Genomic DNA, 115,343 nt, shown 5'->3' with positions numbered 1-115,343 from the left:
TAATGATTTAAGCACCAGGCTATCCCAGTAATAGTGCAGGCTGACTGGCTCTTCATCAAACATCACTTTACGATCATTGCCGCCGCGATCATCAGCAAAACTAACATGTAAAGGTTGGTGCAAATCACCCACCAAGTGCACCACAAACGCCAGAGCCTCAGCCTGTGCATCCGGACTGTGACTGCTTAATTGCTCCAACATCTGTGCCAGCGCACTGACTATACAGGGACGACTGCAATCCCTCTGCATATCAAAGCCGTTGCTACCACGTGGCAGGTTCACATAGTGCCAAGGGCCGGTATGGGCATATTCAGGTAATTTTTGTTCGCGCACCTTGTCAGGCCAAACCGACGCATCGCCAATATCTGCAAAGCCTTTATGGGCCAGCAGCGCATCTACCCTGGCCTGGGTCTGCGCATTAAGCTGTTGGTAGGCGATCAGGGCCACAGTGCGGTGGCCTTTTTCGCCCCAGGCAAGAACCTGCGAGGACAGCAGTAAACCCAGCAACAATAAAAAATTCTGACCTAACGTCATGACTAAACCACCCTTGCCCCAGTAGCAATATCAAACAACCAAGGTTGTTGCAGATCCAGCAACAAGCCTATTTCCTGCCCTACCGCCAGATTCAAATGCAGCGGAGCCTGACAATACAATTGCTCACCATTAGCCAGCTCCACTTCACACAAATAATCATTGCCACGGAAAACCTGACGTATGACTTTTCCTTTCAAAGCGCCATCATCGCAAGGTTTAACCTGATGAGGCCTGAGTAATAAGTGCAATTCAGCATCAGGCGCAGCGCTTAATGGCTGCGGCAAAGGCCAGTTGCCAATGCTGCCACTAATACGTTGCCGCTTGGAATGCTGCACTCGGATACGTGTCGCCTTACTGATAAATTCAGCCACTTCAATGCTAGCAGGCCGATCAAACAGAGTGACCGGCTTATCCCATTGCAACAGTCTGCCTTTGTCCATCACACCTATTTTGTCTGCCATGGTAAAGGCTTCGGTTTTGTCATGGGTCACCAGCAGCGCAGCGATGTCCTGCCGCTTAAGGATAGCGCGGATTTGGCAGGCCAGGCTCTCGCGCAGCTCGGTATCCAGGCTGGAAAAGGGTTCATCCATTAGCAGCAAATCCGGCTTTGCTGCCAGCGCCCTGGCCAGAGCCACCCGCTGCTGCTGGCCGCCGGAAAGCGCATGGCTGTAGCGTCCGCCCAGCGCCTGCAATTCCACCAGCTCAAGCAATTCGTTAACGCGCTCTTGCTGCGTGCGTTTGGGTAATGTGCGCAGGCCAAAAGCAATATTCTCCGCCACGGTTAAATGTGGAAACAGGGCGAAATCCTGAAACACCATGCCGATTCGGCGTTTTTCTGGTGCCAGGGTGTAGCCTGCTTTGCTGACCTTTTCACCATGCAAATGCACTTCCCCGGCATAGGCTGGCTCAAAACCGGCGATGGCCCTCAGCACTGAGGTTTTACCGCAACCAGAAGCCCCCAGCAGACAGCCTATCTCACCTTTGGCCAGAGCCAGACTCATATGCTCAACCACCACGCGGCGATGGTAGGCCACGGCAAGATTATTCAGGGCTAGCATCAGGTTGACTCCTTATTGATGGCTGTGGCCAGCAGTATCACTGGCAGCAACCCGGCGAACAATATCAGCAGAGCTGGCAAGGCGGCATCGGATAAACGCTCATCGGAGGCCAGCTCGTAAGTGCGAATGGCCAGGGTATCAAAATTAAATGGGCGTAAAATTAAAGTGGCAGGCAGTTCCTTTAACACATCCACAAATACCAGCAGCAGCGCACTTAACAAACTGGCTTTAAGCATAGGCAGATGTACCCGGGTCAGCACGCCAAAAGGATTCAGACCTAAACTGCGCCCGGCTTGATCCATACCGGGTTTGACGCGCTCCAGCCCGCTTTGTACCTGATGCAGAGACACGGCCAGAAAGCGCACCGTATAAGCCAATAGCAAAGCAAACAGGGTGCCGGAAAGCAATAAGCCGGTACTGATGCCGAACCAGGCCTGCATCAGGCCATCCACGGATTTGTCAAACCAGGCCAGCGGCAGCATAGTACCAACGGCGATAACAGTACCGGGTACGGCATAGCCCAGTTTTGCCAGTCCCACCATTGACGCAACCATAGGGTCCCGCTTCAGGCGTCTGGCGTAAGCAAATAACATAGCCAGTAATAGAATGATCAGGGCGGCGCTCAGTGCCAGGGAAAAACTGTTCCACGCCAGTTGCCAGAAATGGCTGTTTAACTGCTCAGTCCCCACCAGCAAGGCCCAGTGCAGCAGCATCCCTACTGGTATTAAAAAGCCCAGACTCAACACCAGCGCACAAAACAGCCATAACAGCAGATTTAGCCAGATAGGCGGTACAACAGCCTGTTGAGACTGATGCTTATGGCCCTGATAAAAATACTGTATCCGTCGTCTGGCATATTGTTCCCACAGTACCAACAGCAAAACAAATAAGGTCAGCAAGGCAGATAACTGCGCTGCAGCCATCGGGTTGCCCATACCAAACCAGGTACGATAGATACCCGTGGTGAACGTATTGACCCCAAAGTATTCCACCGTGCCAAAATCCGCAAATGCCTCCATCATGGCCAGGGCGGTGCCGCTCATAATGGCGGGTCTGGCCATGGGTACTGCCACTTTAAAAAAGTACCCTGAAGGCGTCAGGCCCAGGCTACGACTGGCTTCCAATAAGCTCTTAGACTGGTCACGAAAAGCATTTCTGGCCAACATAAAGACATAAGGATAAAGCACTAGTACCAGCATCAAGACAGCGCCAGCCAGGGAGCGGACTTCCGGAAACCAGTAATCACCATACCCCCAACCTGTGGCCTCACGAAGGGTACTTTGCAGAGGACCGGCAAAGTCCAACAGCCCGGTATAGCTATAGGCAATAATATAGGCCGGAATGGCCAGAGGAAGCAGCAACAGCCACTCAAACCAGGTACGGCCCCAAAACTGATAGTGGTGGCAGCACCAGGCCAGGCTGGTACCCAGCAGCATGGCTCCCAGCCCAACAGAAAATGCCAGCACCAGGCTGTTGAATAAATAGTCGGCCAATACCGTTTCGGCCAGATGCTGCCAGATTAGCCACTGTGGTTGGCTCAAGCTCAACAGCACCAACAGAATAGGCAGAGCCAGCAGCATAGCAGGTAGCAAGGTAGCAAGTCGCCACCCACCCAGCAGGCCCTTCAAATTCAGTTTCGTCAAACCTATTCCCGTTTTGTGAAAATGCGCAAACGCAGCGCATTATCCGTATTTTTTTGCTTACTTCCAGCCCGCTTTATTCATCAGCATCAGCGCGTCAGCGTTACGGGCACCCACTTTCTCAAGGGGGATAGACTCGGCTTTGAATTTGCCTAACGCCTTCAGGCTGTCGCTGATCTCAACGTCTTGACGCACCGGATACTCGCCATTGTGCTCTGCATACCATTGCTGCGACTCTTTGTTGAGCATAAAGCTTAATAGCGCCTTGGCATTTTCAGCATTCGGAGCATATTTGGTTACGCCAGCCCCGGAGATATTCACATGGGTACCACGGTCCTGCTGGTTAGGCCAAAAAACCGCGACTTTTTTAGCGGCATCCACCTGAGACTGATCCGCATCCCCCAGCATGCCAATCAGATAGTAAGTATTAGCAATGGCGATATCACATTGACCGGCGGCCACTGCTTTAATCTGGTCGCGGTCTCCGCCTTTGGGTGGACGGGCAAAATTTTTCACCAGGCCCTTGGCCCATGCCAATGTGGCCTGCTCGCCAATTTGTTCCATCAGGGCGGAAACCATGGACTGGTTATAAATATTGCTGGAAGAACGCACACAGATGCGTCCTTTCCACTTGGCGTCGGTCAGGTCTTCCAGACGTCCTAATTCTTCAGGCTTAACCCGGTCGATAGCATACATTACCGGACGCGCCCGCAATGTTAGGGCAAACCACTGATTGTTTTGGTCACGCAGATTTTGTGGTACCAGGCCTTTGATCTCATCAGATTGCACACTTTGCAGCAGATTCGATTCTTTTGCCCATTGCAGGCGGCCCACATCGGTAGTGACCAATATATCAGCCGGACTAAACTGACCTTCTGTGGCAATACGTGACAACAGGGTGTCGGCATTTCCCGTGATCAGATTCACTTTAATCCCGGTTTGGGCAGTAAACTTGTCCAGAACCGGCTTAATCAGCGCTTCCTTGCGCGCAGAATAGACATTCACTTCCTCGGCGGCTTGCACCGGCGCCAGAGCTGACAGACCAAGAATTAGAGCAGCAACAGGTTTTAGCATGATGTTCCCTTAAATTTGAATTGGGGCGGCATGCCCCTGACACGGCCGCCACTTTATTATTTTTGAGAACCATTCTCAATAACAACCTTATCTGACCGTCGCAGCATGCCTGTCATTTAACGAAATAGCGGCATGGTCTTCACTTGCTCTGGTACATAAAATACTGGCATTCCTGCATACCCAAATGCTGATAGGTTGCCTGGGCGGCCAGGTTATCTTTCTCCACATACAAGCGAAAGCCACATACGTTGCCCTGCTCTGCCGCTAGCGCCTTTGCCTTAGTGTAGAGTGCAGAATAAATGCCCTGACGACGGTGCGCCGGCAATACATAAACACTTTGGATCCACCAAAACAGGCTGTTTCGCCAGTCACTCCATTCATAAGTGACCGCCAGACTACCGACAATTTCACCGCCTTTCTCGGCCACCAGATAAAAGCCAAACTGCGGATGGCGAAGTATGCCATTCACCCCCTGGCGCAAGGTGTTTTCATCAAGCGTTTTGTTCTCGGTTTCAAGGGCCATGGCCTGATTAAACTGGGTTAACGCCTCCAGATCTGACGCGACTGCCTGGCGAAGTAGAATATCCTGCATCAAAAGTCCTGCCTTATTGCCAACTAAAATCGAATCGCATTCTAGCCCAGAGCCAAGGTACTGCCAAAGCAACCTGCCCTGCTTTACCTGCCATCAAGCGTCTGGGCAAAACGGGGCCAGTTGGGTAAGATCCCGGCATCGATTAAAAAACGGGTCATCTTATGAGTGACAATCCACTGGTTTATTCTACCGGCACCGGCCGTATTCAGCAGACTGAGCCTGCCAAACCTGCTCCTAAAGGGGATGGCATCATTCGCATTAAACGTGAAACCAAAGGGCGCAAAGGTAAAGGCGTGACCACGGTATATGGCATGCTGATGGACGATACGCAGCTCAAGCAGCTTTGCAGCGATTTAAAAAAAGTCTGTGGTACCGGCGGTACCATAAAAGACGGGGTCATTGAAATTCAGGGTGACAATCGCGACAAGATTAAAGCTTTACTTGAAAAGAAAGGCTTTCAGGTTAAGCTTGCCGGAGGCTGAGGCCCAATCGTCAAGACTATCTCATTGAGGATCCCCAATGGAACATATTTCCCGCAGCGAGCTGACCATTCTGCTGGTTGAACCTTCCGATACCCAGCGTAAGATCATCGGTGCCATGCTGGCCAAGGAACAAATAGGCCGGGTAGAGACCGCCGGTAATGTGCAATCCGCTTTAGACGTTATCCATAAGCATGGGGTCGACCTGGTCGTCAGCGCCATGTACTTCGAAGACGGCACCGGCCTGGATTTGCTGAAAACCATAAAGCAGGATGAAAAAACCGCCGCCGTGGCCTTTATGCTGGTATCCAGCGAGTTCCGTCCGGCCAAACTGGAAGAATTCAAGCAAGCCGGCGTGGTAGCCATTCTGCCCAAACCTTTTGAACCCCTGCATTTGTCCCGCGCCCTGAATGCCACACTGGATTTAATCAACGCTGAAGAGCTTGAACTCGAGCTGTTTGATATCAACGAAGTGCGAGTCCTGCTGGTGGATGACAGCCGTATGGCCCGTAATCATATTCGCCGCGTGCTGGAAAATATGGGGCTGAAGAAGATTACCGAAGCCGAAAACGGTGCCATGGCACTGACCTTCCTGAAAGATCATGCCTTCGATCTGCTGGTCACAGACTACAATATGCCGGAAATGGACGGCCGCGAGCTGTCAGAGTTTGTGCGTTATAACCCGGATACGGCACATATCCCCATTATTATGGTGACCTCTGAGGCCAATAGCGCCCATATGAGTAATATTCAGCAAACCGGGGTCAATGCCTTATGTGATAAGCCATTTGAATCGGCAGAGGTTCGCAAGTTACTCAGCTCGTTGCTGGGCCACTAATCAACAAAAGCCGCGTACCCGCGGCAAGTTGTCCAAGGACGGACACAGATACACACTCCCTTATCGTTGTTTACCTGCGAGTTACCAAGGTGGCAACGTGCTTTGCGTTTTATCTTGGCCATCTCCTTAGCGCCTTCTACAGGTTGTCTGGCATTTTCTGCTCTGGCACGTTTTCTGGAATGCGGCGGCAAAGCAGCAATCTAATCCGACCTCTTCTCTTTGTCTGACTATCACCGTACTATGGTTCCAAAAACAAGGAGTTGCGCCATGCCCGCTGCCAAAACCAAACTACTCAAATCGTTGTTACTGGGCCTTACAGCTCTGTTGATTATTATGTTACTGAGCGCCTATTTGCTACTGCGTGCCAGTCTGCCAAAACTGGATGGAGAACAGGCACTGCCAGGTCTTAGCCAGACCGTTGATGTTATGCGTGATGCAGGCGGCATGGCGGTATTTACGGCGCACAGCCGTCAGGATCTCGCCCATGCGGTGGGCTTTGTACACTCTCAGGAACGCTTCTTCCAGATGGATCTGCTCAGGCGCAACTCCGCTGGCGAGTTATCCGGCTTGTTCGGTGCCGCGGCACTGAAGCGGGACAAAGAAATCCGTCTGCACCGCTTCAGAGACAGAGCGCAACTAGCTTTGCAAACCATGCCTGCCCAGCACAGAGAAGTCATCGAAGCCTATACTCATGGCGTAAACCAGGGGCTGGAAGCACTGGCAGCACGTTCATTTGAATATTATCTGCTGGGAGCAGAACCTGAGCCCTGGCAGCCCAGTGACACAATGCTGGCCCTGTATAGTATGTATCTGGATTTACAACACCATGATGGCCGGCGAGATCTCAGTCTGACACTGATGAAGTCTTACCTTCCCGAAGACCTTTACGCCTTTTTACATCCCCCTGGCAGCCAGTGGGATGCGCCTATCGACGGCAGCATACTGGCAACAAACCCGCTTCCGACTTCAGGCTGGCCGACATCACAGAATAAGGAATTAGTGATGCTCGACGACCGCCCCGAAGACCGAACGATTGGCAGTAACAACTGGGCTGTGGGCGGCGCGTTGAGTCCTTATCAGGCCGGGATCCTGGCGGACGACATGCACCTTGGGCTGCGCGTGCCCAATATCTGGTTTAAGGCACAATTTAACTGGCAACAGGATGGTCAACAGCACCAGGTAACAGGCGTTACCCTGCCCGGCACCCCACTAATGGTGGTTGGCAGTAATGGTAAGCTGGCCTGGGGGTTTACCAATAGCTATGGTGACTGGAGCGATCTGATACGGCTGAAACTGAATGAAAACGGCGATCAATATCTGACCCCGGCGGGCTATCAACCCTTTACTTTTGTCAGCCAGCAAATCGATATTAAAGGTGCGCCAACAGAAACAATTCAGGTTAAAGAGACCATCTGGGGACCAGTGGTCTCTGAAGATGAAGACGGCAATCCGCTGGCACTGCGCTGGGTAGCCCATGACCAGCAAGGCGCCAATATGAGTCTGATTGGTCTGGAACTGGCACACACCGTGGAACAAGGCGCAGATGTCGGTAATACCATGGGCATCCCGGCCCAGAATCTCATGATGGCTGACAGTCAGGGCAATATCGGCTGGACTATTGCCGGTCCTATGCCCGTGCGTTTTGGTTTTGACAGCCGCTATATTGCCGACTGGAGCGACGGCAGTGCTGGCTGGTCCGGTTACCTGGAATCCAACGATTATCCGCGAGTTATTAATCCTGCTAACCATCGTCTGTGGACCGCCAACGCGCGTGTGGTTGGCGGGCAGATGTACGATAAAATCGGCGATGGTGGCTATGCATTGGGCGCCCGCAACCAGCAAATTCGTGACGATTTATTCGCCAAGGATAGCTTTAATGAACAAGACCTGCTGGATATCCAGTTGGATAACCGCGCGGTATTTTTAACCCCCTGGCATGACTTTATGCTTAAAACCGTTCTGCCAGCCAGTCAGCATCCGCAAAAAGCACTGGTTATCGAAGCCCTGCAAAACTGGACAGCCAGCGCGGCAGAAGATGACCTTGGCTACCTGTTGGTGCGCCAGTTTCGGTTAAACCTGCGCGATAAAGTGTTCCAGGACCTCAACCGCCTGATGCAGGCACATTCGCCGCGTTTTAACTTCAATGCGGTGCGCAATCAGATGGAAGCCCCGCTGTGGCTGATGGTGAGCCAGCAACCGCAGAACCTGCTACCCAGTGATTATGACAGTTGGACGGAGTTGTTTAATGCCGCGCTGACCGACAGTCTGGCCAAGCTGGATAAAGACTTTGGTGACTGGCGCACACTGACCTGGGGTCAGTTCAATGCCGTGGATATTCGCCACCCCATGAGTGCCTTTGTACCACTGCTCGGTGAGCTTACCGATATGCCTAAGCGACCGCTGGCTGGCGACTCCTTTATGCCAAGAGTAGCGCAAAGCAGTTCTGGTGCTTCCCAGCGTTTGGTAGTGGCCCCGGGTCATGAGGACAAGGCCATATTCCATATGCCTTCAAGTCAGGCTGGTCATCCCCTGTCCCCCTATTTTGGTGTGGGTCACGAAGCCTGGCGCAGTGGTCAGCCCACCGGACTGTTGCCGCAAGCAACGCGTTATCAGCTCAGGTTGATTCCAGGTGAATAAAGTTTTGATGGAATTGATATAAGTATTCAACTTGTTTGGGGTTGACAAGCAGACTGTCAGCCCCTAGATTCGAGGGCATGAAATTATATACATTGTCTTTTGCGCACTTTTTTACCTCACCTGAGCCCGGGAGGTAACTGGCTGCGTGAAAGTCGGATACAAAAACCTCCCACCAGGGAGGTTTTTTCGTTTTTAGCAACAGGAAATACAGATGACAGACTATCAGGCCCAACTGGCAGAGATTCGACAACATATCAGCGCCCTGGATGCTGATCTACTGGGTTTGCTGGCTAAGCGCCAGCAACTGACCAATCAGGTGGCAGAAACCAAAATTAAGGCCCATATGCAGGTGCGTGACCCGGCCCGCGAAGAGCAACTGCTGATTAAGCTGATTAAGCAAGGCCAACCATTGGGCCTGACCCCCCAATACATCACTGCGCTATTTCATGTGATCATTGAAGATTCAGTGCTTAACCAGCAAATGTTACTGGCACAAAAGGCCAATCCAGACAATGCCCAGCCACTTAACCGCGTGGCCTTTTTGGGTGACAAGGGCTCTTATAGTTATCTTGCCACGCAAAAATATTTTGCCCGCCGCTCAGGGGAGTTGCTGGAAATAGGCTGCCCCAGTTTTGATGCCATAGTGGCTAAGGTTGAATCCGGTGAAGCCGATTACGCCGTATTGCCAATTGAAAACACCTCATCGGGCAGTATCAATGAAGTATTCGATTTGCTGCAGCACACCAGCCTGTCGATTATCGGCGAACTGACGCATCCGGTGGAACATGCATTGTTGGTGGGTTGTGATACTGATATCAGCAAACTCAAAACTTTGTATGCCCACCCGCAGGTATTCTCCCAGTGCAGTCATTTTCTTGCCGAACTTGGCAATATTGAGGTCAAACCCACCGACAGCACGTCTGCCGCCATGCTGAAGGTCAGTGAAATGCAGGACCCATCAATCGCTGCTATCGGCAGCGCTCCAGGCGGTGCCCTGTATGGTCTGACCCCAATTAAGTCGAATCTGGCCAACCAGAAAGAGAATCACAGCCGCTTTATTGTGGTGTCACGCAAGCCGGTCAATGTACCGCTGCAGATCCCGGCCAAAACCACTCTGGTGATAAGCACCGTACAAAAACCAGGTGCCTTAGTAGAAGCACTGCTGGTACTGCGCGACAACGAGATCAATATGACCAAGCTGGAATCCCGCCCTATTAACGGCAATCCCTGGGAGGAAATGTTTTACATTGACGTGGAAGCTAACCTGCAGGACGGCCATATGCAGACTGCGGTTGAACAGCTGCGCGGCATCACCCGATTCTTAAAAGTGCTGGGTTGTTATCCCAGTGAGGAAGTCGCGCCAACCCGGGTAGCCGCAGCTGGCGCATTGCAGGAATAAACGACTTGGCGGCAGTCTGTGCATGATTTAACCCATCACTGCCCTAAGCTGCTCAGCCCTATCCACTCAGGGTTTCATGGCTTCGCCCAGTTCATCATCAATGGCTCTGGCCGTCTTAAAGGCGGCCCGCTCCATCAAACGCGCGGCATATTGCTCAAACTCCGGGCGCTTGGGTAATGTACCAAACTGGATCCCCCAAATCACATGGGAGCCAACATACACATCGGCGGCGGTAAATCTGCGACCGGCCACATAGTCGGACTCGGCTAACTTTGCCGCCAGCACATCCACCGCTTTATCGTAGCTTCCATACCCCACCATGCGCTGCTGCTCGTCACTGACCTGCACATTCAGAGAACGATTCACGATGGCGGCTTCCAATGGTCCTGCGGCAAAAAACAACCAACGTAAATAATCCGCCAGTTCCGCTTTTTCAGGCGCCAGGGCCCCGTCAGGAAAGCATTCTGCCAGATAAGCACAAATAGCCGCACACTCGGTGACAACCTTGCCTTTGTGCACGATAGCCGGCACTTTGCCCATGGGGTTGATTTGCAGAAATGCCGGGGCTTTCATCTGCTCGCCATATGGCACAATTTGCTGCTGATAATCAGCACCTGTCTCTTCCAGCATCCAACGGACAATTTGTCCGCGGGACCAGGGGTTGGTGTAGAATCGCAATTCACAATCTGCATTGTCGGTCAGTGGCATTTTGTGTTCCTTTCAATGGTTATGTTGCTGTTAAGAATGGCGTCTGTTGAAAATTCGGCGGCCTGTTGTTATCCCCAAAGGCTGACCTTGCAGCGCTGAAACAGACAAGCCCAGGTGTTTACATTATTTTTACATTACTCTATGGTTGGCTGTCGAGGCAATGGTGAATCTGAGTCTTATCGTCGCTGCCGACACTCCAAGGATTCACTCATTCAGACGTAGGTTGAATACCTCTGGCACGTCACAACGGATTAAAGGCTGTTGAATCAAGCCATAAGGAAAACCATGTCATCTTACAAACAAACATCTCTTTATGGGCCGCTGGCGGCTCTGACACTGCTGCTGCCCGCAACCGTTGGTGCTGTGGACTGCAGTAACCTACCTGTTTGGGACGCCGCCCAGGCTTACCATGGCGGTAATCAGGTACAACACCTGCAGATAGCTTACCAGGCAAATTGGTGGACACAGAATCAGCAACCGGCCAGCCATTCAGGCCAGTATCAGGAATGGCACAGATTGGGTGATTGCGATACTGGCAATCTCTCCCCCAGCGTCACACTCACTTCGCCCCTGAACGGAAGTATTTTCAGCAAAAATGACAACGTTGTCATCTCTGCGACTGCATCAGACCCGGATGGTCAGGTCGCATCCGTCGCGTTTTCAGTGAATGGTAACTTGCTGCTTGTGGATACCCAATTACCCTATCAAGTCACATGGCCAGCAGCAGTTGGACAACAACGCGTCCTTGCCACTGTGACTGACGATCTAGGCGCTACAAACCAAGCCTGGGCGGATATTGAGGTTTTAGATCCGGATAATCAGGCACCCAGTGTGAGTCTGACAAATCCTACGGCAGACGCAGAGCTGACTGCCGGAAACAATATCACACTCAGCGCCGAGGCCACTGACAATGATGGGCAAATTCAGTCTGTCAGTTTCTATGTGGATAACATCCAGGTCGGCGAAACAAGCGCCCTGCCCTATCAAGCCAACTGGCTGGCCGTTGCCGGTCAGCATAGTTTTAAAGCCAGGGCCATCGACGATGACCAGGCCGAAAGCTTCAGCAATGTGGTGATACTGATGATTGCGGACAAACCCGGTGGCGGATGTTCCGGATTGCCAGTCTATCAGCCAGGCACGGCCTATCAGGCCGGTCAACTGGTGCAAAACCAGAATCATCAATACCGCTGTGACGTGGCAGGTTGGTGTTCGTCCAATGCTGACTGGGCCTATGCGCCTGGTACAGGTGCCCATTGGACTCAAGCCTGGAGCGACCTGGGAATTTGCGCCATTGCCCCAACGGTGCATTTAGACTCACCTGTGGATAATGCTGTGCTGCTGGCAGGCACAGAAGTGAATATTCAGGCCAGTGCTTCCGATGACGATGGCAGCGTGACCAACGTGACTTTTTATGCCAATAACCAGCTTGTGGGCCAGGACGACACGCCGCCCTACCATCTGCTTTGGATGGCAAATCCAAGCGGCGATGTGCAACTGAAGGCCATTGCCACCGATAACGACAATAATCAGGCCGAGGATAGTGTGTTGGTACGGGTCAGTAATGAACCGGTTGTGGTGTCACTGACTTCTCCCGCCAATGGAACCCGCATTAACTTAGGCACAAGCCTGACGCTGACAGCCGACGCCAGTTCAGCCGTAGCACAGGTAAACAACGTCGCTTTTAAAGTCAATGGTGTGGTTATTTCCAGCGATACCAGCGCCCCTTATTCAGCAAACTGGCTCGCCGGGTCGGCCGGAAATTACAACCTGACGGCCGTGGTGACTGATGACCTCGGCAACACTGCCACCAGTAGTGCGGTGAGCGTTATCGTCAATGCCACACCAAGGGGTAAAACTCATAAACTTATCGGCTATTGGCATAACTTCCAGAATCCAGCAGGATGCCCGGTACCCTTGGGCAGCATATCTCCACGCTGGGACGTTATTGATATTGCCTTTGCCGACAATGACTTTAATGTCAGCGGACTGGTCAATTTCAATCTGTTCGATGGACAGGGCTCAAGTTGCGCGGGCATTGATGCCACGCAGTTTAAACAGGATGTAGCGGCGCTGCAGGCCGAAGGCAAGAAAGTGGTGCTGTCCTTGGGCGGGGCAGAAGGCACTATTACCCTCAATACCGATGCGGATGAACAAGCCCTGGTCAGTAGTTTAACCGCCATCATCAATGAATGGGGATTTGATGGTCTGGATATCGACCTGGAAAGCGGTTCGAATTTGGTGCATGGCTCACAGATCCAGGCACGTTTACCCAGAGCCCTGAAGCAGATAGAACAAAATATGGGCCGGGATATGTACCTGACCATGGCGCCGGAACATCCCTATGTGCAAGGCGGCTATGTGGCCTATTCAGGTATCTGGGGGGCCTATATTCCACTGATTGATGAGATGCGCGACACCCTGGATATTTTGCACGTTCAGCTGTACAACAATGGTGGACTCAGACACCCTTACGCGCCGCAGACGGCACCCGCCGGCTCGGTGGATATGATGGTGGCGTCGGCCAGAATGCTGTTGGAAGGCTTTGAGCTGGCCGATGGCAGCAGATTCTTGCCACTTAGGGATGATCAGGTTGCTTTGGGCCTGCCCTCGGGCAGAAGCTCAGCAGGCTCAGGGCAGGCCAGCACGGCGGATATTATCCGTGCCCTGGATTGCATCAGCAAAGGAACACAATGCGCAACACTTGTACCAAACCAGTTGTTCAGCCAGTTTGCTGGCGTGATGACTTGGTCGATTAACTGGGATATTCATGACGACTATATTTTCTCAGTGCCTATCGGGCAAAAACTGGATGCCATGAATGCCGGGCAATAGTGATACAGCCGTAAAAAGCTAATCAGGCAATTCAATAAGTGAGCCCCGCATGTCGGGGCTCTTTGTTGCATGACATTAATGTGCAGTTATCTGCACTTTTCACCCACATCGTATTTCCATCATCAAAAAATCCTGGCATCGGCATCGCATTGCAGCTCCACCATTGAGACTGTTCGGCGGCCTTTAATGCAGGAGAATATCATGCCCAACCGCCAATTTTCGGCACCAAAACTATTGTTGTTATCCACATTTTCTGTCAGTTCAATCACCGGCGCACAGGAGCCCAGCGTAACCGATGGCGCACAAACCGCCTTTGGAGAGAAGCAAGGCATTGAATCTATTGGTCTTTACAATGAGGTTATGGTGCGAGGTTTCGACTTAACCCAAAGCGGTGCTTATCGCATAAACGAGCACTATTTTGCCCGGGCCAGCGGCCTGTCTGAATCGCTACTGGCAGGTTTAACCGTGTCTGTGGGAATCACCGCGGCTCAGCTCGATCTGCCTTCGCCTTCTGGAGTCGTGCTATACAGGTTACGTGAACCGCAAGAGCAGAATAGTCTGTCACTAAGTCTGGGGGTGCGAGATATCGATACTTTGCATGCCGATGCGCAAGGCACCCTGATTACAGCCGACAACAGTCTGGCCCTATCCGGCCACATATTGGCACAACCCGAGTATCATGGCGGCACCGCACAGTCGGGGCAGAAATACAGCGGCGGCAGCACATTAAGATGGCAGCCAGACGACAACAGCACTGTATACCTGTTTGCAGGTATGCAAACCCTTGAACATGACGGCAATGTGCAAGTTTACCCAGCTCAGGACAATGCCCCCCCGTCAATCCCACTAAAAGAAAATCTTGCACCGGATTGGGCCAGATATAAATCTACCGACGGGGCTGCTGGCTTGCTGTATCAATATCACCGCAATGACTGGACACTTGATGCATCAGTTACCCATTCCTTTGTACGAACAACACGCAATGACACCACGTTGCTGAGTATTGATAAGGCCGGGCAAGTCAACAGTACCATCTACCATTTACCCGCAACACGCAGTTCAGCCAGTGCAGTGGAAACCAAACTGGTCCGGCAGCTGCACAACGGCAAGTGGCAGCATAGCCTGGGCATAGGTCTCAGGGGCAGGCGCAGCAATACCGATCTGGTTGATGCTTACGCAATAGATGGCGGTCAATATCGCCTGACGGATTCGCCCTTTAACGTGGCGGTACCAATGCTTCCGGTTCAATGGCCGATGGGGCGTGACAAGGTTGATCAGCAAATGGCTAGCCTGAACTATGCCGGAGATTATGCCAACTTGCTGTCCATCCGTTTGGGGGCACATAGATCCCGCTATGAAAAAGATGTACAACAACCCAGTGGCTTATCGTCTTTCCTTAGCCAGGACGATTGGTTTTTCAATGCCTCACTTACCACCAGACTAGATGCGCACTGGCAGCTATTTGGCAGCTTTGTCAATGGGTTGGAAGAAAATGGTGTCGCGCCTGCTTCGGCAAGCAATTATGGTGAAGTGATGGCACCGGTTAAAGCTCAGCAATGGGAGTTGGGATTTAATCTGGATGTTTCACCACAAATAACTTTGCAAGGTTCGCTGTTCGATATCGACAAACCTGTCACGGGCATAGCAGCCAATGGTCGCTATCAGCTAGTGGGTGATGTCAGCCACAAAGGATTAGAACTGTCCCTTGCCGGAGACATATTCTCGGCAACCCGGGTTGTTTTGGGCGGTGTGTGGCTGGATGCCAGTTTGCAGGGACAGAACGGCAATCGCGCAGAGCCAGCGGGCGTGTCGTCTTTTAATGCTACTTTTAACGTTGAACACAGACTAAGCAATAACTGGGCTATTGATGCTCAACTGGTCCATGAAGGAGCTAGACGTATGTGGCTGAAGGGCGACACAGAGATACCCGGAGTCAGCTTTCTGACCCTGGGATTTCAGCACAACTTTAAATTGAATGACATTGCCTTTTCGCTGCGTGGACAATGGATTAACGCACTGGACAAGGAAGGTTACTACGCAACATCCTCTGGTGCCTTGGTTCCCATTTGGCCACAAAGCTACCGGCTGATGCTGAATAGCAGATTCTAAGGTCTGTCCAAGCCGATCAGTGCAATATGGCTTTCATCTTCATCACCATCCATAATCAATAAACGTTGCCGACTGGGGTCAAAGGCCAAGTCGGCGACTCCCTTACTTAGGAGCGTCGTATCCAGTTGCGCACGTTCGCCATTGGTTTTGAGTTGCCAGATACCATCAGATTCTATTGCGGCAATACCTTGCTCGGTCACAACCCAGGGCCTGTTGCCATGTGTTGTTATTAAGGTCGGTGCAGTCGTCAGCTTTCCCTCGTGCCACTTCAACTGCCAAAATACCGTGCTCTGCCGCCGTTTAGCAAAGATACCAGCAGGACCTGCCCGCAAGGCTAGCCAATCGTTCCCCAACTCGGGATACCCCGTAACCATACCGCTTTGCACGTCGGCCGTTGCTAACTGCCAGCCATGCTGTTCACTACGTGCCAAAAACACCAAGCCATCATCATCTGGTAAAAACTGCGGATTGGCTTTATCTCCTGTCACTTGCGTCAACTGTACCGGCTCACCATCTAGTGCAGAAAGCAAAAATAACTGCGCCTGTCGTTGGGTCACTGCCACAAAGGCGAGTAAACCACTGTCGTTGCTCCAGACCGGCCCATGCACAAAACTGGCCTGTCTGTGAGTAAGCTGGCGCAATCCCCCATCACTCATCAGCCACACTTGTGGGCTTCCCGACGCCATTGATACGAAGGCAATCCGACCGTGCGTATCAATATCCGGCGACCAGGTTTCTGCGGTAACGGTTTGCAGCGGCGTATCCTGTCCCAGCCAATATAGATTGCGCCGGGCTTGCCACATCTCAGCCACTAATTCACCCCGAGTGTTAGTGGCAATCTGAGTGATTGGCGTGGTGCCCCAGTTTAACCTGTAGGGGCTCCCCCCTTTGCTGTCAATTGCCCACAATCCCCAGTCACCACCGCGGCTGGAACTAAAAAAAATGCTATGGCCATCCGCAGCCCAAGCGGCGCCATGCGCTTTCCAACCATCGAAGGTTAATTGTTGCAGCTCCTGTAATTGACCGTCTGCCAAGTCGGCCACCATTAAGTCATTCACGCCCGCGGAAGGGGTGCGTCTGAACAGCAGTTTACTGCCATGAGGAGAAAGCATGGGATCAAGATCGCCGTGAGAACCCGCGGGAGGGGTGGTCAAAACCGACTCTGTCGCCTTTATCCAGTCAATCAGATACAAACGACGCCTGTCATCATGGGCTTGGCTGCGACTGACAATGACCTGTTCGCTATTACCGACAAATGCAGCGCGTCCATATCCGCCAGGCTCACATTCCGTCACCCGGAGTTGGCGTTGCGTCAGCAAATCCAACATTATTAAGGTACAGCGTTCATTCTCCACCCGGTTAAACAACAGCTTCCGACCGTCATTGCGCCATACGGGATAAATGTCATCGGCCTTGCTGTCGATCAACACACGGGGGGCAACGCCGTTAAGTTCCTGCAAATGTATATCCCAAGAACCGTTCTCGCCTCTGGTTACAAAGGCCAGTTGCCGTCCATCGGGGCTCAGGGCTGGCTGCGTTTCGACTCCTTGCTTAGCGGTAAGTGGCGTTACCTGATTCGTTGACCATTGAGCTCCATAGTTAAACCACCCACCATACAAAATGACACTTGCTACCACTAGTAGCAGCGATCCTAACATTAACATTCTTAAGCTTGGCCAGTGCGATTCAGATGAGAGCGAGGAAGCCGCCAGATCGCTGTTTTGCAGTCGGTAACCAATCTTTGCAATGGTATCGATACTCAGACCACGATGGGGTGATATCAGCTTACGCAATTGGCCAATACAGCGATTGATAGCCCCATCTGACACTATCCTTCCCTGCCAGCAACGTTGTAACAATTCATCCCGGCTTACTACGTTACCACTGCGTTGATGTAAGGCCACCAACACCTTCATACAGCGAGGCTCCACACTAAACACTTGCTTATCGGTATTCAGGATCTCCAAGGCACTGGGACGTACCAACAGATCACTCAGTTGAAAGTCCGCAACGTCGGTCAGGTGGATCTCATCTAGCTGGCGATCTATCATTGGATTGCGAGGAATTCATCGAAAAGCTGAGAAGCAGGGCTGTACTCTACCGTTGATCATTGTCAATGTGAACAGCCCTGTGCGTACACACACCTCAGGCATGGCTGCGATCATCGTCAGCCTTTAGTAATAGCTTCTTACTTTCCACCAGGCTCTTCTTGGCGAAATCGCCAAACCACTGGCCGATATGGAAGAATTCCTTGATAAAAGTGCCTTTGTCTCCGGCTTCCAGAGTTGCCAGGGCCTGATCGAAACGATCACGGAATCGCCTGAGCAGAGCAATACTGTCTTTATTATTAAAGATGATATCGGCATATAAATTGGGAGACTGGGCGAACAAGCGCCCTACCATTGCCAGTTCCAATCGGTAGATGGGCGAACTGAATTGAATCAGTCTGTCCAGATCGGGATTTTCACCCGCCAGATGTGCGCCATACACATAAGAGCAGAAGTGACGCATCACCTGAATAAAAGCCATGGCATCGTCATGCTGCTGCGCCGTGCTTTCTTTTAAAATAGCGCCCCAACTGCGCATCTGCTCCAGCAACCATTCATAGCGTTCAGGGTAACGGCCATGACAAACCACAATCACTTGCTTTACCAGGCTCGATACATCGGGACCAAACATGGGATGCAAACCCAGCACTGGCCCTTTATGCACCTCCAGCATGGCCTGCAAGGGTGCGGACTTAATACTGGTAATATCCGCCAGTAAGCAGTCTGCCGGTAACGTATTCAGTTTGCCGATAATGTCTTCCGTCAGTTTCATCGGCACTGATACCAGCACCAGACCAGCCCCGGCAAACAGGCTTTGTGCATCAGGCCAGTCTTCCTGCTCAAGAATAGCGACTTCATAGCCGCTCATTCTGAACATATCCACAAACACGCTCCCCAGTGCGCCTTTACCGCCTATCACCACCACTTTACCCAAGTCTGTCTGGCAACAACGGTAACGCTGATGCTGTGTTTGGTACGACTCGCGCATAATGCGCCTGAGCAGATCCTCTACCAGCGCTGGTGACAATCCCAGTGCTTCAGCCTCAGCCCGGCGCTTGGCAATAAGATCGGCTTCACGGCTAGGTACATAAATGGGCAGCCCAATCTGACTTTTTACCTCACCCACCTGACGGGTGATGGAAAGGCGTTTAACCAGCAGCGCCACCAGTTGACTGTCCAGTTCGTCTATCTGTTGGCGCAGGGGCGCCAGGGGATCGGCCTGTTCGCTCATTGTCAGCTCGCTTGTTTCAGTTTTTTCAGACGCATAGGTAAAACCGTAATCAGCTTCTCCCTGGTCTGTTTCAGCAGCTTGTCGGTGCTTGGCCAGTCAATACAACCGTCGGTAATGGACAGGCCATATTCCAGCTCGGCAGGTTTTTTACCATTGCTGCTCTGGTTCCCGGCATGCAGATGACTTTCCAGCATAATACCGATAATAGACTGGTTACCTTCCAATATCTGGTTGGAAACATTGGCCGCCACCAAGGGCTGACGACGGTAATCCTTATTGGAGTTGGCATGACTGCAATCCACCACCAAACCGGCGCTTAAACCCGCAGCATTAAGCTGTTGTTCACACTCAGATACGCATACGGAATCGTAGTTAGGCTGTTTGCCACCGCGCAGAATAATGTGTCCGTCCGGGTTGCCCTGAGTTTGAATAATACTGACTTGCCCCTGCTTGTTAATGCCCATAAAGCTGTGCCCGGACGCTGCCGATTGCAATGCATTAATCGCAATATCCAGACTACCATCCGTGCCGTTTTTAAAGCCAACCGGCATAGACAAGCCACTGGCCATCTCACGGTGAGTCTGCGACTCAGACGTGCGGGCGCCGATAGCCGACCAGGCAAACAATTCAGCCAGATATTGCGGGCTGATAGGGTCCAGGGCTTCTGTGGCCACCGGTAGTTCCAGCTCAGACAACCAAATCAGCAACTCTCTGGCTTTACGCAGGCCGGCTTCAATATCAAAGGTACCATCCAGATGCGGATCATTAATCAGGCCCTTCCAACCCACCGTCGTACGGGGCTTTTCAAAATACACCCGCATCACTATGTACAGGGTGTCTTTGGTTTCTTCGTGAAGTTGCTTGAGTTTAAGGGCATATTCTTTGGCCGCTTCAATATCATGAATAGAGCATGGGCCGCATACCACCAACAGCCGATGATCACGACGATGAATAATATCGGCAATGGTGGCACGCGACTGAGCGATTCGCTCCAATGCACGGCTGCTCACCGGCATTTCCCTGGCCAGGGCATCCGGGGTAACGAGAACTTGCTCACCAGATACGTGAACGTTATGAATGGAATCTTTTAACATGGCGGTCATTACCTGTATTAATGTCTTTACAAATACGAAGAAAGTATGGCACGAAAATCGCGCCGAAACAGAAAAGTTCAGCGGTATCGGGAGGTTTTAAAAAGCGGGTGTAACTTTATATTTACTTTCATGATATTTTTTTAATTTAAACATAATTGACTTTTTACCATTTCATGAACTCACTATCAAGTCGGGATTAAGTAATAAGTCCTATCAGTAGTTTCTGCATAACTTATGTGAATTTGTCACAATTTAACCTGAGCAAACAGCCCCGGCTTTCATCCTGCTGTCACATAGCAAGCTTAGCCTGCGCGCAACCCCCGGTTGCCCCAATGACCGGGCAAACAACAGTAGTGAGAGCCCCATGTTGAAAAAGCTTAGCCTGATTATTTCCTTGCCCGTTTTATTTGGCCTTTTGGTGCTGTTTGCACTGAATATGGCCTCGTTACACCAGACTCAGAAAATTATTCGCGGTTTTGAAAATATGGAACAAAACACCCTGGCTGCAGAACGACAAACCTCGGTTGTGCTGGCGAATTTCAAAACTCAGGTGCAGGAATGGAAAAATGTATTGCTACGTGGCTACGATGCCAAAAGCCTGGATAAATACTGGGGCAGCTTCGTTAAACATGAAGGCCTGATCCAACAGCAACTGGACCTGCTTGAACAAAACTACCATTTGCCTGCAGATATTATTAATGACATAAAATCCTTCCGCACGGCTCATCAAACCATGGCCAGGCAATACCGGGAAGGCCTTGAGCAGTTTATTCAGGCAGACTTCGAACCTAAATTTGGCGATAAGGTTGTCAAGGGTATGGACAGAGAACCCGCTGCTCGTCTCGCGACGCTGGAAAAGAAAATTGCTGAACTGGCACGACAAGAACTCACCCAGCTTAAGGGCCACGCCAATGCGGTCATCCAGTCCATTTTAGTCCTCAGTTTACTTCTGACCATATCCACCATCTCCTTGGTTATGTATGTATTGCGCCAGCAAGTGATACGCCCGACCAAATCCATCACAACCAGCGTGCGTGATTTGATGAATTGTAAGTACGACTCAGTGATGAATTATCAAAGTCATCACGAGTTGGGGGAGCTGGCCAATGCCACACGTCATATGCAGGATAAAATGCAAAGCACGGTAACCTTACTTAGCCAGGCACAACATGAGGTTAATCACTCATTTGATACGTTGCAGGAAATCAGCAGCATTATCAACGAAGGGGCCAGGAGCCAGCAGAATGTTTCCCTGCAGCTGCAGCAAGGTATGGATAATCTCAATGGGATAGTCAATAAGCTGCAGAATGTCACTAATTTGGTCTCTGGCGCCACCCATCAGGCCAAGCAGAATGTGGATGCCTGCTTCAGAATTTTTGATAAAGCCAATAGTGGCTTTGAGCGTCTGGTGGTGGATACCGAGCAAACCAGCAAACTGATTGAAGATTTGCAGAGTAAGAGCGCCAGCATCCACAAGGTGGTCCGGGTCATCAATGAAATTGCCGATCAGACCAACCTGCTGGCACTGAATGCTGCCATTGAGGCCGCCAGAGCAGGTGAACATGGCCGGGGCTTTGCGGTTGTTGCCGATGAAGTTCGCACCCTGGCATCCAAAACACAGAACTCAACCGCCGATATTCAGGCCATGCTCAGCAGCTTTCAGCAGGATTCCGGCCAGGCCGTTAATGCCATGCAACAAGGCAAAGAGCAATGTATCGCCAATGCCGATGAGGCCAAAGCGGCGCTGGCTCGTCTGAATGAACTGGTAGAAGATGTGGCAGATATCAACTCGGTGGTTGCTGAACTGAATCAGGCCGCCGAAGCGCAGTCTACGGTGTTGCTACAGATGAATGCCTGCGCCAATCAGGTGGTGGAATCATCTCAGGAATACATTGCCTTGTCTGAGCGAACTGATGTGTCCAGTGCGGTTAAACAGGCTTCGCAAAACCTGCATAAAGTGGTGGACTCGCTAACCCGGCAACAAACACCGGCAAATAGTGCTCATTCGTTGAGCTCCAGCAATGGAGCCGGCCCTTCAGGTCAGTTTGCGATAGGCCTGAGTCAGTAACTGACAATATTGATGTTGGCCGCCTTTATCGGGATGATGCTGATGCATTAACCGGCGATATTGGCGGCGTATGGTTTCACTATCAGCCTGTTCATCCAGTTCCAGCACTGCCAGCGCCTCGCGGCGCTCATCGGCAGACAACTGCCCCGCCATACGTTGCCAGAAATCCTCCAGCAACTGTGTCACACCAGCACTATCCGTTTCCTGCAAATTCTGCCAGTCCAGATAATAGCTGCACAGGGCATCATGCTCCCCCAGCGCTGCTGAACCCGGCGAATAAGGTAACAGCTGAATACACAATGCGCTGATATGCAGGTCGCTTTCCCGGCGCGCGCGCAGTTGTTCACGAAGCTGATAAAGCTGGTTAAACAGCAGGAAATGGGTTTGAAATAACACCAGATTATCTGACAAATCCAAATCGGCAGTAAAAACGCCCATTGCCGGTTCTTTTAACCTGTCAATCAGCGCATATTCACTTATGCCCTGTGGAGCCTGCTGCAACAATTTGTGCAGCAGGCCGGTAAGATCAGGGGACGGATTCAAACACAGTCCCCTTTAGCCTTTGCATCAACCGGCTGGATATACATAGCTGGCTTGTATACCCAAAGGTATGCCCATGCCCCAATAGATCAGCAAAAATGCCGTCCAAATCACCATAATACAGATAGAGAATGGCAACATCAGTGACAACACCGTACCAATCCCTGTGTCTTTTACATAACGCTGACAATACACCACCACCAACGGGAAGTAAGGCATCAGCGGCGTAATAATGTTAGAGGAGGAGTCCCCTACCCGGTATGCCGCCTGGGTAAGGTCCGGGGAAATCCCCAATTGCATCAGCATAGGCACAAAAATGGGGCCGAGCAGCGCCCACTTGGCTGATGATGAACCAACAAACAGATTGACAAACGCGGTCAGGAAAATCAGCCCGACAATCGTCACCATGGACGGGAGTTGCAGGGTTTGTAATACTTGCGCGCCTTCAATGGCCAGCAATGCGCCCAGATTTGATTTACCAAATGCATCAATAAACAAGGCACAGAAAAACGCCATCACGATGTAATAGCTCATACTGCCCATGGACTTGCTCATAGCTCCGATGATGTCACGGCTGGATTTAAAAGTACCTGCTACCAGGCCGTAAACCACACCAGGCAGAATAAACAACAGGAAAATCAGCGGCACAATACTGCGCATCACCGGGGCAGAAAAAGACGCCAGTTGCCCTTGTGGATCGCGAAGCGGTGAATCCACCGGCCATAAAATAGCAACCAATAAGCCTATCCCTGCCAGCATCACCAAGGTAGCAATGCGCAAGGCTTTGCGATCTTTGTCGCTCAGGGCATCAAACTTGGGTATTTCTTTTGGATCACCATCCACCTGGGTGTCTTTAAGACGCGGCTCAATCACCTTATCCGTTAAAAACCAGCCAATGGCGATAATCAATAAGCTGGAAGCGCTGGTGAAATACCAGTTATTTAACGGGTTTACCTGCATGCCTGGATCGATAATCTGTGCGGCACTTTGGGTAAAACTTTGCAGTAATGGATCAATGGCGGATGGCACGAAGTTGGCAGCAAAGCCACCACTAACGCCCGCAAACGCGGCGGCAATACCCGCCAGCGGATGACGGCCCATAGCGTAGAATATCACCCCGGCCAACGGAATAACCAGCACATAGCCAGCGTCAGTGGCGGTATGGCTGACAATGGCCACCAGAATAATAGATGGTGTCAGCAGAAACTTCGGTGTTGAGTCCAGCATGCGTTTGAGACCGGCATTAATAAAGCCGGAATGTTCCGCCACCCCAATCCCCAGCATAGACACCAGCACCACGCCAAGTGGCGCAAAGGTGGTAAAAATGGTGACCATACGCGACATAAAGTCGGCCAGGCTGGCACCGGTAAGCAAGTTGTTGACGACTATCGTCTGACCGGTTCGGGGATCGAGGGCATCAAAACTGACATTGGCCAGCAGTGCCGACAATACCCAGACGATGACCAGGCTGATAAGAAAAATGACCGCAGGATCGGGAAGCTTATTCCCTACCTTTTCTATTTTGTCCAGCGCCCGGCTGGTCCAGTTTGCTTGGGCTGTCATCAGGTTACTCCGTTATTGTTGTTATGGGTACGATTCCGTATTCCAAAGGAATACGGCAAAGTGTGCCACACTGAAGCGCGCTGGCAAATCAGACAAGGCAGAATCCTGTCTATTCGCAGTAAATTTGCCCAGTTCAGCATAAAATCCAGTGGTGTTAACCGTAGCGTTCCCCGATAATTGCCCCTAAACTGTAATAAAAACAACAATAAGGGGCCCAGGTTGAGAAAACCGGCCAACGCTGCACTAATAGGGTTTATCTTATGCTGGCTATTGTCTGGCATAAGCACCGCAAACGCCCAAGCGGCAAAATCCACTCACGGCGTACCTGAAACTTTACGTTATTGTGTTGATCCTGACTGGATGCCCTATGAAGCACTGCGCGAAGGCCTGCATAGTGGCATGTCATCTGAATATCTGACATTGGTCGCCCAGCAGCTTGGTATCAAGATGGAACTGGTGCCTACCAATAGCTGGCAGCAGACGTTACAAAAGCTCAGGGACGGCGATTGTGAACTGTCTCCTATGCTCAACCGTTCCCAGCAGCGTGACCAGTATCTAGCCTTTAGTCAGGTCTATTTTTATGCTCCTAATGTGTTGGTCGCCAGAAAAGACCAACCATTTTTACAAAACTTTGAACACGTAGGCAGACGGGTCCTGGCCGTTCCTGGCGGATATCGGTTACAGGAATACCTGAATATTTATTACCCAAGTATAGAGACCTTGAATGTCGCCAGTGAGCGTGATGGTTTGCAGGCAGTAGCAGACGGCCAGGCAGATCTGTTTGTTGGCTCGTTATATTCCATTAATGCCTATATCCAGCAGGATGCCCTGGCAGACCTGAAAATTGCCGGCTGGGGGGGCCCGCAGGATGAATTGCGCATTGGGGTGATTCACAAGTATGCCTATCTGCTGCCAGAGATTAATCAGGCCTTATCAGCTGTTACTGAAAGACAACATCTGGACATTCAAAACAGATGGAATAACTTGCGGATTGTGGAAAACAGCAACGTTCGATTAGCCTGGCAAATCGGCCTGGTGACCCTGACGGCGATTTTATTGTTGGTCGCATGGAATCTGTGGATCCGCCGTTATAATCTGAAGCTGGCAGAACAGAACCGGCAACTGGTCAAATTGCGCCATGAACTGGAAGCATCCAACAAAGAACTGCAGTTTTTGTCTGACCATGATCCATTAACCAAGTTACACAATCGGCATTTCTTCAACCATTGCATTGATCAGGACAACCGCGACCCCACGCAACAACAAAGCAGCTTGATTCTGCTGGATATCGATCATTTCAAAGCGGTCAACGATGGCTATGGTCATCAGGTGGGTGATCAGATCCTTCAGGAGCTTGCGCAGATATTGCGCCAATGTGTGCGTGAACATGATCTGGCTGCTCGTTGGGGCGGAGAGGAATTTGTGATTCTGTGTCACAATGCTGATATTGAGGACGCAGTTGCCCTGGCCAGGCGCATAGCCGACAAGGTAGAAGAAACCAGCTTTAGCCGCAATCTTGCAATCAGTTGCAGCTTTGGTATCGCCGAGGTCCGGCAGCATGAGCCCATGCAACATTGTTTTGAACGTGCCGATAAAGCCCTTTATGAAGCTAAATCGCTGGGCCGCAATCGAATCAGTATCAGTAAAGGAGACACCAGTGACAATATGGGTTGATGCCGATGCCTGCCCGGTGGTGATAAAAGAGATTATTTTCCGGGCCGCAGAGCGCACAAGCACTCCGACATTACTGGTGGCTAATCAACCAATACGCACCCCTCCATCCAAAGTGATTCGTGCCATCCAGGTGCCGAGCGGTTTTGATGTAGCAGACAATGAAATTGTCAGACAAGTAGAAAAAGGCGATTTGGTTGTCACCGCAGATATTCCCCTGGCTGCCGAGGTTATGGCCAAAGGCGCAGAAGCGATTAACCCCAGAGGTGAGGTCTACAGTCGAGACACTATCCGCCAGCGCCTGAATATGCGTGACTTTATGGATACCCTGCGTACCAGTGGTGTTCAAACCGGTGGCCCGCCGCCACTGGGCCCAAGGGAAAAACAAGCCTTTGCCAATGGTCTGGATAGCTATCTGGCCAGACAAAGGTAAACAGAGCAATGTTAGGCATGTTGCACCGAGCTATTAGCGACGTGCAGAATATTCAACTGCTCGTCATCCTGCGGAGGCTCAAAAAATGACGAGACATGGGCAAAAACCTGCGCATTGTCAAAATGAGCGCGCTGGGGTTGTTCCAGCCGACGTTTAGCTAGTTGCGACAAGCATTGCTCATCAGTCAGGTCGAGAAAGATAAGCTGATGAGCACAGTTAACTTCTGCACACAGTGTTTTAAACCAGGCTCGCTGCGACTTGGTATTCGCAGGAAAATCCATCACCACATGGACGCCGCTAAGTAAAATCTGTTGCACATGCCCCTTAACAAAGGGTTTGATGGTTTTTGACAACGCCAGGTACTCATCAAAGGTCTGGATCTGACCGGGATAATGTGCCGCCAGCCATTCGTCTTCTGAAATACGTACTGCGTTATAGTCCGCAGCCAATAGTGTTGAGCGGGTGGATTTCCCAGCCCCCATTTTGCCGCAAAAGAAAAATAACCTCCCAGGTTGCTGCATACTTCCTCCTCAACACGGGTTAGTCTGATAAACCGCCTTCAGACAAAAACAAACAGTATGCAAATAATCAACCACAGAGAACACAGTATTGTTTAATAAATGATGACTCCGCGTGTCTTTCTCTGAGCCTTCAGCGTCTTTGCGAGTGGTTATTTGTATCAGTCGGAGGCCAGTTCGAGCTTTTCGTATAGTGCGTGATCATTCTGAACTTTCAACCACGAAAGTCACTGAATAAGACAAAACCCACATCACTCTATCGGGATAAAATGATCCGAACAACAAATGATTGGAATCCAAAAGCCAGAACAAGCTGATGTGATGCTGAGAAGTCTTAAGACCCATATAGTCGGCCGGAAATGCTATAGTACCGGCGATTCAAAACACGGATAACAACCATGCATAAAATACAGATTGCCACTTTTCTGAGTCTGGCCCTTTGTTCGACCGGCCAGGCCGAGACGCAAATTTCTGCCGCTCCGGCGGTGTCCATAGCCAGTCAGGACACCTTCTTTAACAGTCTTAAAGCCTTATGCGGCAAAGCCTTTGCAGGCAAAATCAGTGTGGATAATCAAGGGCCAGGCAGTATGGCCAACAAGCCCCTGACCATGCATGTTCGTAAATGTAGCGAGACAGAATTGCAGATCCCTTTTCATGTGGGTGACGATGCCTCCCGTACCTGGATCATCAGCAAAACCGGCTCGGGTTTGTCCCTTAAACATGACCATCGTCATCAAGATGGCACCCATGATGTATCCACTATGTACGGCGGCCATACCATCGATGCTGGCTGGCCACAGGTACAAGCGTTTCCTGCCGATCAGTATTCCAAGGAGTTGTTTGTCAGCCAGGGTATTCCACAATCCATCGGCAATACCTGGCAAATGTATATCTATCCGGAATTTTTTACTTACCGCCTGGTGCGTGAAGGCCGGGAATTCAGGGTCGACTTTGATCTCACCCAGGAAATCCCTGCCCCGGCAGCTCCCTGGGGCTATCAGGATTAAGGTCTAAAAATTCACCGCGGAGGCGCAGAGACACCGGGCTTTGTATAACCTGAATATGTTGCTCTGCGAACTTTTCTCCTTGTGATATGCGACTGTGCGATGAACGTTCTTGTCTCTTTGCCGTGCTTTGTGGTGCATAAAACACTGAAACTAACTGAATAAAAAGGCTTCAAGTTCGGCCAGTTCCTGCTGCCAGCCTTGCACATTCATTTGCTGCTGTTTCAGGGTCAGGAAACCTGATTCTTTTAGCTTTAACAGCGTGCCATTTTCTGACGTTTGCAGCCACCATTCCACTAAAGTGGATTGCTTCTCATCAAAAGGCACATCCTGTTCTGCCATCCAGCGCCAGGCGAAGTATACGGGGGCATCCACCTGTTCAACGCGCATCGCATAGCGCCCCTCACAAATTTCCGGCGGCCACTCAAACCAGCCTTCGCTACCGACCAGCAACTGGAACTCTGCCTTTGAGCCAAACCAGTTAGCCACTTGCGCCGGATCGCTAATGGCTGCCCAGACCCGCTCAATGGGAGCGTTGAGAGTAAGTTCCCGGTTAATGCTGTCAATCCTGCTCATGTTCTTCTCCCAGGTAAGTGTTAAGGCGGGACAATCTGTCGTCCCACTGCGCGGCGAATGGCTGCAACCACAAGGCGACTTGTTCCATGGGCCTGGGGTTGAGCTGATGGATACGTTCCTTGCCGCTGAATTCAGCGCTGACTAATTTAGCCTTAATCAACACATTCAGATGCTTGGTCACTGCCTGACGGCTGATATTCAGCCCCTCACCGAGCTGTTTGATCGATAACGGCCCACGCTGCCAGAGTGCTTCTATCAATTGGCGACGAATGGGATCTGAAAGGGCTGTGAAAATATCCATACGATGACTTTATGCAACCAATTGGTTGCATGTCAAATCTGATTTGCAAAATAGATTTAAAGGGAAGGCACAAAGTAAAAAGCCCGGCGAGTGCCGGGCTTTTTCAGTAAGGTATGTCAACGGAAGATTAATCTTAGTTAAGCTTTTCTTTGATACGTGCAGACTTGCCGCTACGCTCGCGCAGATAGTACAGCTTGGCGCGACGTACCGCACCGCGGCGCTTAACTTCGATAGAAGCTACAGCCGGGCTGTGAGTCTGGAATACACGCTCAACGCCTTCACCGCTGGAGATCTTACGTACGGTAAATGCAGAGTGCAGACCACGGTTACGCTTGGCGATAACTACACCTTCGTAAGCCTGAAGACGCTCTTTATCGCCTTCCTTAACGCGTACCTGAACAACCACAGTGTCACCTGGGCCGAACGCAGGAACGTCTTTTTTCAACTGTTCTTCTTCAATACGCTTGATGATATCTTGATTGATTTTGCTCATCATAACCTCTCATCCTGGATTAACTGTCATCATGCTGCAAAAGCGTTTGCTGCTGGGCAAATTCATCTTGGAACTGCCTCAATAATCGCTTTTGCTCCTCAGTCAGAGCCAGGTCGTTTAACAATTCAGGGCGTCGTTGCCAGGTTCTCCCTAGCGACTGTTTTAACCGCCACTGCCTGATTTTTTCGTGGTTACCAGACAATAAAATGTCTGGCACCAGGCGACCGTCGAGATTTTCAGGACGGGTATAGTGCGGACAATCCAACAGGCCTTCATTAAAGGAGTCCTGCTCAGCGGATTGTTCATGTCCCAGCACACCGGGCACAAATCGCGCTATCGCGTCCATCAACACCATGGCCGGGAGTTCCCCGCCACTGAGTACGTAGTCACCGATTGACCATTCTTCGTCAACTTCGGCTTCTATGACCCGCTCGTCGATGCCTTCGTAGCGGCCAGCAACCAGAATCAGGTTTTCCGTTTCGGAAAGCCGTCTCACTCCTTGCTGGTCCAGCTTGTTACCCTGAGGTGATAAATAAATCACTTTAGGGTTTTCCCCTGCAGCCTGTTTGGCCGCATGGATGGCGTCAGTCAGCGGCTGCACCATCATCAGCATACCAGGGCCACCGCCATAAGGTCGGTCGTCCACAGTACGATGCTTATCATGGGTAAAGTCTCTCGGATTGAAACACTCGACCTGTAACAAGCCGGACTTGACCGCCCGACCAAATACACCCTGTTGGGTGAAATTGTCGAACATGTCAGGGAACAAACTGACCACACAAAACTTGCGGGTCATCAGAAATCCGGTTCCCAATCCACTGTGATGATTTTGGCCGCCTGATCCACCTGTTTAACCACTTGGTCAACAAGGTATGGGATCATGCGTTCTTTTTGTCCAAAGGCGTCATTAATATTGGCTTTAACCACGAGCACGTCGTTAGAGCCGGTTTCGAACAATTCCCTGACGGTCCCCAGGTTGTAACCTTTCTCGGTCACGACCTGCATACCCACCAGATCACGCCAGTAAAAATCACCTTCTTCCAATTCAGGAAGCAGCTCAGCCGAAATCACAATTTCCAGATTTTTCAGTCTGTCGACTGCATCTCTGTCTTCGACCCCAACCAGCTTGGCAATCAAACCTTTGTTATGTTCACGCCATTGGTCAACCTTCAGTTCCTTCAAACCGCCTTCTGACTTTAAAAGCCAGGGCGCATACGTGAAGATATCTTCCGGTTGTTCGGTATAAGAGGTGATCTTGACCCAACCTTTTACACCATAAGGTGCACCGATTTTGCCTACCACCAGAGTTTCAGACGCGTCACTCATTCCTATACCTCAGCAGACAGGCTTAAGCCGCTGCTTTTTTTGCATCTTTAACCAAGCGAGCAACGCGGTCAGACAGGCTTGCACCTACACCAACCCAATGCTCAACACGGTCCAGATCGATACGCAGTTTCTCTTCCTGACCTTGAGCAGTCGGGTTGAAAAAGCCGATGTTTTCGATGAAACGACCATCGCGCGCACGGCGGCTGTCAGCCACCACGACCTGATAAAATGGAGCTTTTTTAGCGCCACCACGCTGTAAACGAATAGTAACCATAGTTGCCTCTAAACTCGTTAAGCGTTGACATTACCTTACTTGCCCTTGCAATCCAGACATAGATGCCAGGTTGAAGGGCCGCAGTATTGTACGGATTTTGCCTGTGAATGCAAGGTTTAATAAGGATTGAATACCGAATAAGCGCGGATTTGGGTTGCCTGTCGCTAAGTACGGAAATTAGGTTGCCGTTTCCAATTTTTTCGCATTTTATTAAGCCATAGAGCGAAATCTGATTGTCGGGGTGGTATATGGCAAATAAAGAGGCATTAAACAAGCTGCAGGCAGCCATTGATCATGCGGCCAGCTATCAGGAGTTTCTGGAAGCCAGCCTGGAACATGATCGCCTGTCAGGCGCCGACGATTGGAAACATGAGGATAAATCCAACGATTACGATTTTCGCCTGATCCGTAAGCGTGTCGAGCGCATGAAAACAGCCAAAGCCAATAACGATGCAGCCGGTCTGATGTTCATTTTGCATGAAGGCATTCATGGCAATCTGGCCAATATTTCCAATCCGGAACTGGCCAATCACAGTAAAGTGGGCACAAAAGTACTGATCCAGGAATTCCTTGACGAAGTTTGTTCTGCCCTGGAATTTATTTATAACGCCGACGAAGCGGATATTGATTTTCACGAGAAGCTGTCGTTCTTTGAGGAAACCACCCACGCCTATGGACAAAGTTGTCTGATGCTAAGTGGCGGTGCAGGACTGGGCTTTTTTCACTGCGGCGTCGTACGTTCACTGCTTGAACATGACTTGCTGCCGCCGGTGATTTCCGGCGCCAGCGCCGGTTCTATTGTGGCGGCCTTAGTGGCAACCCGTAAGGATGAACAGTTGCTGGATATGCTGACCCCCGAGGCGATCTTTTCCCGTTTCCACAAATGGAGCATCTGGCAAGGACCGGGCCGCGGCAGTTGGTTAGACAGCACCAATCTGGAAAATGCCCTGATTGAACTATTTGATCTGCTGACGTTTGAAGATGCCTACAATCTTACCGGTCGCCACGTGACGATTACCGTATCACCCGCCGATTTGCATCAGTATTCGCGCCTGCTCAACGCCAAAACGTCTCCCAATGCCATCATCACTCAGGCCGTGCGCGCATCCTGCGCCATTCCCCTGGTGTTCGCCCCAGTACAGTTAAAGGCCCGCAACCAGGCTGGCGACATTGTGCCCTACATTCCCAGCCGACGTTTTGCCGATGGCTCTTTAATGGCCGATATGCCCTTTTCCCGACTTGCACGTTTGTATGGGGTCAACCACAGTATTGTCAGTCAAACCAATCCACTGGCCGTGCCCTTCTTGTCCCGACGCAAACAGCACAGTCGTGGCCTGCTGGCGTTAACCAAGCGTCATTTAACCGGTCTGGCCAAGAGCAATAGTATTTATGCCTTTGATATTCTGGAAAATCTGGTACCTGGCAAAGCCGCAAAGCTGGGGATCCATAAGCTGCGCTCTATCATTGATCAGCAGTATGTTGGGGATATCAACATACTGCCCGAACAGAAGCTGGCCAGTTTTAAGTATCTGCTTGCCAATCCCAGTGAGCAAAGTATCAGTGAACTGATTCACAGTGGTGAACGGGCAACCTGGCCGCAGTTGGATATGATTCGGCGCAGTACCCAAATCAGCAAAAGTTTCCGTCACTACCTGAAGTTACTGAAACTTCGTGAAGCCAGAATTCTCAGCAACCTGCCTGCGCCATCCAACCAACGTAGTGTGGCTGGTTAGCAAAATCTGGCCCCCATACACAAGGTACAAAATGTAACCTTAAGAGGATTTTCATCAACAGTGGTAGCTGTTACCCTCCTGTATCGATTATCGGCAGGACAGGATGGATGCGGGATACGCAAAACGGAACTCAAGGGGCTGCAGTTGTTCAGGCGCATATTCAAACCATCTATAGACAGCAATCCCGACGTGTCCTGGCGACGTTGATCCGCCTGCTGGGGGATTTTACCCTGGCAGAGGAAGCCCTACAGGAGGCTTTTGGTGCCGCGCTGCAACAATGGCCCACCGAGGGCATACCTGATAATCCCCGTGCCTGGCTGGTATCCGCCGGTCGTTTTAAAGCCATAGATCAACTGCGCCGCCAGCAACGCTTTAACCAATTGCAAGACGAACTGGCCGAAGATTCACTTACGGCCCACGCCCCTGATTACGATAGTCAGCCAGATATTGAAGACGACAGGCTCAGGCTGATCTTCACTTGTTGTCACCCGGCGCTGGCCATTGAAGCGCAACTGGCGCTGACCTTACGGGAAATTTGCGACCTGACCACCGAAGAGATCGCACGCGCTTTTCTGATATCCCCTGTCACACTGGCTCAGCGTATTGTGCGCGCTAAAAACAAAATCCGCGATGCAGGTATTCCGTATGAAATCCCAGAGCAACAACAGTTGCCACAGCGACTGGAATCAGTGCTGCATGTTATCTATCTGGTATTTAATGAAGGGTACTCAGCCACTGTCGGCGATGATTTAATCCGACAGGAACTCTGTAATGAGGCCATCAGACTGGGACATTTGCTCAGAGAGTTATTGCCGGACGCAGAGGTCAGTGGTCTGTTGGCCCTGATGTTACTGCAGGATGCCAGACGTGCGACCCGCTATTCAGAGCAGGGGGAAATAGTACAACTGGAGTTTCAGGACAGAAGACAGTGGGATTTTCACCAGATTCGGCAAGGGTTGGTATTAGTCCAGGAAGCCATGACCAGTAAAGAAATAGGTAGTTTTACCTTGCAAGCCGCCATTGCCGCCCAACACGCCATGGCCAGACAGTTTGCCGACACCGACTGGAAGCGTATTGTACAACTTTATGAACTGCTGCTGCAGGCCTCTCCCAGTCCGGTAGTAGAGCTTAACCGGGCCGCCGCCATTGCCATGCGTGACGGTCCGCAGGCTGGACTCAAGCAGATGCAGGGCTTACAGGATAAACTGGCCGGCTATCATCTTTACCACGCCGCCATGGCCGATCTGTACCGACGACTGAATTGCCATGAACAGGCCCGCATTTGCTATCAACAAGCACTGGCGTTAACTAAACAAGGGCCGGAACAGCGCTTTTTGCACAAACGATTGTCGGAATTAAATGTATAGCCATGTCGATCTGGTTGTCGACCATACGACTAACACTGGAATATCACATAAAGGAGCTGAACATGGTAAAGCATCAGAAAGAACGCTCTCCACAACCTCAACCAGAACAAAACACCCCGGTAAAAACCGCCACTTTTCGCCGAAAAATACTGATTTAAGGAACCAGCAATGAAATACGTATGCCTTGTTTATTACGATGAACAAATTATCCGCGATATGAGTGAGCAGCAATGGCTGGATCTGAATAAAGAATGCATTGCCTTTGGTGAGCAAGTACGGGGTTCAGGCCATTGTATCGGTGGTAATGCCCTGCAAATGACCGATACCGCCAGTACCGTCAGGATCAGGGCCGGGCAGTTACAGTTATCAGACGGCCCTTTTGCCGAAACCAAAGAACAGTTGGCCGGGTTTTACCTGATGGAGGCCAAAGACTTAAATGAAGCCATCCAATTGGCCGGACGTATTCCACCGGCCCGCTTGGGTAGCATAGAAATCCGCCCGGTTCGCGAACTGCCCAAGTAAACCCCAGTTAAGAGCTGCTTTTGCTCGCGGTATTACTGGTACTGCGTCTGGTGCGGGGGCCATTGGTTGACGATGGCTTCGCTTTGGTTTCAGTCGTTGCTGTTTTCGCACCACTCGCTGTAGCAGTGGATGAGCTTGCTGCGTCTTTGCTGTCGCTTTTCGCCTCTGCAGCATTTTCCTGCGGCTTTGCTTCGGCCTTGGTCGTCTGCGCATCATTTGGGCTGGCCTGCTGTTCCTGGGCTTTTAAACCAGCATCCACTACGCTTTGCAATTCCTTCAATACGCTGTCTAAACGTGCCGTGGCATCTGACAATGCATCTTGGCCCGGCGCCAGGGTATTCTTAAATACCTGCATACGTTGGCGTAACCAGGCAGGGGTTTGCCAGCGCGAGCGCAAATCCTGCTCCACTTTTTCACCACGGCTTATCAGTTGATCCACCAAATCGGTCGAACCTTCTACCAGTTTGTCCAGTTTTTCACCGCTGAACTCACGGCTCTGACCATAAACACCGACCCCGGCCAACCAGGCCTTACGTCCGGGTTGTTCAGTTTTCTTGTTACGATTCATCAGTTTCTCCTTATCCGCGTGCCAACATGCGGTACATAACGGCCTGTTACACAAACCCTTAAAGCAGCCCAAAGTACTGCTATCAAAGCGTGAAAAGCCCGGCAATGCCGGGCTTATTTATCAGGACTTCGCTTGCTTATCAGCCAGCTTGGCAACCGCTGCCGTCAAGGCATCAATTTTGGCAGACAGTTCTTCCACCTTCTGCTCCATATCCGGCTTGTCCAAACCCAACTTCTTGCGTACTTCAGCAACGCGGGCTTCAACATTGGTTTTTTCCTTGATCTTGTCCTTCGTTTCGGACTCGATCTTGGTGCCTTTTTCAACCAGGTCGTCAAATACTTTGGACGCTTCGGCATTCAGCTTTTCATAACGGCCTTGTACTTCGTCCAGGCTCTTACCGTAGGCGCCCAGACCAGCCAACCAGATTTTGCGGGCAAAATCTTCGGCTTCATTCACTTTACTCTTGATATTCTCTAATTTGCTCATGATTGGACTCCTTAGCTGTATCCACGTTGCTAAGATTACGGAAGGAATTTAGAAACCGCATACTAAACCAGCAATTTACCTCACGATTTTTTGCTTACATTTCTAACCACATGAAAAATATCTGATTATTTTTCACACAAGCCAACCATCTATTTTCTGCACCGATGACACGCTTAGCCCCCATCAAGCTTGGTACAACGCAGTGCCACAACCCAAAATTCCACCATTTAATAGTTGTAACATTGTATTTCCGTGTTGGAACCCTATATAGACTTAGGCCTCAAAGAGCATCATCCTGTTGCGCTTTCACGCTCTATGCGCAGAGGCAGCCTTTATATACTGAACATACTGTTGCAGGATGACATAAAGGCACAACGCAACAATTAGCAAATGACGGAAGTACAATGGCAGCCGAACAATTCAAACAACTGCAAGCCTATTTAGACTCCCAGGTGTTAGGGCAGTCCACCTTGACCAGGAATATTCTTATTGCCCTTTTAGCTGATGGCCACCTATTAGTGGAAGGCCCGCCCGGGCTTGCCAAGACGCGCGCCGTAAACGCCCTGGCAAAAGGCATTGAAGGGGACTTTCATCGGGTACAATTTACCCCGGATCTGCTACCGGCCGATTTAACCGGTACGGATATTTACCGTCCGGAAGACGGCAGTTTTGTTTTCCAACGTGGTCCGCTGTTCCACAATCTGGTATTGGCGGATGAAATTAACCGCGCGCCCGCCAAGGTGCAGTCCGCCCTGCTGGAAGCCATGGCGGAACGCCAAATCACAGTGGGGAATAAAACCTATCAATTGCCTGAACTGTTTCTGGTTATGGCCACACAGAACCCGATTGAGCAGGAAGGCACCTACCCACTGCCGGAAGCACAGCTCGACCGCTTTTTGATGCATTTGGAAATTGATTACCCGGGTGCAGATACTGAGCTGGCCATTTTGCGCCTGACCCGCGATGAAGCTCTGCACCAAGCCAAGGTCAGTGCCCCAAGCCTGACGCAGCAGGATATCTTTTCCGCCCGTGAAGCAGTATTGAAAATTCATCTGGCCGAATCATTGGAACAATATCTGGTGCAACTGATTATGGCCACGCGCAAGCCTGCAGCACTGGACAGCGCATTGGCCGGTTGGATCGAATTTGGTGCCAGTCCACGTGCCACTATAGCCTTGGACCGCTGCGCCCGAGCCCACGCCTGGTTACAAGGGCGCGATTTTGTCGGCCCGGATGACATTCAGGCAGTATTCCACAATGTGTTACGCCACCGTTTGCTGCTGTCTTACGACGCCGAGGCAGAAGGTATCGATAGCAATCAGGTGTTAGCCAGGATCCTGGAACTGGTACCCGTACCCTGAGTCGAGTGAGGGAGCAGCAAGTGGTCAGCACACAATCGCAACCCTTGCAGGATGTAGCGCATTGGTTGACACAACACCACAGCGACGGCATTAATCTGTCGATTCGTGAGTTATTGTATTACCAAAGCAAAACCAGCCTGCTGGATTTGTCACCCCGAAAAACCATTCAGGCCAAACTGGCCGGGACCTATCTGGCCAAGACCAAAGGCCGGGGGATGGAATTTGATGAAGCCCGGCATTATCAGCCAGGCGATGATATTCGCGCCATTGACTGGCGGGTTACGGCCAGAACCGGTAAAACCCACACCAAGTTGTACCGGGAAGAAAAAGAGCGACCTATCTTCATTCTTACTGACTTGTCAGCCAGTATGCATTTTGGTACCCGTTTTTTATTTAAGTCTGTCCAGGCAGCCCATCTGACAGCACTGATTGCCTGGTCTGCCCGCAAGCGCGGTGACAGAATTGGCGGCCTGCTTTATAACCAGGATCAGCACCTTGAATACAAACCGTTAACCCGACAAAAAGCCGTACTGTCCTTGTTAAGCGGCTTGATGCAACTACATCAACCAAACCAGCAGCGGCCGCAACAACTGAGTTTCAGTGACGCTTGCGCCAGATTGCGCAGGCTGGCCCGTCCCGGTAGTCTGATATTCCTGATCAGCGACTTCAGCCAACTCAATGATACTGCCAGGCAACATCTGCATCGCCTCGGCCAGCATTGTGAACTGATGGCTTACCCGATAAGCGATCCCTTTGAACACAGTTTGCCATCGGTGAAAGTGCCACAACTGGTGAGTGTGACCGACGGCAACGAGCAACGCACCTTGCTGCTTGGAGAAAAGCAGACTGCTGAGCAATACCAGCAAAGACATCAGCAGCAAACAGAGGCCATGGTGCATCTGCTGAAACAATGCCGTTGTCAGGTATTACCGGTGTCCAGTGCTATGCCACTGGAACAGCAGTTGGCGAACAGACGATGAAGAACAATCCCCTGAGTGAACTTAAAGATATCCATCTGCCCGATCCTGTCAGTGCCTGGCCACCGGCTTATGGTTGGTGGTTACTGGCAATTGTTGCAGTGGCTTTGTTGATTGGCTTGATACTGGTATACATACGGGCCAGACGCAAACGCCTGGCCGTGCTTCAGGCGCTTGACGAATTAAACCGGTTGGATTTATCACAAGCTGACTGGCCAGCCGGGCTCAATGCCCTGTTGAAACGCCTGACTCTAAGCTACCTGCCCAGAGAGAGCAGCGCGGCCTTGCACCAGCAGCAGTGGCTGAATTTGCTGACCAGCTTATTACCGACCAAGCATCGTGCGACATTTGCAAAGGGCTATCAACCGCTGCTGGATGGTCTTTATCGTCCAAACCCGTCGCTGGATGATGCCGAATCCTATCGCCGTTTGACCCGGTTTTGGATTAAGCATGCCCTGCCCCCTAGCAAACGCCGTTTGAAGGAGGCCAGTGATGTTTGAATTTGCCTGGCTCTGGGCCCTACTGGCCTTGCCGTTACCTCTGATTTTCCGCTTATTACCCGAACGCCATCAGGGCCATAGCGCGGCACTAAAAGTACCGAGAGTGGATGCGGGTTTCGTTGGCACCAACAAACAAGCCACCAGCAACAGATTGAGAATTTTCGCAGCAATACTGGCCTGGATATGCCTGGTATTGGCGGCGGCTCGCCCGCAATGGCTGGGAGAGCCGGTTAATGTGCCTGCCGAGGGCCGTGATTTAATGATTGCGGTTGACTTATCCGGCTCGATGAAAGTGGAAGATATGCAGGTCAATGGCCGGGCCGTGGACCGCCTGGTAATGATTAAACATGTGTTAGGTGACTTTATCCAGCGCCGCGTCGGGGATCGACTTGGTCTGATTCTGTTTGCCGATACGGCCTATCTGCAAGCACCTCTGACTTATGATCGAGAAACCGTACACCAGTTGCTGGATGAGGCCGTTATCGGCCTGGTGGGCGAACAAACGGCGATTGGCGATGCGGTCGGACTGGCGGTAAAACGCTTTGAGGCACGTAAAGAATCCAACCGCGTGTTGATCCTGTTGACCGATGGTCAGAATACAGCCGGCAACATTACCCCAAAACAAGCTAACGATTTGGCCATTCAGCACGACGTCACTGTCTATACCATCGGTGTTGGTGCCGACAGTATGCTGGTGCAAAGTTTTTTTGGCACCCGTCAGGTCAATCCGTCACAGGAGCTGGATGAAAAAATGCTCACTCAGCTGGCTCAAAGTACCGGTGGGCAATATTTTCGCGCCCGCGACACCCAGGGCCTGGAAGCCATTTACAGCAAATTGGATGAGTTGGAACCTATTGCCCGCGAAAGTCGTCAGATGCGCCCGCAAACTGCGTTGTATTTCTATCCTTTAAGTGTTGCTTTGTTGCTATCCGTTTTGCTCTGTCTGATTCCGGTTACGCGCTGGCTGACAGCGAGTTTAAGGAGACCAGCATAATGGACTTCAGTCAGTTTCATTTTCTACGCCCTGGCTGGTTACTGGCACTGCTGCCGCTTGTAGCACTGCTGATATCATTGCGATATCTGGGTCGACACCAGTCAGGCTGGCAAGGCGTGCTGGCCGGCCATTTATATCGTCATCTGGTGACGGATTCCGCCAACGCAGGCCAGCGCCCGCCGCTGAGCCTGCTGGCATTGGGATGGCTGCTGGCCGTTATCGCCCTGGCCGGGCCGAGCTGGGAAAGGCTGCCGCAACCGGTCTTTCAGTTACATACAGGCAAGGTGGTAGTGATGGACATGTCGTTGTCTATGCGCGCCACTGATATCAGCCCGGATCGTCTGACCCGGGCCAGATACAAAGCCATTGATCTGGTGAACGCTATTGCCGAGGGGGAAACAGGACTAGTCGCCTATGCTGGCGAAGCCTTTATGATTAGTCCCTTGAGTTCGGATGCACAGAACCTCACTACCCTGATCCCCAGTTTGTCGCCGGAAATTATGCCGGTGGCTGGCAGTGAGCCCAGTGACGGACTGCGCTTAGCCGTTGAGCTACTGCAAAATGCGGGGTATCAGCAAGGGGAAATATTCTGGATCACCGATGGAGTGGAACCCAGTCAGGTTGCGCCTATTAGTCATATTATTGCTGAAAGCCCCTACCGCTTATCTATTCTGGCCGTTGGCACCAACCAGGGCGCGCCGATAAAACTAACCAATGGTGAATTGCTGAAACAAGCAGATGGCAGCATTGTGATCCCAAGACTGGACGAGGCCAATCTGCAGTTATTGGCTGAAAAAGGTCAGGGCCGTTATGTCAGTTTGCAGGCCAATGACACTGATATAGATTACCTGACCAGTCAGGCTTTGCTGTCCCGTGACACCAATGAAGACGAACAACAGCAGGCTGGCGATCAATGGGCTGAAGAAGGGCCCTATTTATTATTGCTATTGCTGCCTGTGGCTGCATATGCGTTTCGCCGCGGTATTCTCAGCGTGGCACTGGCAGCACTACTGATCAGTCCTCTAATCAGTCGGCCGGTTCAGGCAAGCTGGTGGGATGATATGTGGCAACGCGGCGATCAGCAGGGCCAGCAAGCCTTTAATAACAAGGATTTTGAACAAGCCGCAAAAGTCTTTGACGATCCAATGTGGCGTGGTGCCAGCCATTACAAGCAAGGAGATTTTGACGCCGCTTTACAGGCATTCTCGGAACTGGATAGCGTGGAGGCCATGTATAATGCTGGCAATGCCCTGGCCCAATTGGGTGAACTGGATAAAGCCATCGCAGCATACGATAAAGTGCTTGAGGCACAGCCTGATCACGCCGATGCCAAGGCAAATAAGGCCTTACTTGAGCAAATGAAACAGCAGCAGAAGCAGCAACAGCCGCCGTCATCAAACAGTCAGCCGCAAGACAAGCAAGATCAACAACAGGATGAGCAGCAGGACCAACAGCAACAAGATCAGCAGAATGGTCAGCAACAGTCATCTGAAAAGGATCAGCAGCAAGGTGAAAGCCAGCAACAGCAAGACCAGCCATCGCCAGAAGATCAACAGGATCAACAAGCATCTGAACAACAGCAATCTGAGCAACAGGATCAACAACAGCAGGAACAGTCTCAACAAGCTCAGGCTCAGGAAGCGCCACTGACCGATGAAGAGCGAGAGGAACAGCAACGTCTGCAGAATTTGCTGCGCAAAGTTCCGGATGATCCTGCTTATCTGCTGAAAAGAAAAATGTTGCTGGAAAACCAGCAACGCCGCCGTCATACCCTGCCTAACCGCGTTCAAAGGAATTGGTGATGCAATCGACCTTTTTCAAATATGCTCATTACATTTCACTGTCTTTGCTGATTAGTCTGGCAATGACTCCGTTGGCCTATGCCGATGTTACCGAAGTATTAGCCTCGGTAGACAAAAATCCGGCCATGGTGGACGAAGGTATAGTACTGGAAGTAACCGCTAATGACTCGGTGGACAGTGACAGATTCGATCCATCTGCGCTGCTGAAAGACTTCGTGGTTGGGCGTACCTCCGTCAGCACGCAAACCCAGATTGTCAATTTTGATATGACCCGCACGACCAAATGGACCACCCAGTTGATTCCCCGTCAACCCGGCCGCTTTCAGATCCCGGCATTTGAAATTGACGGTGTACGCAGCCAGCCCATCACGTTAATGGTACTGCCTGCCAGTGCTGCGACCCGCGGACAGGCCAGGGATATCTACATCGAAACCAAAGCCGATCTGGAGCAGGTGTATCTGCAGCAGCAGATCCACTATAGCGTCAAACTGTATCTGGCCCGGGACCTGCAGCGTGGCAGTCTGGCTGCGCCTAAACTCCAGGGGGCTGATATTCGTCAGATTGGCAAGGACAAAGAATACAATGAAATTGCCAATGGTCAGCGCTACCGGGTAATTGAGCGCCGTTTTGCCATTATTCCCCAGACCAGCGGCACTTTCACTATCGAAGGCCCTCTGTTTGATGGTGAAGTGATTGAACGTAACAGTCAGTCTTTTGGCTTTTTCAACCAGACCAAAACTATTAGCCGGGTCGGCCCTTCCATTGATATCGAGGTGTTGCCTATTCCCGCAGCTTACCCCTATCACTGGCTTCCCAGCGAATATGTTGAAGTGCATGAGGAATGGCAAGGCACCAATAATGAGTACCGGGTAGGAGAACCTATTACCCGCACTGTAACGCTGACCGCGCTGGGTGTGGTGGAAGAACAATTACCGGCCATGGAAACTCAGTATCCAGCAGGCATAAAAACCTACCCGGACCAGGCCAACAGCACCACGGTAGAAAAAGATGACACCCTGGTTGCCCAGCGGGTGGAATCGGTGGCGATTATTCCTGCCCATACGGGAGAACTGACCTTACCGGAAATACGAGTGCCCTGGTTTAATATCGTTACCCGCCAAACCGAATTCGCCACCCTGCCGAGCAAAACCATTCAGGTATTGCCGGCTGCGCCTGGCACCACTGGCTTGGCGCCACCGCCACAAGCCATCACTCCTGTCCCACTGGCCAGTGACGAAGAATCTCAGACTGAAGACCAAGTGCAGGTGGTTGAAAAGGATGTACCGCAATGGTGGTCTGTCAGCAGTACTGTACTGTTGGTCTTGTGGTTGTTGACCCTGTTACTGTGGTGGTGGCAAAGTCGCACTAAGGTGTCCGCTAACCACACAGTTCCGGACACTGACGGTGAACAGGCGACCTGGCAAGCCCTGTTACAGGCAATCAAAGCCGCAGACGGTCAACAGACACTGCAGCTTCTGCCTCGCTGGCTGGATCGATTGACCGGCCATTCGGCCAATCTGGTGCAGCACCGTCATCGTCTGAACAACCAGGAATTAGATGAAGCTGTCGAACAGTTACTGGCCAGCCGCTATGCACAAACAGGCGCGAGTTGGAGCAGTGAGCAATTGAAAGCTATTCTGACCGCTATTCGCAAGGAGCATAAGACGCGCAGACAACGACCAGGCACTGGCCTGGTGAGTCTGCAGATCACCTGATATAACCATAATTACACTAGGAGATGCTCATGCAACCTCACCAACTCTTCAAGGCCAGCCTGATTGCGCTGGCTATCAGTGCCTGCAGTCCTGCACAGCCCCCACAACAAACAGATATTGAAACAGAACAGACAGTGCAAACAGAGTCCCAGCGACTGGCTGAATTTTTCCAGCAAAGCTATGACGAGGATTTAAGTCGTTCCCCCATGACGCAAAGTTACCGGGGGCTAAAGTGGGATTATGACAAATGGGATGACGTATCAGAGCAAGCGGCCGAACAAAGTGCAGCCATCAGACAAAAGCGACTGGCGACCGCCGCGCAGTTTGATCAAAGCAAGCTCAGTGAACAGGAAAAACTCAGCCTTGCTTTGTACAAAGTGGATTTGGAACGCCGAGTGGCCAATGATCAGTTCCGGCATCATAGTTATATCATGGATCAATTCAGCGCCTGGCACACGCAGGTACCGAGTTTTCTGATCAATATACACAGCATTGGCGATAGTGCTGACGCCCAGGCGTATATCGCCAGGCTAAAAGGTATCAAGCCTCTGTTTGACCAGGTTGTCGAACAACTTAAAATCCGTGAGAAACTTGGTGTATTTCCACCTAAATGGTCTTACGAGCAGATGCTGGTAGCCTCACAAAACGTCATCAGCGGTGCTCCCTTTGATAGCAGTGACGTGGCATCAACCCTATGGGAAGACTTTAACAACAAAGTGGCCAAGCTCGAACTGCCTGCGCAGGAAAAACAGACATTGCTGGACAATGCCAGGGCAGCACTTATCGAGCAGGTTAAGCCAGCTTACGAAGCGCTTATACAAGAACTCAGCCATCAGCGGGATTTATCTCCCGAAGGGGACGGGGTATGGCGCTTACCGGACGGCGATAAGTGGTACGCCAATCGCCTGGCCTGGTTCACGACCACAGACCTGAATGCTGAGCAGATTCACCAGTTGGGTCTGGACAATGTTGCCCGCATTCACCAGCAAATGCGTCAGATAATGCAGAAAGTGGGCTTTGCAGGCAGTCTGCAGGACTTTTTTGCCTTTATGCGTAACGATGCACAATTCTATTACCCTAATACCGATGAGGGACGGGAGCAGTATCTCAGCGAAGCCAAAGCCCTGATTGACACAATGCGTACGCAACTACCCAGCTACTTCGGTTTGTTGCCTAAAGCAGACATGATTGTAAAACGAGTAGAAGCGTTCAGGGAAAAATCCGCTGGCAAAGCATTTTATCAGCGTCCCTCCCCTGACGGCAGTCGTCCCGGTATCTATTATGCAAATCTATACAATATGATGGACATGCCAATCTACCAAATGGAAGCGTTGGCCTACCATGAAGGTATTCCGGGCCACCATTTACAATTGGCCATTTCTCAGGAGTTACAAGGTTTACCAGACTTTCAGAAGTATCTGAGTTTCACCGCCTATTCTGAAGGTTGGGGTTTGTACACCGAGGAACTGGCAAAGGATATGGGCTTCTATCAGGATCCCTACTCCGACTTTGGTCGTTTGGCCATGGAACTATGGCGAGCCTGCCGGCTGGTTGTGGATACGGGGATACATAGCAAAAAATGGAGCCGCGAACAGGCAATACAATACCTGCTGGACAATACCCCGAATTCACAAGGCGACTCGACTAAAGCTATAGAGCGTTATATTGCCATGCCCGGCCAGGCGACAGCGTATATGGTCGGCAAGTTGAAAATTATGGAGCTGCGTCAATACGCCATGGATGAACTGGGTGAGCAGTTTGACTTCAGGGGTTTCCATGATGAGGTGCTCAGACATGGTCCGTTGCCACTGAACTTGCTGCAAAGCAAAATCCAGCAATGGGTGGCAGGGCAAAAAGGCCTGAACTGAGACCAGAAAAGTCCGGATTGCCGGACTTTTTTATTAGACTATACAAATAAAAAGCCAGGGAACTGAATACGCCAATGTTTTTTCGAAAGCAAAGTCCGTCTGCCTCGGTCCATGCTGACATGGCAAATAAACAAAAACGCTATGAAGCGCTGGTGCAGGCCCTTCACGGTGATATCTACAGATATGCATACTGGCTGGTGGGCGATAAGGCCGTGGCCGAAGACATTGTGCAGGAAACCTTTCTGCGTGCCTGGAAATCTTTGGATTCCCTGCTCGACGAAAAGGCAGCCAAGTCCTGGCTGATTACCATTCTTCGCCGTGAAAATGCCCGTCGTTTTGAACGTAAACAATTTGATCTGGTGGATATGGACGATTACAGCCTGGCCGATCAGGGGCCGGAGCATGATGAACAGTTACAACAACAAGAAATTCACCGGCTTATCGCCTCACTGGCTGAAGAATATCGCGAGCCGTTGATGCTGCAGGTGATTTTTGGCTACAGCGGCGATGAAATTGCCCAGCAGTTGGATTTAAACAAGAACACCGTAATGACACGCCTGTTCAGAGCAAGAAACCAGATTAAAGAGGCATTAGAAAGTGCCGAGCAGAATCGGGGACGTAAAAATGGATGATCTAGAATTTCGCCGTACCATTTATGCCGATCCTCACAGTCAGGATGAACGGCTAAAACACACGGCCGGCAAAGAGCCAGCCAAAGCGCAAGCCTGGCAGGAAGCAAAGCAATTGGATGAACGTATCAAACGCGCGGCACATGTGGCGGTACCAGAGGGTATGGCCCAGCGCCTGCTGTTACGCCAATCTATGCAGGAATTCCGTCAACAGCGGCAACGCCGTCACTGGACACTGGGTTTGGCAGCGTCGTTCGTATTAATGGTGGGCCTGAGCTTTGTGCTGTGGCAACAAGGTCCAGTCGAAGTGGACTTAACCGAAAATGCCCTGGCGCATATTTATCATGAAGAAAAAGCGCTGATAGTAGATGAAGATATTAGCCTGACGCAGGTAAATGCCAAATTGGCCAGCTTCGGTGGAGAGTTTACCGCCGATATCGGTAAGGTTTACTACGCCAATTTTTGCCATTTTAAGCATGTTAAAAGTTTGCATCTGGTGGTGGGGAGTCCACAAGGGAAAGTAACAGTGTTTATCGTTCCCCATCATCAAGGGCAAAAAACCGATGATGCGTTCAGCGATAAGCGTTATCAGGGTAAAACCCTGGACATGCAGCAAGCCAGCCTGATTCTGGTCGGCGACAAACAGCAGCAGTTAGTGCCGCTGGAAGAAAAACTGAAAACCAGATTGCGCTTTTCCGCGTAGCGGCAATACGGCTCCCATCGGGGCCTGCCCTGCTGTCTTGTTTATGATTGCATTTTTTAACAAGTTTTCTACCACCGATGTGTTGACTCGACGCGTGACTGTTGGCACATTAGTAACCTCTCACCCAAACCGGAGAAGTCCAATGAACAAGTCAGCTTCCTCTATGCAAGACACACTTTGCATGGCTGATATTGTCTGTGGGTTTCCGGTCACATCCCGCTTCGATCGAATTTGTCGGTGTACCAAATAACTGATTTGATCGGGAACCTCCCAGCCAGGTTATCTGGCAACTAAATAAAAATACTGGGCTTTGGCCCACACAAATATCGCTTTTTTGGCATTGATCCGTCTGCTCACCCTTGGCGTCTTTATCTACGCTGGACTGCAATCGGTTGATGCCGCTTATTATTGGAATCGTTATGACGGAACAAACTCAACGTCCAAGCTTGTATCAGTTGTTCAGGCAAGCCCTTAAGGGCGACGTACAACATGACTTCACTAAGGGCTCTATTGGCATAGCAGCCTTCTTACTGGCAGTACCCATGGTGCTGGAAATGGCCATGGAGTCCATCTTTGCTATTGTGGATATCTTCTTTGTCGCGTCCTTAGGCTTTGAAGCCGTGGCCGTAGTCGGCCTGACCGAAGCCGTGCTGACCATTCTTTATGCGGTGGCCATTGGTCTGAGTATGGGCATTACCGCTCTGGTCGCCCGGCGTATCGGCGAAGGCAATCCGCAAAAAGCCAATCAGGTTGCCGGGCAAGCCCTGTGGGTGGGAATGCTGGTATCGGCCATGGTGGCATTTATCGGACTGGTCTATTCCCAGGACATTCTGCGCCTGATGGGGGCGGACGAAAAAGTACTGGCAATAGGTGCCGATTACACCTTGGTGATGCTGTGTGGCTCTATCACCATCCTGTACCTGTTTTTGATCAACGCCATTTTCCGCGGAGCCGGTGATGCCTCAGTGGCCATGCGCTCTTTGTGGCTGGCCAATGGTCTGAATATCGTACTTGATCCTTTGCTGATATACGGCGTCGGTCCCTTCCCAGAAATGGGCGTCACCGGCGCAGCAGTAGCCACCACTATTGGTCGGGGCGTGGGGGTGTTGTATCAGCTTTACCATCTGCGCGGTCATGCCAGTCGCATTAAGGTTGGGCTGGCAGAGCTTAAACCCCAGCTTGAGGTGATGCTGGGGCTGATCAAGGTCAGTATTGGCGGCATCCTGCAGTTCCTGATTGCAACCGCCAGTTGGGTGGCACTGGTACGCATTGTCTCTACCTATGGCAGTGCGGCAGTGGCAGGTTACACCATCGCCATCAGGGTAGTGATCTTCACCATATTACCTGCCTGGGGCATGAGTAACGCCGTTGCTACCCTGGTGGGGCAAAACCTGGGCGCGGGTCAGCCAGACAGAGCCGAACAGTCGGTATGGCGGGTCGCCAGATACAACCTATACTTTATGCTCAGCGTGGCGGTGATCTTTATCCTGTTTGCTGAAGGCATAATCGGCCTGTTTACGGTAGATCCTGAGGTGATTCGCGACGGGGTAAACTGCTTGCGCTTTGTTGCTTATGGTTATGGTTTCTACGGTATCGGCATGATTGTAGTACAGGCTTTTAATGGCGCGGGGGATACTATGACCCCAACTTGGATTAACTTCCTGTGCTACTGGATGCTACAGATCCCGCTGGCCTATGGATTAGCCAAATATATGCAGTTAGGCACCAACGGCGTATTTATGGCCATCACCATCGCCGAGTCCTTACTGGCGCTAGTGGGCATCTGGTACTTCCGCCGTGGTAATTGGAAAACCAAAACGGTGTAATGTTTGAAAGCCCTGTTTTTCAGGGCTTTTTAATTTCCGAATGGAAATGCAGTTTATCGATGTTGACCTTTCGCTGGCCTCAAGTTGCCTCAATCTGCAGTACGATTTGACGTCGATAGGGTGTATGGTCAGGGGGCTATCAAAACAGGAATAAAACAATGCAAAACAAACACCTAAACTGGCTGTTGGGCCTGCTCTGTTGGGTCATATTTCTACCCACTGCAGTAGCCGATGAGCAGGCGAAACAACAGCAACAGGCGCGCGCTGACTATATTCGCGCGCATTATGCCAAGTATGAATACCAGATCCCTATGCGTGACGGGGTCAAGCTGTTCACTTCAGTGTATATCCCTTACGACAAATCCAAGACCTACCCGATTTTAATGCAGCGTACCCCCTATCGGGTCGCCCCTTATGGTGCCAGCAGTTACAAAACCGCCCTTGGTCCCAGTGAAATTTTTGAAAAAGAGGGCTTTATTTTTGTATTCCAGGATGTGCGCGGCAAATTTATGTCCGAAGGCGAATACGTGAATATGCGCCCACAGAACGCCTACCAAAAAGGCGGTAAAGCAGCGGATGATGCCACTGACACCTATGACAGTATTGACTGGCTGGTTAAGAACCTGCCCAACAATAATGGTAAGGTCGGCATGTGGGGCACCTCGTACCCCGGCTACTATACCTCAGTGGCGGCCATAAACAGCCATAAAGCATTAAAGGCAATTTCCCCTCAGGCGCCTATTGCCGACTGGTTTTATGATGATTTTCACCGCAACGGCGCCTTTGTGACGCCCATGGCGTTTCTGTTCTTTGACAGCTTTGATAAGCAGCGTCACGGCCTGCACTACGCCTGGCCGGACAAAATGAAGGAGCAAACCCCGGATGGCTATGATTTTTTCCTAAAGCTTGGCCCGTTAACTAACGTCAATAAACTGTACTTCAAAGGCGAACGGCCATTCTGGAACGAATTAACAGAGCACCCTAACTATGATGATTACTGGCAAGCCCGCAATGTGTTGCAGCATTTAGATAAAGTGAAACCCGCCACATTAGTGGTAGGCGGCTGGTACGATACTGAGGATCTGTACGGCCCACTGGCCACCTATCAAACCATGTCGAAGGCGAATAAGGCAGATAATGTCAGATTGATTATGGGCCCCTGGTACCACGGCCAGTGGAACCGCGGTAAAGGTGATGTCATGGGGGAAGCGCAGTTCGGCTTTGATACCAGTGACTGGTTCCAGCATCATGTGCTGTTACCTTTTTTTAAACAGCACCTGAAGGACGAGCAATCAGCCGCACTCGCGCAGGCAACCATGTTTGAAACCGGAGCCAATCGCTGGCGACAATTTGCCCAGTGGCCACCCAAAGAGGGTAAGGAAACCACCTTGTATTTTGCCGCGCATCAGCAATTGCGCAGCCAGCCCGATAGCCAGGGTGGCTTTGACAGTTACATCAGCGATCCGGCCAAACCTGTGCCCCACTCCGCCAAGGTCAGTCGTGGTTGGGATAAACCTTATATGGCAGAAGACCAACGATTCGCCGCCCGCCGCACCGATGTGCTGGTCTTTGAAACCGAGCCTGCACAGCAGGATATGACCCTGGCCGGGCCAATTGATGTCAACTTGTGGGTGTCAACCGATCAGGGCGATGCCGATTTTGTGGTTAAGCTGGTGGACGTTTTTCCTGGTAAAACCTTTGATGATGACAAAGTGGATGCCAACACCGGCAATCGTCATGAGCTGGTGCGCTGGGGCGTGATGCGAGGTCGTTTTCGCGACAGCATGAGTCAACCCAAGCCTTTTGAAGCAGGCAAGCCAACGCTGGTCAGCTTCCAGTTGTATGATGTACTGCACACCATCAAACGCGGTCATAAACTGCAAATTCAGGTGCAAAGCAGCATGTTTCCTTTCCTGGACCGCAATCCACAAAAATATGTGGGGAATATCTTCGAAGCCAAGGAAAGCGACTTTGTTAAAGCCGAGCACAGGCTTTACCACAGTAATGATTACCCCAGCAGTATTCAGTTTAAACAGCTGAATTAACCATACAGAGGCCGCCAGCCAGTCTGGCGGCAACTCATGCTATGTATTGACGATTATAAAACGCGCTGCATATCCCGGTGCAAAATTCCCCCATCGTCATACTCCAGCCCCATGGCGATAAAGCCCCATTTTGCATAAAAATCTTGCAAATGGCTCTGGGCGCTGAGTTTTAGCAAACTGTATTCCCTTAGCTGCGCGGCTTTATCCAGCAGTTGCTCGATCAGTTGTCCTGCCAGGCCAGTGCCTCTGGCAGGCTCCGCCAGCAGGATTCGTTCAAACTTATAACAGCCAAGCGCGCGGTCAGCTCTTAATCTGGCATACCCCAGTAAGACCTTATCAGCGGTTTCCAGCAAAAGATGCCAACTGGCAGGATCCAGTCCGTCAATATCGGTATAAATACTTTGCTGCTCGACAATAAACACCTGCTGACGCAGGGCAAAAATATTGTGCAATTCCAGTAACTGTAATTGCTGGAATTTACACCAGCGAAAATTGACTTGCATAAGTCCTCTGGAGAAAAGATTAACGACTTGTTAGCATGATAATGCAATTAACTGAATTTTCTCATTTTCCTGTCCGGCCATGGTCGGACTATTTTTTGCCTCCATGATGGAGGAAGCCTTGTGGGCCGCCGTTGAAAGACTGGCGTTAAAAATTGCGACAGGCAATTTTTTGCCTTCTGGTCAGAACAACAACACAGGAGACCTTAGTGGAAACCGGCACCTTAATATCGCTTGCCTTATATTTTATCGCCATGCTCGGCATAGGCCTTTACGCTTACCGCACCTCTACCGACGATGTATCCGGCTATATGCTGGGTGGCAGGAAACTTGGCCCCGGTATCACCGCATTATCGGCGGGTGCTTCAGATATGAGTGGTTGGATGCTGATGGGGGTTCCCGGTGCCATTTATCTGGCCGGCTTGTCACAAATCTGGATAGCTGTCGGTCTGGTTGTGGGCGCATTTTTAAACTACCTAATCTTGGCGCCGCGCCTGCGGGTCTATACCGAAGTCGCTAATGACTCCATCACCATTCCGGATTATTTTGCCAATCGCTTTGAAGATAAGTCGAAACTCCTGCGAATCTTCTCGTCTCTGGTGATTATTGTCTTCTTCACCCTGTACACTTCAGCCAGTCTGGTGGCCGGAGGTAAGCTATTCGACAGCTCCTTTGGCATGGATTACAGCACAGGTTTGTTTGTGACTGCCGGTGTTGTCGCGGCTTACACCTTGTTCGGTGGCTTTCTGGCGGTGAGCATGACCGACTTTGTGCAGGGCTGCATTATGTTTATCTCTCTGGTACTGGTGCCGGTAGTGGCATTCAGCCATCTTGGCGGTGTCAGTCAGGTCAATGCCGATATCAGCCAGCTAAATGCCGCCATGCTGGATCTTTTCACCAATGCTCAAACCGGTGAGGCGCTGACAGCGCTGGGGATTATTTCCTTGTTAGCCTGGGGGCTGGGCTATTTTGGTCAGCCACATATTATTGTGCGCTTTATGGCGATTAATTCGGTGAAATCCATCCCAAAGGCACGCCGTATCGGTATGAGCTGGATGATCGTATCGCTGATTGGTGCGGTGGCGACAGGTTTTGTCGGTGTAGCCTATGTGGCGCAGACTAAAATGACCCTGGACGATCCGGAAACTATCTTTGTGGTATTTTCCCAATTCCTGTTCCATCCGCTGATTGGTGGTTTCCTGTTGGCGGCTATTCTGGCGGCCATTATGAGCACCATTTCCTCACAGTTGCTGGTCACATCCAGTTCCCTGACCGGCGATTTTTATAAGGCTTTCCTGCGTAAAGACGCCAGCGAGAAAGAGCTGGTTCTGGTGGGCCGCCTGTCGGTGCTGCTAGTGTCAATTGTGGCCATTGCCCTGGCCTGGGACCCACAAAATTCCATATTGAACCTGGTCAGCAACGCCTGGGCGGGCTTTGGTGCGGCCTTTGGTCCGGTGATTATTATCAGTTTGTTCTGGAAACGTATGACCCGCGCTGGCGCTTTGGCAGGCATGCTGGTAGGCGCCGCGACGGTGCTATTCTGGATTTACGCACCTGTCACCATTAATGGCCAGTCGCTCAGCAGTTGGATGTACGAGATCGTGCCCGGCTTTATTCTTTGTACTGTCACGGTATTGATCGTCAGTCACCTGTCATCACCGCCAAGCGATGGTATGCAGAATACCTTCCAGGCCATGGAAGAAAAGCTCAAAGCTGACCTTGCCTGATAATCAGCCCGGCGTTTGCCGGGCTTGTTTTTTGTTACCGAAATATTCCATGCAATTAACATCTTATGTGATAAGTTATAGCGGTTGGATTTAACCGGAACAAAGAATAAAGATGGCGTTTTTTGCAGCGCGCCAGCCAATCCTGGACAGGGAAAAAACGCTGGTAGCCTACGAACTGTTGTTTAGAGAAAGTCTGAAAAATGTCTTTCCGGATGTAGGCGAAGATATGGCCACATCCAAGATTATCGAAGGCCTGCAGTTCAATCTGGGCCTGGATACCCTGACAGAAAACAAACTGGCCTTTATCAATTTCACCCAGGAAACCTTGCTGCAGCGCTACCCTTTATTGCTGCCTAAAGAGCAAGTGGTGGTGGAAATCCTCGAATCTGTGCCCCCTACCCGCCAGTTACTCAATATCTGCAAGGAATTTAAGGAAAAGGGCTACCAGATTGCCCTGGACGATTACGAACACAAAAAGGTCTGGCTGCACTTTTTTCCTTATATCGACATTATCAAAGTTGACCTGCGCGCTTCCAGTGCCGAGCAAATCAATGAGATCAAACGCGCCGCCGAGCCTTACCCCGGTATCAAGCTACTGGCCGAAAAGGTGGAAACCCATGAAGAATTTCACCAGGCTATTGAAATGGGTTTCAGTTATTTCCAGGGCTATTTCTTTAGCAAGCCAGAGGTAATGCGCAGCCGTACGCTGGACCCTTCACAGTTGACAGTGGCTAGACTAATGACCGAGCTGGCAGGCGAGGATCCGGATATCGCGGCTATCACAACCGTATTTGAAACCGACGTGAACCTGTCGTTTAAATTGCTACGTTACGCACAGTCGCCGCTGTTTAAACGACGCAATGACATCACCAACATTAAGCAGGCAATCATCACATTGGGGTTGCAGGAGCTTAGACGATTTGTGTCGTTATTGTTTACTGCACAATTTTCTGACCGCAAACCGGCAGCCCTGACCGTCATGTCGCTGGTTCGCGCCAGATTCTGTGAACACCTTAGCGCTCAGCCCGGTCAGGAAAGTAGCGAGGCAGGTGCCTTTCTCACCGGCATGCTGTCGTTGCTGGACGGCTTGCTGGATGCATCCCTGCCCGAGCTTTTAGAAAAGTTACCGCTAAGCCCGACAATAAAAACTGCCCTGATTCAAGGGCAAGGACGACTGGCTGAATACCTGGATACAGCTAAAGCATTCGAGGCTGCGGATTGGCCCTTAGCCCAGCGCTTATGCAAAAAGATGGAATTAGGAATTGATAAAGTCACACGCTTATATGTGGACTCCGTGCGCTGGGCCACCGTACGGGAAAAAATGGAATAGTTCTTGCTCACAATTAAGCTGAGATTGGCAACCTATCCTAATACTAATGGCATAGCGAGCCACTCAGGCATATTCACTGCTTTACTCTGTTGATTGAACGCTTAAAACCAGCATGTTTCGGCTTATAGCTGTCTCTGTTTAGCGACAAGCCTATCAACGAAACGACACTTTTTTATGGTCGGAAATGGGTAAATCCAGTGTTGCCAAACAATCAATCGTGGTCGGGAATAAAGCTACAATGCAAAGCGAAATCTGTATTACTTATAGCTATCTCACATAGCCGACCGAGATTTCTTTATGATAAAGTTCTAAGAAGAGTCGCAATTTTTTAATTTTGCCAAAAAAGTCTGGATACCATATGGCCGCCAACGTTCCGAATATTACCCATTTAAAGCAACTGGAAGCCGAGAGCATCCATATTTTCCGCGAAGTTGCCGCGGAATTTGACAACCCGGTCATGCTTTACAGCATAGGCAAGGATTCCTCCGTGCTACTGCATCTGGCACGTAAGGCTTTTGCCCCTGGCCGCATTCCCTTTCCACTGCTGCATGTGGATACCACCTGGAAGTTTCGTGAAATGATTGAGTTTCGCGAGCGCATGGCAGAAGAGCATAAGCTGGATCTGATCGTATATAAAAACCAGGAAGGTCTGGACATGGGCATCAGTCCCTTTGTGCATGGCAGTGCTAAGCACACGGATATTATGAAAACCCAGGCTCTGAAAAAAGCCCTGGACAAATATCAGTTTGATGCCGCTTTTGGTGGTGCCAGACGTGACGAAGAAAAATCCCGGGCCAAGGAAAGAGTGTATTCTTTCCGTGACCAGAATCACCGCTGGGATCCCAAGAACCAGCGTCCAGAGCTTTGGAATATCTATAACTCCAAGGTCAATAAAGGTGAAAGTATCAGGGTCTTCCCTTTATCCAACTGGACTGAGCTGGATATCTGGCAATACATTTACCTGGAAAACATTCAAATCCCCGAATTGTATTTATCCAAACAACGCCCGGTAGTGGAACGTGATGGGGTATTGATTATGGTGGATGACGAACGTATGCCGCTGAAAGAAGGCGAAGTTCCCTCGCAGGAATGGGTACGTTTCCGCACCCTGGGATGTTACCCACTTACCGGAGCGGTGCGCTCCCAAGCCACTACGTTGCCAGAAGTGATTCAGGAAATGCTGCTGACCAAAACGTCAGAGCGCCAGGGCCGTGTTATTGACCATGACAGTGCCGGCTCTATGGAGAAGAAAAAAATGGAGGGGTATTTCTGATGGCAACCAATATTGTTTGGCACCAGCATAAGGTAGGCAAAACCGAGCGCAGTGCACAAAAACAGCAAAAGCCCCTGGTGATCTGGCTAACCGGTCTGTCTGGTTCGGGCAAATCCACTATCGCCAACCTGCTGGAGCAGAAACTGGGCGCAGCGGACAAACATACTTATCTGCTAGACGGTGACAACATCCGCCATGGTTTGTGCGGTGATTTAGGGTTTTCGGACAAAGACCGGGTAGAAAACATTCGTCGTATCAGCGAAGTGGCGAAGCTGTTTGTGGATGCGGGTTTAATTGTGATCACCGCGTTTATTTCGCCGTTTCGCGCCGACCGGGATTTTTGTCGGCACTTACTGGCAGACGGTGAGTTTGTGGAAGTCTTTGTAGATACGCCCCTGGCCGTTTGTGAAGAACGTGACCCTAAAGGCCTGTATCAAAAGGCCAGAGCTGGCGATATTAAGGATTTTACCGGTATCGATTCTGCGTATGAAGCCCCACAAAACCCGGAAATCCATCTGGATTATCAGGCAGGACAAAGCGCTGAACAATCGGCAGAACAGCTGATCGCCAAACTTAAGGAAAAGGGATTTCTGGCATGAGCAGCCTAACAGTACTCGCGACACAGGTTAGCGATATTGCCAGGGAAGCAGGTCATGTGATTATGGCAATTTACCAGCAGGATTTTGCTATTTTTGATAAAGCCGATAAAAGCCCGTTAACCGAAGCCGATCTGGCTGCTCATAACGTGATTGTGGCCGGACTAAAAAGCATCAGTGACTTACCTATCTTGTCAGAAGAATCTGCCGATATTGTCTGGTCAGAGCGTAGTCAGTGGCAACGCTATTGGCTGGTTGATCCTCTTGATGGCACCAAAGAATTTATTAAGAAAAACGGTGAGTTTACCGTCAATATTGCGCTGATTGAACTAGGCCAGCCAGTGCTTGGTGTTGTCTATGCGCCGGTACTGGACAGCCTGTATGTGGGCATAGTGGGCGAACAGGCCTACAAAGTCGAAAATGGGCAACAAAGCACCATTACTACTGCCCCGCATGTCAGTGCAGAGCGCTGGAAAGTGGTGGGTAGCCGTTCCCATCAAAGCCCGGAAATTGAGTCATTCCTGGCTGCCCTGGACGGCGACAAAGAATTAGTTGCCATGGGCAGTTCACTGAAGCTTTGTTTGGTTGCTGAAGGCCGCGCACATTTGTATCCGCGCCTCGGCCCTACCAGTGAATGGGATACCGCTGCTGCCCACGCTGTAGTGCTGGCTGCTGGCGGCAGTGTGACACAGCTAAGCGTTGGTCAGACACCTGCCCAGGCCACCCAGCCCCTGGTTTATAACCAAAAAGAATCTCTGTTAAACCCGTTTTTTCTGGTTAGCGCACAAGCGCTTAACCCTTGAGTAAAAGTGCTTATGAACAATCAAAACGAACTTCTTCAGCAGGATATTCTGCAGTATCTGGATCAGCATGAACGCAAAGATCTGCTGCGTTTTTTAACCTGTGGCAGTGTTGATGACGGCAAAAGCACCCTTATCGGGCGCCTATTGCACGATTCAAAGATGATTTACGAAGACCAGTTAGCCGCCATTAGTAAAGACAGCAAGAAAGTCGGCACCACAGGTGATGAAGTGGACCTGGCACTGCTGGTGGACGGCCTGCAATCTGAGCGCGAGCAAGGTATTACTATTGATGTGGCCTATCGCTATTTCTCCACCGACAAACGCAAGTTTATTATCGCCGACACCCCAGGACACGAGCAGTACACCCGCAATATGGTAACGGGCGCTTCGACCTGTGATCTGGCCATTATCCTGATTGACGCCAGAGGTGGGGTAAAAACCCAGACTCGTCGCCATTCGTTTTTGGTCTCTTTGCTTGGCATCAAGCATGTGATTGTAGCCATCAATAAGATGGATCTGATGGACTATGACCAGAACGTTTATAACAAGATCCGCGAAGACTATCTGGAACTGGCCAAACAGCTCACTATCGCCGATATTCATTTTGTGCCGATTTCGGCCCTAAAGGGCGATAATGTGGTGAACCGTTCCGATAATCTGTCCTGGTATCAGGGCCAAACCTTGATGCAGATGCTGGAAAGTATCCAGATTGCCAAAGACGTCAACCAGACTGACTTCCGGTTTCCGGTGCAATATGTGAATCGCCCGGATCTCAATTTCCGCGGCTTTGCGGGTAATGTGGTATCAGGTCTGATTAAGCCAGGTGATGAAGTCACGGCCCTGCCCTCAGGTAAAACCTCACGTATCAAGGATATCGTCACATTCGATGGTAACCTTGAACAAGCCTATGCACCGCTGGCCGTTACCCTCACCCTGGAAGATGAAATTGATATTTCCCGCGGCGATATGATTGTTAAAGCCGACAATTTACCGCTGCAATCCAATGCATTTCGTACCCATTTGGTGTGGATGGCCGATGAGCCGTTAATGCCGAATAAGCAATATGAGTTCAAATTTGCCACCAAGTCGGTGTCGGGTACGGTGCGTGAACTGGATTACCAGATTGACGTTAACACTATGGCGCATAAAGACGCCGTGCATCTGCACCTGAATGAAATTGCGGTAGGCGAAATTAAGCTGACCCAGCCGGTTGCCTGCGACCCTTACAGCAAAAACCGTAAAACCGGTGCCTTTATCATTATTGACCGTTTGACCAACGGTACGGTAGGCGCTGGTATGATTATCGAAGCGGTGCAGGGTAAGAGCCTTGAGCAAGCCAAATACTCAGAATTTGAACTGGAGTTTAACGCCCTAGTGCGTAAGCACTTCCCCCATTGGCAAGCGCTGGATATCAGCAAACTCTGAGTAGCATAAATGGATTGGAATCAACTGCTGGTGGCTGGCACTTTTTTTGCCACCATTGCCGCCCTGGCGCTGACTGACAAGCGACCGTCGGCTATCTTTGCCATGGCGGTGCTGGTGTTGCTGGCAACCGGTCAGTTGAGTCTGGCACAGGTCAGTCATGGCCTGACCAACCAGGGTCTGCTGACCCTGGTTTTGCTGTTGTTGGTCAGCAATGCCGTAGACAAAACCTCGCTGATTAAAAGCCTGGGCCGCAAGCTGGTCAGCAGCGGTTACGGTAAAAGTTACTGGCGCCTGTTCAGCCTGACTTTTGCATCATCTGCGCTGCTTAACAATACCGCGATTGTGGCCAGCCTGATTGGTCCGGTAAAACAGAACCAATATCATCCACCTTCCAAACTGTTGATTCCACTTTCCTATGCCGCCATTCTCGGTGGCACTGTTACTTTAATCGGCACATCAACCAACCTTATCGTCGACAGTTTTTTAATTGAACAAGGACACAGCGGTTTTGCCTTTTTAGACTTCACTTTGTATGGCCTGACGGCCGGTCTGGCCTGTGGCCTACTGATGTTTGTACTGACGCCGTTACTGCCGCATATCGACACCAAGGAAGCAGACTACAAAGAGTACTTTATTGAAGCCAAAGTGCAGGCAGACTCGCCACTGGTGGGTAAAACCGTGGAAGAAAACCATCTGCGAAACTTACCTGAACTGTTTTTGGTGGAAATCGTCAGACGCGGCCACCTTATCAGCCCGGTAACCCCGGAAATGCTGATAGAAGCCAATGACAAGCTGATTTTCAGCGGTAACGTTAAACGGGTAGACAGCCTCAGTCATATCCCCGGGCTGAGCTTATTTGCTGAGTCAAATGGACTGTTGCGGGAAAATTTAACCGAAGTGGTGGTTTCCAATCGCGCCCGCCTGATTGACAAAACCCTTAAACAAGTGGGATTTCGAGCCATGTTTGACGCCGCCGTGGTGGCCATTCGTCGCGATGGTGAAAACCTGTCGGGTAAGCTGGGAGAAATACGACTGCAAGCTGGTGATAACTTGTTGCTCGCGACTGGTCCCGACTTTGCCAGTCGCAACAATCTGTCGAAAAACTTTTTTATCCTTACCGAGCACGCCATTGCCAGGAAGTTAACACCGCTACAGGAAAAACTGACCCTGGGCGGATTCTTACTGACAGTATTGTTAAGCGCCACCAATATTCTGCCCTTGGCAGTGGGCCTGGTGTTTCTGCTGGCATTACTGGTGTTTTCTGGTATCAGCTCAGGTAACGAGATCAAGCGCAATATACCGCTGAATCTGATGATGGTCATTGTCGGTTCACTGGCCATGGCCACAGCGTTGCAACAATCCGGAGTCATACACAGTCTTAATCAGTGGCTACTGCCGTATTTACAGGGCAGCAGTCCTTTTGTGGCATTGGTGGTGATTTATCTGCTGACCTTGCTGTTGACCGAACTGGTCACCAACAACGCTGCCGCTGCCCTGATGTTCCCTTTTGCCTGGGGACTGGTGCAACTGCTGGATGCTCCGGTACTGCCCTTTGCCCTGGCGGTGGCCTTTGCCGCCAGTGCCAGTTTTATCTCTCCGTGGGGCTACCAAACCAACTTACTGGTCTTTAGCGCGGCCAATTACAAATTCAGCCACTTTGCCAAATTCGGTCTGCCAGTGTCGGTGTTGTATTCGTCCATTGTGCTGTTGTTGCTGAAGTGGAGTTTTGCGCTGTAAAGGCTTGAAGAGTCCATAATCTAACGCAAAACCTTATTCAAAAAGGCCTAAATACCAGGATCGAAACTCTGATCCTGGCTATTTTTACCTGGCTTTGGCTGCACGCTATCAAAATCTTCCAGCTCAATACCGGGTAACGCATCCGTACAGACGTCACCGCCGAGGTCCTTGATGACTTTACACATCTCCTCCACCTTGGTATCCAGAAGATGCACATGGTCGAGCATACGGCCGATGGCATGGGCGACCGGATCCGGATTGTCGGCAGACACAGCATAAGCATCGAAGCCATATTTTTCAGCAATCTTATCCCGATGGCTGACCTTAGCCTCTGTTGTTCGAGCCGCCACAATGCGACCAGGGATCCCTACCACCGTGGCGTCGGCAGGTACGTCTCTGACCACCACCGAATTGGAGCCCACTTTAGCTCCCTGCCCGATACGGATTGGCCCCAGCACTTTAGCCCCGGCACCTACCACTACGCCGTTTTCCAAAGTGGGGTGACGCTTTCCGGCCTGCCAGCTGGTGCCGCCGAGAGTAACACCATGATAAAGGGTCACATCATCACCAATCTCAGCCGTTTCACCAATCACCACCCCCATGCCATGATCGATAAAAAAGCGTCGCCCTAATCTGGCGCCGGGATGAATTTCCACCCCGGTCAGCCAGCGTGCCAGGGTCGACACACTGCGCGCCAGCCACTTGCAGTTGACCTGCCATAATTTATGGCTGAGGCGGTGCCACCAGATGGCATGCAGGCCAGGGTAATTGGTTAGCACCTCAAAGGTATTGCGCGCCGCCGGATCGCGATGAAACACGCTTTGAATATCCTCTTTGATGTGCTCAAACATAGTCAGCCTTATGCTTATTTTTGAATTTTCTTATCTACCGAGGCCAATATACCGCGCAGAATATTCAGCTCCTGCGCTTCGGGACGAGCGCGGTTAAACAACCTGCGCAGTTTGGTCATTACCTGGCCTGGATGATTGGCCACAATAAAGTTGGTGTCGGCCAGAGTCTGCTCAAGATGAGTATAAAAGCGCTCCAAATCTTCTACCAGTGGATAGGTATTTTCCGCCTCCGGCAGCCCATCCCTGTTCAGATGGGCCATACGCACTTCATAACACAGGGTTTGCACTGCAGCGCCCAGATTCAGCGAGCTGTATTCAGGGTTGGCGGGAATACAGACATGGAAATGACACTGCTGCAACTCTTCATTGGCAAGACCATTATTTTCGCGGCCAAATACCAGGGCAACGGGGTATTGTTCAGCTTCAGTTACCAGTTTTTCACCGCATTCACGTGGGTCCAGCATCGGCCAGGGGAGCGTGCGGGAGCGGGCACTGGTGCCCACCACTAATCCGCAGCCGGCGATGGCCTGTTCCAGCGTTTCAACAATAGTACAATTGGCCAGAATATCAGTAGCACCAGCCGCCAGTGCACTGGCCTGGCCATCCGGGGCTTTAACCGGGTCCACCAGATACAACTCTTTGAGCCCCATGGTTTTCATGGCCCGGGCGGTGGAGCCGATATTGCCGGTATGGGAGGTATTGACCAGGACGATACGGATATTCTGCATTGAGGAGCTTCTCTTAATTCAAAACTGCGCCGCATCATAACATAGGCTTGGCAATTTTCTGCGGGTCTGATAGACTGCGCGCCGCTTTTGACGCTGGTGTTTTTTCCATCAAGTCAGTATGGCTTGAGGAACCGGCAGATTCCCGTTCTTTCAAAATTGGTGGTGACTCTATGCATGCAATGCTGAATATTGCCGTGCGCGCAGCTCGCGCGGCCGGAAACATTATCGTCCGTGGTTATGAAAACCGCGCCGACCTGATGACTGAAGCTAAAGGCGAAAATGACTTCGTCACCCGCATAGACAAAGAGGCCGAACAGGCCATTATCCATAAGATCAAACAATCCTATCCTGAACACAGCTTTGTCGGCGAAGAAGGCGGCATTGTGGAAGGCGATGACAACTACAAGTGGGTTATCGATCCTCTGGATGGCACCACCAACTTTATCAAAGGTATTCCCCACTTCGCGGTATCCATTGCCCTGATGCATAAAGGCAAGCTGGATCAGGCCGTGGTATTTGACCCGTTGCGCGGTGAGCTGTTTACCGCTTCCAAAGGTGCCGGTGCCCAGTTAAACGGCTACAGAGTACGTTGCAGCAAAACCCGAGACCTGAATGGGACCGTATTGGCTACCGCTTTCCCGTTCAAACGTAAGGAAAATCTCGGTCAGTACCTGAATAGCTTTAACCAGATCTTCGAACAATGTGGTGACATTCGCCGCAGTGGTTCAGCCGCATTAGATATGGCCTATGTGGCTGCTGGCCGCTACGACGGTTTCTGGGAAAAGGGTCTGAAGCCCTGGGATATGGCTGCCGGTATGCTGCTGATACAGGAAGCCGGTGGTCTGGTCACCGACTTCGATGGCGGCCACGAGCCAATGAAATCCGGTAACGTGGTCTGCGGTGGTGCTAAAGTAGTGCAGTCCATTGTTAAGAGCCTAAAAGCGAGTTAACTCTATATACATGGAAAAGGGTGACTGCTGGTCACCCTTTTTTATTTAAAACCGATATTCCGCTCCCAACCGCCATTCTCCTACAGGCTCATCTAAAGCATAGTGACGATAACCAGTTAGTAACGACCATCGCTGATTAAACTTATAAGAGAGCTGCGCCCCCATCAGCCAGTCCGTATCACTCAGATGGCTTTGCTGCCTGCTGGCACCAACACGACTGTCAATATCCGCTTGCCAACTATACAAACCAAAGGAGCCGCTAAGTAGCCATTGGTTGTGTTGCCAGAGCCTGGCATCCAATCCCAGAGTAAAGCCACTGGGCAGTATAGGGGCCAGCTCTTTAAGGCTAACTGGCAAGTTTTGCTGGGAAATCACGACATCTTTGATTTGCAGTTCAGCATGTCCCAAGTCCTGGTAGCCTGCAAATAGCCGCCACCCTGGCGCATACTCATAGCCTAGTTCAAGCCCCCAACTGACACTGCTGTCATCAACCTGGGCAAACTGAACCGACCCCATGTCTGATATATCGGTATCACTGTAACCCAGACTGACACGTAAATCTGTTGTGGCCCAAACCAGTTGGCTGCAGGTCAAACCTGCCAGTAATAGCATCCTATATTTCATCACAGATTTTTCTCCCTGCCTCTGAACATGCTAAGTAGCATCAGCAGCACAAGCCATGCGCCAAGTCCCCCGCCACTACTCTTATTTACCACAGTGACTTTCTCCATCGCTTTCACCGTGACACTGACCAGGCCCTGTGCCTGAGCTCCGTTATTGTCTTCAATCAGGTAAGTAATCACATCAGTGCCGCTAAAGCCGGCTTCCGGGCTATAACGCAGGGTACCGTCAGCATTGATACTGACATTGCCCCTTTGCGCACTGGCAGATATCAGAGTCAGCGGATCGCCATCAGGATCCGAATCGTTGCTCATCACAACAATGTTCAAGGCAGTGCCCTGTTCGGTTGTAGCCTCGTCAGGTAGGGCTATGGGAGACTGATTAGCCACGATTGTCACTTGTACATTAGCGGTAGAAGTGCCGCCTTTTCCATCACTGATACTATAACTGATGTTTATCACCCCGCCGTAATCCTGCGGCGGGGTAAAGTGCAGTTTGTTGTTTTCTATAACCACCTGTCCCAGCTCAACAGAAGCGCTACTGATGGTCAGACTGTCACCATCACTGTCCTGATCATTAGCCAGCACATCAAGCTCAATACTGGTATTCCAGGTCATACTGACCACATCGTCCTGTGCCAGAGGCTGCTGATTACCGTTCAAAGGCACTGCCACGCCGCCAGGATCCACAATACTGCCATTGGCTACACCATCATCATCGTTGGGACCGCCGTCTTGAATTTGTAGCTGCACACAGTGATGACCTGGTGTTAATCCAGATTGCCATTGAGCATCACCAGGAGGAGGACAAATACCCGGTTCCCCTAAGGTGCTGAAGACCTGATTGTCAGCATCAAGCACAAAGTCTTGCCACTGACCACTGACAAATTTGCGATACACTCCCCCCTGCGGCACAGGCAACTGCTGCGGGATCACCAGCCTGTAGCTTTGACCAGCTTCAGGCAAACCATAAGCGATGAAATCGAACAATCCGCCCACATTAACGGCCCCGTCATCACCCGGAAGCTGATTAGTCATCTGCTCTTCACCTAGTTGCAAGCCACCCAATCTGTTGGTAGCGGCAACACTGCCTTTGCGTAAGCAGGCGCCAGGCTCGCCCTCAGCCAAAAAGCCCAATCTGGTTTCCAGTGTCTCAGGCATAACGTTGCATTCATTAATCGCATCCAGGTAATCCGGAATACCATCAGCATCGCTATCGGCAAACCCTTCCTCGTTATCAGGAATCAAATCACCATCAGTATCAGCATCGGTCAGTTCCGGCAGACTGGCTGCAACGTCAACAAATACGCTTTCCCTGGCAATGAGGTTAGGATTGCCATTATCACTGGCCAATAGCGTCACAGAGTATATTCCTGGCGATACACTGCTTGGGTTAAACACAAACTCATTATCAGCGGTGCTAAGGTTGTCGAAGCCAGATTGCCATTCCAGCGTTATCTGGTCTGAAGGATTAGGGTCTGTTACTTGCGCAAAGACGGTGACATTACCACCTTCCTGACTGACACTGAGCTGCGTTTTACCCTGCTGCTGCACACTTAAACTAATTTTTGGCGCAATATTGCCATCTCTTATACTGATCCGGGTGCTGGATCTTGCCCCCAGATTCAAAGATGGACTCAGGCCTATCACCACGCTTTCTTCAGGTTCTGCCAAGGCATCGGACAAGATAGAAAAACTGACTGAGCTTTCCAGCCCAGCGGCAATGTTCATCACCCCATCTTGCAAATCATGGTCTGCAGCATCAGCACTGCCGCTCACCGAATAAGGAATAGAAACAGGATATTCCGGACTGGGGCCATTTAGTATTGCGCGTATCGTGACCTGATTTCCTTCAGAAACCACCTGATCCTTACTCAGAGACACAAGCGGAACAACGCGCACCGTTTGGCTCGCCGTATTACTACGGCCGGCACTGTCAGTGGCTTGCCAATAAACTTTATGTAAACCTGGTGCTAATAAGGTGTTTCCGGCCACCAACGACACAGCTAATGCATTGCCCTGGCTGTCACTCGCGGTGGCGCTGCCCAGGTCCACTTTAGTAAACAATCCGGTGGCGTTTACGGTGATATCAGCGGGCGGGGTGACAATGGGGGCAGACGTATCGCCCCCCTCAATACTGGCATTGACAGTAGTTTGACTGGTTCCGCCCTGCCCATCACTGATGCGGTAACTCAGACCTGCAGAGCCCTGATAGCCTGCAGGAGGCTGCCAGTTCAACCGGCCCGCAGATACGGTGACGCTGCCGACACTGGTTCTGGCGCTTTGGATCTGCAGGGTATCGCCATCCACATCGTTGTCGTTTGATAGTACGTCCAGGCTATAATTGCCGCTTTGATTAAAAGCTAACACCAACTCATCGGCCATGGCCACAGGAGCATCGTTTACCGGCGACAGCTGAATCGTTACAGAATAGTCTTCAGAATTCTGCTGACCCGCCCTGACACGATAACTAAAGCTATCTTCGCCATGGTAATCCTTGTCGGGCTGGTAGTGCCAACCAAGACCTGCACTGTTGAGCGTGCCATGAGTTGGCCCACCAACCAGTTCGATCGTCAGCGCCTGTCCCTGCGGATCCTGCAATTGGGGGGTGATGGTCAGACCTTGATCTTCAGCGCCACTTAGCTGCATATTTTGTCCCACTGGACTTGCTACAGCATTAACCTGAATATTAAAAGCAGGCAGGGACGCTGTTGCCTGGCCATCGCTAACAGTGATCACTATGCCGGTAAAGATACCAGCCTGTGCATTACCTGGGGTACCTGTTAAGGCGCCGGTCAGTGGATTAAAGGTAGCCCAACCAGGCTGATTGCCGATGCTAAAAGTCAGGCTGTCTCCGTCGGCATCTGCAGCCGATGGAATAAAACTGTAGGACTGCCCGGCATTTACAGAACCTGCAGGAGCCCCGCTGATTTGCGGTGCAATATTGGTAGGTGGCGGTGGCGTTGAATTGGTGCGAGTCAGGGTAGGCACATCCACTGCCGCAGAACTATTGTCGGCTTTGTCTTTAGCCACCACCACAAAGTTATTGGCACCAATGCTTAGTGGGGCGCTTAATGTCCAGGCGTTGGTTGCGACTTGCCCACTTGCCAGCACTGTGCTGTTATCTGCTATGCCATCGTTATTGCTGTCGGCATACAGAGCCACCGTAATACCATTTTCACTATGCGTACCGCTGATTGTCTGACTGGCACTGGTCACAGACTGGGGCGCAGCCGGTGTGGTCACCACCGCAGCAACCGGGGCAGTGGAATCTTCTATTATCAGCGGCACCACCACATAACTCGATGCATTGCCCACTGCATCTACTGCCCTTATGCGGTACTGATGCTCGCTATCCTGATTTAAGGCTCGCGTAAACTGCCAACTGTTGGACGCCACCGCAATACTATCAACAAAGGTGTATTCCAGCGTGCCGCAAACATCCAGATATTCTTCCAGCTCAATACTGACCGCATTTTCGCTATGGGTACCTTGTAGCTGGTAGTTGGCGGCATTGATAAATATCGCCTCAGTAGGCGAACCTAACACGGGGACCACCGGCAATGTGCTATCCACTCTGGCATTGCTGGTATCGGCCGTGGTGGTGCTGTTACCCGCATTATCCACCACCCTCACCGATGCATTCCAGTTACTGCCATCGAGACCATCTGCCAGGGTATAAGTGGCGCTCCAAATGCCTGCATTCTCGCTGGCTGCCACAGCACTGCCACCGCCAAAGGCGCTGAAATTGACAGTCACACCATTCAAGGTGTCACTGTTGTTATCGCCCCCAGCACTGTTATTCCAACTCACCGTCACCTGGTCACCGGATTTAAACGCCCCACCGATACCACTGGCACCCGACACACTAATATTGCCATCAGTCACAACCGGTGCCTGGTTATCTACCGTGGCATTGGTGGTATCTGACCTGGTGGTGACGCCACTGGAGCCTGTGACCGACACCGACACATTCAGATTGGTACCATCCACTGTACCACTGGTGATGGTATAGGTTGCCGTCCAGACACCCGCATTCTCGCTGGCTGCCACTGCCGCCCCACCACCAAACGCACTGAAGTCGACGCTAACCGCTGTGATGCCACTGTTATTGTCACCTCCTGCACTGTTATTCCAGGTGACCGTCACTGTGTCGCCCGTTTTATACGCCCCGCCCTGTCCACTGTCGCCACTGATGCTGATATTACCGTCTGTCACTGTAGGGGGCGTTCCGGAGGTAATATTGGTACTGTTAACGGCTGTCAGACCACCAGATGTAGCGCGAAGAGCCAGCGTATCCACCAATGCGTTATTGGTGTATTGAATAGCCAAGCCAGTAAAGGTAGCCGAGCCTGATGCAGGTGTCAGCGTCACTGTGGTGCCAGAACCGTCTTGGTCCCCTGTACCAGTCAGACTATTTACCGTTCCATCTACCACACTGTCATTCGGGTCAGTCACAGACAACACTATGTCTGTGCTATAGCCAGTATCAGTAACATTGTTGACGTCCTGGGCTTGCACCACCGGCACGGTGGAAAAACTGTTGCTAATGCCAGTGGTAATAGACGTTGGTGCGGGTTGTGTGCTGAACACCAGCTTGGTCGCCACAACATCTGAGGTCACTGGGTTAGCATCCACCGCTGGCAAGTTAGTCCCCACGCCATCTTCATCGTTAGCGGTTAAGGTAAAGCTCTGCTGATCAGCGGTTGCGGTATAAATCAGGTTAGTAAAGGTTGAAACCCCGTTCACCGCCATAATATCCACATCACCAGAAAGCGTCCCTGCACTGGATTCAGTCAGCGTGACAGTTTCGGCAAAATCCAAGTCGGTATTACCAAATGCGTCCCGCGCAGCGACTACCGGTTGTGTACTTATGGCTGAACCAGAGGTGGAACCGGATGGCTGTGTCGTAAATACCAGGGTCGATGCAACCACATCCAAAGTAGTGCCAGTGCCATTGGTCACCGCCGAGGTTATGCCCATTTGGGTCCCTGAGCCTGCCACAGTCAGATCCGTATCACCATCAACACTCAGTATCACCGTATGGTCTTCTGTAACAGCCGAGTTGTTATTGTAATAAGCATTGACGGTATAGGTTTCGCTGCTGCCGTTTGCAACGGAAATACTTAAGCCTGAAAATGTGATGGTATCAGAGCCTGCGTTGTAAACGCCTGTTACATTGGACGCATCGTTTCCATTCAAGCGCCAGGTGATATTTGCCCTTTCAGTGTCCGTTGAAGTACCAGACACATTGACCACAACCTGAGAGATTGCCATGGCAAGACCATCTGATGTCCCACCGTCCGATAAGGTAAAGTCAAACACATTGACAGCTTCACCAACTGTATCCACAGTGGTATCCAGCCCCATGGGTTCAGACACACCACCAGCGGCACTCAGATCGCCATCACTGTTGGGGGAAGCCGTGGTGAAATTTACCAAGGTGGCAGAGGCTTGCAGGTTAGGGCTTCCCTCATCATCCTCAGCCACAGCATAGAGATCATATGCAGTCCCTGCCGACAACCCTGTAAATGCTTCACTCCCTGTCGTGCCAGCGGTGGCAAAACTGCCGCTGGTGAGGGGCGCCCCTCCGCCGCTGTCCTGGCCCGCTTTGACCTGGCCGGCACTGGGTGCCCCCGCGCCATCTGCCACGACAACATAGTAGGCTGTTCCTTCCTCATTTAAGTCAACAGATAAGGTGCCGCCAGTGAATGTTAATGTTCCAACAGAGGGGGTGGCATTTTCAAAGGCGGGAGCCGTCGTATCACTGACGGTGATCGAGAAGGTTTTCTGGAATGAATCCGTACCATCGTGGGTCTGTATACAAACGTTGTAGCTTCCAGCTGTGACACTACCTGCGGTTTCCAGGTCTTTATTGGCATTATCAACCTGGAAGCTGGCATTATCATCATCGCCAGAAGCACCACAACTACCGCTGCCCGACGCACCATTAGTGACTAGTGAGTAAGTATGTGTGTCGCCTCCATCTGCATCGGTAGTACTCAGACTACCAATCACTGCACCGGCACCGGTGGAAGCATCACCTATACTGCTATTGTCCAGGCCGATATTGGTGGGGGCGTTGTTACCGCCGCTGTTCCAATTATGACCAGCACCGGTACAGGCATATTTTGTTGTGTAAACACTTGGCAATACAGTACAGGAAGTGAAACTTTTGCGACCGGTATACCCGGAAAGATCGCCACTCAATTCACTCGTAACGACCGGTGCCTCATTCAGCAGACCGTTTTCTCTGAGGAAATTAAACGCATCTGTTTCCGGCTGACGGTTTTCCCTGTTTGCGTTCTCTCCGCTTAGATTGTCCCAGGATAGACTGTCCACATGACTGAGAGAACGCGCATTGCGGCTGTACACCGAGAACGGATTCTTACTTTTCCTGTCTGTGAGGTCAGAAGCATGCTTCTGCGACGTTGCTACTACCGATGTATAAAATTGCGACCGGTATCTTGACTGGGCCCCTGAGGAGGATCGCACTGAGGCAACGCCGGGCTGAGCCAGCATCATTGCCGGTATACCAGCCTTAACAGCCAAGTTTAGTCTATCGCGAATAGAACTGCTTCTGCGGGTCATCGTTTTACCTACCCTATCTTATTAACAAATATGCTATTGCCAAGCATGTCGCCAGCAATCTTACGCAAGCTTTATATGAGATCACCCAAACTGGTAGCCAGTCCTCTGCCCATTCCACTTTGTAACGGTGGAAAGCAGAAATGATTCCTCATTCTTGGATGAGAGGGCTCAATTACTTCTGGAAAACTGCAGCCGGGCAAAACAGCCACGTCGTATATCTGATCAACGTTTCCGCTGAATCTGATTTGCCCAACCTGAGTACCGTCTTCCAGATTAAATACCCAAATTCCAGAATATGTTTCGTCATACTTTTCCCCAAGGGGAGCCGGGCGGGTCACGTCCGACTTACGAACTTTTGACAGGCCGACAAACATTAATGGTCCGTAAAAACTTATGCCTCTGGTAAAGCCCGGAACCTCCGCGATGGTTTTCAGGTCTCCTGTATCAGGGTTGTAGCTGCAAATCTCGCCCTGCCCAGAGTTGCAAAAATAAACCCGCCCCTGATACCAACGTGGGGAATGAGGCATCGACAAATTCTCAAGCAGAATTTCGTTTTTCTGAACATCTATCAGTGTTCCTTCAAACTTACCTGCCCTATTTCGCCAGTTAGTTGCCTGGTTATCCTTAGAGAAAGTTGTGACATACCCTGGTCGACCATTTTTAAGCGCCATACCATTCAGATGGCAACGATCTTCCGGTGCCAGCTCTGAAATAAACGGAGGTTTCCATTGAGGAACAAAACTGAAATCCGGCTCTAGGGTACATAAACATGAAAAACTAGAATTGACGGCCCATAATCCGTCATCACCCCAGTCAATATCATGAATGTTGATCATGCCGGAGTAATGTGCGGACCGGGTGATAAAACACGCGTCCACACGCGGGTCTGCGGGCTGAAACAGGGACTCCTGATATTCCTGCCAAAGCTTCAACTGACGTTCAAGTCTTTCCAGGTCTTCCTCACTTTCCGCCAGGGCAGAAAGGGGCAGGTCAAAACCGGACTGCTCCAAAGGGTCATCCAGCCCTTTTTTTGCTTTATCAGAATCAACCCTCGGGGCCGTAATATCGTCTTCGATTCTCTCCAGCGGCTGTTTTATCTTTTCCAGCAACCCGTCCTCTCTTTGAAATCTCAGGACCTGGGTAAATATGCCCAGCGTCACCGAGTCTTCTGTGACCGAGATGCCCATAGGGCGCGAAAACCTTTTGAAATTAATATCCAGCGACTGACCATCACTGCGAACCAGCATCAAGCGTCCTGCCTGATATGAGGTAAAGATCAAAGACACATTTAAATGCTTTAGAATTGCCGGCAGATTCGCACTGTATTCAGCACCGTAATCCATTTCCTTGTACTGGTCCTTCAAACTATTCGTTTCCTCAAACATTCACCAATCCTGTATAGCCTCTCATTTGTTGTACCACTCCCTGCTTAATAATTTCTGATGTGACGCTCGATATCCACTAATGTCATTTCGGGATGGGTCGCCAATAGCTCAGCGATAACACCACTGGCCCTCGCAGCGGCCAGTGAGGTTCCATTAATTTTGCTAAAGCCACCTTTGTTCGCCGTTGACAGATAGCTGCTGCCATCAAGATAGCCATCAACACTCTCCCCCCAGTTGCTGTAACGGGCTTTTACCCCACTTTTTGTTTTAGCTCCGATAACAATCGCTTCTTCAATGCTGGCCTCATGCAAGTTTGGCGCTAGCACTATCCCATCATTGCCGGCCGCAAAAACTACTGCGATTCCTTTTCCCTCCCGACCTGAAGTTGCGAGATCATGAACAACATCTCGGACCGGCTCCAGCAACCACTCACTGTGCCAGCTGCAATTGATCACATCCGCGCCGGCCAGCCGGGCTACCTGGAACGCCAGCAATGTCTGGGAGGTCCAGGTATTGGGTTGCCTAATGGCAATCAATGTTGCCCCGGGAATCAGCCCTTCAACTTCATTACCATTTCGGTCCGCAAACAGTATCCCGGCAATTCTGGTTCCATGGCTGTCCTGAGGTAGCTTCGGGGATGCATCAAGGGTCCGGGTTTCAGTGTCATACTGGAAAGCCACTTTGGTCGAAGTAAATTCAGGATGGGTCAGATCAAAACCGTCATCGATAATGGCAACCCTGACAGCTTCCCTTTCGGGCAGGATGTGTAAATCAGGCTCAGCGTGTTGTGGCATCGAAGTATTCTCTACAGAGACGCCTATCTGCTCTGACACCATTGTTTCATTCCGGCGTATATCCCGATCAAGGCCGCTTAAGCGGTTCAGCTGCAGTATGTCTGGCTGAGCAAGCAGTACCTTTGGATGCAACTCCAGTAGATCAATAATCTGTGTCAGGTGTTCGGGCGATGTCAGTTCTATCATCAGATAATTGAAATCCTTTGCCAGATAGAGCTCAGTGATACTTACGACATTCCTATCCAGTCTGGCGATTTCCGATTGACTCAACGATGGCAGAGCTTTGATGACAACCCTGTTGGAAATACGGAATTCAACTTCCCCAGCTTTTAGTTGATAAACTCCTGACTGCCCCACAGCCTCATAACGCTGGAAAAAATTATTGAAATGCACCACCTCGTTGGCCGTCGCAGCGAAGGGAAATACCAGGGATATAAGGAACGCGAGGTACAAGTTCATTTCAATTTTAATCTCATCATCATTCCTATCGTTTTCTGCGGCAGTATCCTTCATGTTATCGCTAAGAATACTACCGCAACTGCCCGTTAATTTCTTGATGGGTATTGGCCGAAGACACAGATACAAAATGGAATCACGATAAAAGGCTGCCGGTTTTCATGAGGCTGACTTGAGCCTGCTACTCCCACCACTCCACTGTTGAAAGTCAGTGAGGGAGTACTAATCGGCGGTGTCTTAAAGGCTGTAACCGAAGGTCCAAACTGAGGCCCCAGATAGGCCTCATCTGACGCAGTGTCAGATGCGTCAGCCAGAGTTCCGAAAGCGGTCGTAACATCTGCATGGTCATGGCTCGGCATCTCACTTATGGTCAAGGTGACAGCGGCGTCCCCTCCTCTTTGGCCAAGAAAGTGAGGCATCACTCCTGGTCCCGTTCCACTATTTCCACCAACATGAAGAGGGGCACGCCCCATAAGATTGGGTAACCCCAATGTCGTGCGAGCGTCACCTCCATAGATACTGCCAATTAATGAAAACAGTGCTTGATTTTGAGCGATCGCAAGAATTTGGCCGTTACAAAAATACCAGTCAGCCGGGCTGAATGTATAAGGCAACATTCTTATTTCAGCAGTAAATGGCGTTGACATAATTCAGCTCCTTAATTTCTTGAGGGATAGGTTCCCTGCAGGGCAATGATGAAATTAATTCCACAATAAGGCATTTGATTACTGTGGCTCCCCCCTCCACCGGTGGGAGACAGAGCATCATCAGCCAACTTCCCTGTCGTTTTCAGTGTGCTGGCTGTAAAATAATGGGCGCCCTCGGCAATGGAACCATCTTCAGGAGTCTCTGTTACTGCCGACTGATTGCTGACATTGAAGCTGTGGTTATGGCTGGGTAGCTGATCAACGGTCAGAGTCACAGTATCAACCCCGGCCAAAGTGCCAATATTCCAATTGAGTGACTGCCCCACCGCTGTACCTTTATTTACCGGCACCCGACCTCTCATTTCCGGAAGCCCGAAGGAAGTACGTCCATCTCCGCCATAATTCGTACCTAAAAGGGAAAACAGGGACTGATTTTGCGAAATTGCCATGAGTGTTCCATTGCAAAACGCGTAATGCAGAATGGCAAAGTTTCCTGCAAACATGCGAATATCGCCTAAATATGGTTGCGCCATGATAAAACCTCCTAATTTCTGCTCGGATAAAGACCTTCCAGGGCAATAACAAACAACGTGCCGATGGAAGGCTGAATGTTATAGTGCGACTGCCCTCCCCCTGTGTAGGAAATCATATCCGGAACAAGGGCGACATTAGGTCCGGAGTTGCTGTAGTAGGAGGCATTTGCCACAGCCATGGTGTTTCCGACACCAGACTGGTTGGAATAGGGAACAGCAGAATTTCCTGCCTCGTTGGAGGCATTGAAGTTATGAGTATGTGCTGGTACTTGTGAAAGGCTCAGCGTGACATATTCCAGCCCACCAATCTGACCGCGAGTGTAGGTCGTCGAAAAGTCAGATTCAGCATAGTTGCCCATGTGTATTGGAACTCTTCCCTTAAGCGAGGGAATGCCAAAAACCGTCCGGGCATCCCCACCATAGGCTACGCCTAACAGTGAAAACAGAGCGGCATTGTCATTAATAGCAATTAGCTGTCCATTACACTCAGCCCAATCAACAGGTGCGAAGGTATATCCAACCTGTTTGATTTCACCTACAAATGGTTGTGACATGAGGTCTTCTCCTTGTAATTTATCCCGTTATACCCAGCGTTATTCAGATTTCTTACGGGATATAACAATCTGGTATTTATCCACGGCATGGGGACACATGAACAAAATAGCTTCGCCAAAAGCATCGCTTTTCAGTTTGTAATTTCCCTGACCACAATGCTCTTCCTCCTTGCCCAAAAGCAGAACAGAAAAAGACTCGAACTCTTCGTCTTCCTTGTCCGGACGGGTTACCTTCGTAATCTTAAGCTCTGCAATCTGCTTATCTGAGTCAGGCTCAAACACCTGAACATCTTTGCCGATAGCTTGCTGCAGTGTGTCATAGGTAAATTTTTCCATGTTGATCCTCCTTTAATGGTTGTTATGTCAAGCTGAACAACCTCAGGCACGGAATACATCCGGTTTCCGTTTGCCCACGGCTTGCCCTTATCGTGACGACTCATTCACAGCAATACCTATAATGACAAAAGAAAAAACTCTGGACTGACGCTCAGGAATCAGGAAAGAAGAAAACGCCGTAGCTGAATGAAGAAAGTGAGAAAAGGTATGACGAACTCTGTGCTTACATCCAAAGAGGTAAGAGCATTGTCTATGCACTATGTCGATTGTCCTGCCAACCATCCGGAGCTGTTTCCCAATGTCTTCCATTTCAGTAGTCCTTGGAATCATAAGCTAGTACGGGGTGACCGACTGAATCCCATTAAGCCACAATAGAACCGCACTCTTCAGGTCTAACTGTCGCCACAAAGGCCAAGATTTCAATCTGTTGCCCTATCAAGACAGGTCGCAATAACCTGTTCAATTAGCAATCAGTATAGCTCAGCAATGAAAATCACAAGGAAAGTATAAAAAACAGCAACACTATAGTTAAGGTCACCTTTACACCATAAAATCAGAAGTGGATGTGGTCGCTCGTTTGCAAACCTTGGCAGCTAAACCATAATAAGAATTATGGTTCGCATTGGCATTGAACAGAAAGTGATTTTGACGCCATTGGCAGCCTACACAAATCAAGGGGACGTATCAGGGAATGATTCAAGGGATGGGGAAGATGAGCGTCGTATTTGTACTATCAACAGGAAGGTGCGGCACCCAGTGGCTATACCATTTTCTTAACACCAGGCTACCGGATTGCTGGGAGGTCACCCACGAGCCGATAAACTTTGATTACGCGCCCATCAATAACTCCCCGTCCCAACCGCTTAACAAGAACCCGCAGATACTCCTGAATCATCTGGCATATATTCAAGACAAAGTGTGGAGTCATCGGTACTACGTTGAATGTGGTTTTCCCTGCTGGCGCCATCTGGGTTGGTTTTATGAAGAGCTGAATTGCCCGGTTAAAATCATTTACCTGCACCGGGATCCGGTTCAGGTTTCTCGATCCTGGCTCAAACAGAATGCCTTTGTTCCCCCTATTCTGCCTCACCTGAGTACCAAGGAATTATTTCACCCAGCGGCTCCAGCGGCACAACTTCCCCACTATCAAAACGCCTGGTGTAAGCTGACACCTTTCGAAAAAGGGCTGTACTACTGGGCAGAAGTTCAGCTTCAGGCGACCCGATACAAATCAGAGTGGCCAACGGGAAACTGGTTCGAGCTGCCTTTTCAACAGCTGACTGATCGCAGTGTACTTCAGGATTTAATGGGTTTTCTGAACAACGATGTGGAGATTAAAAGTATTGACGTTACCCCACGGGATAAATTCCAGGGCATTGAACAGGATGCCGTTGACGAGTCACTGATTCATCGGCATCCGGACATTCTTCGGGAAGCTACTAGGCTTGGGTATTTAGGCTCGGATATTTAAGCTTGGATATTCCAGCTTTCTTTCATGACCTGATATTTCACGAACGGACCAAAACCCGCGGTTTTGAAACTGCCAGGCAGGTGCAAAATGACAACATCAGATACAGATAAAATCGTTGCTTTTCTGAGAAGGGTTGGCATTAACGTCCACTATTCTTCTATTGAAACCAAAACGTTCCTGCCTGGTCTGCTGATTGAACGGGGTCAGCTCCTTATCGACAGGGAAAAACTGAAGTATCCCGGCGATCTTCTGCATGAAGCCGGGCACATAGCAGTGACAGAACCTGAACACAGACCCCGGTTGACTGGTGATGTCCATCAATGCGGACATGGTCCTGCAGAGGAAATGTCAGCCATCGCATGGTCCTGGGCTGCCAGCCGGGAAATAGGCATTCATCCCGAAGTATTATTCCATCCCGATGGCTATAAAGGCGCTTCTGAAAACTATATAGAAGCCTTTCAACTGGCACAGGGTTTTGGCTACCCCATGCTAATTTACTGGGGCCTGACCAATCCTCCCGGAGAGCCTGACGGTTACCCGAAGATGGCACGCTGGCTTCGAGCGAGCCCGAGTGCTCCCCAAAAGAGATCTAGACGATAATTTTCCGTGCCTCAGGAACCCAAGCCATAAATTCGTAGGGAGGCGTGATATTCTGTACAGAAAAGCCCAATTTGAGATAAAGCTTTTTGGCCTGAGTATTGGTCGATAACACTGACAATGTCAGGGGCACTCCCACTTGCGCTGCGGCATTCTGCAAACATCTCATCACTTCCTCACCAAATCCTTTTCCTCTGGCCACTGGAACAAAGGCAATGTCCATGATTCGGATCTCATTCGGGCCAAAGTCAAGGGTGACCTTACCGATAGGCTGCTGCTGTTTTTCGACCACAAAATACATTGCGTTGGGAAACTGAGAGCCATAGCCTTCGGTCTGGGCGCGAAACTGCATCTGGATAATGGACTCGACGTAGTCCCGCTCTCCTTCCATGTACCGCAGGTCTTCTCGTGTAGCGTTGTGCAATTGTTCCAGGAATGGTTTATCCGTAGGTTTGGAAGGACGAATATTCAGCCCTTGCCCGAGGTTCATTCCATTCATTGTGTTCATAACCCATCCTCTTGTTGTCGTTGTTTGTTGTCCCAGGAGAAGCTAGTTTTCGCAGTCTTCCATTAGCCGAGATTCGGATCGCAATGCCCGATACAACGTTGTCAATTGACTCTGGATTCGCTCGCTGATGACAAACCTGTCAGTGGATTCAGGTACTGCCCGTCGGTCCTTATATAGATCGTCGGTACTTTTGGAGTAGCGCTGCATTATAGCCGACACAGCACTCTTCTTTAGCTGATTCATATGCCCTCCAAAGAACACGGCAATATGGCACATGTTGTCCAGATCAAGATCACGATAATCCACCATGGCCGCTGAACTTGCGGGTAACACCTTGTATTGTTCCAGCATCCTTGCATAGATCCACATCATCACTTCAGCCTGATAATCAAGTAGCGACACCGAGATTGAATGACCAAAGACCTCCGCAATCTGATGACCCGGAACCATATGGATACCAACGGAACGCTGATGTGAGCGTAAAACTTCCTCCGGTCGCCGGGTGAGAAAGAGTATTTTCGCATCAGGGAAGGCTTGGTGAATCAGTGGCAGGAAGCTGATGTCCCAGGCGTTCAGCTTTACTATCAGGCGATCACCCAACATTGGAATAAGCCACTTTAAAGCAGCGATTTTGTGCTGATCACTTAATTGAGTGTCCAACAGCAAGTCAGTCAGAACAGAAGCTTCGGATATGACCGTAAACAACTGCGTGGCTGCCATTGAGTTCGACACTAAGGTTGAACCACAACGCGAGCAATGAAATATAAACCCTGCTGGAGTCATAGAGTCTGACTGATAACGCCCCTGTATCTCATTTGAATACTGAGAGATGAACGACAGGATATATTTCAGCGATATCCTGGGATTCAAGAGCGTCGCCAATAAAGACCGATTTACCGCATTCGCAATCTGCTCATCATAAAAGGGCGCAAACGGTAACTCCCCAAGAATCAGCCGCCAGTTAATTGCACCGTTTTTAATCGAGTATCCAGTTGGACGCCAGTACCTGAAAAAATCAGCCAGGTCAGGTTCAATTGCCTCTTCCCCGGACTGCATGATTCTTAGCAGATGGTCCGGCGAAATATCTTTCAAATCAAATGCCTGGGTCAACTGATTCATAAGGTCGTATGGATCACAAATCTTACAATGGGCCAGAAGTATTTCCGGCGCATCAACCAACCTCTCCAGTATTTCCCGGGCTGAAAGATCGCCATTGGCCGTCATGATGTCATCGCCGGCCTGTTCACGGACAACATATTAAAATACTGAACAACCCGCGGCGTAGCGGCTGTGTTGGGGCTACTGCCATGCGGAAGAAACTGATGCCATACAACCAGGGATCCTGCCGGTGCAGCAATATACCGAACAGGTAAAGCTGAAAGGTCCTGTTGATTCGGATCAGCCTGTGAGGGAAGATCCTTCAACCAGTCCTTTAACTGGCGATGAAATCCAGGCACACAACGAAAAGCGCCCTGATTCTCAGCGACATCGGTCAGATAAAACAATCCCTGTGTCCCGAATGTTAAAGGACAAGAAAAATCCAGATCCCAATGCAATCTGGTACCGGGGAATTTATATTGTGAGGTTTCGGGCGGGTTAAAGCCGACCTGGTCAGTGGAAAAACGAAGATTCTCGGATTGCCATAAGTCATAAAATACCCGTTGTGCTTTTGTGGACTGGCGATTCATTTCCAAAATCGGGTCCTGGAAGAGGTGCACCATGATATTACGCTGAGATGGGTGATCCTGATACCAGGTCTCAGGATTGTCCTGCGTTTTATCAAGAAAGCGGTATATGAGATCCACCGTCTTCTGGCATTGATCAGGATCAAGAACATTCTCGACGACCAGAAAGCCATTTTCCTCCCAGAACTGACGTTGCTCGGGGCTCAGATAACGAAATTTCTTCTGTCCCTTTGGCTGAGATTCCTGGCGATCAGACATCGCTGCATTAATTTCTTTTACTCTCTCACGGCTGATTTGACCGCCATTCTTTTCGAGAACCCATTGTTCAAACTGAGAAAAGGTGGATGCCTCCTGGAAAATCCAACTGAGACAATCCTGCAATCCCAAGTGAAGCAGGTCCATCAGCAACATATCCCGGTTCCATTCATTTTTATCATCCTCCCCGGTCCGCTTTCCTTCCCGTTGCAACCGGAACTTATGCCATAAGCGTTTCAGGTGAATGATCCCCAGTTCCCCTACTTCCTGATCTGACGCAGGTTCGTCGATCACCTGTTTACGGGGAGGAAAACGAATGTCATACCCTGGGGTCGTCTCTGTGCTTTCAGCATAGATATAGGAAAGATTTACAACATCACCCGGGTGAAAATCACTATTGCTAAAGCATAATGGGGTATTAAGGCTGCACTGCCCGTCTTTAAGCCAGAGGTCCTGGTATATCTGGATTTCAGTACGAAACTTCAGAGTTGTCTGGTCTGGGGGCAATGGATCAGGAATGGTAATCCGGGCATTCAGCAATGTGCGATCGCCATTAGCGATGGCACCAGCAGCCTCCCGGTCCAGACAACCGACCACTCCCAGCCTGGACTCTTGCGGAGGTTCCTTTCTTTTCCCCATCCTGAACTGATTGGATTCAGCCGCATTATATAAGCAGGCATCCATCACCACTTTCTGGGGAATCAGGGTACTGTGTTCATCGCGAAGGTATTGGACAAGATGACTGAAAATCATCACCTGAGGCTCGTTATTCAGCATCCAGTTCATCGTTTCCGACAGAACAATATCAAACTTGCGACCAGAGGGCGGCGTCCAACAGGTCGCATCCTCCTGCTCTATTGAGCGGATATTCGAGGCAATATTCAGGTGACTCACCACTGCCCTCACCGCCTGGACATTTTCCTCATGGATATCAATTAGGGTTGCCTGGATACGTGAATCTTTGAGGCAGGCCAAAAGTGGCAGCATTAATAAACCGTAGGGCCCCGTGCCAGCATACACAATCTCAACTTGTCCTTTGCGGTCAAGCTGATCCTTTACCGCCCTGGCCACCGCATGCATAAATGAATGCGTGCGCATCAGCTCAGTCAGACACTTGGCCGCCTGTACCGGCGACAGAGCCACCCCGGACTTCAGATTCATACCCAGGGTGTGTCCCAGATCACTATGGGCAGAAATACCGGTAATGTCACCCAGCAGGCTGGCCAATGCATCTATGTGGGGTTTGGCAAATCCAGCGTCAGGCAGGTTCTCGATAAGCGGCCGCGTATGCTGGACAATAGCATGTTCGGAAAGTTGTTCTGCTAACGATGTCTCCTGGATAGATGTATCCCGGACAGAAGCATCCTGGACGACAGTCTCGATTGGAATATCAGATGACTGAGAGGCATTGGTTATCATTGTTATCCCTTACGCAAAGTGATGATTCCTGAATTTTTTTCTTCAACCAGTCATTGGCCACACAGTCAATGACCAGATTGATGCGTTCATGATCGCCCCGGTTCAGGACCTGGTGAGTCTGGTCCACATTGAGATACCAGAGCTCCCCTTCCCGCATGGGAACAAGCTGGTTGTTAACCCGAAACTCCAGTAATTCATTGCTGAGGATAGGAATATGCAGACGTGCTTCGCCGTATTCGATGGAAAGCCCAAGGTCACGGTGTGGTTTGATTTGCGCGCCTGCATGTAGTCGCATCAGGCGGGTCGATTTGATAGAGCATTGCAGAGAACTCAACACCTGAAGTATGGCAGATAGTTGCTCCAAGACGGGAAGGTTAACCCAGTCGTCACCGGTCTGTACCGCAAAACCCTGCATGATAGGGTGAGCACTTTTATGCTCAGCCAGACACCTAAGCGGCAGGACATCCCAACTTCCCTGGTAATCTTTCTGATTAACATGAGGAAGCCATTCAGCGTTGTGTAATCTGAAAACATCCTTTTTCAGTGCCTCCAATGGCACCTGAAAATCCAAGCAGGCGAACAACATCCTGTTATCTCAATTACAGTTGATAACAGTATGTGTAGTACATAAAGTCAACATTTCTCCAGTTTTCGCTGTTCAGACTAAGCGTAACCAGGAATGTCTATTCACATAATTACCAGCCGATATTCAGCCCCATATTCACCCGAACCCCACTGCGCATGGGATGGCTGTTGATATTGCGCCCGGCGATTTCCGGCTGGTAGATGTCCTCGTCAAGCATATTACTGACACTCAGCGCCAACTCCGTGCTTTGCTGCAACCAGGTTAGTTTGCGTGCCAACTTCAGGCGCAGCAGATGATAAGAGGAAGGCTCAGGATTGTAGCTTTGGGTATTGGGGTTGCGAATCTGATTGGCATGAAAGGCACTAACCCAACTGTGCTGAAGACCTAACCACCAATCCTGTCCGATTGCATAAATAAGGCTCCATTTAAGCATGTGGTTGGGCATCAGGGTGTAATTTTCCAAATCCTCGGATTCATTGTGCTGATAACTGTAGGAGTAGTTAATTTGCCCCTGTTCAAACAGCCATTTTCCTTCCAGTTCAGTGCCGTACGCTTCAAGGTCGCCGGCATTCACAAAATCCAGCACCCGGTCGGCTGCACGCAGGCGAGACACCAGATTAGACAAATCACTGTGAAACAAGGTGAGGGTATGACGACTATCCTCACCGGTATGGAAATATTGCAGGTTAAATGTCGTAATCTGCTCTGGCTCAAGCTGCTGATTACCGCGCAGCCCACCGGTATTATTACCCTCGGCATCACAGCAGACAATCAGATTAAAATGGGTTTCCACCCCATAGGCGGCACGAAAGGCGCCGCCATAGTCCAGTTTAATACCGCTTTTAGCACTTAGTGTATAAATCAGACCGGCCCGCAGTTCATAATTGGCATTGACATCCGGCACTTTGTTGTACTGCGCACCCAAACTCCAGTTCAGGGCGTTACTGTTGGTGGTTTGATACTGACCATACAGGCTATACCAGGTGCGCGAAAAAGCCGGAATGGGTGCCTTGGCCAGGCCCGGTTCAGTATTAACGCGCTGATGCCAGGCAGTACCACCAAACAGCCAGCGGCCCTGGTCCAGCAGGTCATAGTCAAGCAGCGCTTCAAACAAAATATTATCGGAATTAGCCCGGTAGTTATAATGGCTGAAACGCGATGCGTTGTAGCTGATATCGGTGTCCAGGCGAAGCTGTGATGCCAGATCCCAGCTTCTGCCCAATTCCAGTATCGAACGACGTGAACGTACTGTTCTATCTTCCTGAGGCGGTCCGGACCAACTGGACACACTGCCCCAGAATGCCTGTTCACTAACCAGGTTAACGGCACTAGCACGCCAGCCTTGCCACTGCCCTTGCAGCATCAATGCATGGTTTTGCTGCTCGGCAGCAAAACTGCCGTCAAGGCCGCTGTTGTCCTTGGCTTTAAATTGCCAACCATCGTCTTGGTAAAAACGCGCCGCCCCGTTTATATATCCTTCGCCACTTTCCATACTGCCCTGAATCTGCATTTCGCGGCTACCCAGATTGCCTGTAGCCACATACACAGACTCAGCATTATCCTGGCTGCGGGTAACCAGATTGATGACGCCGCTAAAGGCATTACTGCCATACAGCACGGAGCCGGGTCCCCTGACAATTTCTATGCGATCCAGGCTTTGTATTGGGAAGGCCGTATAAATGGCAAAGTTTTGTCCGCCAGTAAAACTGTCCCGCACCGGCCTGCCGTTTATCAGCAGCAGCACTTCGTTATTAGAATGCGTTAGTTGTAATCCGCGAATAACAGCCAGATTTTGCGGATAGAAAAAGGACCCCATCATTAACACACCAGGGGCTTGTTCCAGCACTTCCAGAAGAGACGTAGCCCCCAGAGACTGAATTTCTTCGCGACTGATAACGGTAGTCACCCCCGGCGCACTGTCCAAAGGTTGGCTGAACTTACCCGGTGCCACCACATCCATATTTAACAGTTGCTCAAAAGACAGGTCAAAAACACTCAGTTGTTCCGTCTGAGCAGCCAGCTTTAAAGACGTTGCAGCACATAAAAACAGAACGGAAAATTTCATATACGCCATTCCTGGCAGCAAGGAAGACTGCGATTCATTGAAAACTAAACCATGCAGAACAAATACACAACTCAGAAAAGTGCCAGCCCCTTAGGGGCTGTTTATCTTTCGAGTATGATTTTGCAGCAGTTTGTGGGCCCTTTATACAAGGCAGCGCGAACGTGGTGTAGTGATTCTACATGAGTGAGTAATAACGCCGTAGAAAGGGCCCACAAGCGCTGCCCGGAGGGTTCAACCCAGCCCCTCCTGCTAGATGTTGCCGGGCTTTGACTTAGGCCCACTAGGCCTGCAGTCCGGCGTCGTGACCAGCAGGGGCTGAATTTGAACAAATTCTATACTTGAAAGATAAACAGCCCCTAGCAGGGGCCGTAATATCAGACTAGCAGAGCAAGCTTATGGCAGAGGGTCCTGGTCGGCCCCTTCTTTTTCCACTTCGGTGGGCATCAAATCTTCTTTACTGATCCCCAACATCATCGCCACAGCACTGGCAATATAGATGGAGGAGTAAGTACCGATAAAAATACCGAACAGCAATGCGGTAGCAAAGCCATGGATCAAGGCACCACCTTTAAAAAACAATGCCAGTAACACCAACAGCGTGGTACCCGAGGTAATAATGGTACGGCTCATGGTCTGGGTTAATGAGATATTGATTATCTCTTCTGGCTCGCCTTTACGCAGTTTGCGGAAGTTCTCACGGATCCTGTCCATCACAACAATAGTGTCATTCAGTGAATAACCTATCACCGCCAGTACAGCAGCCAGTACTGTCAAATCAAACTCCAGTTGCAGAACCGAGAACAGCCCCAGGGTAATAATGACATCGTGTGCCAGTGCGGCTACCGAGCCCAGACCAAAACGCCATTCAAAGCGCATGGCAACGTACATCAGGATACATATCAGCGCCACCAGCATGGCCAGGCCTCCCTGCTCGGTGAGTTCTTCACCAACCTGCGGGCCAACGAACTCAATACGACGCATATCCACTTGTTCGCCGCTGGCACGCAAGGCCGCCATAACCTGGTCGCCCAGGGTTTCGGATTTCACGCCCTCGCGCGGTGCCAAACGAATCAGCACATCCTCACTGCTGCCGAAGTTCTGCACCACGGCATCACCAAAACCAACCTCGTCCAGTTGCTGGCGCACCTGTGCCAGTTTAGCCGGTTGCTGATAACCTACTTCAATAACGGTACCACCGGTAAAATCCAGTCCCCAGTTAAGCTGATTAACCGCCAGAGACACGATAGAACCAAGTATCAGCAAAGTAGAAAATACCAACGCCGGCCAGCGCAGGGACATAAAGCGGACTTCTTTGTCGAAATCAAATACGCGCATGTTTATCTCCCTTAAATGGACAGGTTATTGAGGCGCTTACCGCCCCATACCGAATTAACCAGCGCACGCGTACCGACGATGGCGGTAAACATGGAGGTCAGAATACCGATGGCCAGGGTGATGGAGAAACCTTTCACCGGTCCGGTACCCACGGCAAACAGAATCAAGGCCGCAATCAGAGTAGTGATATTGGCATCGGCGATAGTGGACAGTGCACTGTCGTAGCCGTGGTGAATAGCCTGCTGAGGACTACGGCCATCACGCAGTTCCTCACGGATACGTTCAAAAATAAGCACGTTGGCGTCCACCGCCATACCAACCGTCAACACAATACCGGCCATACCTGGTAACGTCAGCGTTGCACCAGGAATCATCGACATGACACCGACGATCATCACCAGATTCGCCAGCAAAGCTGCATTGGCCACCAAACCAAACTTACGGTAGTAAATTGGCATAAAGGCCAGAATCAGCATCAGGCCCCAGAAAATAGCCTGCATACCCAGTTCAATATTTTCCTGCCCCAGGCTTGGGCCGACCGTGCGCTCCTCTACAATAGAAATAGGTGCCACCAAGGCACCGGCACGCAGTAACAGTGACAGATTTTGTGCTTCTGCCGGTGAGTCGATACCTGTGATACGGAAACTATTGCCTAAACGGGCCTGAATAGTGGCAACGTTGATGACTTCTTCGTGTTTTTCAAACACGATCTTGCCGTCTTTGTCTTTCTCATTGGTGGGCTTGTACTCAATGAACACGGTGGCCATCGGCTTACCGATATTGTCCTTGGTACCATGGGACATCTTATTGCCGCCTTCGGAGTCCAGCTTGATATTAACCTGCGGACGACCGTACTCGTCAAAGCTACTGCTGGCATCCACGATATGGTCACCGGTCAGCATAATACGTTTATCCAGCAGCTGAGGCTGGCCTTTTCTGTCCATTAGCAACTGCGAACCAGGTGGTACGCGCCCTTCCACCGCATCACGTACATCGTGATCCAAGTCAACCATACGGAATTGCAAGGTGGCGGTGGCATTCAGAATTTCCTTAGCTCTGGCAGTATCCTGAATCCCTGGTAATTGCACTACAATACGGTCAGAGCCCTGACGCTGAATCACCGGCTCCGCCACACCAAGCTGGTTAACCCGGTTGCGCATAATGGTAATGTTTTGCTTTAAGGCATATTCGCGGATTTCTTTCAGGCGCTGCTCAGACAGCACCGCGCTCATCGTCAGCTCACCTTCGTCTTTGAAAAGCAGGCCGGGGTTGTTTTTTTCCAGGAAGTTAATCGCCTGGTCCAGGGTTTCCTGGTCGCGGAATTGCACATCCACCCGATCACTCTTTTGCTCGACCCGGCGATAACGCAGTTTTTCTTCGCGCAGGCTATTACGGAAGTCGTCTTCCATCTGTTCGATAGAGCGGTTGATGGCCGCTTTCATGTCCACTTCCATCAAAAAGTGCACACCGCCACGTAAGTCCAAGCCTAATTTCATCGGGCTGGCGCCCAGGCTCTCCAACCAATCCGGTGTGGCAGGCGCCAGGTTCAGGGCAACCACATAATCATTACCCAGACTGGCCTCGAGCTTTTCTCTTACCACTAACTGATCATCACCGTTTCTCAGGCGTACCAGTAAGTGAGATTCTTCGAGGGAAATACTTTTAATATCGATACCGGCTGCTTGTAAATCAGTTTTGACCTGTTCAAACAGTCGGGTATCCACTTCGGCATTACGACCTGCAGAAATTTGTACCGCATAGTCTTCACCGTACAAATTAGGCGAGGCGTAGAGCGCACAAACAGCGATCACCAGGACCACCATCAGGTACTTCCACATGGGGTATTTGTTTAACACGAACTTGTCCTTTCTTACTCGGCAAAAAATGGAAGAGGCGAACAGGTCGCCTCTTCACTTTAATACTCAGATATTTTTCATGGTGCCTTTGGGCAATACCGCCGATACCGATGCCTTTTGGATCACGATATTAGTGGAGTCATTTAGCGCCATTTCGACAAAGTCCTTGTCGTCGCTAACCTTGGTAATGCGCCCCACCAAGCCGCCCTGGGTCAACACTTCATCGCCCTTACCCAACGACGAAATGAGGTTTTTATGCTCTTTAACCCGTTTGGCCTGTGGACGGTACAACATGAAGTAGAAGATCAGACCAAATACACCCAGCATTATCAGCATCTCAAAACCGCCACCTTGTCCGGCACCAGGTGCTGATTGCGCGTAGGCATTAGAAATAAATAGGCTCATCATTTTCCCCTAAATTTTGTTTTTATAATTGCCCTGCAGCGTCCCGCCTTAGGGCATTAATGCTTCGAAAAGCGTGGTTTTTCTTTGCCTGCACTTTAACCCGAGAGTCACAAGTGGCGGAGCGTCCTGCCCCACTGGCTAACTAGTTTAACTCGGGCACCGGCATGCCTTTTTGGGCATAAAACTCGGCGACAAATTCTTCAAGCTGGTTGACTTCAATGGCGCTGCGTAAGCCCTCCATCACCCGCTGATAGTAACGCAGGTTGTGAATGGTGTTGAGCTGCGCACCGAGAATTTCGTTGCACTTATCAAGATGGTGTAGATATGACCGGGAATAATTTTTACAAGTGTAACAGTCACATTTTTCATCCAGCGGCCCGGTATCGGTCTTATGCCTTGAATTGCGGATTTTAATCACCCCATCAGTGACAAACAGATGACCGTTTCTGGCATTGCGGGTTGGCATCACACAATCAAACATATCGATGCCGCGGCGTACTGCTTCAACAATATCCTCTGGCTTACCCACTCCCATCAGGTAGCGCGGCTTATCGGCCGGGATTTTATGCGCGGTAGAATCAAGAATGCGGATCATATCCTCTTTGGGTTCACCCACAGACAAACCACCAATGGCATAACCATCAAAGCCAATCTTTTCCAGACCATTGAGGGAAATTTCACGCAGGTCCTCATACATCCCGCCCTGTACAATACCAAATAAGGCCGAGGGGTTATCAGCATGTTCATTTTTGCTACGCTCTGCCCAACGTAACGACAGTTCCATGGACGTGCGAGCCTGCTCGTAAGTGGCCGGATAAGGAGTACATTCATCGAAGATCATCACAATGTCTGAACCCAGATCACGCTGCACCTGCATGGACTTTTCGGGGGTCAACAGGATTTTTTCGCCGTTAATGGGTGAACGGAAGGTTACTCCTTCTTCGCTGATTTTACGCAAGTCCCCCAGGCTGAATACCTGAAAACCGCCAGAATCAGTCAGAATCGGCTTTTGCCAATGCATAAAGTCATGCAAATCACCATGCAGCTTCATGATCTCCGTGCCAGGGCGCAACATCAGGTGAAAAGTATTACCCAGGCAGATTTGTGCACCCGTGGCTTCCAGCTCTTCCGGGGTCATGCCTTTTACCGTACCGTAAGTACCCACTGGCATAAACGCCGGGGTTTCCACCACACCACGCTCAAAAACAAGGCGTCCTCGACGGGCTTTGCCGTCGGTATTTATCAGTTCAAATTTCATATTACTCCTCAGCGAATCGGAAAACAGTCCGAGGCTGACCCTTAAACAGGCTGTTAAAAACGTCGGCGATTATAAAGGATTCATACAGTCAGGGACAGAAATTGGTACGCCTAAAAGTCAGCAACACTGCACACTGTCACCAGCTACAGCATGCTCATGTCCTACCTTGACGCCTGACATCCTCAACCAGTCGCATCCTGACGTTCGATAAACATGGCATCGCCATAGCTAAAAAAGCGGTACTGTTGCTCAATGGCATGCTGGTAGGCATGCATAATATTGTCTTTGCCGGCAAAAGCACTGACCAGCATAATCAGGGTGGACTCAGGCAAGTGGAAGTTAGTGACCATGGCATCCACCAGTTGGAATGAATAACCAGGGTAGATAAAGATATCGGTATCGCTGAAAAAAGGACACAGTTCAGTACCGGCCTTAAGCGCAGCCTGGGCAGCGGATTCCAACGAGCGCACCGAGGTGGTGCCGACCGCCACTACCCGCTTACCTGCCGCCTTGGTGGCCAGCACTGCGTCAACCACCTCCTGCGGCACCTCCGCATATTCTGAGTGCATCTGGTGTTCAAGGATGTTGTCTACCCGCACCGGCTGAAATGTTCCGGCCCCCACATGCAAGGTCACAAAAGCGGTATTCACTCCCTTGTTTTTCAGCGCTGTCAGCAGCTTATCATCAAAATGCAGACCTGCCGTCGGTGCAGCAACCGCACCGGGTTTTTGATTATACACCGTCTGATAACGCTCCTTATCTGACGCTTCGTCCGGCCGGTCGATATAAGGTGGCAATGGCATATGTCCATGGGCTTCCAGCACTTCCAGCACTGGTCTTGCATCCAGAAAAGTTAATTCAAATAAGGCGTCGTGCCGCGCGGTCATTTCTGCCCTTACGGTTTCTTCCAGTACCAGAATATTGCCAGGCTTAGGCGATTTGTTGGCCCGCACATGGGCCAGCACCCGGTGCTCATCCAAGATACGCTCAACCAGCACTTCCACTTTGCCACCACTTTCTTTTTGCCCCAACAGCCGGGCGGGTATCACCCGGGTATTGTTAAATACCAGTAAATCCCCAGGCTCCAAAAGCGACAAAATATCTGGAAAATGCAAATGCGCTAAGGTGCCACTTTGGCCATTTAAATGCAGTAAACGGCTTGCTGTGCGCTCAGCCATGGGATAACGGGCAATCAATGTGTCGGGCAGGTCAAAATGGAAATCAGAAACTTTCATGCAATCAGCCTGTTTTTCGGGGCTGCACATTTTAGGCGCAAGCGCACAAAAATCCCACCCTTAAACCACAACATACTAGGGGCTGTTTATCTTTCAAGTATAGATTTTGTTCAAATCCAGCCCTTCTGGTCACGACGCCAGGCTGCAGGCCTAGTGGACCTAAGTCAAAGCCCGGCAACACAATGACGTAGGGAACGTCATTGAACAGCTTTAGCTGGCCGCTTGCGGTGACAGGCAGGAGCCTGTCATACCGAGCAGGAGGGGCTGGGTTGAACCCTTCGGGCAGCGCTTGTGGGCCCTTTCTACGGCGTTATACGAAATACTTCCTTGTATTTCGCCAAAGGCCAGCAGAGCTGTTCAAGTCCGTTCCATACGGACTTGTCACTCACTCATGTAGAGTAACTACACCACGTTCACTCTGCCTTGTATAAAGGGCCCACAAACTGCTGCAAAATCATACTCGAAAGATAAACAGCCCCCAGCTTATCCCGGCACAACTGTCAGATGGAATATCGCCATTAACGATAAGATCATGATTTTAACCTTTTATTCTCATTGTCGCATAGATTAGAATTCTGCCGTCTTTTATAGCGCCTGAGGTACCAATGCTCCCTGCCCAATTTAAAAAACTGCGTCCTAAAATCCTTGGATTACTGGGAGGGGGAATATTGCTGGTTGGGCTCTTCGCAGAATATGGTATATCGCTGCTGGCTTCGGAAATTAAGCAGTATGACCATCTTATGCAGCAGGAAGTGTCAGCCACGACCTTATCAGACGGTATTAACCTGAACTTCAAACGTCAGGTTCAGGAATGGAAGAACGTTCTGCTTCGGGGCCACGACAAAGGGAAGCGCGATAAATACTGGGCCAGTTTTATGGACTACCACCAGCGTATTGAACGTTCTTCTGACGAATTTCTGGCACTGGATATCGACGACAATCTCAAGCAGCAGATGCGTGAATTCAAACGCACCCACCAGCAGTTACTGGGTCAGTATCAAAAAGGCCTGCAAGCTTATATTCAAGCAGGCCTGGACCACAAGGCAGGCGACGCCGCTGTGACTGGCATTGATCGCGCGCCAACCCAACAACTGGAGCAGCTTGGTGCACAATTGCATGACTATATATTAGAGCAAAGCCGCAAAACCGATGCTGCTGCGCGCCAGGCGACTTTGATCAGTTCAATAGGGATTCTGCTGGCCATATTAGTGATCGGTCTGATGACGGCCTGGTTTATGAATGCCAAAGTCGTCCGCCCACTGACCACCCTGATCAATCACCTGCGCGATGTCAGTCGTGGCCAGTTGGACAAGCAACTGATTATTTACAGCGAAGATGAAATTGGCCGAATGTCGAAAGCCATTGAAATTCTGCGTAAAAATACCCTGAGTATCTGTCAGGGGCTGGACAACACCCAGCGGGATCTGGATAAAGTTTGCTACAGCCTGGTGGACAGTGCTGGCGCTATCAGCCAGGGCGTAACGGAACAAAATCATGGTACCAACAGCGTCCAGCAATCGGTACAAAATCTGGTGGAAATGGCAGATGGCATCGCCATTAATGCGCATCAGGCTGAAGACGCAGCCCAGCAGGCAAACCAATCGGCCGATGAAAGTATTCAGGTGATGCAGCAGACCATTAACGTCATCACTGCGTCCTCGGCGCAAATTCAGCAAACCGCAGAGGTGATTGCCACCCTGGACCAGGACGCCCGAAAAATAGGCTCTGTGCTGGACGTGATCAAAAGTATTGCTGAACAAACCAACCTGTTGGCCTTAAACGCCGCCATCGAAGCAGCCCGGGCTGGTGAGCAGGGACGGGGTTTTGCGGTGGTGGCCGATGAAGTGCGCACACTGGCTGCCCGTACACAGCAATCCACCGAAGAAATTCAACAGATGATTGCCAATGTGCAGCGAGGTGCCAACAGTGCCGTCAATGCCATTGAACAAGGCCGGGAGCAAACCGGGCAAAGTGTCGAGCAGGTTCACCAGGCCAATCAGAAACTGCAGGATGTCACGTCTTCAGTAGGAATGATTGCGCAGCTAAATGAACAGATAGTTCAATCCGTAAAACAGCAGTCCGGCATTACTCAGCGCATTCAGGCCAATTTGCATGAATTAATGGATATCGCCAAACTCAATGGTGTCCATGCTGACTCCTGTGCAGAAGATAACCAGACCTTACTGGATGTCAAAAACCGCATGGCGGAAGTTATCTCGCGCCTTAGCAGCCAGACTGCCTGAATAAAGTTAAGCAGCTCAGCCAGGGCGACAGGCAAGTCTGATTGCCCGGCTGTAAAGCCATTCATAGTGAGGACGCCAGCTAGTCTGGCAGGGTGACCCCCATATCGGCGAAGATATCCATCAGGTCATCCCGCTCGATACGTCTGACATTGAGTACAGTAATAATTTGTAACAACAAGTCAGCACCCAGAATGCCTTTGTTGACTTTATTTCGCAGGTTATCTGCGCTTTGATTAACCCCGATATGGGCCAGTCTGTCACTGAGATCCTGATATTTGACGCCACGTCTGGACATTTCGGCCTTAATTAACCGTTGTACCAGTTGTCGCCAGTCGGCGTTGTGATTTCGCATAATGCCTCCACTTAAACGTGACGTATAATTTACACAAAAAACTTATTTTATACAAAAAGAGAAAAAAATATTTGACGACAGTAAAATTGCCTGTCTAAGATTATGTCCATTGCAAAGCCACCCAGCGGTTTTTGCAAACAACCCATTTTGAAGGAGTGAACCATGAGTTGGGATCTTGATCAGTTGGAAAGCCTGCTGACAAAGCACAATGACCTGGTAGTAACCAGACAACAGGACTGCCTGTTGATTGCCAATACCGACGGCATCGATGCCTGGTTGGCCATAAGCGGCGAACAGATCATTGTTGAAACCCTGTTATTTGCCGCCACCGAAGTCAGCGACAGGGCCGCCCTGAATGATGAAATTCTCAAGACTCACATGCTCTTCCCCCTCACCACAGTGGGTATATCCCAGGTGGCTGGTGAAGAATATTACACCGCTTTTGGTGCCCTGAGCTCTCAGTCAAAGGCCGAAAGCATTGTGATTGAAGTGGAAACCCTGTTCCAGAATGTCGCATCCTTTTTGGATGCCTATCAGGATCATTTGAAGTAACGAGGAGCCGATTATGTCTGTTTGGAAAAAATTAATTACTGCGGTAAAAGGCGGCGTCACTGAAGCAGCCGAAGCGGTTGCCGACAGCCAGGCCATCCGTATCCTTGAGCAGGAAATTCGTGAAGCCAAGGAAGAACTGCGCAAGTCTGACCATGCCCGCACGCAAATACTGGCCAAGTGTAAATTGTCGCAACAAAAAGTCGACAGCCTGGCACAGTCTATCGCAACCTACGAGCAACATGCCCGTCAGGCGGTGGAAAAAGACCGGCAACTGGCCTTGGATTGTGCGCAAAAAGTGGTCGAACTGCGCGCCGATATGGACAACGAACAAAAGTACCTGGATCAGTTTAAAGCCTCAGAGCAGAAGCTGGCAGCCAATATCAACCAGGCCAAAGCCAATTTGCGCCGCCTGGAGCAACAGGTAGACATGGTAAAGGCCACTGAGTCGGTGCAAAAAGCCCAGGTTGCCGTATCGTCCCGTCACCTTGGCGCTAACAGCAAGATGAAAACCGCGACTGAGTCACTGGATCGCATCCAAAAGCGCCAGACCATGCGCAGTGCTGAGTTGGAAGCCGCTGAAGAACTGGCCAGCAGTGAGTCGAATGATGATCTGGAAAGTCGTCTGGCGGCCGCTGGAGTCAAAGGTGGCAAAAGCAGCGCCGATGATGAACTGAGCCGAATCCTCGGCCAGTAACCAGGGGGAGAACAGGCTTGACGTTATATCAACTACGCAAGCTGGTTGCCCGCTATTTTCAGGAAATGCGCTGGTACAGTATTGTACTGGCGTTTTTTTTGTATGGCCTGAGCAGTTGGTTATTGCTGGCATGGGCCGATGAGCAGGCGTTGACCCGCTGGCCGGACTTTCTGTATTTCCTGGTGGTGACCAGTTCCACTGTCGGCTACGGCGATCTGTCACCTGGCACTGAAGCCGGTCGCTATGTGGTATCCCTGTTTGTTATCCCGGTCGGCCTCAGCCTCTTTGCCCTGATTCTGGGGCGAGCAGCGGCCTGGGTATCCAGCCAATGGTTCAAAGGAGTCAAAGGTTTGAAAAAACTTCATGTACAGCAGCATATTCTGGTGATTGGCTGGAATGGTCAGCGCACCTTGCATTTGCTCAACCTGTTGCTGCGGGAACGCCAGCATATGGCCGAACAGCAGCAAATCGTCCTTTGTGTAAAAGCCGAGATTGATAACCCCATGCCAGATTGTATCGACTTTGTGCGGGTGGAATCCTTCAATCTCGATGCCGATATGGACAGAGCCTGCATTAGTGACGCGGCGGTGATTATTATTGACAACGAACATGACGACATCACCATGACCACTGCGCTGTATGCCAACCAGCGCAATGCCGGCAGCCATATCCTGGCTTATTTTCAGGATGAGAGCCTGGCGCGTTTACTACAAACACATTGTCCGAATGTGGAATGCACCCCCAGTGTGGCGGTAGAAATGTTGGCCAAGTCGGCCTTTGACCCTGGCTCCAGCGCTCTGCACCATGACCTGCTCAGTGTGCAGGAAGGCCAGGCGCAATATTCGGTGACCATACCAAACCTGGCTAAGCCACTGTCGGTAGGTCAGGCATTTCGCGCCTTAAAAGAAAAGTATGACGCAACGCTGATCGGGCTGGCCGATCACAGTAAAAGGATTGAGCTTAATCCACCGTCAGAAAAGCCACTCAACAGTGGTGACAAGCTTTACTATATTGCGGTAAATCGTATTCGCCAGATTGACTGGGAGAGTCTGTATGTTCAGTAAATGGTTTGGCAAACAAGAGCAAGTCAAAGGGCCCAAAGCGCCGGAAATTATGGGCCTGTACCTGGGCGGTTCATTTCAGCTTGATGATTTAAGACTACGCCTGCTGGAGCCTGAGCTGATCATCGAAGGAACTGCCCGCACTCATCTGATTCAGGCAGTCGGCGAAGTGATGCTGGATACCGGCGGCAAAATCCTGCGTTTTTATACCGACGATGATGCCTTCTTGCAGGTGGTATTGGACGGTGGTGACACCGAGCAACACATTACAGATGTAAAATTGTGGTATTTCTACGAGACCAAAACCGTTGGCTCAGACAGCCAGTGGCAACAGTTACTCAGCAGTGAAATATCCACGCCAAGCTTTGCACTGGAAAATCATACCTTCAATCGCGTCTGGGACGCCGTAGGCGAACTGTCGCCGCCGGTGGCCATGACCGAAAAAACCTATGAGGAAGACGGCGATATCAGCGACACAGACCAATTTGTGATGCTGTATGAGCGCCCCATAGGCCAGGATGAAGTGGAAGCCTTGCTGGTTTGTGGTGAAGAGAAAATTATCGATAACCGTGCCGATCGTTGCCTGGTCATCAGCACCGGCTTTAATCTGCAGCCGGCGGATATCCGCATTAACGGTTAAGCCAACGGGTACTAAACAAGCCACATATGCTTTAGCATTGTGGCTGACATAAGAATAAGGAGACCTATATGGATGTCATCACTCAATCTCTGGCCGGACTTGGCAACTTTGCCCTGTACTTTGCCGTGTCTATTGCCCTGCTGTTTATTTTTAAAATTCTGTACGCCTTTGTCACTCCCCACGATGAGTGGAAACTGGTAAAGGAAGAAAAAAGCATTGCTGCTGCCGTTGGGTTTGGCGGTGCCATGGTCGGCTTCAGCCTGGCACTGGCGGGCGCGGCCACTAACGCCGTGTCACTGGTGGATTTTGCCTTGTGGGGTGCGGTGGCTCTGATAGCGCAGCTGCTGGCTTTTGCCCTGTTGCGCTTCACTTTTATGCCCAAGATTGTTGAGCGTATCAACAATAACGAAATTTCTGCTGGGATCATGCTAGCCGCCATGTCTGTTGCAGTGGGCCTGTTGAACGCGGCCTGCATGTCTTACTAGGAGGGCGTATGGAACAGCGCAAACAAAAACGCTCGGTCAGTATAAATCTGGCCAGTATGCGTAAGGGCTTTGCCCCCAAACCTCTGGCCGTGGGTGTGGCGACTGTATTGCTCAGTGCCTGTGGCGGTAATCGTCAGGACGCCGACGTCTATACCTCTGCCAACGATTGTATTGAGAAAAACCCTGAGTTTGCCGAGCAATGTACAGCGGCCTATCAGCAGGCACTGGAAGAAGCGGCGCGCACCGCCCCCAAATACAATAACGCCACCGACTGCGAATACGACTTCGGCCAGCAGCAGTGCCACCGGGTGGAATCCGGCGGCGGCTCTTTTTTCGTGCCGTTTATGGCCGGATATATGCTGAGTAACCTGATGTCACCGCGTGGCTATCATTCCCAACCTCTGTTTACGTCCTATTCGCCCTACTCCCCATATCGATATCGCTGGACCACCGCAGACGGCTGGGACTATGGCTATTACAAAGACCGGCGGCTGAAGGTGGACAAGGATGCCTTTAAACCTAAGCCAGCGGTAAACCGCACCATCAAACGGGGTGGGTTTGGCAGTACGGTTCGGGCCAAATCCAGTTGGGGGAGCAGTTCTAAAGGATGGGGTGGGTAAGGTGTTTAGGTTGGCTGTTAGCCGTTGGCTGAATTCTGGAAATACAATGAGAAATTGGCAGAATCGGCCATTGGCGCAGCGAATGACTGACAACTGACAACTGACAACTGACAACTGACAACTGACAACTGACAACTGACAACTATTTTCATGTTAAGACTGCCCATCCCCCCCAGGGCCAACTGGCAACAGAAAGCTGCCGAGTTTGGCTTTTATTTTCATACTATGTATGGCGAACCCTACTGGGATGAAAGTGCCTACTATCAGTTTACCCTCAGGCAAATAGAAGATGACCTGGAAGGCCCCACCGAGGTGTTGCACCAGATGTGTCTGGAAGCGTTGGACGTGGTTATACGGGACGAACGCTGGTTAGCAAAATTCGCCGTGCCTGAGCCATTCTGGCAACAAATAGCCGACTCCTGGCAACGGCGTGACCCTAGTCTCTATTCGCGCCTTGATCTGGTCTATCAGGGCCAGGGGCCAGCCAAATTACTGGAAAACAATGCCGATACGCCGACGTCTTTGTATGAATCCGGCTTCTGGCAATGGCTCTGGTTGGAAGATCAGGTAAATCAGGGGCTGATAAGCAAAGGGGCCGATCAGTTCAACTCCTTGCAGGAAAAGCTGGTTAAACGTTTTGCCGACATTGCTGCACATTATCAGATAAAGCATATGCATTTCGCCTGCTGCGAGGACACCGTGGAGGACAGAGGCACAGTGCAATACCTGCAGGACTGTGCTCGTGAGGCCGGTGTCTTAAATGATTTTGTGTTTATCGAACAAATTGGTCTGAGTGAAAGCGGCCACTTTACTGATCTTAACGACCACAGTATTGAGACGTTATTTAAGCTCTATCCCTGGGAATTTATGCAACGGGAAGCGTTTGCTGACGCGATTCCCGGCGCCGGGGTAAACTGGCTGGAACCCCTGTGGAAAAGCTTGCTGTCGAACAAGGCTATCTTACCCATGTTGTGGCGACTGTTTCCTGACCACCCTAACCTGCTGCCAGCCTGGTTTGAAGATGAACTGCCCATCAGCACTGCCGGCAAACTGGTGAAAAAACCGCTGTATTCAAGGGAAGGTGCCAATATCAGTGTTTATCAGGGCGGGCAGCCCATAGTGCAAAGTGACGGCCCCTATGGCGAGGAAGGCTTTATTTATCAGGCCTGGAACGCGCTGCCACGTTTTGCCGATAATCATACCCTGATAGGCTCGTGGCTGGTCAATGACCAGGCGGCGGGGATTTCTGTGCGGGAAGATAAACACATTATTACCCAGGATATGTCCAGGTACTTGCCACACATAATATTGTGAGGCATTAGGCGGAGATGAACAGATGCTGAAAAATCAAGTCAAGGTGCTGCTTTGGTTGCTGGCTTCTTTTGTCCTGGTTGAGCTGGTGAATCTGCTCAGTGGTCGGGCCCTGAATCACTTCGCTATTCTGCCGCGCGAAGTGACATCGCTGCCCGGCATCCTGTTTATGCCCTGGCTGCATGGCAGCCTTGGCCACTTTATCGCCAATATAGTGCCGCTGGCTATTTTCTGGTTACTGATGCTGGAATATGGTTTGAAGCGCACCTTATGGGTAAGCGTTTGGATTGTACTTGTTACCGGGCTGATGGTCTGGCTGTTCGGCCGTTTCGCCTATCATGTGGGCGCCAGTGGTTTGATTTACGGTCAGTTTGGTTTTCTGGTACTGGCCGGCTTTTATAGCCGCCAGTTAATTAAGTTACTGATTTCCCTGGCGGTAGGCTTTTTATACGGCGGAATGGTAATGGGCGTGCTGCCCAGCCAGCCTTTTGTGTCCTGGGAAGCGCACTTATTCGGTTTTATTGCCGGCCTGCTGGCAGCGAAATTCTGGCACGGTAGCAATACCAGCAAAAACTGGTCAAACAGGGCGCAATAGCGTTAAAATCCCAACCCTTTCAGATACCCATTCGATTGGCCACAAAGCCAGTTGCCAATGGAATGGGGTTATCCCGCGAATTAAACCATAAAGAGAGTGTTCCCATGGGTAGAGCGTTTGAAGTCCGCAAGGTAGCGATGGCCAAAACCCAGGCCGTAAAAAGCAAAGTGTATTCTAAGTACGGAAAAGAAATTTATGTCGCCGCTAAAAGTGGTGGCCCGGATCCGGACACCAACGTCGCACTGAAGCGTTTGATGGAAAAAGCCAAAAAGGATCAGGTACCGGCTCATGTGGTAGAAAAAGCCATAGAAAAAGCCAAGGGTGCCGGTGGCGAAGACTATACTCCGGCTCGCTATGAAGGATACGGTCCCGGCAACTGCATGGTGATTGTTGACTGTCTGACCGACAACAACAACCGTACAATTACCGACGTACGTAACTGCTTTACCAAAACCAATTCGAAAATTGGCGCCCCCGGTGCCGTTATGCATATGTTTGATCATCAGGCCATATTTGCCTTTAAGGGTGACGATGACGAGCCGGTATTGGAAGCATTGATGATGGCAGATGCGGATGTGACTGATGTGGAAGTGGAAGACGGTATGGTCACTGTGTTTGCTCCTCATACCGAGTTTTACAAAGTAAAAACGGCACTCACCGAAGCCTTTGACGGTATTGAGTTTGAAACCGAAGAAATCACCTTCGTACCGCAAACCACTACTAAGGTCAGTGGCGATGACGTTGCCATGTTTGAAAAGTTTATGAATATGCTGAACGACTGTGACGACGTTCAGGATATTTATCACAACGCCGATATCGACGCCTAACTATTTGGCCGCCGTATCACGGCGGCTTCCTGCCCCTTTTTGTCTGACTTGCATCCCTGCCATAAAAGGGCGAAGATAAATTATGCCTGCAATTCGCCTTGGATGGGCTAAACCCGAGTAGTGACGATGTTTTTTTACGCCGACCCACCGCGAGCTTGCCACCATGTCGAAGCTAATATGCCGACCAGCAAATACCGGGTGATAAATCGGCTTAGTGCCCTGTTCAGAATTTTTAGCCTGTACTGTCTGTGCCACTCTGCTGGCAGCCATGCCGATAACCCCACCTGGCAATTGGTAACCGAGCACTTCCCCCCATTTAGTTATGAACAACAGGGCCAGATGAAAGGCTTCTCCTCCGATTTGGTCAAGCTGCTGATGGAAGACAATGACCTGACTTACCAGTTTTCCCTTTATCCCTGGGCAAGAGCCTATCAACTGGCACTGGATACCCCCAATACATTGCTCTATTCGGTGGGGCGCACCGAAGAGCGTGAAGCAAGCTTTTATTGGGTCGGGCCGCTGGCCAGTATTAATGTCTGGTTATGGCAACCGCCTGGCGATCCGGCATTGGATCTGCAGGACAGCCAGCAAATGCGAAAATTCAGAATTGCGGTGATCCGCAAAAGTGCCGTGGAAAAGAAACTGGCCGTTGATAAGCGCTTTACTAAGGAAAACACCTATCCGGTCACGGAAATTGAAGATGCTTTATTAATGCTGTCGCACCGAAGGGTGGACGGCGTTCTGATGGCCGGCAATATGGAAAAAGACAAAGCCACACTGCTGGAGAAGCTCAAGGACAAAGTAGAAAAGCGTCAGATGGTGATGGAACTCCCCCTGTATGCGGCCTTGCACAAAGCATCCGGTAAGGAAACCGCCGAGCATCTGCAGCAATCCCTGTTCAAGCTGCGTGGCAATGGCAAATATCAGCAATTGCTGGACGAGTATGGACTGGGACCGGAACTGGTGATGCGCCATCTGAAGTAAGCCCGGATAAAGGCCCCTTCGCTGCTCACATAACTGCATGAAATTTGTGGCTATTGCTATGCTTAATAGGCAGTGTTCCTTTACCCATACGTTTTTATGCGTCTTTTGTATGCAATTGTTGTGCTTTGGCTATGTCTTCCTCAGGCCCATTGCGCGCCATTTAGCGAGGAAGAATTTGAGTCACTACGAGCTCAGATAAGGGCCGTGGCAGCAAACTCTCCGGCCCAGGCGGCAGACAAAACCGACGAGCTGCTTCAGCTTCATCAGATGCAACTCACCCAGGCACAAAAAATCCGTCTGCTCTATGGTAAAGCCTGGTTTCAGATTCAGGTGGACGATATTGATTTGGCCATGCAAACCCTGGCACAGTGCAAACATATGAGCCAGACGGTAGACAGTGACACCATTCTGTTCAGCTATTACAGCATCAGCGCGTCGGCTTTCAGTAATCTGGCCATGTACCAGCGCGCGTTGGAAAATTTTCTCGAAAGCTACCGTATCGCCCGGTTGATGGATACCGAGCAGTATGTGCGCCAGACCGAGAACAATATTGGCCACATTTATTTAAAAATGGGCCGCTATATTCAGGCGCAGGAATATTTCCAGCGTTTTTATGATGACGCCAAGGCCAGAGAGCTTCCTTCGCAAATGGCCACTGGGCTGAACAATCTGGGCGAAGCCTGGTACGGCCAACAGATGTATCAGGAAGCGCTCAGGGCCCATCAGCAGAGCCTGGCAATTCGCGAGCAGCATCAATTTACCTACCACTCCTCCTGGTCACACCATAATCTGGGACGTACCTACCTGGCCCTTGGTGACATACAACAAGCGCAGAGGCATTTAACCCTGGCTATTCAGATCCGGCAGCAGAGTAACCCGTCCGAAAGCATTGGCCCAATGTTGGATCTGGCCAGAATCAAAATCGACCAGTCTGACTGGCAATCCGCCGAGCCGCTACTCACCGAAGCCCTGAGTCTGGCCCAAAGCAGCCAGCGATTCCAGGAGCGCGCCGATGCCTATCAGTTGCTGATGCGCTATCACCAGGCCCAGGAAAACTGGCCGGCGGCGCTAAGCGCGTCAAATCAATATGCGCAGAGCAAGTTTGATCTGCTTAACCGCCAGGCCCAAATCGGTGTGGCATTCTATGCAGCACAACTGGACTTAGCCGCTAAAGACAATGATATTGCCAGGCTCACCCAGCAAAATGCCATTGCCAGTGCCAAAACAGAATCAGCCCGCCAGCAAATGCTGACCCTAATTGTGGCAGTCACCTTGGTGGGGGTGATTACCCTGCTGTTTATTGCCAGAATCAGAGCCAAAAATCAGCAGTTGAGTCAGGCCTTGCAGCACCTTAAAAGCACCCAGCGCAAACTGGCCGACGCGGAAAAGATGTCAGCCATGACCACCCTGGTTTCCGGTATGGCTCATCAACTGAACACCCCGCTTGGACTGGTAATTACGTCGGTGTCCACGCTGAAAGACCGGCTCAGTCAGACCAGAGAAAAACTGCATAACAAGCAACTGAGTGGCAACCAACTGAGTCGCTTCCTTGAAGAAGCAGATGAAATACTGGCGCTTACCAATCGCAATACCGAACGGGCCGCCGATATGATAGCCAGATTTAAACTTATCTCCACCAGCCTGGAATCGTCTGAAATGAAACACTTCGATGTGGTGGGTTTTCTTAATGACCGGCTGCAATTATTAAAGCGCACCCTGAATAAGGACGTGGATATTGTAATTCAGGGAGAACCCGTGGAGATTTACTCATATCCTGATGTACTGTTTAAAGCCATCTCACAGTTGCTGGAGAATTCCTGTGAACATGGCTTTAGCCAACAACAGGCTGCACAGGTCAGTATCCGTGTCGTTAAAAGTGGTAAAAATCTAACGCTGGTGTATCAGGACAACGGCTCGGGTATCAGTAAAGACAAGCAAAAACATATTTTCAACCCCTTCTACACCAGCCAGCTTGGCAAAGGCAATCTGGGCCTTGGCCTGAATATCCTGTATAACGCGGTGGTACATATTCTGGGGGGTGAAGTCTATCTTGAACCCACAGACAGCGGCGCTTGTTTTGTAATTGTCCTGCCGTTGAAAATTAATAACCATAGCATTAACAGTGACTAACAAGGCCTTTCGTTCCCCGCCCAGCCAATAATAGTTAACAAAAATAAAACAACTTATTGACCACTTTGTATCAAAGTGCTAGCGTAAATTTATTGGGACTTGTTTAGCATGGAACGCTATGTATTGCCTCTATTTCCATTTCCGCTCTGCTTATCCCCAACAAGACCTCGAAGGCTTGTATGGTGCATCATGCTTAATTCACTGTCCTAACGCGTTAAGTTTCTCTGGCCTGGCCGCCATAGAGCCACATTGTGGGTTTGCTGGCTAATTTGGAATTAACCGTCACCTGCAATAAACCCGCCTGAACCAGGCGTTTATTAACGTAAGACGGAAAGGAAAATGAAGAAATTCAAATATCTTTTAGCAACGTTGGCGTTAGCTTTGTCCAGCATGGCAGTATGGGCAGCTTGCGGTGATTCTGTATGCGGCAACAGAAACGGTGAATTTCAATGTGTGGCAGAAGGCCCAGGTGGGGATTTGCAAGATTGCACTGAAGCCAGACCATGCAATATTCGCTGTCCATAAACTAAATAACAGGGCGCTGTAGTGCGCCCTGACTAACCTTATTTAGCAGGAGTTAACATCGTGTTTCAGCGTATAATCCGGACTACTCTTTTATTATTATCTGGGCTTTTTGGTACTTGTGTTTTTGCTACAGCAAATCAGGAAGACCAGCATTGGCAGCAAATTATATTTACCCCTAAATTTTATGAGCTTGAGCGTTTTTTTCTGGATTCTGGCTGTGATCTAAAATACCCTGTAGGCTATCTTTATAATCTAACTGAAGGTAAATGGTTAAGCTATAAAGAGTCGATACAGCTCTATCCAGACTACAGCGTTCTGTTTTTCAATCAGGTGTGTGATGTTAAAGTAAGCCCTGAAAGATTAATCGCATTACTGGATATAGAACCTGAGCAAGATTCAGACTTGATCTTTATATTTTTTGATCGCGTGATGAGTCAACAGGACCCTACCAGTTGGGTAGATATTTTAGATGTTTCGGCTAAAACCAAGAATTTATACAGAAAAAAAGTAAAAATATCAGCTCAGCTACCACTACCTAAATTCAGAATCAATATGATTAAAAAAGGTGAAATTCCTTATGCTGAATTCAAGAAAGCACACGAAAAAAAGCACAGTTAAACCAGCAACCTTTGGATGATTAAAAAGATGAGAGAGATACTCAAAAAAACTGTCTTCTCGTTATTTGTTTCAAGTTTAATGAGTAAAGCATGCCTTGCGGTCGAAATACAGGAAGAACAGCATTGGCAGCAAATTGTCTTTACCCCTAAATTTTATGAACTGGAGCGATTTTTCCTGGATGCGGGCTGTGATCTCGTTTTTCCTGGAACCTATTTATACAACTTAAATGAAGGAAAGTGGTTAAGCTATAAAGAATCGGTTCAGCTCTATCCGGACTATAGTGAGATTTTCACCCAGCAGGTATGTAATATTGAAATAAGTCCTGAGAGATTAACAACTTTACTGAATATCGTACCCAGGCAAGATTCAGGCTTAATCTTTATATTTTTTGATAGCGTGATGAGTCAACAGGACCCTACCAGCTGGGTAGATATTTTGGATGTTTCGGCTAAGGCTAAGAATTTATACCGGAATAGTTTGCAACTATCAGCGCAGCTACCACTGCCTAAATTCAGAATAAATATGATCACTAAAGGTAGGATTTCTAATGCCGAATTTAAACAAAGACGAGAGATGGAAGCAAAACTGAATCAGCCGCCTGAGGGAAACTAACTGGCAATTCGCACCACAGTGTGTAGCCATACTGATGCATGCAGGATAAAAAATGCAGGAACCATTAACGATACCGGCTAACAACAGCCCCTGGAAAAGGGCGCTACTGTTAACCACAACAGCCGCTGGACTGGCCATTCTGATCTGGCTGGTGATGTTGCTGGGGCAGCAGCTATCCCCTGCCGCGCCGGCAGATCTGAAAGTTGCCCAGGCCGACTGGGGGCCAGTGCAGGCCAGGGTCAGCGGCTATGGGCGCTTAAGTGCAGTCAGTAACACCTCGGTCATTGCGCAAGTGGAGGGGGTGATTGCCGATCTGAAAGTGTATCCCGGCACCACAGTGAAAAAAGGTGACTTGCTGGTACAACTGCAAAGCCCCAGGCTGGTCAGGCAACTGGCGCAAGCCAGGCTGGACTGGTATCAGGCGCAGGCCGAATATCAGTCTGCCCTGGTGGACATTGAACGTCAGGGCATGGAGGTTAAAAAGCAGTTGGATGTGGCAGGTATTGATGTGGAAATGGCCCAACAGGAACTGGATATACTGACGCAATTAAAACAGAAGCAGATTGTTTCTGAACTGGAACATCAGCGCGCCACAGCCATTCTGGCCAAGGCAACGCTGCAACTGACTCAGGCCCGGCAAAGCTATACCTTCTGGCAGCAGGCATTATCGTCAAAACGCCAGGCCGCCGAGTATACCCTCAAAGCCGCCGAAGAGAAGCTGGATATCGCCCGCCAGGATATCGACAAACTAAATATCTACGCCACCAAAGACGGCATTCTGAACAGCCTGGGTGAACAGGTGGAACTGGGTAAAGTGGCCCGCGAAGGAGATGTGCTGGGAGTGATTCTGGACCCGGATATGCTGATGGCCGATGTATTTGTCAGTGCCGCCGATGCCTTACACCTTACCCTGGGCATGGCTGCCGAAGTCAGTATGCTATCAGGAGAGTTTTCCGCCAGCGTATATCGGATTTACCCTAAGGTGGAAAACAACCTGATGCAGGTCACCCTGGCGTTCGACGCACCTTTGCCCGCGGCCGCCAAAGACAATATGGAGCTGTCTGCCAGTATCCTGGTGGCGGATATTGCCCATAGCCTGCGGTTGCCCCTGCCGGCATACCCCATTAAAGCCAACAGTGAAAATCTCTTTTATGTACAACAAGGGCAGGACTATATTCGCCAACCCCTGGCAACCGGTCTGGTTGGCCAGCATTATGTGCAGGTTCTGCATGGGATCGAGGCACAACAAAAGGTGCTGATTCAGTATCCGCCAGCCTGGCAAAACAAACCGCGCATCACCCAAAAGGACATGAACATTGAATAATCTGATCCATCTGCGACAGGCCAGTAAAACCTTTGGTCAGGGCGCAACCACCCATAACGTACTTAAGGGTATCGATCTGAGTATAGATGCCGGTGAAGCCGTGGCCATTGTCGGGCCGTCCGGTGGCGGCAAGTCGACCTTGTTGTCTATTCTGGGCCTGCTGGACAAAACCAGCGGCGGGGAATACCAGCTCAAAGGCCAGAACGTTAACGCCCTGACCCGCCGCCAAACCAGCATTTTGCGTAATCGCCATATTGGCTGGGTGTTCCAGAATTTCAGCTTAATTGGCAGCCTCAGTGCGTTGGAAAATGTCGCCCTGCCCCTGCGTTACAATCCCAGCATTCCGCCTTCTGACTATGCAAGACTGAGTAAGCAAGTATTAGAGCAGGTTGGACTGGCGGACAAATTGCACCTGCGGCCCGATGCCTTGTCTGGGGGGCAGCAACAGCGGGTCGCAGTGGCACGCGCACTGGTAAACCAGCCAGCCCTGTTGCTAGCCGACGAACCCACCGGCAATCTGGACTCGCATGCGGGCGAAGCCGTGATGCAGTTGCTGCTGGAATGCCATCAACGGGGCACGACCCTGCTGATGGTTACCCATGACAATGGTTTGGCCAAGCGCTGTCAGCGGCAGATTTTTCTTAAAGACGGCAGAATTTTCGATGCAGCAGACTAACCGGATGTTTAACCTGACCCTTATGTGGAAACAATGGCAACAACACCTGGGTAAAGCCTTGTGGCTGACCTGCGGCTTTGCCCTGTGCTGCGCCTTATTCGCCCTGTGTATGCAGTTTGGCAGTATATTGTTTCAGCCCACCCCCGTCTGGGTTTCCCAGTCCCATCAGTATTTTACCTTAGCCCGGGTGCAGCAGGACGGACGTCTGGCCGGCATAAACCGCCAGGCCCTGCTGGCGGCCGAGCAGATGGACAACATTGCCCAGGCAGGCTATCTGTTTCCACGCCCAGCGCAACTTATGCTGCCAGATGGCACCGAGCATAAGTTTAATCTGGTGTATTTTTCCCCTGGGTTACCGGACTTACTTGGACTGCCTCTTAGCGGTGACCATGAAAAGGGTGTTTATATCAGCGAAGCGATGGCCAACCTGCATTTTGCCTCTGCCGAGGCCGCAATAGGTCAGCGGCTGTCACACCCCAGATTAGCCCATGGTCTGGTGATTCAGGGGATCTTGCCCGCGTCGGTTAACCAGCTTGGCCCCTGGCAAAACGATGTTTTTCTGTCGGGCGAATATATGCATATGCTTGCGCCCTTTACCAATGAACCCATGTTAAGTCGTTTTCTGCTGGCGGTGCCGGGCTATTACGGCATTCTGGTCGCAAACCCCAAAGCTCAGCTCAAGCTGAGTGCCGAGGCACTGACCGAACGCCTGTCGGCCATGGATCTGAGCGTGCAAGGCATGCGTATGGATACCGCCGGTTCAAAGCTGCTGGTATTGCCAGGAATACAGCTACAACCGGAAAAATTTACCCATCTTTATCGTTTGTGGCTGCTGGCAATAGTGCTGTTGCTGGGACTGGCCGTGCTGCTTGTCGCCAATACCACCGCACTGTTCAGCCACCAGGCGATGACAGAGATGGAGAACAACAGGATCAGGCTGGTACTGGGCGCGGATATGCTGCATCTTTTACGGCCGCAGTGGCTAATGGCCGCTATTATGCTGACGCTGATGGCATCAATTGCGTGGCTGCTGCTTAAACTGGGCCTGGCAGCCTTACACCAGCTACAGGAACTGGCGCAATATCTGCAGACCAGTGACCTGTCAACGTCATCCGGCTACTTCGTTATTGCCATACTGGTCATGGCCATTTTATTGGGATGCTGTATGCACATACCACTGTGGCAAATGCTCAAAACCACCTTGTTTAATCGCCAGATGACCAAAGCCGCTTCACGCGGTCAGCTAATGGTTGGGCAGGCCATGCTGTGCCTGCAGCTGTGTTTGGCCACGGGTATCGTCAGCATAGTGTTTGCCGTGGCACAAGATCGGTGGCGATTTGAACAACAGAGCAATTTACCGCCAGATTTAATTCAGCAAAGTGTGGCTCAGCGTCCGCGCAGCGTATTGATTCAGCCTTTGCTATCCGGGCAGTATCCCGGCCTTGCAAAAGGTGATTTAGCCCTGTCTGATCGTGCGTTTGACCAGCCAATTTCGCTGATGATTGAAGATCCCAGATTCAGCAAAGCAGTGGAAGTTGGGGTATTGCGGGTCAGCCCGTCTTATTTTGCGTTGTTGTCACTCTCGGGCGATCGACCACCACCAGACTGGCAACAAGGTGTGATAGTTAATCAGGCAGCGGCAGCGCTACTGCAAGATGCGGGTTTTGAGAAGATTAAGGGGAGCCGCTTAGATATCGGCTTTGAAGGCAAACAGAATATTATTGGTCAGGCTGCCAATGCCCCGCATACAGGCAGGTACAATGCGCCCATGCCGATGCTGTATTTACCCTTAAAAGGGGCGGATAACGAACGGCACACAGAATTGCATTTTTACTTTGCCTCCAGCCCGGCCGACTCTCTGGAACAAGCATTAGAAACCTGGCTACAAAGCGCTATGCCGGGTGCCAGAATTACGCACAAGCGCCCCATCACTGACGTGGTGGCGGCGCAGGACAGACTGGCCAATCAACTGCTCGGCGGCGCCGCATTGATCGCCTTGTTGTTGCTGGGTGTGGTGGTGCTTAATCTCTACTATCAGCTTAAAGCCAAATTCAGCCTGCAGCGGCTCGATTTTGGTATTCAGTTGGCGGTTGGCGCTCCCCTCTTTGTATTGTACTGGCAAAATGTAAGGGGAAATCTTATCAGCCTGCTGGTAGCGATAGGGCTGGCGGCACTGGCACTGAACTGGCTGTCTATCGACGGGCTGACCTTCAGCGTCATGCAGACTCTGGCCAGCGGATTGTTTTTAGGCATCGTCATATCCCTGGTAACATGGTTGCCGTTTATTCCCTTGCAACGCACCACGCTGGCTAGTTTGCTTAAACAGCACTAACAACTGGTAATTAATCGCAGTCGCTGCCACGACCATAGCATGTCGTGGCAGCTAAGGCGCGACTCCAACGGCCAGCTTAGGCCTTATGCTAGCCTTGCAGCTATTGCCAATATTGTCCGGGCCGGTAATTGCCGAAATACCACATATGCCCTTGCGGATCTTTTACCATATAGCCTCTGGCGCCATATTCCTCGTCCTGTAACGGCTGAATAATCTCGGCACCACAAAACGGCAGGTAAAGCCAAATGCCTGACAAAGCCAGTCAATGGCTGACTGTGCATTGTCATAGATAACACAGGGGTAGATATCCGAAACCGATGAATCGACGCGCACAATATCACTCCTTAACCAGATTAGCGGCGTCATTCAGGGTAGTCGGCCCAAAGCAAAAAGGCCACCCGTTGTGGGTGGCCGATCAAGCAACAGTTGTATCAACCGAATTGGTTCATAGTATTGTCTTTACCAGAGGCCTTGAGGGCCGCATCACCAGAGAAGTATTCTTTGTGATCGTCGCCCATGTCGGAACCGGCCATATTCTGGTGTTTGACACAAGCAATGCCTTCACGGATTTCCTTGCGCTGCACCCCCTCAACATAGGCCAGCATGCCTTCACCACCAAAGTAACCTTTCGCCAGATTGTCGGTAGACAAAGCCGCTGTATGGTAGGTCGGTAAGGTAATCAGGTGATGGAAAATCCCCGCTTCCCTTGCCGCATCAGCCTGGAAACTGCGAATGCGGGCATCGGCTTCCTGCGCCAGTTCAGTGCTGTCATACTCAGCACTCATCAGGCTGGCACGTTCATAGCCAGTTAAATCTTTACCCTGCGCCTGCCAGGTATCAAACACCTGCTGACGGAAGTTCAGCGTCCAGTTAAACGACGGACTGTTGTTATACACCAGCTTGGCATTCGGCACGGCTTCGCGGATGCGTTTTACCATGCCGGCAATCTGACCTATATGTGGCTTCTCTGTCTCGATCCACAACAAATCGGCGCCGTTTTGCAAACTGGTGATACAGTCGAGCACCACCCGATCTTCCCCCGAGCCTTTTTTAAACTGGAATAAACCGGACGCCAGGCGCTTGGGTTTTAGCAGCTTGCCATTGGCTTTGACTAATACATCGCCATTCTGGATATCGTCGGCGCTGTCAATATAGTCACCATCCAGGAAGCTGTTGTATTTGTCACCCAGATCGCCAGGTTCGTTGGTGACCGCAATTTGTTTGGTCAGACCGGCGCCCAGGGAGTCGGTACGGGCAACAATAATCCCCTCTTCCACTCCCAGCTCTAAGAAGGCATATCTGACCGCATTGATTTTGGCTAAAAAGTCGGCATGGGGCACGGTGACTTTACCGTCCTGGTGCCCACATTGTTTCTCGTCAGATACCTGATTCTCAATCTGAATGGCGCAGGCACCGGCCTCAATCATTTTCTTAGCCAGCAGATAGGTGGCTTCTTCGTTACCAAAGCCGGCATCAATATCGGCAATAATCGGCACCACATGGGTTTCAAAGTTATCTATCTGATTTTCCAGCGCGGCCGCTTTGGCAGTATCTGCCGCCGCTCTGGCGTCATCTAACTGGCGATACAAGCCCCCCAGCTCACGGGCATCAGCCTGACGTAAGAAAGTATAGAGTTCCTCAATCAGTGCCGGGACCGCGGTTTTTTCGTGCATAGACTGGTCCGGCAGCGGGCCGAATTCACTGCGTAGCGCAGCAATCATCCAGCCGGACAGATACAAATAGCGTTTATCCGTAGTGCCATGATGCTTCTTAATGGCAATCAGCTTTTGCTGGCCCACAAAGCCATGCCAGCAACCCAGTGACTGGGTATAAGCGCTGCTGTCAGCGTCATATTCAGCCATGTCCCGACGCATAACCGAGGCGGTATAACGGGCAATATCCAGGCCGGTTTTAAACGGGTTTTGCGCCTTCATGCGCGCCGCATACTCGGGGTTAATCGCTCCCCAGGTGTGGCGCTCTTTGAGCAGGTGCTTAAAGTGTTCAATATCCTGTAGGTAGGCTGACATAATAGTTCTCCGGTTTGTTTGCTGGTTTGGTAACACCATCCAGCGCTTCAACTTTGCTGTGTACAGATAGTTATGCTGCCTCTACGGGCGAATCTGCTGATGACAAGCATAGTCATCCGGGTTAGGATTCAACCAATTTATAAATCTCATACCGGTCATTAATCTTATGAATATAGCCAAGGTCGATCTGAATCTGTTGGTGTATTTTGATGTGCTGATGCGTGAATTAAGTGTGACCCGCGCTGCGGCCCAACTGTCCATTACTCAGCCCGCCATGAGCAACGGCCTGAAACGTTTACGCGACCTGTTTAACGACCCAATACTGGTGCGCACCAGTGATGGTATGACGCCCACCCAGCGGGCTTTGCAGTTGCAACCCGTGGTGCGCGATGCCATTTCCCGCCTGGAATCGGCCATTCAGCCACAAAGCGACTTTGATCCGCTGACCAGCGAACGCACCTTTCGCATTATGGCCAGCGATTATGCCGAATCCACCTTATTGCTGGAGGTGATTCGCCAGCTTAATCATCAGGCCCCCAACATCACCCTGGATGTGATTACCCCGTCTGACGTGACCTACCATGATGTGGAACATGGCAAAGTGGATATGGCCATTAACCGTTTTGAAGAGCTGCCTTTGTCATTCCATCAAAAAGTCATCTGGTATGACAGCTTCTCCTGTGTGGTGAATAAACAAAACCCGGTGGTCAAACACTTCACCCTGGAAAAATACCTTAAAGGTCAGCATATCTGGGTGAGTAAAACCGGCTTTGGCGTAGGAGTAGGTATTGATCCCAACGAAGTGCAAAAACTCGGGTGGGTCGACCTGGAACTGGCAAAACTGGGCAAAAAACGGCATATCCGCGTTTTTACCCGTCATTATCATGTGGCCTTGCAACTGGCCCGCGAGCAGAATCTGATTGCCACCCTGCCCAGTCGTGCTGCCAAAATTTATAAAGACGACAGCAATATGGTGATCCTGGAGCCGCCTTTTGATATCCCGCCCATCGCCCTGAAAATGGCCTGGAGCGCGCTGCTACAACATGACGCCGGGCATATCTGGCTGCGCCGTTTGATTATTGATATTGCTAAGGAATTATCCTGATTTTTGGATAAGGTAAAAGGAGACTTTTAGCGCATCCCCGGCTTTTGCCGGGGCGCTGCTGGAACTAAATGTCAATTGCAGCGGGAAGCGCTCAGCCACATCATGGGAATAGTCTTTGAGCAGCGAATTCAGGTAAAAATCCTTTTGTTGTGTGGTAAGCAACATACATTGCGCTGATGAGCAAATAACCGCATAGCTTTTGACTCCCCAGGTTACCGCCACCTGCGCAATATATTCGGAAATTTTTTGCTCCAAGGTCTTATTGCGGCCCCCCTCATTTTCAAGCAACTGATTAATTTGTTTAGCATTCGCAAAGCGATAGCTAGTCTGGGCAAATGCCCCGGCAAGAGGTTCCGGCAAGTGATGTCGCGCCGCTTCCATATTAATGTCACCCATTTCCGAGTCGCGATGCCGGTCATCCGTACTCTCCACCGTTAAGAAAAACGCTTGTTCGGTTTTCGCCTCACGAACAGATAAACCAGCGCTTGTTCCAATAGTGTCAGGCTGATTGTCATTTGCCCGATGCGAGTCTATCGCCTCAACATGCTGCTCAGCGCTGTCCTGCTGCCCTGCTATAACGAAGGGGTTATGTGCAGGGGGGTCAGTTTTAGAAGGGTTTGAGCCCTTCTCTAGCGTGGCATTATCCCCCACAAAAGCAGTCTCTGCGGGTGACTGAGGCCCTAGATACTCGTAGGCCAGCCAGCCAAGCAGTAATAATAATCCTATTCCCAGCCACAGATTCCCTTTCATAGCATCCTCAAGCGATTGTTTAAATCCTAAGCAACCTTATCACCGATGCACAATACCCTGTCAATCATGCTGCCCGGCACCTGAAAAGATCTTCATAGCATGCATACGCACAACACTATAAACAGGCTGAATACCGAAAATACAATCCATAAACTCTACAAACACAGCAGACCTGTCTAGACTGGCCTGACAGACTATAGTGAAGAAGCCAGTTTATGGCTCAGGGCCGGATGGCCATTTACCCTACAATAGGAGCCCAGCATGGCAGAGATGATCAACAAGGGCCGCCTGGCCATTTACCCCGGCCTGTACCAATTTATTCAGGAACAGGCATTGCCGGGCAGTGAAGTGGAGCCCGAGCAATTCTGGGTCGGCTTTGACTCCTTACTGGCCGATTTGATCCCGCAAAATCAGGCACTGCTGGCACGGCGCGATGTGCTGCAGGCGCAAATTGACGACTACCATAGTCGCCACCCCGCCCTTGATAGGACTGATTACAAACGCTTCTTAACCGATATTGGCTACCTGCAAGCCGTACCAGCAGACAGCCGGATCCGCACCAGCCAGGTGGATAAAGAAATCGCCAGCATGGCAGGGCCGCAGTTAGTGGTGCCCATTAACAACGCCCGTTATGCCTTAAATGCCGCCAATGCCCGCTGGGGCAGCCTGTATGATGCCGCCTATGGCACAGACGTGATTGATGAAACTGACGGCGCTGAAAAAGGCAAAGGTTATAACCCGGTACGCGGGCAAAAAGTCGTGGCCTGGGCCAAACACTGGCTGGATACCATTGCCCCCCTGGAGCAAGGCTCACATCAGGATGCTATTCGTTATCGCATTGAATCCCAGCAATTGGTTATTGAGCTAACAGACGGCCGCCAGACCAGACTGCAAGACCCAAGCACATTGGCAGGCTATCAGGGCAGCCAGGAAAGCCCTCAGGCGATATTACTTATACATCATGCCCTGCATGCAGAGTTACAGTTCGATGCAAATCATCCCGTAGGTAAAACCGACCCGGCTGGCCTTAAAGACATTCTGCTGGAATCGGCGCTTACCACCATTATGGACTGTGAAGACTCCGTGGCCGCCGTGGACGGTGAAGACAAAACCCTGGTTTACCAGAATTGGCTGGGCCTGATGCAGGGTACTTTAACCGCGGAACTGGAAAAAGGTGGTCAAACCCAGGTGCGCACCCTGAACCAGGATCGCCAGTATCTCTCTGCCCAGGGTCAGGCGTTCAGCCTGAAGGGGCGCAGCCTGATGTTAGTGCGCAATGTCGGCCATCTGATGACCAACCCTGCCATCTTATTTGATGGTCAGGAGATTCCCGAAGGTATTATGGATGCGGTGATCACCGCACTGATTGCCAAGCACGATCTGCTTGGCCTGGGTAAATTTAAAAACAGCCAAACCGGCAGCGTGTATATTGTAAAACCCAAAATGCACGGCCCGGACGAAGTCGCCTTCACCGATAAACTGTTCAGCCGGGTGGAATCCCTGCTTAACCTGCCGACATATAGCCTGAAAATGGGCATTATGGATGAAGAGCGACGCACCAGCGTGAATTTGCGTGCTTGTATTGCCGCCGCCCGTGACAGAGTGATATTTATCAATACCGGCTTTTTGGATAGAACCGGTGATGAAATCCATACCAGTATGCTGGCCGGGCCCTTTGCTCCCAAGGCAGAGCTGAAAACCCTGCCCTGGATCCTGGCGTACGAGCGGGCCAACGTGGCCGCAGGCCTGGCGTCGGGTCTGTCCGGCAAAGCGCAGATTGGTAAGGGCATGTGGCCGATTCCGGATCAAATGGCCAATATGATGCAAACCAAGTCAGGTCATCCTCAGGCCGGTGCCAATACCGCCTGGGTTCCCTCGCCCACCGCAGCAACCCTGCATGCCCTGCATTATCATCAGGTGGATGTGTTTGCTGTTCAGAATCAACTGGCGCAGGAGGCGTCTGACGGGCTGGACAGTATTCTGCAAATCCCGTTACTGGAATCCGGTCGCACGTTAAGCCAGGAGCTTATTCAACGGGAACTGGATAACAATGTACAAGGTATTCTGGGTTATGTGGTGCGCTGGGTTCACCAGGGAGTGGGCTGTTCAAAAGTACCGGATATCAATAACGTCGGCTTAATGGAAGACCGCGCCACCTTACGCATCTCCAGTCAGCATATTGCCAACTGGCTGAAACATGGTTTACTCAGCAAGGAGCAGGTGCAGGCATCGCTGGAAAAAATGGCGGTATTAGTAGATAAGCAAAATGCGGGCGATCCTGAGTATATCCCCATGGCGCCAAACCTGAATAACGCCATCGCCTTTCAGGCAGCCAGTGAACTTATTTTCGCCGGTATCGAACAGCCAAGCGGCTATACCGAGCCTGTGCTGCATAAAAAACGCCGCGAAATGAAGGCCCGTTTACAAGGCTAGGGGTTGGTTATCTTTCAACTATGCTGTAGGTTTTAAGCTTGACGGGTAACGTTTCGTCCCAACCCGAAACGTTACTCGAAGAGCTTTTTAAACTCGCTCCAAATCCCCAGCGAAAAACCGTCAAACAGATTAATGCCCAGCGCCGATTTAACCAGATACAGCACCAGCAAGCCCAGCAATACGCAGAACACAATAAACGCACTTAACAGTGCAGCAGATGCCAGGGCAGATAAGGCTTTCTCCCGCTCGGACAATTCCCGGCGGTTCTTACCCATCAACAACACCAGGTAATAACGCCAGCGGGTAAAAGGCACCGGCAAGGTGGTACGGATATCCAGGGCATGACGTCCCCAGTTACGCGCGCCCAGGGCCAGTTTCAGATGGTTAAGCTGCTCGTCGTTAAAGCTGTCTGCCACCGCCTTGGGCATACGGCCAAGCAGGTTTTGCATGGCCGGTTCCTGGCGGACATCGCCGCCGGTCTGTATTTTTTGCGTCATCCCTGAAACTCTTCTAACGCTTACGCACAACTAAACTGCCGATGGAATAGCCAGCACCGAAGGAGCAAAGCACACCAATATCACCGGCCTGCATATCCTGATGATGCAAATTAAAGGCAATCATTGAGCCTGCCGAGGCGGTATTGGCATAACGGTCGAGTACAATGGGCGCCTCATCGGCACTGGCATCCCGGCCTAACAGCTTTTTGGCAATTAACAGGTTCATATTGATATTGGCCTGATGCAGCCACCAGCGTCTTACCTGTGCTGCGCTTACACCATGCTGCGCCACATGGCTCTCAAGATGCGCTGCAGCCATTGGGCAGACTTCCTTAAACACGCTGCGACCATTTTGATGAAACAGCTTATCAATGGCGAAAGGATCTACATCCTGAGCACGGCTCATAAAACCAAAATTGGAACGGATATTATTAGAAAACTTAGTCACCGCTTTAGTGCTGAGTATTTCAAACTGGTGCTCACTGGTTGCCGTCTCTGCCTGTTCAACGACCTTGGCGGTAGCCACGTCACCGAAAATAAAATGGCTGTCGCGGTCGGTGTAATTAATTTGCGGGGAGACCAGTTCCGGGTTAATGACCAACACCGCCCTGGCCGTACCGGCTTTAACCATCTCATAGGCGCGGTGCAGCCCAAAGGTGGCCGCCGAACAGGCCACCAGCATATCAAAGCCAAAGCCTTCAATCCCCAGCGCGTCCTGCACTTCTATGGCAATCGCCGGATAGGCCCGCTGAGTATAAGCGCAGGATACGATTACCGCATCGATATCTGCGGCTTGCTTATTGGCCGCTTGTAATGCCGCTTTGGCGGCAGCGATAGCAATTTCGGCTTGCTGGGATACCTCATCGTCAGCACGCTCAGGAAAGCGGGGATACATACGCTGAATATCCAATACCCCTTCCCGGCTATAAATAAAACGACTTTTAATACCTGAGGCTTTTTCAATAAACTCGGCACTGGAATGAGGTTTGGCTTCCATGCTGCCAGCCTCAATAGCCTGTTGGTTTTGCTGATTATATTGATCGGCCCAGGCATTATAGGCACTGACCAATTCTTCATTACTGATGCTATAAGGGGGGGTCCAAAGACCGCTACCGCTGATTACCACGGTCTGAGAAGCTGTTTGCGACATGGAAAATTCCCACTGTGATTCAGCCCATAGGATACTGAAAAGGGGTTATGTTGTCATTCACTGGTCGGATTTGGCAGTTGGCTGTTGGCTGTTGGCTGTTGGCTGTTGGCTGTTGGCTGTTGGCTGTTGGCTGTTGGCTGTTGGCTGTTGGCT

Annotated in this window: 100 protein-coding genes (1 of these 100 running past the window's edge); 53 read left to right on the top strand and 47 right to left on the bottom strand. The window is 50.6% G+C overall.

The window, feature by feature from the left end; all coding sequences use genetic code 11:
* The 5 genes from CSR04_RS09685 to CSR04_RS09665 all read right to left on the bottom strand — a co-directional run.
* Positions 1 to 534, bottom strand: partial view of a S1/P1 nuclease gene (locus tag CSR04_RS09685; protein WP_102796087.1) — the 5' portion only. It extends 249 nt beyond the left edge of the window; 534 of the gene's 783 nt are visible here — the first part of the coding sequence; the start codon lies at positions 532 to 534; the stop codon falls past the left edge of the window.
* Positions 535 to 536: 2 nt separating this feature from the next.
* Positions 537 to 1,592, bottom strand: a complete 1,056-nt coding sequence (locus CSR04_RS09680; protein WP_102796086.1) for an ABC transporter ATP-binding protein — start codon at positions 1,590 to 1,592, stop codon at positions 537 to 539.
* Positions 1,592 to 3,172: an ABC transporter permease gene (locus CSR04_RS09675; RefSeq protein ID WP_102796085.1), complete on the bottom strand. Its 1,581-nt coding sequence runs from the start codon at positions 3,170 to 3,172 to the stop codon at positions 1,592 to 1,594. The genes CSR04_RS09680 and CSR04_RS09675 overlap by 1 nt, the downstream gene beginning before the upstream one ends.
* 120 nt (positions 3,173 to 3,292) lie before the next feature.
* Entirely contained in the window at positions 3,293 to 4,306 is a 1,014-nt protein-coding gene (locus tag CSR04_RS09670) for a Fe(3+) ABC transporter substrate-binding protein (protein WP_102796084.1), read from the bottom strand.
* Between the two features lie 139 nt (positions 4,307 to 4,445).
* The gene (locus CSR04_RS09665) at positions 4,446 to 4,889 is read right to left on the bottom strand and encodes a GNAT family N-acetyltransferase (RefSeq protein ID WP_172449315.1); all 444 of its coding nucleotides are present in this window, start codon (positions 4,887 to 4,889) and stop codon (positions 4,446 to 4,448) included.
* Positions 4,890 to 5,059: 170 nt separating this feature from the next.
* Here CSR04_RS09665 and yciH point away from each other — a divergent pair, with 170 nt between their 5' ends.
* From yciH to pheA, 4 genes are all read left to right on the top strand, one after another.
* Complete coding sequence (gene yciH, locus CSR04_RS09660; RefSeq protein ID WP_102796082.1) at positions 5,060 to 5,380, top strand: stress response translation initiation inhibitor YciH; 321 nt, start codon at positions 5,060 to 5,062, stop codon at positions 5,378 to 5,380.
* A 37-nt stretch (positions 5,381 to 5,417) separates the two neighbouring features.
* Positions 5,418 to 6,215, top strand: a complete 798-nt coding sequence (locus tag CSR04_RS09655) for a response regulator (RefSeq protein WP_102796081.1) — start codon at positions 5,418 to 5,420, stop codon at positions 6,213 to 6,215.
* A gap of 267 nt (positions 6,216 to 6,482) precedes the next feature.
* Positions 6,483 to 8,852, top strand: coding sequence for a penicillin acylase family protein (locus tag CSR04_RS09650; RefSeq protein ID WP_172449303.1), 2,370 nt, complete (start codon positions 6,483 to 6,485; stop codon positions 8,850 to 8,852).
* 211 nt (positions 8,853 to 9,063) lie between these two features.
* Complete coding sequence (gene pheA, locus CSR04_RS09645; RefSeq protein WP_102796079.1) at positions 9,064 to 10,251, top strand: prephenate dehydratase; 1,188 nt, start codon at positions 9,064 to 9,066, stop codon at positions 10,249 to 10,251.
* 66 nt (positions 10,252 to 10,317) lie between these two features.
* Here the strand turns inward: pheA and CSR04_RS09640 are convergent, their stop codons facing one another.
* Positions 10,318 to 10,959, bottom strand: a complete 642-nt coding sequence (locus CSR04_RS09640) for a glutathione S-transferase family protein (RefSeq protein ID WP_102796078.1) — start codon at positions 10,957 to 10,959, stop codon at positions 10,318 to 10,320.
* Between the two features lie 285 nt (positions 10,960 to 11,244).
* Here CSR04_RS09640 and CSR04_RS09635 point away from each other — a divergent pair, with 285 nt between their 5' ends.
* Both CSR04_RS09635 and CSR04_RS09630 read left to right on the top strand, forming a co-directional pair.
* Entirely contained in the window at positions 11,245 to 13,791 is a 2,547-nt protein-coding gene (locus CSR04_RS09635) for an Ig-like domain-containing protein (protein WP_102796077.1), read from the top strand.
* A 201-nt stretch (positions 13,792 to 13,992) separates the two neighbouring features.
* The gene (locus CSR04_RS09630; protein WP_102796076.1) at positions 13,993 to 15,900 is read left to right on the top strand and encodes a TonB-dependent receptor; all 1,908 of its coding nucleotides are present in this window, start codon (positions 13,993 to 13,995) and stop codon (positions 15,898 to 15,900) included.
* Here the strand turns inward: CSR04_RS09630 and CSR04_RS09625 are convergent.
* From CSR04_RS09625 to CSR04_RS09615, 3 genes are all read right to left on the bottom strand, one after another.
* On the bottom strand, positions 15,897 to 17,951 hold the full coding sequence (locus CSR04_RS09625) for a winged helix-turn-helix domain-containing protein (RefSeq protein ID WP_102796075.1): 2,055 nt from the start codon (positions 17,949 to 17,951) through the stop codon (positions 15,897 to 15,899). The two genes, CSR04_RS09630 and CSR04_RS09625, sit on opposite strands and share 4 nt — an antisense overlap.
* A 94-nt stretch (positions 17,952 to 18,045) precedes the next feature.
* The gene (gene tyrA, locus CSR04_RS09620; RefSeq protein WP_102796074.1) at positions 18,046 to 19,179 is read right to left on the bottom strand and encodes a bifunctional chorismate mutase/prephenate dehydrogenase; all 1,134 of its coding nucleotides are present in this window, start codon (positions 19,177 to 19,179) and stop codon (positions 18,046 to 18,048) included.
* Between the two features lie 2 nt (positions 19,180 to 19,181).
* On the bottom strand, positions 19,182 to 20,273 hold the full coding sequence (locus CSR04_RS09615; protein WP_102796283.1) for a 3-deoxy-7-phosphoheptulonate synthase: 1,092 nt from the start codon (positions 20,271 to 20,273) through the stop codon (positions 19,182 to 19,184).
* 364 nt (positions 20,274 to 20,637) lie between these two features.
* Between CSR04_RS09615 and CSR04_RS09610 the strand changes: the two genes are divergently transcribed.
* Complete coding sequence (locus tag CSR04_RS09610; RefSeq protein ID WP_102796073.1) at positions 20,638 to 22,341, top strand: methyl-accepting chemotaxis protein; 1,704 nt, start codon at positions 20,638 to 20,640, stop codon at positions 22,339 to 22,341.
* Here CSR04_RS09610 and CSR04_RS09605 read toward each other — a convergent pair.
* Both CSR04_RS09605 and CSR04_RS09600 read right to left on the bottom strand, forming a co-directional pair.
* Positions 22,309 to 22,884, bottom strand: a complete 576-nt coding sequence (locus CSR04_RS09605; RefSeq protein ID WP_102796072.1) for a DNA-J related domain-containing protein — start codon at positions 22,882 to 22,884, stop codon at positions 22,309 to 22,311. The two genes, CSR04_RS09610 and CSR04_RS09605, sit on opposite strands and share 33 nt — an antisense overlap.
* A gap of 24 nt (positions 22,885 to 22,908) precedes the next feature.
* Positions 22,909 to 24,444, bottom strand: a complete 1,536-nt coding sequence (locus CSR04_RS09600; protein WP_102796071.1) for an AbgT family transporter — start codon at positions 24,442 to 24,444, stop codon at positions 22,909 to 22,911.
* Between the two features lie 219 nt (positions 24,445 to 24,663).
* On the opposite strand from CSR04_RS09600, the gene CSR04_RS09590 reads away from it, so the two are divergent.
* Both CSR04_RS09590 and CSR04_RS09585 read left to right on the top strand, forming a co-directional pair.
* Positions 24,664 to 26,118 carry a diguanylate cyclase gene (locus CSR04_RS09590; protein ID WP_146027140.1) on the top strand — a complete coding sequence of 485 codons (1,455 nt, stop codon included), beginning with the start codon at positions 24,664 to 24,666 and terminating at the stop codon, positions 26,116 to 26,118.
* Positions 26,102 to 26,548: a YaiI/YqxD family protein gene (locus CSR04_RS09585; RefSeq protein ID WP_102796068.1), complete on the top strand. Its 447-nt coding sequence runs from the start codon at positions 26,102 to 26,104 to the stop codon at positions 26,546 to 26,548. Before CSR04_RS09590 ends, CSR04_RS09585 begins: the two co-directional genes overlap by 17 nt.
* A gap of 11 nt (positions 26,549 to 26,559) precedes the next feature.
* Here the strand turns inward: CSR04_RS09585 and CSR04_RS09580 are convergent, their stop codons facing one another.
* The gene (locus CSR04_RS09580) at positions 26,560 to 27,069 is read right to left on the bottom strand and encodes a P-loop nucleotide/nucleoside kinase family protein (RefSeq protein WP_102796067.1); all 510 of its coding nucleotides are present in this window, start codon (positions 27,067 to 27,069) and stop codon (positions 26,560 to 26,562) included.
* Positions 27,070 to 27,464: 395 nt separating this feature from the next.
* Here CSR04_RS09580 and CSR04_RS09575 point away from each other — a divergent pair, with 395 nt between their 5' ends.
* On the top strand, positions 27,465 to 28,073 hold the full coding sequence (locus CSR04_RS09575; protein ID WP_245921509.1) for a hypothetical protein: 609 nt from the start codon (positions 27,465 to 27,467) through the stop codon (positions 28,071 to 28,073).
* Between the two features lie 150 nt (positions 28,074 to 28,223).
* Here the strand turns inward: CSR04_RS09575 and CSR04_RS09570 are convergent, their stop codons facing one another.
* The 6 genes from CSR04_RS09570 to rpsP form a co-directional block, all read right to left on the bottom strand.
* Positions 28,224 to 28,646 carry an SRPBCC domain-containing protein gene (locus CSR04_RS09570; RefSeq protein WP_102796066.1) on the bottom strand — a complete coding sequence of 141 codons (423 nt, stop codon included), beginning with the start codon at positions 28,644 to 28,646 and terminating at the stop codon, positions 28,224 to 28,226.
* Positions 28,633 to 28,947 (bottom strand): ArsR/SmtB family transcription factor, encoded by a 315-nt coding sequence (locus CSR04_RS09565; RefSeq protein ID WP_102796065.1) that lies wholly within the window; start codon positions 28,945 to 28,947, stop codon positions 28,633 to 28,635. The genes CSR04_RS09570 and CSR04_RS09565 overlap by 14 nt, the downstream gene beginning before the upstream one ends.
* 133 nt (positions 28,948 to 29,080) lie before the next feature.
* Positions 29,081 to 29,440, bottom strand: coding sequence for a 50S ribosomal protein L19 (gene rplS / locus CSR04_RS09560; RefSeq protein ID WP_102796281.1), 360 nt, complete (start codon positions 29,438 to 29,440; stop codon positions 29,081 to 29,083).
* A gap of 19 nt (positions 29,441 to 29,459) precedes the next feature.
* On the bottom strand, positions 29,460 to 30,236 hold the full coding sequence (gene trmD / locus CSR04_RS09555) for a tRNA (guanosine(37)-N1)-methyltransferase TrmD (RefSeq protein WP_102796064.1): 777 nt from the start codon (positions 30,234 to 30,236) through the stop codon (positions 29,460 to 29,462).
* Positions 30,236 to 30,766, bottom strand: coding sequence for a ribosome maturation factor RimM (rimM, locus tag CSR04_RS09550; protein WP_102796063.1), 531 nt, complete (start codon positions 30,764 to 30,766; stop codon positions 30,236 to 30,238). Before rimM ends, trmD begins: the two co-directional genes overlap by 1 nt.
* 22 nt (positions 30,767 to 30,788) lie before the next feature.
* Positions 30,789 to 31,040, bottom strand: coding sequence for a 30S ribosomal protein S16 (gene rpsP / locus CSR04_RS09545; protein WP_102796062.1), 252 nt, complete (start codon positions 31,038 to 31,040; stop codon positions 30,789 to 30,791).
* 248 nt (positions 31,041 to 31,288) lie between these two features.
* Here rpsP and CSR04_RS09540 point away from each other — a divergent pair, with 248 nt between their 5' ends.
* The 3 genes from CSR04_RS09540 to CSR04_RS09530 all read left to right on the top strand — a co-directional run bounded on the left by CSR04_RS09540 (position 31,289) and on the right by CSR04_RS09530 (position 34,662).
* On the top strand, positions 31,289 to 32,773 hold the full coding sequence (locus CSR04_RS09540; RefSeq protein ID WP_102796061.1) for a DUF3336 domain-containing protein: 1,485 nt from the start codon (positions 31,289 to 31,291) through the stop codon (positions 32,771 to 32,773).
* A gap of 107 nt (positions 32,774 to 32,880) precedes the next feature.
* Positions 32,881 to 34,140: an RNA polymerase sigma factor gene (locus tag CSR04_RS09535; RefSeq protein ID WP_102796060.1), complete on the top strand. Its 1,260-nt coding sequence runs from the start codon at positions 32,881 to 32,883 to the stop codon at positions 34,138 to 34,140.
* Between the two features lie 168 nt (positions 34,141 to 34,308).
* Complete coding sequence (locus tag CSR04_RS09530; protein WP_102796059.1) at positions 34,309 to 34,662, top strand: YciI family protein; 354 nt, start codon at positions 34,309 to 34,311, stop codon at positions 34,660 to 34,662.
* Positions 34,663 to 34,669: 7 nt separating this feature from the next.
* Here the strand turns inward: CSR04_RS09530 and CSR04_RS09525 are convergent, their stop codons facing one another.
* Together CSR04_RS09525 and CSR04_RS09520 are read right to left on the bottom strand one after the other, a co-directional pair.
* Positions 34,670 to 35,230 carry a hypothetical protein gene (locus CSR04_RS09525; protein WP_102796058.1) on the bottom strand — a complete coding sequence of 187 codons (561 nt, stop codon included), beginning with the start codon at positions 35,228 to 35,230 and terminating at the stop codon, positions 34,670 to 34,672.
* A gap of 120 nt (positions 35,231 to 35,350) precedes the next feature.
* On the bottom strand, positions 35,351 to 35,716 hold the full coding sequence (locus tag CSR04_RS09520; RefSeq protein WP_102796057.1) for a phasin family protein: 366 nt from the start codon (positions 35,714 to 35,716) through the stop codon (positions 35,351 to 35,353).
* Between the two features lie 404 nt (positions 35,717 to 36,120).
* Here CSR04_RS09520 and CSR04_RS09515 point away from each other — a divergent pair, with 404 nt between their 5' ends.
* The 11 genes from CSR04_RS09515 to CSR04_RS09465 all read left to right on the top strand — a co-directional run bounded on the left by CSR04_RS09515 (position 36,121) and on the right by CSR04_RS09465 (position 50,136).
* On the top strand, positions 36,121 to 37,077 hold the full coding sequence (locus CSR04_RS09515; RefSeq protein ID WP_102796056.1) for an AAA family ATPase: 957 nt from the start codon (positions 36,121 to 36,123) through the stop codon (positions 37,075 to 37,077).
* Between the two features lie 44 nt (positions 37,078 to 37,121).
* Positions 37,122 to 38,057, top strand: coding sequence for a DUF58 domain-containing protein (locus tag CSR04_RS09510; protein WP_102796280.1), 936 nt, complete (start codon positions 37,122 to 37,124; stop codon positions 38,055 to 38,057).
* Positions 38,054 to 38,554 carry a DUF4381 domain-containing protein gene (locus tag CSR04_RS09505; RefSeq protein WP_172449302.1) on the top strand — a complete coding sequence of 167 codons (501 nt, stop codon included), beginning with the start codon at positions 38,054 to 38,056 and terminating at the stop codon, positions 38,552 to 38,554. Before CSR04_RS09510 ends, CSR04_RS09505 begins: the two co-directional genes overlap by 4 nt.
* Entirely contained in the window at positions 38,547 to 39,548 is a 1,002-nt protein-coding gene (locus CSR04_RS09500) for a vWA domain-containing protein (protein WP_102796054.1), read from the top strand. Before CSR04_RS09505 ends, CSR04_RS09500 begins: the two co-directional genes overlap by 8 nt.
* Entirely contained in the window at positions 39,548 to 41,350 is a 1,803-nt protein-coding gene (locus tag CSR04_RS09495; protein WP_102796053.1) for a vWA domain-containing protein, read from the top strand. The genes CSR04_RS09500 and CSR04_RS09495 overlap by 1 nt, the downstream gene beginning before the upstream one ends.
* On the top strand, positions 41,350 to 43,065 hold the full coding sequence (locus CSR04_RS09490) for a BatD family protein (protein ID WP_102796052.1): 1,716 nt from the start codon (positions 41,350 to 41,352) through the stop codon (positions 43,063 to 43,065). Before CSR04_RS09495 ends, CSR04_RS09490 begins: the two co-directional genes overlap by 1 nt.
* Before the next feature lie 29 nt (positions 43,066 to 43,094).
* Positions 43,095 to 44,933 carry a DUF885 domain-containing protein gene (locus tag CSR04_RS09485; protein WP_102796051.1) on the top strand — a complete coding sequence of 613 codons (1,839 nt, stop codon included), beginning with the start codon at positions 43,095 to 43,097 and terminating at the stop codon, positions 44,931 to 44,933.
* Between the two features lie 74 nt (positions 44,934 to 45,007).
* Positions 45,008 to 45,565 carry a sigma-70 family RNA polymerase sigma factor gene (locus tag CSR04_RS09480; protein WP_102796050.1) on the top strand — a complete coding sequence of 186 codons (558 nt, stop codon included), beginning with the start codon at positions 45,008 to 45,010 and terminating at the stop codon, positions 45,563 to 45,565.
* A complete protein-coding gene (locus CSR04_RS09475) occupies positions 45,558 to 46,265 on the top strand; it encodes a DUF3379 family protein (RefSeq protein WP_102796049.1) in 708 nt (235 codons plus the stop codon). Before CSR04_RS09480 ends, CSR04_RS09475 begins: the two co-directional genes overlap by 8 nt.
* Positions 46,266 to 46,684: 419 nt before the next feature.
* Positions 46,685 to 48,091: an MATE family efflux transporter gene (locus CSR04_RS09470; RefSeq protein ID WP_102796279.1), complete on the top strand. Its 1,407-nt coding sequence runs from the start codon at positions 46,685 to 46,687 to the stop codon at positions 48,089 to 48,091.
* A gap of 158 nt (positions 48,092 to 48,249) precedes the next feature.
* Positions 48,250 to 50,136: a CocE/NonD family hydrolase gene (locus CSR04_RS09465; protein ID WP_102796048.1), complete on the top strand. Its 1,887-nt coding sequence runs from the start codon at positions 48,250 to 48,252 to the stop codon at positions 50,134 to 50,136.
* A 53-nt stretch (positions 50,137 to 50,189) separates the two neighbouring features.
* Here the strand turns inward: CSR04_RS09465 and CSR04_RS09460 are convergent, their stop codons facing one another.
* Positions 50,190 to 50,639, bottom strand: coding sequence for a GNAT family N-acetyltransferase (locus tag CSR04_RS09460; RefSeq protein ID WP_102796047.1), 450 nt, complete (start codon positions 50,637 to 50,639; stop codon positions 50,190 to 50,192).
* Between the two features lie 206 nt (positions 50,640 to 50,845).
* Between CSR04_RS09460 and putP the strand changes: the two genes are divergently transcribed.
* The 7 genes from putP to CSR04_RS09425 all read left to right on the top strand — a co-directional run bounded on the left by putP (position 50,846) and on the right by CSR04_RS09425 (position 59,527).
* The gene (gene putP, locus CSR04_RS09455; RefSeq protein ID WP_102796046.1) at positions 50,846 to 52,363 is read left to right on the top strand and encodes a sodium/proline symporter PutP; all 1,518 of its coding nucleotides are present in this window, start codon (positions 50,846 to 50,848) and stop codon (positions 52,361 to 52,363) included.
* 112 nt (positions 52,364 to 52,475) lie between these two features.
* Positions 52,476 to 53,693: an EAL and HDOD domain-containing protein gene (locus CSR04_RS09450; RefSeq protein ID WP_102796045.1), complete on the top strand. Its 1,218-nt coding sequence runs from the start codon at positions 52,476 to 52,478 to the stop codon at positions 53,691 to 53,693.
* Between the two features lie 358 nt (positions 53,694 to 54,051).
* Positions 54,052 to 54,966: a sulfate adenylyltransferase subunit CysD gene (gene cysD, locus CSR04_RS09445; RefSeq protein WP_102796044.1), complete on the top strand. Its 915-nt coding sequence runs from the start codon at positions 54,052 to 54,054 to the stop codon at positions 54,964 to 54,966.
* The gene (cysC, locus tag CSR04_RS09440; protein ID WP_102796043.1) at positions 54,966 to 55,565 is read left to right on the top strand and encodes an adenylyl-sulfate kinase; all 600 of its coding nucleotides are present in this window, start codon (positions 54,966 to 54,968) and stop codon (positions 55,563 to 55,565) included. The genes cysD and cysC overlap by 1 nt, the downstream gene beginning before the upstream one ends.
* Entirely contained in the window at positions 55,562 to 56,365 is an 804-nt protein-coding gene (gene cysQ / locus CSR04_RS09435; protein ID WP_102796042.1) for a 3'(2'),5'-bisphosphate nucleotidase CysQ, read from the top strand. Before cysC ends, cysQ begins: the two co-directional genes overlap by 4 nt.
* Before the next feature lie 12 nt (positions 56,366 to 56,377).
* A complete protein-coding gene (gene cysN / locus CSR04_RS09430; RefSeq protein ID WP_102796041.1) occupies positions 56,378 to 57,790 on the top strand; it encodes a sulfate adenylyltransferase subunit CysN in 1,413 nt (470 codons plus the stop codon).
* A gap of 9 nt (positions 57,791 to 57,799) precedes the next feature.
* A complete protein-coding gene (locus CSR04_RS09425; protein WP_102796040.1) occupies positions 57,800 to 59,527 on the top strand; it encodes an SLC13 family permease in 1,728 nt (575 codons plus the stop codon).
* Positions 59,528 to 59,574: 47 nt separating this feature from the next.
* On the opposite strand, the gene cysE is transcribed toward CSR04_RS09425, so the two are convergent.
* The gene (cysE, locus tag CSR04_RS09420; RefSeq protein ID WP_102796039.1) at positions 59,575 to 60,378 is read right to left on the bottom strand and encodes a serine O-acetyltransferase; all 804 of its coding nucleotides are present in this window, start codon (positions 60,376 to 60,378) and stop codon (positions 59,575 to 59,577) included.
* Positions 60,379 to 60,392: 14 nt separating this feature from the next.
* The gene (gene trmJ, locus CSR04_RS09415) at positions 60,393 to 61,106 is read right to left on the bottom strand and encodes a tRNA (cytosine(32)/uridine(32)-2'-O)-methyltransferase TrmJ (protein ID WP_102796038.1); all 714 of its coding nucleotides are present in this window, start codon (positions 61,104 to 61,106) and stop codon (positions 60,393 to 60,395) included.
* 170 nt (positions 61,107 to 61,276) lie between these two features.
* Here trmJ and suhB point away from each other — a divergent pair, with 170 nt between their 5' ends.
* The gene (gene suhB, locus CSR04_RS09410) at positions 61,277 to 62,056 is read left to right on the top strand and encodes an inositol-1-monophosphatase (protein WP_102796278.1); all 780 of its coding nucleotides are present in this window, start codon (positions 61,277 to 61,279) and stop codon (positions 62,054 to 62,056) included.
* Between the two features lie 45 nt (positions 62,057 to 62,101).
* Here suhB and CSR04_RS09405 read toward each other — a convergent pair whose 3' ends face one another.
* The 8 genes from CSR04_RS09405 to CSR04_RS09370 form a co-directional block, all read right to left on the bottom strand.
* Positions 62,102 to 62,680, bottom strand: coding sequence for an outer membrane beta-barrel protein (locus tag CSR04_RS09405; protein ID WP_102796037.1), 579 nt, complete (start codon positions 62,678 to 62,680; stop codon positions 62,102 to 62,104).
* On the bottom strand, positions 62,680 to 69,051 hold the full coding sequence (locus tag CSR04_RS09400) for an Ig-like domain-containing protein (RefSeq protein WP_172449301.1): 6,372 nt from the start codon (positions 69,049 to 69,051) through the stop codon (positions 62,680 to 62,682). The genes CSR04_RS09405 and CSR04_RS09400 overlap by 1 nt, the downstream gene beginning before the upstream one ends.
* A gap of 287 nt (positions 69,052 to 69,338) precedes the next feature.
* Complete coding sequence (locus CSR04_RS09395) at positions 69,339 to 70,652, bottom strand: TIGR03032 family protein (RefSeq protein ID WP_102796035.1); 1,314 nt, start codon at positions 70,650 to 70,652, stop codon at positions 69,339 to 69,341.
* Between the two features lie 44 nt (positions 70,653 to 70,696).
* Positions 70,697 to 71,959, bottom strand: a complete 1,263-nt coding sequence (locus CSR04_RS09390) for a S8 family peptidase (protein WP_102796034.1) — start codon at positions 71,957 to 71,959, stop codon at positions 70,697 to 70,699.
* A gap of 32 nt (positions 71,960 to 71,991) precedes the next feature.
* On the bottom strand, positions 71,992 to 72,549 hold the full coding sequence (locus tag CSR04_RS09385) for a phage tail protein (RefSeq protein ID WP_102796033.1): 558 nt from the start codon (positions 72,547 to 72,549) through the stop codon (positions 71,992 to 71,994).
* An 11-nt stretch (positions 72,550 to 72,560) separates the two neighbouring features.
* Positions 72,561 to 73,082, bottom strand: a complete 522-nt coding sequence (locus tag CSR04_RS09380) for a phage tail protein (protein ID WP_102796032.1) — start codon at positions 73,080 to 73,082, stop codon at positions 72,561 to 72,563.
* Positions 73,083 to 73,093: 11 nt separating this feature from the next.
* Positions 73,094 to 73,636 carry a phage tail protein gene (locus tag CSR04_RS09375; RefSeq protein WP_102796031.1) on the bottom strand — a complete coding sequence of 181 codons (543 nt, stop codon included), beginning with the start codon at positions 73,634 to 73,636 and terminating at the stop codon, positions 73,094 to 73,096.
* Positions 73,637 to 73,675: 39 nt separating this feature from the next.
* Positions 73,676 to 73,972, bottom strand: coding sequence for a DUF6916 family protein (locus tag CSR04_RS09370; RefSeq protein ID WP_102796030.1), 297 nt, complete (start codon positions 73,970 to 73,972; stop codon positions 73,676 to 73,678).
* A gap of 712 nt (positions 73,973 to 74,684) precedes the next feature.
* On the opposite strand from CSR04_RS09370, the gene CSR04_RS09365 reads away from it, so the two are divergent.
* Both CSR04_RS09365 and CSR04_RS09360 read left to right on the top strand, forming a co-directional pair.
* Complete coding sequence (locus CSR04_RS09365; protein WP_146027139.1) at positions 74,685 to 75,443, top strand: hypothetical protein; 759 nt, start codon at positions 74,685 to 74,687, stop codon at positions 75,441 to 75,443.
* A gap of 87 nt (positions 75,444 to 75,530) precedes the next feature.
* Positions 75,531 to 76,043, top strand: coding sequence for a hypothetical protein (locus tag CSR04_RS09360; protein WP_102796028.1), 513 nt, complete (start codon positions 75,531 to 75,533; stop codon positions 76,041 to 76,043).
* Here CSR04_RS09360 and CSR04_RS09355 read toward each other — a convergent pair.
* From CSR04_RS09355 to queA, 10 genes are all read right to left on the bottom strand, one after another.
* The gene (locus CSR04_RS09355; RefSeq protein WP_245921504.1) at positions 76,033 to 76,548 is read right to left on the bottom strand and encodes a GNAT family N-acetyltransferase; all 516 of its coding nucleotides are present in this window, start codon (positions 76,546 to 76,548) and stop codon (positions 76,033 to 76,035) included. The genes CSR04_RS09360 and CSR04_RS09355 overlap by 11 nt on opposite strands.
* Before the next feature lie 42 nt (positions 76,549 to 76,590).
* On the bottom strand, positions 76,591 to 77,772 hold the full coding sequence (locus tag CSR04_RS09350; protein ID WP_102796027.1) for a sulfotransferase family protein: 1,182 nt from the start codon (positions 77,770 to 77,772) through the stop codon (positions 76,591 to 76,593).
* Entirely contained in the window at positions 77,769 to 79,907 is a 2,139-nt protein-coding gene (locus CSR04_RS09345; protein WP_102796026.1) for a phytanoyl-CoA dioxygenase family protein, read from the bottom strand. The genes CSR04_RS09350 and CSR04_RS09345 overlap by 4 nt, the downstream gene beginning before the upstream one ends.
* Positions 79,879 to 80,493: an aspartyl/asparaginyl beta-hydroxylase domain-containing protein gene (locus CSR04_RS09340; protein WP_102796025.1), complete on the bottom strand. Its 615-nt coding sequence runs from the start codon at positions 80,491 to 80,493 to the stop codon at positions 79,879 to 79,881. Before CSR04_RS09340 ends, CSR04_RS09345 begins: the two co-directional genes overlap by 29 nt.
* A 109-nt stretch (positions 80,494 to 80,602) precedes the next feature.
* Positions 80,603 to 82,558: a TonB-dependent receptor plug domain-containing protein gene (locus CSR04_RS09335; RefSeq protein ID WP_172449300.1), complete on the bottom strand. Its 1,956-nt coding sequence runs from the start codon at positions 82,556 to 82,558 to the stop codon at positions 80,603 to 80,605.
* Between the two features lie 393 nt (positions 82,559 to 82,951).
* On the bottom strand, positions 82,952 to 83,893 hold the full coding sequence (gene secF / locus CSR04_RS09330) for a protein translocase subunit SecF (protein ID WP_102796023.1): 942 nt from the start codon (positions 83,891 to 83,893) through the stop codon (positions 82,952 to 82,954).
* A gap of 11 nt (positions 83,894 to 83,904) precedes the next feature.
* Positions 83,905 to 85,749: a protein translocase subunit SecD gene (gene secD / locus CSR04_RS09325; protein ID WP_102796022.1), complete on the bottom strand. Its 1,845-nt coding sequence runs from the start codon at positions 85,747 to 85,749 to the stop codon at positions 83,905 to 83,907.
* 66 nt (positions 85,750 to 85,815) lie between these two features.
* Positions 85,816 to 86,154 (bottom strand): preprotein translocase subunit YajC, encoded by a 339-nt coding sequence (gene yajC, locus CSR04_RS09320; RefSeq protein ID WP_102796021.1) that lies wholly within the window; start codon positions 86,152 to 86,154, stop codon positions 85,816 to 85,818.
* Positions 86,155 to 86,296: 142 nt separating this feature from the next.
* Positions 86,297 to 87,412: a tRNA guanosine(34) transglycosylase Tgt gene (tgt, locus tag CSR04_RS09315; RefSeq protein ID WP_102796020.1), complete on the bottom strand. Its 1,116-nt coding sequence runs from the start codon at positions 87,410 to 87,412 to the stop codon at positions 86,297 to 86,299.
* Between the two features lie 182 nt (positions 87,413 to 87,594).
* Positions 87,595 to 88,647, bottom strand: a complete 1,053-nt coding sequence (gene queA, locus CSR04_RS09310; protein ID WP_102796019.1) for a tRNA preQ1(34) S-adenosylmethionine ribosyltransferase-isomerase QueA — start codon at positions 88,645 to 88,647, stop codon at positions 87,595 to 87,597.
* Positions 88,648 to 89,252: 605 nt separating this feature from the next.
* Here queA and CSR04_RS09305 point away from each other — a divergent pair.
* Positions 89,253 to 90,890 (top strand): methyl-accepting chemotaxis protein, encoded by a 1,638-nt coding sequence (locus CSR04_RS09305; protein WP_102796018.1) that lies wholly within the window; start codon positions 89,253 to 89,255, stop codon positions 90,888 to 90,890.
* A 79-nt stretch (positions 90,891 to 90,969) separates the two neighbouring features.
* On the opposite strand, the gene CSR04_RS09300 is transcribed toward CSR04_RS09305, so the two are convergent.
* On the bottom strand, positions 90,970 to 91,242 hold the full coding sequence (locus CSR04_RS09300) for a DUF6471 domain-containing protein (RefSeq protein WP_102796017.1): 273 nt from the start codon (positions 91,240 to 91,242) through the stop codon (positions 90,970 to 90,972).
* 162 nt (positions 91,243 to 91,404) lie between these two features.
* Here CSR04_RS09300 and CSR04_RS09295 point away from each other — a divergent pair, with 162 nt between their 5' ends.
* From CSR04_RS09295 to CSR04_RS09220, 16 genes are all read left to right on the top strand, one after another.
* Entirely contained in the window at positions 91,405 to 91,794 is a 390-nt protein-coding gene (locus CSR04_RS09295) for a DUF2170 family protein (protein ID WP_102796016.1), read from the top strand.
* A gap of 13 nt (positions 91,795 to 91,807) precedes the next feature.
* Positions 91,808 to 92,488 (top strand): PspA/IM30 family protein, encoded by a 681-nt coding sequence (locus CSR04_RS09290; RefSeq protein WP_102796015.1) that lies wholly within the window; start codon positions 91,808 to 91,810, stop codon positions 92,486 to 92,488.
* A 65-nt stretch (positions 92,489 to 92,553) separates the two neighbouring features.
* A complete protein-coding gene (locus CSR04_RS09285) occupies positions 92,554 to 93,552 on the top strand; it encodes a potassium channel family protein (RefSeq protein WP_102796276.1) in 999 nt (332 codons plus the stop codon).
* Positions 93,542 to 94,189 carry a YjfK family protein gene (locus CSR04_RS09280; RefSeq protein ID WP_102796014.1) on the top strand — a complete coding sequence of 216 codons (648 nt, stop codon included), beginning with the start codon at positions 93,542 to 93,544 and terminating at the stop codon, positions 94,187 to 94,189. The genes CSR04_RS09285 and CSR04_RS09280 overlap by 11 nt, the downstream gene beginning before the upstream one ends.
* A gap of 68 nt (positions 94,190 to 94,257) precedes the next feature.
* Positions 94,258 to 94,674: a DUF350 domain-containing protein gene (locus CSR04_RS09275; RefSeq protein WP_102796013.1), complete on the top strand. Its 417-nt coding sequence runs from the start codon at positions 94,258 to 94,260 to the stop codon at positions 94,672 to 94,674.
* Positions 94,675 to 94,682: 8 nt separating this feature from the next.
* Entirely contained in the window at positions 94,683 to 95,294 is a 612-nt protein-coding gene (locus CSR04_RS09270) for a DUF1190 family protein (RefSeq protein WP_102796012.1), read from the top strand.
* A gap of 150 nt (positions 95,295 to 95,444) precedes the next feature.
* The gene (locus tag CSR04_RS09265; protein WP_102796011.1) at positions 95,445 to 96,608 is read left to right on the top strand and encodes a glutathionylspermidine synthase family protein; all 1,164 of its coding nucleotides are present in this window, start codon (positions 95,445 to 95,447) and stop codon (positions 96,606 to 96,608) included.
* A gap of 22 nt (positions 96,609 to 96,630) precedes the next feature.
* Positions 96,631 to 97,200, top strand: a complete 570-nt coding sequence (locus CSR04_RS09260) for a rhomboid family intramembrane serine protease (protein WP_102796010.1) — start codon at positions 96,631 to 96,633, stop codon at positions 97,198 to 97,200.
* Positions 97,201 to 97,304: 104 nt separating this feature from the next.
* Complete coding sequence (locus CSR04_RS09255; RefSeq protein ID WP_102796275.1) at positions 97,305 to 98,027, top strand: YebC/PmpR family DNA-binding transcriptional regulator; 723 nt, start codon at positions 97,305 to 97,307, stop codon at positions 98,025 to 98,027.
* A gap of 126 nt (positions 98,028 to 98,153) precedes the next feature.
* A complete protein-coding gene (locus tag CSR04_RS09250; protein WP_102796009.1) occupies positions 98,154 to 99,011 on the top strand; it encodes a substrate-binding periplasmic protein in 858 nt (285 codons plus the stop codon).
* A gap of 204 nt (positions 99,012 to 99,215) precedes the next feature.
* Positions 99,216 to 101,141: a tetratricopeptide repeat protein gene (locus tag CSR04_RS09245; RefSeq protein ID WP_172449298.1), complete on the top strand. Its 1,926-nt coding sequence runs from the start codon at positions 99,216 to 99,218 to the stop codon at positions 101,139 to 101,141.
* Positions 101,142 to 101,726: 585 nt separating this feature from the next.
* Positions 101,727 to 102,284, top strand: a complete 558-nt coding sequence (locus CSR04_RS09240; RefSeq protein WP_102796007.1) for a hypothetical protein — start codon at positions 101,727 to 101,729, stop codon at positions 102,282 to 102,284.
* A gap of 15 nt (positions 102,285 to 102,299) precedes the next feature.
* Positions 102,300 to 102,896 carry a hypothetical protein gene (locus tag CSR04_RS09235; RefSeq protein WP_102796006.1) on the top strand — a complete coding sequence of 199 codons (597 nt, stop codon included), beginning with the start codon at positions 102,300 to 102,302 and terminating at the stop codon, positions 102,894 to 102,896.
* 52 nt (positions 102,897 to 102,948) lie between these two features.
* Complete coding sequence (locus CSR04_RS09230) at positions 102,949 to 104,220, top strand: efflux RND transporter periplasmic adaptor subunit (RefSeq protein ID WP_102796005.1); 1,272 nt, start codon at positions 102,949 to 102,951, stop codon at positions 104,218 to 104,220.
* Positions 104,213 to 104,896, top strand: coding sequence for an ABC transporter ATP-binding protein (locus tag CSR04_RS09225; protein WP_216362541.1), 684 nt, complete (start codon positions 104,213 to 104,215; stop codon positions 104,894 to 104,896). Before CSR04_RS09230 ends, CSR04_RS09225 begins: the two co-directional genes overlap by 8 nt.
* Positions 104,883 to 107,228: a hypothetical protein gene (locus tag CSR04_RS09220; RefSeq protein ID WP_146027138.1), complete on the top strand. Its 2,346-nt coding sequence runs from the start codon at positions 104,883 to 104,885 to the stop codon at positions 107,226 to 107,228. Before CSR04_RS09225 ends, CSR04_RS09220 begins: the two co-directional genes overlap by 14 nt.
* Before the next feature lie 100 nt (positions 107,229 to 107,328).
* Here the strand turns inward: CSR04_RS09220 and CSR04_RS25120 are convergent, their stop codons facing one another.
* Both CSR04_RS25120 and CSR04_RS09210 read right to left on the bottom strand, forming a co-directional pair.
* Entirely contained in the window at positions 107,329 to 107,484 is a 156-nt protein-coding gene (locus CSR04_RS25120) for a VOC family protein (RefSeq protein WP_216362540.1), read from the bottom strand.
* 175 nt (positions 107,485 to 107,659) lie between these two features.
* On the bottom strand, positions 107,660 to 109,255 hold the full coding sequence (locus tag CSR04_RS09210) for an isocitrate lyase (protein WP_102796003.1): 1,596 nt from the start codon (positions 109,253 to 109,255) through the stop codon (positions 107,660 to 107,662).
* A gap of 166 nt (positions 109,256 to 109,421) precedes the next feature.
* On the opposite strand from CSR04_RS09210, the gene CSR04_RS09205 reads away from it, so the two are divergent.
* The gene (locus tag CSR04_RS09205; protein ID WP_102796002.1) at positions 109,422 to 110,360 is read left to right on the top strand and encodes a LysR family transcriptional regulator; all 939 of its coding nucleotides are present in this window, start codon (positions 109,422 to 109,424) and stop codon (positions 110,358 to 110,360) included.
* Here the strand turns inward: CSR04_RS09205 and CSR04_RS09200 are convergent.
* Complete coding sequence (locus tag CSR04_RS09200) at positions 110,352 to 111,110, bottom strand: hypothetical protein (protein ID WP_102796001.1); 759 nt, start codon at positions 111,108 to 111,110, stop codon at positions 110,352 to 110,354. The genes CSR04_RS09205 and CSR04_RS09200 overlap by 9 nt on opposite strands.
* Positions 111,111 to 111,371: 261 nt before the next feature.
* Between CSR04_RS09200 and CSR04_RS09195 the strand changes: the two genes are divergently transcribed.
* Positions 111,372 to 113,543 (top strand): malate synthase G, encoded by a 2,172-nt coding sequence (locus tag CSR04_RS09195; protein WP_102796000.1) that lies wholly within the window; start codon positions 111,372 to 111,374, stop codon positions 113,541 to 113,543.
* 71 nt (positions 113,544 to 113,614) lie between these two features.
* On the opposite strand, the gene CSR04_RS09190 is transcribed toward CSR04_RS09195, so the two are convergent.
* Positions 113,615 to 114,040, bottom strand: a complete 426-nt coding sequence (locus CSR04_RS09190; protein ID WP_102795999.1) for a 3-phosphoshikimate 1-carboxyvinyltransferase — start codon at positions 114,038 to 114,040, stop codon at positions 113,615 to 113,617.
* Positions 114,041 to 114,053: 13 nt separating this feature from the next.
* Positions 114,054 to 115,190: a beta-ketoacyl-ACP synthase III gene (locus CSR04_RS09185; protein WP_102795998.1), complete on the bottom strand. Its 1,137-nt coding sequence runs from the start codon at positions 115,188 to 115,190 to the stop codon at positions 114,054 to 114,056.
* Positions 115,191 to 115,343 lie beyond the last annotated feature (153 nt).

The sequence above is a fragment of the Bowmanella denitrificans genome (assembly GCF_002887595.1).
Taxonomy (GTDB): Bacteria; Pseudomonadota; Gammaproteobacteria; order Enterobacterales; family Alteromonadaceae; genus Bowmanella; species Bowmanella denitrificans.
Note: the sequence above shows the minus strand (reverse complement) of the source record. Positions and strands in the feature narration are given on the sequence as shown.

Excerpts from the sequence above, each read along its gene's own strand:
- CSR04_RS09680 (WP_102796086.1), bottom strand. The coding sequence starts at position 1,592 with ATGCTAGCCCTGAATAATCTTGCCGTGGCCTACCATCGCCGCGTGGTG.
- CSR04_RS09675 (WP_102796085.1), bottom strand. The coding sequence starts at position 3,172 with ATGCTGCTGGCTCTGCCTATTCTGTTGGTGCTGTTGAGCTTGAGCCAA.
- CSR04_RS09670 (WP_102796084.1), bottom strand. The coding sequence starts at position 4,306 with ATGCTAAAACCTGTTGCTGCTCTAATTCTTGGTCTGTCAGCTCTGGCG.
- yciH (WP_102796082.1), top strand. The coding sequence starts at position 5,060 with ATGAGTGACAATCCACTGGTTTATTCTACCGGCACCGGCCGTATTCAG.
- CSR04_RS09655 (WP_102796081.1), top strand. The coding sequence starts at position 5,418 with ATGGAACATATTTCCCGCAGCGAGCTGACCATTCTGCTGGTTGAACCT.
- CSR04_RS09650 (WP_172449303.1), top strand. The coding sequence starts at position 6,483 with ATGCCCGCTGCCAAAACCAAACTACTCAAATCGTTGTTACTGGGCCTT.
- pheA (WP_102796079.1), top strand. The coding sequence starts at position 9,064 with ATGACAGACTATCAGGCCCAACTGGCAGAGATTCGACAACATATCAGC.
- CSR04_RS09640 (WP_102796078.1), bottom strand. The coding sequence starts at position 10,959 with ATGCCACTGACCGACAATGCAGATTGTGAATTGCGATTCTACACCAAC.
- CSR04_RS09635 (WP_102796077.1), top strand. The coding sequence starts at position 11,245 with ATGTCATCTTACAAACAAACATCTCTTTATGGGCCGCTGGCGGCTCTG.
- CSR04_RS09630 (WP_102796076.1), top strand. The coding sequence starts at position 13,993 with ATGCCCAACCGCCAATTTTCGGCACCAAAACTATTGTTGTTATCCACA.
- CSR04_RS09625 (WP_102796075.1), bottom strand. The coding sequence starts at position 17,951 with ATGATAGATCGCCAGCTAGATGAGATCCACCTGACCGACGTTGCGGAC.
- tyrA (WP_102796074.1), bottom strand. The coding sequence starts at position 19,179 with ATGAGCGAACAGGCCGATCCCCTGGCGCCCCTGCGCCAACAGATAGAC.
- CSR04_RS09615 (WP_102796283.1), bottom strand. The coding sequence starts at position 20,273 with ATGTTAAAAGATTCCATTCATAACGTTCACGTATCTGGTGAGCAAGTT.
- CSR04_RS09610 (WP_102796073.1), top strand. The coding sequence starts at position 20,638 with ATGTTGAAAAAGCTTAGCCTGATTATTTCCTTGCCCGTTTTATTTGGC.
- CSR04_RS09600 (WP_102796071.1), bottom strand. The coding sequence starts at position 24,444 with ATGACAGCCCAAGCAAACTGGACCAGCCGGGCGCTGGACAAAATAGAA.
- CSR04_RS09580 (WP_102796067.1), bottom strand. The coding sequence starts at position 27,069 with ATGCAGCAACCTGGGAGGTTATTTTTCTTTTGCGGCAAAATGGGGGCT.
- CSR04_RS09575 (WP_245921509.1), top strand. The coding sequence starts at position 27,465 with ATGCATAAAATACAGATTGCCACTTTTCTGAGTCTGGCCCTTTGTTCG.
- CSR04_RS09570 (WP_102796066.1), bottom strand. The coding sequence starts at position 28,646 with ATGAGCAGGATTGACAGCATTAACCGGGAACTTACTCTCAACGCTCCC.
- CSR04_RS09565 (WP_102796065.1), bottom strand. The coding sequence starts at position 28,947 with ATGGATATTTTCACAGCCCTTTCAGATCCCATTCGTCGCCAATTGATA.
- rplS (WP_102796281.1), bottom strand. The coding sequence starts at position 29,440 with ATGAGCAAAATCAATCAAGATATCATCAAGCGTATTGAAGAAGAACAG.
- trmD (WP_102796064.1), bottom strand. The coding sequence starts at position 30,236 with ATGACCCGCAAGTTTTGTGTGGTCAGTTTGTTCCCTGACATGTTCGAC.
- rimM (WP_102796063.1), bottom strand. The coding sequence starts at position 30,766 with ATGAGTGACGCGTCTGAAACTCTGGTGGTAGGCAAAATCGGTGCACCT.
- rpsP (WP_102796062.1), bottom strand. The coding sequence starts at position 31,040 with ATGGTTACTATTCGTTTACAGCGTGGTGGCGCTAAAAAAGCTCCATTT.
- CSR04_RS09540 (WP_102796061.1), top strand. The coding sequence starts at position 31,289 with ATGGCAAATAAAGAGGCATTAAACAAGCTGCAGGCAGCCATTGATCAT.
- CSR04_RS09535 (WP_102796060.1), top strand. The coding sequence starts at position 32,881 with ATGCGGGATACGCAAAACGGAACTCAAGGGGCTGCAGTTGTTCAGGCG.
- CSR04_RS09530 (WP_102796059.1), top strand. The coding sequence starts at position 34,309 with ATGAAATACGTATGCCTTGTTTATTACGATGAACAAATTATCCGCGAT.
- CSR04_RS09525 (WP_102796058.1), bottom strand. The coding sequence starts at position 35,230 with ATGAATCGTAACAAGAAAACTGAACAACCCGGACGTAAGGCCTGGTTG.
- CSR04_RS09520 (WP_102796057.1), bottom strand. The coding sequence starts at position 35,716 with ATGAGCAAATTAGAGAATATCAAGAGTAAAGTGAATGAAGCCGAAGAT.
- CSR04_RS09515 (WP_102796056.1), top strand. The coding sequence starts at position 36,121 with ATGGCAGCCGAACAATTCAAACAACTGCAAGCCTATTTAGACTCCCAG.
- CSR04_RS09505 (WP_172449302.1), top strand. The coding sequence starts at position 38,054 with ATGAAGAACAATCCCCTGAGTGAACTTAAAGATATCCATCTGCCCGAT.
- CSR04_RS09500 (WP_102796054.1), top strand. The coding sequence starts at position 38,547 with ATGTTTGAATTTGCCTGGCTCTGGGCCCTACTGGCCTTGCCGTTACCT.
- CSR04_RS09495 (WP_102796053.1), top strand. The coding sequence starts at position 39,548 with ATGGACTTCAGTCAGTTTCATTTTCTACGCCCTGGCTGGTTACTGGCA.
- CSR04_RS09490 (WP_102796052.1), top strand. The coding sequence starts at position 41,350 with ATGCAATCGACCTTTTTCAAATATGCTCATTACATTTCACTGTCTTTG.
- CSR04_RS09485 (WP_102796051.1), top strand. The coding sequence starts at position 43,095 with ATGCAACCTCACCAACTCTTCAAGGCCAGCCTGATTGCGCTGGCTATC.
- CSR04_RS09480 (WP_102796050.1), top strand. The coding sequence starts at position 45,008 with ATGTTTTTTCGAAAGCAAAGTCCGTCTGCCTCGGTCCATGCTGACATG.
- CSR04_RS09475 (WP_102796049.1), top strand. The coding sequence starts at position 45,558 with ATGGATGATCTAGAATTTCGCCGTACCATTTATGCCGATCCTCACAGT.
- CSR04_RS09470 (WP_102796279.1), top strand. The coding sequence starts at position 46,685 with ATGACGGAACAAACTCAACGTCCAAGCTTGTATCAGTTGTTCAGGCAA.
- CSR04_RS09465 (WP_102796048.1), top strand. The coding sequence starts at position 48,250 with ATGCAAAACAAACACCTAAACTGGCTGTTGGGCCTGCTCTGTTGGGTC.
- CSR04_RS09460 (WP_102796047.1), bottom strand. The coding sequence starts at position 50,639 with ATGCAAGTCAATTTTCGCTGGTGTAAATTCCAGCAATTACAGTTACTG.
- CSR04_RS09450 (WP_102796045.1), top strand. The coding sequence starts at position 52,476 with ATGGCGTTTTTTGCAGCGCGCCAGCCAATCCTGGACAGGGAAAAAACG.
- cysD (WP_102796044.1), top strand. The coding sequence starts at position 54,052 with ATGGCCGCCAACGTTCCGAATATTACCCATTTAAAGCAACTGGAAGCC.
- cysC (WP_102796043.1), top strand. The coding sequence starts at position 54,966 with ATGGCAACCAATATTGTTTGGCACCAGCATAAGGTAGGCAAAACCGAG.
- cysQ (WP_102796042.1), top strand. The coding sequence starts at position 55,562 with ATGAGCAGCCTAACAGTACTCGCGACACAGGTTAGCGATATTGCCAGG.
- cysN (WP_102796041.1), top strand. The coding sequence starts at position 56,378 with ATGAACAATCAAAACGAACTTCTTCAGCAGGATATTCTGCAGTATCTG.
- CSR04_RS09425 (WP_102796040.1), top strand. The coding sequence starts at position 57,800 with ATGGATTGGAATCAACTGCTGGTGGCTGGCACTTTTTTTGCCACCATT.
- cysE (WP_102796039.1), bottom strand. The coding sequence starts at position 60,378 with ATGTTTGAGCACATCAAAGAGGATATTCAAAGCGTGTTTCATCGCGAT.
- trmJ (WP_102796038.1), bottom strand. The coding sequence starts at position 61,106 with ATGCAGAATATCCGTATCGTCCTGGTCAATACCTCCCATACCGGCAAT.
- suhB (WP_102796278.1), top strand. The coding sequence starts at position 61,277 with ATGCATGCAATGCTGAATATTGCCGTGCGCGCAGCTCGCGCGGCCGGA.
- CSR04_RS09405 (WP_102796037.1), bottom strand. The coding sequence starts at position 62,680 with ATGAAATATAGGATGCTATTACTGGCAGGTTTGACCTGCAGCCAACTG.
- CSR04_RS09395 (WP_102796035.1), bottom strand. The coding sequence starts at position 70,652 with ATGTTTGAGGAAACGAATAGTTTGAAGGACCAGTACAAGGAAATGGAT.
- CSR04_RS09390 (WP_102796034.1), bottom strand. The coding sequence starts at position 71,959 with ATGAAGGATACTGCCGCAGAAAACGATAGGAATGATGATGAGATTAAA.
- CSR04_RS09385 (WP_102796033.1), bottom strand. The coding sequence starts at position 72,549 with ATGTCAACGCCATTTACTGCTGAAATAAGAATGTTGCCTTATACATTC.
- CSR04_RS09380 (WP_102796032.1), bottom strand. The coding sequence starts at position 73,082 with ATGGCGCAACCATATTTAGGCGATATTCGCATGTTTGCAGGAAACTTT.
- CSR04_RS09375 (WP_102796031.1), bottom strand. The coding sequence starts at position 73,636 with ATGTCACAACCATTTGTAGGTGAAATCAAACAGGTTGGATATACCTTC.
- CSR04_RS09370 (WP_102796030.1), bottom strand. The coding sequence starts at position 73,972 with ATGGAAAAATTTACCTATGACACACTGCAGCAAGCTATCGGCAAAGAT.
- CSR04_RS09365 (WP_146027139.1), top strand. The coding sequence starts at position 74,685 with ATGAGCGTCGTATTTGTACTATCAACAGGAAGGTGCGGCACCCAGTGG.
- CSR04_RS09360 (WP_102796028.1), top strand. The coding sequence starts at position 75,531 with ATGACAACATCAGATACAGATAAAATCGTTGCTTTTCTGAGAAGGGTT.
- CSR04_RS09355 (WP_245921504.1), bottom strand. The coding sequence starts at position 76,548 with ATGAACACAATGAATGGAATGAACCTCGGGCAAGGGCTGAATATTCGT.
- CSR04_RS09350 (WP_102796027.1), bottom strand. The coding sequence starts at position 77,772 with ATGACGGCCAATGGCGATCTTTCAGCCCGGGAAATACTGGAGAGGTTG.
- CSR04_RS09345 (WP_102796026.1), bottom strand. The coding sequence starts at position 79,907 with ATGATAACCAATGCCTCTCAGTCATCTGATATTCCAATCGAGACTGTC.
- CSR04_RS09340 (WP_102796025.1), bottom strand. The coding sequence starts at position 80,493 with ATGTTGTTCGCCTGCTTGGATTTTCAGGTGCCATTGGAGGCACTGAAA.
- CSR04_RS09335 (WP_172449300.1), bottom strand. The coding sequence starts at position 82,558 with ATGAAATTTTCCGTTCTGTTTTTATGTGCTGCAACGTCTTTAAAGCTG.
- secF (WP_102796023.1), bottom strand. The coding sequence starts at position 83,893 with ATGCGCGTATTTGATTTCGACAAAGAAGTCCGCTTTATGTCCCTGCGC.
- yajC (WP_102796021.1), bottom strand. The coding sequence starts at position 86,154 with ATGAGCCTATTTATTTCTAATGCCTACGCGCAATCAGCACCTGGTGCC.
- tgt (WP_102796020.1), bottom strand. The coding sequence starts at position 87,412 with ATGAAATTTGAACTGATAAATACCGACGGCAAAGCCCGTCGAGGACGC.
- queA (WP_102796019.1), bottom strand. The coding sequence starts at position 88,647 with ATGAAAGTTTCTGATTTCCATTTTGACCTGCCCGACACATTGATTGCC.
- CSR04_RS09305 (WP_102796018.1), top strand. The coding sequence starts at position 89,253 with ATGCTCCCTGCCCAATTTAAAAAACTGCGTCCTAAAATCCTTGGATTA.
- CSR04_RS09300 (WP_102796017.1), bottom strand. The coding sequence starts at position 91,242 with ATGCGAAATCACAACGCCGACTGGCGACAACTGGTACAACGGTTAATT.
- CSR04_RS09295 (WP_102796016.1), top strand. The coding sequence starts at position 91,405 with ATGAGTTGGGATCTTGATCAGTTGGAAAGCCTGCTGACAAAGCACAAT.
- CSR04_RS09290 (WP_102796015.1), top strand. The coding sequence starts at position 91,808 with ATGTCTGTTTGGAAAAAATTAATTACTGCGGTAAAAGGCGGCGTCACT.
- CSR04_RS09285 (WP_102796276.1), top strand. The coding sequence starts at position 92,554 with ATGCGCTGGTACAGTATTGTACTGGCGTTTTTTTTGTATGGCCTGAGC.
- CSR04_RS09280 (WP_102796014.1), top strand. The coding sequence starts at position 93,542 with ATGTTCAGTAAATGGTTTGGCAAACAAGAGCAAGTCAAAGGGCCCAAA.
- CSR04_RS09275 (WP_102796013.1), top strand. The coding sequence starts at position 94,258 with ATGGATGTCATCACTCAATCTCTGGCCGGACTTGGCAACTTTGCCCTG.
- CSR04_RS09270 (WP_102796012.1), top strand. The coding sequence starts at position 94,683 with ATGGAACAGCGCAAACAAAAACGCTCGGTCAGTATAAATCTGGCCAGT.
- CSR04_RS09265 (WP_102796011.1), top strand. The coding sequence starts at position 95,445 with ATGTTAAGACTGCCCATCCCCCCCAGGGCCAACTGGCAACAGAAAGCT.
- CSR04_RS09260 (WP_102796010.1), top strand. The coding sequence starts at position 96,631 with ATGCTGAAAAATCAAGTCAAGGTGCTGCTTTGGTTGCTGGCTTCTTTT.
- CSR04_RS09255 (WP_102796275.1), top strand. The coding sequence starts at position 97,305 with ATGGGTAGAGCGTTTGAAGTCCGCAAGGTAGCGATGGCCAAAACCCAG.
- CSR04_RS09250 (WP_102796009.1), top strand. The coding sequence starts at position 98,154 with ATGTTTTTTTACGCCGACCCACCGCGAGCTTGCCACCATGTCGAAGCT.
- CSR04_RS09235 (WP_102796006.1), top strand. The coding sequence starts at position 102,300 with ATGATTAAAAAGATGAGAGAGATACTCAAAAAAACTGTCTTCTCGTTA.
- CSR04_RS09230 (WP_102796005.1), top strand. The coding sequence starts at position 102,949 with ATGCAGGAACCATTAACGATACCGGCTAACAACAGCCCCTGGAAAAGG.
- CSR04_RS09220 (WP_146027138.1), top strand. The coding sequence starts at position 104,883 with ATGCAGCAGACTAACCGGATGTTTAACCTGACCCTTATGTGGAAACAA.
- CSR04_RS09210 (WP_102796003.1), bottom strand. The coding sequence starts at position 109,255 with ATGTCAGCCTACCTACAGGATATTGAACACTTTAAGCACCTGCTCAAA.
- CSR04_RS09205 (WP_102796002.1), top strand. The coding sequence starts at position 109,422 with ATGAATATAGCCAAGGTCGATCTGAATCTGTTGGTGTATTTTGATGTG.
- CSR04_RS09200 (WP_102796001.1), bottom strand. The coding sequence starts at position 111,110 with ATGAAAGGGAATCTGTGGCTGGGAATAGGATTATTATTACTGCTTGGC.
- CSR04_RS09195 (WP_102796000.1), top strand. The coding sequence starts at position 111,372 with ATGGCAGAGATGATCAACAAGGGCCGCCTGGCCATTTACCCCGGCCTG.
- CSR04_RS09190 (WP_102795999.1), bottom strand. The coding sequence starts at position 114,040 with ATGACGCAAAAAATACAGACCGGCGGCGATGTCCGCCAGGAACCGGCC.
- CSR04_RS09185 (WP_102795998.1), bottom strand. The coding sequence starts at position 115,190 with ATGTCGCAAACAGCTTCTCAGACCGTGGTAATCAGCGGTAGCGGTCTT.